Annotated in this window: 93 protein-coding genes and 16 tRNA genes; 53 read left to right on the plus strand and 56 right to left on the minus strand. The window is 62.9% G+C overall.

Features of this window, described 5'->3' with window-relative positions:
- The first annotated feature begins 46 nt into the window (after window positions 1–46).
- On the plus strand, window positions 47–1930 hold the full coding sequence (locus tag RH858_RS12405; RefSeq protein ID WP_310562038.1) for an ATP-binding protein: 1884 nt from the start codon (window positions 47–49) through the stop codon (window positions 1928–1930).
- Between the two features lie 96 nt (window positions 1931–2026).
- Window positions 2027–2455 (plus strand): universal stress protein, encoded by a 429-nt coding sequence (locus RH858_RS12410; RefSeq protein ID WP_259536000.1) that lies wholly within the window; start codon window positions 2027–2029, stop codon window positions 2453–2455.
- A gap of 18 nt (window positions 2456–2473) precedes the next feature.
- On the opposite strand, the gene RH858_RS12415 is transcribed toward RH858_RS12410, so the two are convergent.
- Window positions 2474–3574 (minus strand): mechanosensitive ion channel family protein, encoded by a 1101-nt coding sequence (locus tag RH858_RS12415; protein ID WP_310562039.1) that lies wholly within the window; start codon window positions 3572–3574, stop codon window positions 2474–2476.
- A gap of 211 nt (window positions 3575–3785) precedes the next feature.
- Between RH858_RS12415 and RH858_RS12420 the strand changes: the two genes are divergently transcribed.
- A complete protein-coding gene (locus RH858_RS12420) occupies window positions 3786–4919 on the plus strand; it encodes a hypothetical protein (RefSeq protein WP_259536004.1) in 1134 nt (377 codons plus the stop codon).
- Between the two features lie 23 nt (window positions 4920–4942).
- Here the strand turns inward: RH858_RS12420 and RH858_RS12425 are convergent, their stop codons facing one another.
- On the minus strand, window positions 4943–6103 hold the full coding sequence (locus tag RH858_RS12425) for an FAD-dependent oxidoreductase (RefSeq protein ID WP_259536006.1): 1161 nt from the start codon (window positions 6101–6103) through the stop codon (window positions 4943–4945).
- 109 nt (window positions 6104–6212) lie between these two features.
- Between RH858_RS12425 and RH858_RS12430 the strand changes: the two genes are divergently transcribed.
- Together RH858_RS12430 and RH858_RS12435 are read left to right on the plus strand one after the other, a co-directional pair.
- Window positions 6213–7211 (plus strand): ornithine cyclodeaminase family protein, encoded by a 999-nt coding sequence (locus RH858_RS12430; RefSeq protein ID WP_259536008.1) that lies wholly within the window; start codon window positions 6213–6215, stop codon window positions 7209–7211.
- Window positions 7212–7363: 152 nt separating this feature from the next.
- Window positions 7364–7873, plus strand: a complete 510-nt coding sequence (locus RH858_RS12435; RefSeq protein WP_259536010.1) for a universal stress protein — start codon at window positions 7364–7366, stop codon at window positions 7871–7873.
- On the opposite strand, the gene RH858_RS12440 is transcribed toward RH858_RS12435, so the two are convergent.
- Window positions 7861–8712, minus strand: a complete 852-nt coding sequence (locus RH858_RS12440; RefSeq protein WP_259536399.1) for a biotin--[acetyl-CoA-carboxylase] ligase — start codon at window positions 8710–8712, stop codon at window positions 7861–7863. The genes RH858_RS12435 and RH858_RS12440 overlap by 13 nt on opposite strands.
- A 155-nt stretch (window positions 8713–8867) precedes the next feature.
- On the opposite strand from RH858_RS12440, the gene RH858_RS12445 reads away from it, so the two are divergent.
- Window positions 8868–10064, plus strand: a complete 1197-nt coding sequence (locus RH858_RS12445; protein WP_259536013.1) for an HD domain-containing protein — start codon at window positions 8868–8870, stop codon at window positions 10062–10064.
- A gap of 11 nt (window positions 10065–10075) precedes the next feature.
- Here RH858_RS12445 and RH858_RS12450 read toward each other — a convergent pair whose 3' ends face one another.
- On the minus strand, window positions 10076–10861 hold the full coding sequence (locus RH858_RS12450; protein WP_259536014.1) for an N-acyl homoserine lactonase family protein: 786 nt from the start codon (window positions 10859–10861) through the stop codon (window positions 10076–10078).
- Window positions 10862–10992: 131 nt separating this feature from the next.
- Between RH858_RS12450 and RH858_RS12455 the strand changes: the two genes are divergently transcribed.
- The 6 genes from RH858_RS12455 (at window position 10993) to RH858_RS12480 (ending at window position 18660) form a co-directional block, all read left to right on the plus strand.
- A complete protein-coding gene (locus RH858_RS12455) occupies window positions 10993–11688 on the plus strand; it encodes an SCO family protein (RefSeq protein WP_259536016.1) in 696 nt (231 codons plus the stop codon).
- Window positions 11685–12221 (plus strand): TlpA disulfide reductase family protein, encoded by a 537-nt coding sequence (locus tag RH858_RS12460; RefSeq protein ID WP_259536018.1) that lies wholly within the window; start codon window positions 11685–11687, stop codon window positions 12219–12221. Before RH858_RS12455 ends, RH858_RS12460 begins: the two co-directional genes overlap by 4 nt.
- Window positions 12218–12880 (plus strand): cytochrome c biogenesis protein CcdA, encoded by a 663-nt coding sequence (locus tag RH858_RS12465; protein WP_259536020.1) that lies wholly within the window; start codon window positions 12218–12220, stop codon window positions 12878–12880. The genes RH858_RS12460 and RH858_RS12465 overlap by 4 nt, the downstream gene beginning before the upstream one ends.
- Window positions 12877–13704 (plus strand): sulfite exporter TauE/SafE family protein, encoded by an 828-nt coding sequence (locus tag RH858_RS12470; RefSeq protein WP_259536022.1) that lies wholly within the window; start codon window positions 12877–12879, stop codon window positions 13702–13704. Before RH858_RS12465 ends, RH858_RS12470 begins: the two co-directional genes overlap by 4 nt.
- The gene (locus tag RH858_RS12475; protein ID WP_310562040.1) at window positions 13694–16249 is read left to right on the plus strand and encodes a cation-translocating P-type ATPase; all 2556 of its coding nucleotides are present in this window, start codon (window positions 13694–13696) and stop codon (window positions 16247–16249) included. The genes RH858_RS12470 and RH858_RS12475 overlap by 11 nt, the downstream gene beginning before the upstream one ends.
- Window positions 16250–16353: 104 nt before the next feature.
- A complete protein-coding gene (locus RH858_RS12480) occupies window positions 16354–18660 on the plus strand; it encodes a hydrogenase iron-sulfur subunit (protein ID WP_310562041.1) in 2307 nt (768 codons plus the stop codon).
- Between the two features lie 12 nt (window positions 18661–18672).
- Here the strand turns inward: RH858_RS12480 and RH858_RS12485 are convergent, their stop codons facing one another.
- Window positions 18673–19476, minus strand: a complete 804-nt coding sequence (locus tag RH858_RS12485; RefSeq protein ID WP_310562042.1) for a helix-turn-helix domain-containing protein — start codon at window positions 19474–19476, stop codon at window positions 18673–18675.
- A gap of 386 nt (window positions 19477–19862) precedes the next feature.
- Here RH858_RS12485 and RH858_RS12490 point away from each other — a divergent pair, with 386 nt between their 5' ends.
- Entirely contained in the window at window positions 19863–20663 is an 801-nt protein-coding gene (locus RH858_RS12490) for a helix-turn-helix domain-containing protein (RefSeq protein WP_310562043.1), read from the plus strand.
- Window positions 20664–20702: 39 nt separating this feature from the next.
- Here RH858_RS12490 and RH858_RS12495 read toward each other — a convergent pair whose 3' ends face one another.
- From RH858_RS12495 to RH858_RS12520, 6 genes are all read right to left on the minus strand, one after another.
- On the minus strand, window positions 20703–21038 hold the full coding sequence (locus RH858_RS12495) for an ArsR family transcriptional regulator (protein ID WP_310562044.1): 336 nt from the start codon (window positions 21036–21038) through the stop codon (window positions 20703–20705).
- Window positions 21039–21146: 108 nt separating this feature from the next.
- Window positions 21147–21590, minus strand: a complete 444-nt coding sequence (locus RH858_RS12500) for a hypothetical protein (protein WP_310562045.1) — start codon at window positions 21588–21590, stop codon at window positions 21147–21149.
- Complete coding sequence (locus RH858_RS12505; RefSeq protein WP_310562046.1) at window positions 21587–22045, minus strand: hypothetical protein; 459 nt, start codon at window positions 22043–22045, stop codon at window positions 21587–21589. The genes RH858_RS12500 and RH858_RS12505 overlap by 4 nt, the downstream gene beginning before the upstream one ends.
- A 59-nt stretch (window positions 22046–22104) precedes the next feature.
- Window positions 22105–22293: a hypothetical protein gene (locus RH858_RS12510; RefSeq protein WP_310562047.1), complete on the minus strand. Its 189-nt coding sequence runs from the start codon at window positions 22291–22293 to the stop codon at window positions 22105–22107.
- Window positions 22294–22349: 56 nt separating this feature from the next.
- A complete protein-coding gene (locus tag RH858_RS12515) occupies window positions 22350–23543 on the minus strand; it encodes a pyridoxal-phosphate dependent enzyme (RefSeq protein ID WP_310562048.1) in 1194 nt (397 codons plus the stop codon).
- A 23-nt stretch (window positions 23544–23566) separates the two neighbouring features.
- Window positions 23567–23950, minus strand: coding sequence for a DUF5798 family protein (locus tag RH858_RS12520; protein WP_310562049.1), 384 nt, complete (start codon window positions 23948–23950; stop codon window positions 23567–23569).
- A gap of 98 nt (window positions 23951–24048) precedes the next feature.
- Between RH858_RS12520 and surE the strand changes: the two genes are divergently transcribed.
- Window positions 24049–24876, plus strand: a complete 828-nt coding sequence (gene surE / locus RH858_RS12525; RefSeq protein WP_310562050.1) for a 5'/3'-nucleotidase SurE — start codon at window positions 24049–24051, stop codon at window positions 24874–24876.
- 135 nt (window positions 24877–25011) lie between these two features.
- Here surE and RH858_RS12530 read toward each other — a convergent pair whose 3' ends face one another.
- Window positions 25012–25512, minus strand: a complete 501-nt coding sequence (locus RH858_RS12530) for a DUF555 domain-containing protein (protein WP_259536047.1) — start codon at window positions 25510–25512, stop codon at window positions 25012–25014.
- Window positions 25513–25724: 212 nt separating this feature from the next.
- Here RH858_RS12530 and RH858_RS12535 point away from each other — a divergent pair, with 212 nt between their 5' ends.
- The 3 genes from RH858_RS12535 to RH858_RS12545 are packed head-to-tail and all read left to right on the plus strand — an operon-like array spanning window position 25725 to window position 28098.
- Window positions 25725–26201, plus strand: coding sequence for a hypothetical protein (locus RH858_RS12535; protein WP_259536049.1), 477 nt, complete (start codon window positions 25725–25727; stop codon window positions 26199–26201).
- 12 nt (window positions 26202–26213) lie between these two features.
- The gene (locus RH858_RS12540) at window positions 26214–27134 is read left to right on the plus strand and encodes a hypothetical protein (RefSeq protein ID WP_259536051.1); all 921 of its coding nucleotides are present in this window, start codon (window positions 26214–26216) and stop codon (window positions 27132–27134) included.
- Window positions 27135–27174: 40 nt separating this feature from the next.
- On the plus strand, window positions 27175–28098 hold the full coding sequence (locus RH858_RS12545) for a metal transporter (RefSeq protein WP_259536053.1): 924 nt from the start codon (window positions 27175–27177) through the stop codon (window positions 28096–28098).
- 17 nt (window positions 28099–28115) lie between these two features.
- Here the strand turns inward: RH858_RS12545 and RH858_RS12550 are convergent, their stop codons facing one another.
- Window positions 28116–28625, minus strand: a complete 510-nt coding sequence (locus tag RH858_RS12550; protein ID WP_310562051.1) for a hypothetical protein — start codon at window positions 28623–28625, stop codon at window positions 28116–28118.
- Between the two features lie 179 nt (window positions 28626–28804).
- Here RH858_RS12550 and gatD point away from each other — a divergent pair, with 179 nt between their 5' ends.
- From gatD to RH858_RS12565, 3 genes are read left to right on the plus strand one after another with little or no spacing between them, the layout of a single operon-like run.
- The gene (gatD, locus tag RH858_RS12555) at window positions 28805–30109 is read left to right on the plus strand and encodes a Glu-tRNA(Gln) amidotransferase subunit GatD (RefSeq protein ID WP_259536057.1); all 1305 of its coding nucleotides are present in this window, start codon (window positions 28805–28807) and stop codon (window positions 30107–30109) included.
- A 16-nt stretch (window positions 30110–30125) separates the two neighbouring features.
- On the plus strand, window positions 30126–31151 hold the full coding sequence (locus tag RH858_RS12560; protein WP_259536059.1) for a GNAT family N-acetyltransferase: 1026 nt from the start codon (window positions 30126–30128) through the stop codon (window positions 31149–31151).
- 49 nt (window positions 31152–31200) lie between these two features.
- Entirely contained in the window at window positions 31201–31428 is a 228-nt protein-coding gene (locus tag RH858_RS12565; RefSeq protein ID WP_259536061.1) for a hypothetical protein, read from the plus strand.
- 52 nt (window positions 31429–31480) lie between these two features.
- Here RH858_RS12565 and RH858_RS12570 read toward each other — a convergent pair whose 3' ends face one another.
- Window positions 31481–32635 carry a PGF-CTERM-anchored ABC transporter substrate-binding protein gene (locus RH858_RS12570; protein WP_310562052.1) on the minus strand — a complete coding sequence of 385 codons (1155 nt, stop codon included), beginning with the start codon at window positions 32633–32635 and terminating at the stop codon, window positions 31481–31483.
- Between the two features lie 140 nt (window positions 32636–32775).
- Between RH858_RS12570 and btuC the strand changes: the two genes are divergently transcribed.
- From btuC to RH858_RS12595, 5 genes are all read left to right on the plus strand, one after another.
- Complete coding sequence (gene btuC / locus RH858_RS12575) at window positions 32776–33858, plus strand: vitamin B12 ABC transporter permease BtuC (protein WP_310562093.1); 1083 nt, start codon at window positions 32776–32778, stop codon at window positions 33856–33858.
- Entirely contained in the window at window positions 33855–35270 is a 1416-nt protein-coding gene (locus RH858_RS12580; protein ID WP_310562053.1) for an ATP-binding cassette domain-containing protein, read from the plus strand. The genes btuC and RH858_RS12580 overlap by 4 nt, the downstream gene beginning before the upstream one ends.
- Window positions 35271–35301: 31 nt before the next feature.
- A complete protein-coding gene (locus RH858_RS12585) occupies window positions 35302–36324 on the plus strand; it encodes a class I SAM-dependent methyltransferase family protein (RefSeq protein ID WP_310562054.1) in 1023 nt (340 codons plus the stop codon).
- Window positions 36325–36380: 56 nt separating this feature from the next.
- Window positions 36381–36453: transfer RNA gene (locus tag RH858_RS12590), tRNA-Thr, on the plus strand.
- Window positions 36454–36746: 293 nt separating this feature from the next.
- Window positions 36747–37097: a hypothetical protein gene (locus RH858_RS12595; protein WP_310562055.1), complete on the plus strand. Its 351-nt coding sequence runs from the start codon at window positions 36747–36749 to the stop codon at window positions 37095–37097.
- A gap of 70 nt (window positions 37098–37167) precedes the next feature.
- Here the strand turns inward: RH858_RS12595 and RH858_RS12600 are convergent, their stop codons facing one another.
- Together RH858_RS12600 and RH858_RS12605 are read right to left on the minus strand one after the other, a co-directional pair.
- Window positions 37168–38406: a hypothetical protein gene (locus RH858_RS12600; protein ID WP_310562056.1), complete on the minus strand. Its 1239-nt coding sequence runs from the start codon at window positions 38404–38406 to the stop codon at window positions 37168–37170.
- Between the two features lie 84 nt (window positions 38407–38490).
- Complete coding sequence (locus RH858_RS12605; protein ID WP_259536073.1) at window positions 38491–38721, minus strand: hypothetical protein; 231 nt, start codon at window positions 38719–38721, stop codon at window positions 38491–38493.
- 371 nt (window positions 38722–39092) lie between these two features.
- On the opposite strand from RH858_RS12605, the gene RH858_RS12610 reads away from it, so the two are divergent.
- Both RH858_RS12610 and RH858_RS12615 read left to right on the plus strand, forming a co-directional pair.
- Window positions 39093–39407, plus strand: coding sequence for a hypothetical protein (locus tag RH858_RS12610; protein ID WP_310562057.1), 315 nt, complete (start codon window positions 39093–39095; stop codon window positions 39405–39407).
- Between the two features lie 208 nt (window positions 39408–39615).
- The gene (locus tag RH858_RS12615; RefSeq protein WP_259536075.1) at window positions 39616–39864 is read left to right on the plus strand and encodes a hypothetical protein; all 249 of its coding nucleotides are present in this window, start codon (window positions 39616–39618) and stop codon (window positions 39862–39864) included.
- Between the two features lie 34 nt (window positions 39865–39898).
- On the opposite strand, the gene RH858_RS12620 is transcribed toward RH858_RS12615, so the two are convergent.
- From RH858_RS12620 to RH858_RS12635, 4 genes are all read right to left on the minus strand, one after another.
- The gene (locus RH858_RS12620) at window positions 39899–40219 is read right to left on the minus strand and encodes a hypothetical protein (protein WP_259536077.1); all 321 of its coding nucleotides are present in this window, start codon (window positions 40217–40219) and stop codon (window positions 39899–39901) included.
- Between the two features lie 114 nt (window positions 40220–40333).
- Window positions 40334–41107: an SDR family oxidoreductase gene (locus RH858_RS12625; RefSeq protein ID WP_310562058.1), complete on the minus strand. Its 774-nt coding sequence runs from the start codon at window positions 41105–41107 to the stop codon at window positions 40334–40336.
- A 59-nt stretch (window positions 41108–41166) separates the two neighbouring features.
- Entirely contained in the window at window positions 41167–41586 is a 420-nt protein-coding gene (locus RH858_RS12630) for a VOC family protein (RefSeq protein ID WP_310562059.1), read from the minus strand.
- A gap of 134 nt (window positions 41587–41720) precedes the next feature.
- The gene (locus tag RH858_RS12635; RefSeq protein WP_310562060.1) at window positions 41721–42920 is read right to left on the minus strand and encodes an ABC transporter permease; all 1200 of its coding nucleotides are present in this window, start codon (window positions 42918–42920) and stop codon (window positions 41721–41723) included.
- 173 nt (window positions 42921–43093) lie between these two features.
- On the opposite strand from RH858_RS12635, the gene RH858_RS12640 reads away from it, so the two are divergent.
- On the plus strand, window positions 43094–44038 hold the full coding sequence (locus RH858_RS12640; RefSeq protein WP_310562061.1) for an ABC transporter permease: 945 nt from the start codon (window positions 43094–43096) through the stop codon (window positions 44036–44038).
- 8 nt (window positions 44039–44046) lie between these two features.
- Window positions 44047–44784 (plus strand): hypothetical protein, encoded by a 738-nt coding sequence (locus RH858_RS12645; RefSeq protein ID WP_310562062.1) that lies wholly within the window; start codon window positions 44047–44049, stop codon window positions 44782–44784.
- 1 nt (window position 44785) lies between these two features.
- Here RH858_RS12645 and RH858_RS12650 read toward each other — a convergent pair whose 3' ends face one another.
- On the minus strand, window positions 44786–46255 hold the full coding sequence (locus tag RH858_RS12650) for an SLC13 family permease (protein WP_310562063.1): 1470 nt from the start codon (window positions 46253–46255) through the stop codon (window positions 44786–44788).
- 336 nt (window positions 46256–46591) lie between these two features.
- On the opposite strand from RH858_RS12650, the gene RH858_RS12655 reads away from it, so the two are divergent.
- Window positions 46592–47869, plus strand: a complete 1278-nt coding sequence (locus RH858_RS12655) for an MFS transporter (protein ID WP_259536092.1) — start codon at window positions 46592–46594, stop codon at window positions 47867–47869.
- Between the two features lie 49 nt (window positions 47870–47918).
- Here RH858_RS12655 and RH858_RS12660 read toward each other — a convergent pair whose 3' ends face one another.
- Window positions 47919–48383, minus strand: a complete 465-nt coding sequence (locus RH858_RS12660) for a peptidylprolyl isomerase (RefSeq protein ID WP_259536094.1) — start codon at window positions 48381–48383, stop codon at window positions 47919–47921.
- 131 nt (window positions 48384–48514) lie between these two features.
- Here RH858_RS12660 and cutA point away from each other — a divergent pair, with 131 nt between their 5' ends.
- Window positions 48515–48820, plus strand: a complete 306-nt coding sequence (cutA, locus tag RH858_RS12665) for a divalent-cation tolerance protein CutA (protein ID WP_259536112.1) — start codon at window positions 48515–48517, stop codon at window positions 48818–48820.
- 103 nt (window positions 48821–48923) lie between these two features.
- On the opposite strand, the gene RH858_RS12670 is transcribed toward cutA, so the two are convergent.
- The gene (locus tag RH858_RS12670; protein ID WP_259536114.1) at window positions 48924–49688 is read right to left on the minus strand and encodes an SDR family oxidoreductase; all 765 of its coding nucleotides are present in this window, start codon (window positions 49686–49688) and stop codon (window positions 48924–48926) included.
- Window positions 49689–49803: 115 nt separating this feature from the next.
- Window positions 49804–51864: a glycine betaine ABC transporter substrate-binding protein gene (locus tag RH858_RS12675; RefSeq protein WP_310562064.1), complete on the minus strand. Its 2061-nt coding sequence runs from the start codon at window positions 51862–51864 to the stop codon at window positions 49804–49806.
- Window positions 51865–52013: 149 nt separating this feature from the next.
- Between RH858_RS12675 and RH858_RS12680 the strand changes: the two genes are divergently transcribed.
- A complete protein-coding gene (locus tag RH858_RS12680; RefSeq protein ID WP_259536119.1) occupies window positions 52014–53288 on the plus strand; it encodes a hypothetical protein in 1275 nt (424 codons plus the stop codon).
- 67 nt (window positions 53289–53355) lie between these two features.
- Here RH858_RS12680 and fni read toward each other — a convergent pair whose 3' ends face one another.
- Together fni and RH858_RS12690 are read right to left on the minus strand one after the other, a co-directional pair.
- Window positions 53356–54411, minus strand: coding sequence for a type 2 isopentenyl-diphosphate Delta-isomerase (fni, locus tag RH858_RS12685; RefSeq protein ID WP_310562065.1), 1056 nt, complete (start codon window positions 54409–54411; stop codon window positions 53356–53358).
- 71 nt (window positions 54412–54482) lie between these two features.
- Window positions 54483–55415, minus strand: a complete 933-nt coding sequence (locus tag RH858_RS12690) for a DUF6159 family protein (protein WP_259536139.1) — start codon at window positions 55413–55415, stop codon at window positions 54483–54485.
- A gap of 62 nt (window positions 55416–55477) precedes the next feature.
- Between RH858_RS12690 and RH858_RS12695 the strand changes: the two genes are divergently transcribed.
- Both RH858_RS12695 and RH858_RS12700 read left to right on the plus strand, forming a co-directional pair.
- Window positions 55478–56737, plus strand: a complete 1260-nt coding sequence (locus tag RH858_RS12695) for an AGE family epimerase/isomerase (protein ID WP_259536141.1) — start codon at window positions 55478–55480, stop codon at window positions 56735–56737.
- A gap of 87 nt (window positions 56738–56824) precedes the next feature.
- Window positions 56825–57208 carry a DUF5811 family protein gene (locus RH858_RS12700; RefSeq protein ID WP_310562066.1) on the plus strand — a complete coding sequence of 128 codons (384 nt, stop codon included), beginning with the start codon at window positions 56825–56827 and terminating at the stop codon, window positions 57206–57208.
- A gap of 39 nt (window positions 57209–57247) precedes the next feature.
- Here RH858_RS12700 and RH858_RS12705 read toward each other — a convergent pair whose 3' ends face one another.
- The gene (locus tag RH858_RS12705) at window positions 57248–57706 is read right to left on the minus strand and encodes a hypothetical protein (RefSeq protein WP_310562067.1); all 459 of its coding nucleotides are present in this window, start codon (window positions 57704–57706) and stop codon (window positions 57248–57250) included.
- A gap of 79 nt (window positions 57707–57785) precedes the next feature.
- Window positions 57786–58160: a hypothetical protein gene (locus tag RH858_RS12710; RefSeq protein WP_310562068.1), complete on the minus strand. Its 375-nt coding sequence runs from the start codon at window positions 58158–58160 to the stop codon at window positions 57786–57788.
- Between the two features lie 113 nt (window positions 58161–58273).
- Here RH858_RS12710 and RH858_RS12715 point away from each other — a divergent pair, with 113 nt between their 5' ends.
- The 4 genes from RH858_RS12715 (at window position 58274) to RH858_RS12730 (ending at window position 64743) form a co-directional block, all read left to right on the plus strand.
- Entirely contained in the window at window positions 58274–59953 is a 1680-nt protein-coding gene (locus RH858_RS12715; protein WP_310562069.1) for an FAD-dependent oxidoreductase, read from the plus strand.
- Between the two features lie 85 nt (window positions 59954–60038).
- Complete coding sequence (locus RH858_RS12720; RefSeq protein ID WP_310562070.1) at window positions 60039–61082, plus strand: FAD-dependent oxidoreductase; 1044 nt, start codon at window positions 60039–60041, stop codon at window positions 61080–61082.
- Window positions 61083–61378: 296 nt separating this feature from the next.
- Window positions 61379–62614 carry an Ig-like domain-containing protein gene (locus RH858_RS12725; RefSeq protein ID WP_310562071.1) on the plus strand — a complete coding sequence of 412 codons (1236 nt, stop codon included), beginning with the start codon at window positions 61379–61381 and terminating at the stop codon, window positions 62612–62614.
- A gap of 239 nt (window positions 62615–62853) precedes the next feature.
- Window positions 62854–64743, plus strand: coding sequence for an aldehyde ferredoxin oxidoreductase C-terminal domain-containing protein (locus RH858_RS12730; RefSeq protein ID WP_259536184.1), 1890 nt, complete (start codon window positions 62854–62856; stop codon window positions 64741–64743).
- A 452-nt stretch (window positions 64744–65195) separates the two neighbouring features.
- Here the strand turns inward: RH858_RS12730 and RH858_RS12735 are convergent, their stop codons facing one another.
- Both RH858_RS12735 and RH858_RS12740 read right to left on the minus strand, forming a co-directional pair.
- Window positions 65196–65453 (minus strand): hypothetical protein, encoded by a 258-nt coding sequence (locus RH858_RS12735; RefSeq protein WP_310562094.1) that lies wholly within the window; start codon window positions 65451–65453, stop codon window positions 65196–65198.
- Window positions 65454–65582: 129 nt separating this feature from the next.
- Window positions 65583–65656 (minus strand) — tRNA-Tyr (locus tag RH858_RS12740).
- Window positions 65657–65804: 148 nt separating this feature from the next.
- Here RH858_RS12740 and RH858_RS12745 point away from each other — a divergent pair.
- Window positions 65805–66584, plus strand: coding sequence for a hypothetical protein (locus RH858_RS12745; protein WP_259536229.1), 780 nt, complete (start codon window positions 65805–65807; stop codon window positions 66582–66584).
- Between the two features lie 53 nt (window positions 66585–66637).
- Here RH858_RS12745 and RH858_RS12750 read toward each other — a convergent pair whose 3' ends face one another.
- A complete protein-coding gene (locus tag RH858_RS12750) occupies window positions 66638–67390 on the minus strand; it encodes a protein-L-isoaspartate O-methyltransferase (RefSeq protein ID WP_310562072.1) in 753 nt (250 codons plus the stop codon).
- A gap of 68 nt (window positions 67391–67458) precedes the next feature.
- Window positions 67459–68127: a protein-L-isoaspartate(D-aspartate) O-methyltransferase gene (locus tag RH858_RS12755; RefSeq protein ID WP_310562073.1), complete on the minus strand. Its 669-nt coding sequence runs from the start codon at window positions 68125–68127 to the stop codon at window positions 67459–67461.
- Between the two features lie 59 nt (window positions 68128–68186).
- On the opposite strand from RH858_RS12755, the gene RH858_RS12760 reads away from it, so the two are divergent.
- Complete coding sequence (locus RH858_RS12760) at window positions 68187–68546, plus strand: hypothetical protein (protein WP_259536234.1); 360 nt, start codon at window positions 68187–68189, stop codon at window positions 68544–68546.
- Window positions 68547–68800: 254 nt separating this feature from the next.
- On the opposite strand, the gene RH858_RS12765 is transcribed toward RH858_RS12760, so the two are convergent.
- The gene (locus RH858_RS12765; protein ID WP_310562074.1) at window positions 68801–69472 is read right to left on the minus strand and encodes a hypothetical protein; all 672 of its coding nucleotides are present in this window, start codon (window positions 69470–69472) and stop codon (window positions 68801–68803) included.
- A gap of 32 nt (window positions 69473–69504) precedes the next feature.
- Entirely contained in the window at window positions 69505–70092 is a 588-nt protein-coding gene (locus tag RH858_RS12770) for a hypothetical protein (RefSeq protein ID WP_310562075.1), read from the minus strand.
- Window positions 70093–70591: 499 nt separating this feature from the next.
- On the opposite strand from RH858_RS12770, the gene RH858_RS12775 reads away from it, so the two are divergent.
- The 9 genes from RH858_RS12775 (at window position 70592) to RH858_RS12815 (ending at window position 76396) form a co-directional block, all read left to right on the plus strand.
- Window positions 70592–71182 carry a hypothetical protein gene (locus tag RH858_RS12775; RefSeq protein WP_310562076.1) on the plus strand — a complete coding sequence of 197 codons (591 nt, stop codon included), beginning with the start codon at window positions 70592–70594 and terminating at the stop codon, window positions 71180–71182.
- On the plus strand, window positions 71179–71589 hold the full coding sequence (locus tag RH858_RS12780; protein WP_310562077.1) for a hypothetical protein: 411 nt from the start codon (window positions 71179–71181) through the stop codon (window positions 71587–71589). Before RH858_RS12775 ends, RH858_RS12780 begins: the two co-directional genes overlap by 4 nt.
- Window positions 71590–71737: 148 nt before the next feature.
- Window positions 71738–72628, plus strand: a complete 891-nt coding sequence (locus RH858_RS12785; RefSeq protein ID WP_310562078.1) for an NOP5/NOP56 family protein — start codon at window positions 71738–71740, stop codon at window positions 72626–72628.
- Entirely contained in the window at window positions 72625–73296 is a 672-nt protein-coding gene (locus RH858_RS12790; protein ID WP_310562079.1) for a fibrillarin-like rRNA/tRNA 2'-O-methyltransferase, read from the plus strand. The genes RH858_RS12785 and RH858_RS12790 overlap by 4 nt, the downstream gene beginning before the upstream one ends.
- 99 nt (window positions 73297–73395) lie before the next feature.
- Window positions 73396–74472: a glutamate--cysteine ligase gene (locus RH858_RS12795; protein WP_310562080.1), complete on the plus strand. Its 1077-nt coding sequence runs from the start codon at window positions 73396–73398 to the stop codon at window positions 74470–74472.
- Window positions 74473–74564: 92 nt separating this feature from the next.
- Window positions 74565–75230 (plus strand): helix-turn-helix domain-containing protein, encoded by a 666-nt coding sequence (locus RH858_RS12800; RefSeq protein ID WP_259536249.1) that lies wholly within the window; start codon window positions 74565–74567, stop codon window positions 75228–75230.
- Window positions 75231–75309: 79 nt separating this feature from the next.
- A complete protein-coding gene (locus tag RH858_RS12805; protein WP_259536251.1) occupies window positions 75310–75813 on the plus strand; it encodes a phosphopantetheine adenylyltransferase in 504 nt (167 codons plus the stop codon).
- 28 nt (window positions 75814–75841) lie between these two features.
- Window positions 75842–76273, plus strand: a complete 432-nt coding sequence (locus RH858_RS12810) for a hypothetical protein (protein WP_259536253.1) — start codon at window positions 75842–75844, stop codon at window positions 76271–76273.
- 48 nt (window positions 76274–76321) lie between these two features.
- Window positions 76322–76396: transfer RNA gene (locus RH858_RS12815), tRNA-Arg, on the plus strand.
- 280 nt (window positions 76397–76676) lie between these two features.
- Here the strand turns inward: RH858_RS12815 and RH858_RS12820 are convergent.
- From RH858_RS12820 to RH858_RS12900, 17 genes are all read right to left on the minus strand, one after another.
- A complete protein-coding gene (locus RH858_RS12820; RefSeq protein ID WP_256288327.1) occupies window positions 76677–76847 on the minus strand; it encodes a hypothetical protein in 171 nt (56 codons plus the stop codon).
- A gap of 352 nt (window positions 76848–77199) precedes the next feature.
- On the minus strand, window positions 77200–77493 hold the full coding sequence (locus RH858_RS12825) for a hypothetical protein (protein WP_310562081.1): 294 nt from the start codon (window positions 77491–77493) through the stop codon (window positions 77200–77202).
- 60 nt (window positions 77494–77553) lie between these two features.
- Window positions 77554–77626, minus strand: a tRNA-Gly gene (locus RH858_RS12830).
- Between the two features lie 27 nt (window positions 77627–77653).
- Entirely contained in the window at window positions 77654–79183 is a 1530-nt protein-coding gene (locus RH858_RS12835) for a TROVE domain-containing protein (RefSeq protein ID WP_310562082.1), read from the minus strand.
- Window positions 79184–79251: 68 nt separating this feature from the next.
- A tRNA-Arg gene (locus RH858_RS12840) sits at window positions 79252–79326 on the minus strand.
- 424 nt (window positions 79327–79750) lie between these two features.
- Window positions 79751–79826 (minus strand) — tRNA-Glu (locus tag RH858_RS12845).
- A gap of 48 nt (window positions 79827–79874) precedes the next feature.
- Window positions 79875–80279, minus strand: a complete 405-nt coding sequence (locus RH858_RS12850; protein WP_310562083.1) for a hypothetical protein — start codon at window positions 80277–80279, stop codon at window positions 79875–79877.
- Between the two features lie 12 nt (window positions 80280–80291).
- A tRNA-Met gene (locus tag RH858_RS12855) sits at window positions 80292–80362 on the minus strand.
- Window positions 80363–80466: 104 nt separating this feature from the next.
- Window positions 80467–80539, minus strand: a tRNA-Glu gene (locus RH858_RS12860).
- A gap of 34 nt (window positions 80540–80573) precedes the next feature.
- Window positions 80574–80700: transfer RNA gene (locus RH858_RS12865), tRNA-Thr, on the minus strand.
- A gap of 4 nt (window positions 80701–80704) precedes the next feature.
- A tRNA-Tyr gene (locus tag RH858_RS12870) sits at window positions 80705–80776 on the minus strand.
- A 3-nt stretch (window positions 80777–80779) separates the two neighbouring features.
- Window positions 80780–80862 (minus strand) — tRNA-Leu (locus tag RH858_RS12875).
- A 31-nt stretch (window positions 80863–80893) separates the two neighbouring features.
- Window positions 80894–80975, minus strand: a tRNA-Leu gene (locus RH858_RS12880).
- Window positions 80976–81022: 47 nt separating this feature from the next.
- Window positions 81023–81108: transfer RNA gene (locus RH858_RS12885), tRNA-Ser, on the minus strand.
- A 456-nt stretch (window positions 81109–81564) separates the two neighbouring features.
- Window positions 81565–81637, minus strand: a tRNA-Pro gene (locus RH858_RS12890).
- 252 nt (window positions 81638–81889) lie between these two features.
- A tRNA-Asp gene (locus RH858_RS12895) sits at window positions 81890–81963 on the minus strand.
- A gap of 6 nt (window positions 81964–81969) precedes the next feature.
- Window positions 81970–82045, minus strand: a tRNA-Gln gene (locus RH858_RS12900).
- Window positions 82046–82732: 687 nt separating this feature from the next.
- On the opposite strand from RH858_RS12900, the gene RH858_RS12905 reads away from it, so the two are divergent.
- Together RH858_RS12905 and RH858_RS12910 are read left to right on the plus strand one after the other, a co-directional pair.
- A complete protein-coding gene (locus RH858_RS12905) occupies window positions 82733–83365 on the plus strand; it encodes a hypothetical protein (RefSeq protein ID WP_310562084.1) in 633 nt (210 codons plus the stop codon).
- A 50-nt stretch (window positions 83366–83415) separates the two neighbouring features.
- Entirely contained in the window at window positions 83416–84366 is a 951-nt protein-coding gene (locus RH858_RS12910; protein ID WP_310562085.1) for a MarR family transcriptional regulator, read from the plus strand.
- Between the two features lie 40 nt (window positions 84367–84406).
- Here RH858_RS12910 and RH858_RS12915 read toward each other — a convergent pair whose 3' ends face one another.
- The 4 genes from RH858_RS12915 to RH858_RS12930 all read right to left on the minus strand — a co-directional run bounded on the left by RH858_RS12915 (window position 84407) and on the right by RH858_RS12930 (window position 89785).
- Entirely contained in the window at window positions 84407–86722 is a 2316-nt protein-coding gene (locus tag RH858_RS12915) for an Eco57I restriction-modification methylase domain-containing protein (protein WP_310562086.1), read from the minus strand.
- A gap of 209 nt (window positions 86723–86931) precedes the next feature.
- The gene (locus tag RH858_RS12920) at window positions 86932–87246 is read right to left on the minus strand and encodes a hypothetical protein (protein ID WP_310562087.1); all 315 of its coding nucleotides are present in this window, start codon (window positions 87244–87246) and stop codon (window positions 86932–86934) included.
- Window positions 87247–87720: 474 nt separating this feature from the next.
- Window positions 87721–89061, minus strand: a complete 1341-nt coding sequence (locus RH858_RS12925; protein ID WP_310562088.1) for an ISH6-like element ISHala2 family transposase — start codon at window positions 89059–89061, stop codon at window positions 87721–87723.
- Between the two features lie 166 nt (window positions 89062–89227).
- The gene (locus tag RH858_RS12930) at window positions 89228–89785 is read right to left on the minus strand and encodes a hypothetical protein (protein WP_310562089.1); all 558 of its coding nucleotides are present in this window, start codon (window positions 89783–89785) and stop codon (window positions 89228–89230) included.
- A 180-nt stretch (window positions 89786–89965) separates the two neighbouring features.
- Here RH858_RS12930 and RH858_RS12935 point away from each other — a divergent pair, with 180 nt between their 5' ends.
- Window positions 89966–90427 (plus strand): hypothetical protein, encoded by a 462-nt coding sequence (locus tag RH858_RS12935; RefSeq protein WP_310562090.1) that lies wholly within the window; start codon window positions 89966–89968, stop codon window positions 90425–90427.
- Between the two features lie 46 nt (window positions 90428–90473).
- On the opposite strand, the gene RH858_RS12940 is transcribed toward RH858_RS12935, so the two are convergent.
- Complete coding sequence (locus RH858_RS12940; RefSeq protein ID WP_310562091.1) at window positions 90474–91589, minus strand: hypothetical protein; 1116 nt, start codon at window positions 91587–91589, stop codon at window positions 90474–90476.
- A gap of 121 nt (window positions 91590–91710) precedes the next feature.
- Here RH858_RS12940 and RH858_RS12945 point away from each other — a divergent pair.
- Window positions 91711–92364: hypothetical protein (locus tag RH858_RS12945; protein WP_310562092.1), on the plus strand; the 654-nt coding region annotated here is incomplete at its 3' end.

Below are 92364 nucleotides of genomic sequence, written 5' to 3' on the forward strand. Positions count from 1 at the left end.
GCCCTGCACCGCAGTACATAAGTCGACGGCTCCCGGCCCCAGTATCATGGGGCTGGAGGATTTCAGCGATTTCTCGACGGACGACGGCGGCGGATCCGATGGAGACGACTCCAGTGGGGATACCTCCGGCGGGCCGGACGCTCCGGCCGAGACACTCGAGGAGGAACCGGAGTCGACTGCAAGCAGCTTTCAGCGATACGCGATGGAGCCGGTCGGCGAGGACGCCGGCCTGGGGACGATATCCGTTTCTCAGGGGCTCCGGGTCGCCGAGGAGGGCGACGACACCACGCTGCGTGCGTTCATCACGACGGGCAACCGCGAGTCTGTCCGGATCGGGACGTACCTCCTGGTGCCGTATCCGGACGACGAGCGCCTGTTCTGTCGCATCACGGCCCTGGAGTACGCCCAGGAGTTCCAGTCGGACGACGCGACCGAAATCCACGCCAGACGGCAGATGCGCCGCAACGAGTTCGAAGAACGCGATTACAAGTTCACCGCGACGCTTGAACCGGTCGCCGTGCTCTTCGAGGACGACAGTTCGGCGGATGCCGACGGATCGGACGCCGACCGGACGGAACTGAAGCGACGCATGACGGACCGGGTTCCGAAACCGGGTGCGGTCGTCCGGGAAGCGACCGACGCGACCGACATCAAAACCGGACTCAACATCCCCGAGAAGGGCGTTTTCCTCGGTCATCTCTCGGTCGGTGGCGAGAAGATCCGGACCGCCGCGGAGCCGCCGACGGTCGATTACCGGATCGCCGACGACTACGCCGATGGCGATCCGCTGGTGTTTCGTCACACCCTCGTCGCCGGCGGCACCGGTTCCGGAAAAACGCACGCCTCGAAGAACGTCCTCCGGCAGTATCTCGCCGAAGACAGGCGGTACCCCATGGACGACGGTCGGCGGGTGGCTCCGGCGCTGGTGCAGTTCGACCCGCAAGACGAGTACGCCCAGATGCACGACGACAACCCCGAGATGGACGACGCGTTCCGGCGGCGACTCGACAGGGAGGGCGTCGCCTACGGCGGGTACGACGACACGGTCGCGTTGATCCCGACCGAGGCGGGCGTCGAGTATGGCGGCGGCTCTCACCGGGCCGAGCAGCTCCGGTTTACGGTCCCGTTTTCGATCGTCGACGAGTACGACATGCCGTGGCTGGTCGCGGGTGCGTCGCTCAACGACAACCAGTACGGGGCGCTCACCCATCTGCTCTCGCGGTTCTTCCGCCAGACCGGCGGCGAGGGAACCTATCGGGAGTTCTGTGCCTTCCTCGACGATCCCGCACTGAAGGAGGAACTCGACGAGTCCGGGCGAGTTCACGAGGCGACGTTCGATGCCGTAAAGCGTCGGGTTCACGGCGTTCCGTCGGGGGTGTTCGACGGCGACGCGGCGGCGATAACCGAACTCGATCACGAACTCGTCCGGCCCGGGGGGTTGTCGGTCGTCCCGACGTATCACCTCTCCTCGAGCCGGGCGAAGGAACTCGTCGTGCTCGCTGTCTCGACGATGCTCGTCGACGACAAGCTCTCGAACAGCCCGAACAGCGAGCGAATCAAGCGAACGCCGATGATCCTCGGGATGGACGAGGCTCACAACTTCCTCTCGGAGGCCGACAACGTCCAGGCCCGAAAGGTGGTCCAGAAGTTCACCGAGGCGGCAAAGCAGGGCCGAAAGGAGCGGCTCGGGCTGTTTCTCATCACACAGGATCCCCAGGACGTCGCCGAACCGGTGTTCAAACAGGTGAACACGAAGGTGGTGCTCAATCTCGGAGACGAGGACGCGATCCAGAGCGTGAACATTCCCGCGAACCTCCAACAGAAGGTACCCTACATGGAGAAAGGACAGATGGTCGTGTACTCGCCGGACAACTCGGATCCCGTCGAACTCATCGGACTGTCGACGTGTCTGACCCGCCACGGGGAGTGACAGGCCGCTCTCGTACTGCTGTCGATCGGCACGCTGCGTTGCCGGAGGGCCCGATAGCCCCACCCGTTTTTGTAGGAGGCCGGCGAACGTTCTACTATGGTAGAACACGTCGTGATCGGGGTCGACGAGTCCGCGAAATCGCGAGCCGCAGTCCAGTTCGTCGTCGACGAGTTCGACGACCTGAAGCTGACGCTCGTTCACGTGCTCAACCCCGGCGAGGCGGCAAGCGGCGGGAGCGTCGGCGGATTTCCGTCGGGCGCGGAAGACTGGTACGAGGACGCAAACGAGCGTGGACACCGATATCTCTCGGAGGCTGCAGAAACGATTCCCGACGGATTCGAGGTGGACAGCCGCGTCGAACTCGGCTCGCCGGCCGAACGGATCGTCGCCGTTGCAGAGGAGGAAGGGGCCGATCACATCGTCGTCGGGAGCCACGGCCGAAGTGGCGTCTCCCGGCTGTTGCTCGGTAGCGTCGCGGAACGCGTCGTGCGAACCTCGCCGGTTCCGGTAACGGTGATCAGGTAACCGGAAGTCGACGCCGACCTACGCTTCCTCGAGGGACGAATCGGTCGACGGGCTGCTTTCGTCGGGCTCCACGCGGGGCTCTCTGTGGCTCAGCTCCCGCTGTGGGTACGGAATCTCGATACCCTCCTCGGAGAACTGGTCACTGATCGCGGCGATCAGTTCGCCGCGGGCCCTGGTCAGCTCCCTGGGCGTGGGGTCTTCGACCCAGAGCCGAACGACCAACACGACCGCCGAGTCACCGAACCGATCGATCACGACCTCCGGCGACGAGCCCGGGAACCCCTCCTCTGCGGCGAGATCGGTTGCAACCGACTGTGTGACCTCCCGTGCGTGCTCTAGGTCTACGTCGTAGTCGACCCCGACCTCGACGGCCGTCCGGAGCCGGCCGTTCCGGGAGCGGTTGGCGACGATCTCGTTGCCGACGACGTCGTTCGGGACGACGACGTATTCGCCGTCGAATGCCTGGATGCGGGTGCTCATCATCGTGATGTCCGTGACGATCCCCTCGTCGCCGTCGACGGCGACCCAGTCGCCGACCTCGAACGGGCGGGAGAACATGAGCACGAAGCCGGCGAGCATGGACCCGATGGTCTTTCGTGCCGCGAGGCCGATCACGATCCCCAGGAACCCGGCGCCGACGAGCAGCCCGGCGATGTCGACGTTCCAGACGCCGAGGATGACGATGATTCCACCGCCCCACAGCGTGACCTGGGTCACCCGGAGGCTCACCTCGCGCTGGTGGCGGGTCAAGGCGTCGCTTTCGTCACCGAGGTCCTCGAGCAGCCGCCCGCCGATCCCGACGAACACCTGGATCGCGATCAGAACGATGATCGTGACGACTAGCTGCGGGGCACGTTCGTCGAGCCGGAGCACGCCGAACTGATCGAGCAGCGTCTCGGTCTGTCCCCAGATGTCCGCCATGGCAAGCGCCGTGACGATCACGATCCCGACGACCACCGCCGAACTCACCAGGTCGACGCCGACCGGGTTGAGACGGCGGACAGCTCGGCGTCGTACCCTGCGAACCAGATACGCGAACGCGATCCCCACCACCGGCACTATTGCGGTGGCGAGCAGCTTCAGTTCCCAGGACGGGAGGAGTTCTTGGAGTCCAAACATGACGCGTGCGCGACGTCCGTTCGCTGTCGTCGTTCGAAACTGCAGACGGGGGCCGTTCACCTGACGAACGGAGTGGATTCGGGAGTACTCCGCCATAAGTACACATGTATCCTCCGATATTCGCCGGACGGGGGAGATGTCGTCACCCAGCGTGAATTAGCCGTCGACGGATAACAGTAAGTTTGAGTAGTTGCCTCGGATTCTCCTGGGTATGGAGACGCACGGAACGACCGATCCCGACGAGGGGAATGGCGACTCCGGCGAACCGCTCGTCCGTCGGATCGCCGGACGGTTCGCCGGGAGCGGCCACGTTCCGACCTCGTTGCGGGCGGCACTGGATCACTACGCCGACACGGGCCGACCCGCAATCGGGTCCATTCGTGCCCATCGCCGGGCCGAAGATCGGGTCGACGCGATCGTCGACGAGGCGTTCGACGACGTCGAGTGCGCCATCGCGACGGAGTTCGATCGCCAGCCCGACGAGGTCGAGTTCGAATACGGCACAAAACTCACGATGCCGGTCGAACTGACGCTCGCGCACGTGTACGCCGACCGGGACGAACGTGGCGACGACACCGTCGAAACCGCAAAAGCGGTCACGGAACTCGTGGTCGTCGCGCTGCTCGACGGCGACGTTCGGGACGCCCTGAACGACGGCGAGTACGAGGATTTCCGAGTCAACTTCCCGCTCGACGGTGACGAGGATCGCCGCCGGCTCGCGGAGGTGGTCCAGGCGACGCTCCAGACCGACGTCGATACCCGGTTCGAGTCGTTCGACGAGGAGGTCCGGAATGCGTACGACCGCGCGGTCGCGTTCTCGGAAGCACACCAGGACAGGGACCCCCACTTTCGACAGCTTTTCGTGGACGCCAAATCGGGCGACGAGGAGGCGCTCGACTCGATCCGCGAGGAGTACAAACACGCAGGCTTCGAGGAGTCGCCCGAACTGCTCTCGGAGATACCGGGCGATCTGCCCTACTTCAAAACGCAGTACGGCCGTGTCGGCGTGATCTACGACGGGATGATCGACATGTACCGTGCCGCCGGGATTGACGTCGATCCAGCCTTCGAGCTGTCGATCGTGCTGTCGATCATCGGCGCACAGATCTGGCTCGACGACGTCGACGATTATCGACGGGATCTCGCTGACGACCAACTGACTCCCGTAACCGCGGAGTATTTGCTCGCCGAGTCGGACGCGCAAGCGTACGAACGGATCGTCTCGATCACGGAGGCGTATCTCGACGCTGCAAAACGTCGCGCTCTGGCGGCGGATTCGGACCTCGTCAGCATCGGTTCCCGATACATCTACTACTCCGGCAACCCCGACGTTTTGCCGCGGTGAGGGGGGTGTTTCTTCGCGTTCCGTCAGGCAACGTTCCGCTCGACGTGGGTCTGTCCGGATTCGAACCGGTCGCTCGACAGCCCGGAGACGTCGATCGTCGACGCCTCGCCGTCCGTGTAGAGTTCGGCGACGACCGTGCCGGTCGCCGGGGCGTGCTGGAATCCGTGACCCGAATACCCCGCGGCACTTATAAATCCAGGGACGGTTTCCTCGAGGATCGGGTGGTGGTCCGGGGTGACAGCGTACAGGCCGGCCCAGCCGCGCCTGATCCGGGTTTCGGGACCGAAATACGACGCGACGTCGGCGGCCCGTTCGATCGCCGTCGCGGCCCACTCGAGGTCCGTTTTCTCGTCGTAGCTGTCGGGATCTTGTTCCGGGTCCTCGCCCCCGAACTCGCCGCCGACGATCGCGGTTCCCTCCCGTTCGGGGCGGTAGTAGACGCCGACGTCGAGATCGATCGAAAGCGGGGCGTCCTCGGGGACGGGCGTCGTTGGATCCACCACGAGTGCCTGCCGCCGCCGCGGCGAGACCGGCAGGGTCACGTCGGCCATCGCTGCTACTTCACCCGCCCAGGGACCCGCCGCGTTCACCACGACGTCGGCGTCGACCTGCGTTCCGTCGGCGACTACGCCCGAGACAGACGCGTCTTCGCCGGTTCCGTCCCGGATCACGTCCGTCACCGGCGTGTGGGTGTGGATCGTCGCCCCCGCCTCGCGAGCGGCGGCGGCGTACCCCTGCAACGCGAGGTACGGATCCCCGAACCCGTCACAGCCGGCGTAGGTACCACCCTGGAAGGCTCCGGCGTGGAGCTCTGGATACCGATCCCGGAGCTGCTCGGGTTCGAGAAACTCCACTGGAATCCCCAGCTCCTGCTGCATTTCGACGTTTTCCCGGAAGGTCGATACCGTCTCCTCCTCGCGGGCCAAGAACAGATAGCCGACCTGTCGAAAGCCGATGTCGACGCCGAACTCCTCCTCGAACGACTCCCACACCGGAAGCGACGCCCGCGAGAGCTCCACGTTCACCCGCGTCGAGAACTGCGTCCGGACACCCCCCGCCGATCGGGCGGTGCTCCCTCTGCCGATCGATCCCGACTCGTACACGTCGACGTCGACGCCCCTGGAGGCGAGTTCGTATGCACATGCCGCCCCGACGATCCCGCACCCGACAACCACGGCAGTCATACACAAGCGTTCGTGCCGGCACGCAAAACCGTTGCGACGGCGGCGATGTCGACCGGACAGGACACAGCGGACGCAAACTCCTTGTCCTGGCGGGTTGTTGCTTTTTCCCATGCGCGTACTCTCCGACGACGATGTGAGCACGGTACTGGACCTTTCGGCGTTGGTTCCCGAAATCGAAACGGCGTTTCGAAAGGAGGCAGCCGGGGAGGTCGAACGTCCCGAACGTCCACACGTCCCGATCGGGGCGGGACTCGGCGGCGACCGTCGCACCGCGATGGACCCGCAGTCGATCGAGGAACCGCTCGGGACGGGGCTCGTGATGCCGGCGTACATTCACGCCTCGCCGTACTTCGTCGTCAAACTCGCGAACGTCCACCAGGGGAACGTCGAGCGTGGGTATCCGACTGTAAACGCCACGATCGCCCTCGTTGCCGCCGACACCGGCCTTCCGGTCGGTTACATGGCGGGGACCCGGATCACGAACGCGCGAACTGGCTGTATCGGCGGGCTCGCCGCACGGGAACTGGCCGTCGACGGTCCGATCGCGGTGGGCGTGATCGGCGCGGGCGCACAGGCCCGCTGGCAGGTACGTGCGGTCGCGGCCACGAGAGAGATCGAGAACGTGTTCGTCTACTCGCCCAGCGACTCTCGGGAGGTGTGTGCTGCCGATCTGCGGGACCAGGGCATCCCCGCCCGAGCGGTCGATTCGGCCGAGGAGGCAGTCGGCGCCGCCGACGTCGTCGTCACGGCGACGACCGCGACCCGGCCGGTCTTCGACGGCGGGTCGCTTTCTCCCGGAACGCTGGTCGTCGCAGTCGGTGCCTACGAAAGATCGATGCGCGAGCTCGACGACCGCACGATCGAGCGCGCGGGTCGGCTGTTCGCCGACGTGCCCGCCGAGGTTGCGGAAACGGGCGACTTTCCGCAACACGAACCTGCGGATCTAACGCCGTTTTCGGCGGTTCTCCTCGGAGAGTCTGGGAGAGCCGACGACGAGGAGATCATCGTACTGGGCTCGGTCGGCACCGCGGTTCTCGATGCAGCCGCGGCCGCGTTCGTCTACGATCGTGCAGTCGACGCCGACGTCGGCACTACGGTCGACCTGTGAGCGAGTCGGCGTCACTGCGGTCGGTCTCTCCTGCCGCCCAACGGGTCCGAACCGGTGTGGTCTGTCACAACGGGTCCCCTCAAGAACCGGCAATCCGTTCCGGGAGGAAAGATTAAGTCGTTCGACCCGAAGGTTGAGACGAGTTTACCCGGATGTACAGCTGTATCCTGATTCCGACGGACGGTTCGACGGAGGTGGAGCGCGCCGTCGAACACGCGCTCGATCTCGCCGAGGCCCACGGAGCGACAGTTCACGCGCTTTACGTCGTAAACACCGCGAGCTATGCGGGCCTCCCGATGGAAACCGCCTGGGAGGGGGTCGACGAACTGCTCCGCTCTGACGCCGAGGCAGCCGTCGAGACGGTTCGCGAGCGGGCCCAGGCTCGCTCGATCCCGGTCGAAACGTCGATCGTCGAGGGGACGCCGAGCCGATGTATCGTCCGCGAAGCCGAGGAACGTGGTTGTGACCTCATCGTGATGGGTACCCACGGACGCGGCGGGATCGATCGCCTGTTGCTCGGCTCCGTCGCCGAGAAGGTCGTTCGCGCCTCCGCGCTTCCGGTGTTGACAGTCAGCGTCGCTCCCCCAGAAGACGACGCTGTAGTCGAAAGCCAGCCGGCCGAGAGTCGGCCGTCCGACGTCGAAGCCGATCAGTCTTCCTGATCGTCGGTTTCGATCGTTTCCGCTTTCGAGTCCGTTTCCGTGGCAACTCGACGGAGATGAGAACACTCCCCGGCGTGTATCGTTCGGGGCCCCGTCGACGTTTCGACGACGAGCGCTCCCGGAGGTGTGACGTCGACGGCTTTCCCCTCGACTGTGCCGTCGGCCGTTTCGACGCGAACGCGTCGACCCAGCGTGATCGCCCGTTCTCGCCAGGCCGGAAGCACGGCGTCGGGATCGTTCGCGAGTTCGTAAAACCGGTCCAGGAGCTCTCGGATCGCCACGCGACGGTCGATGTCTGTCCCCCGTTCTCCGCTGAGACTGGTAGCCCCTGACGGAAGCGTTTCGGGATCGACGTTCGCGTTGATTCCGATCCCGACGACGAGCCACGAGAGCTGATCGTCTTCGGTTTCCGTTTCGGTCAGTATCCCCGCGAGTTTCCGGCCGCCACGACCCGTGATTTCGTTGTCTTTTTTCCCGTCACCGCCGGCGTCGACCTCGACGATCACGTCGTTGGGCCACTTGATCCCGGCGTCGACGCCGACAGCCTCGCAGGCGGAGACTGCCGCCACGGCAGCCGCCAGCGTAAAAAGGGGCGCGTCACCCGGGGATCGATCGGGGCACAGTAGAATCGACGCGTAGATCCCGCCGGGCGGCCCCGTCCATCCCCTGTCGCGTCTTCCCCGACCGTGTGTTTGTTCGTCGGCGATCACGGCGACGTCGGAATGCCCCTGTGCTGCGAGCCTCCGAGCACGCTCGTTCGTCGACGGGATCGACTCGTGAGTCTCGGTGACGTACGGCGCCTCGATCGATCCTTCGAGTGACGCCGCGAACGCCGCCACTCCGTCGTCGGATGCTGGATCCCCTTCCACGCCGTTCGGTGTGTTCCGATCAGTGATAAACCTGTGTCGGCTCGCCACCGCCGTGGACAACATCAGGTTTGCCGAGTCGTTGGCGATCAGAAAGCCCAAACCGCTCCCCCGCGCATCGGCGGACGATGACCCCGGTCAAGGACAGCGTCCACGACTACATTCCCCTGGATCCGGTCGCGGCGGAGTTGATCGACACGCCCGTCTTTCAGCGTCTCCGTCACATAAAACAGCTCTCGACGGTCCGGCTTGTGTATCCGTCGGCCAACCACACGCGGTTCGAACACTCCTTGGGCGTGTACCACCTCACGTCCCGCTCGCTCGAGACGCTCGACGTCGACGAGGATCGGGCCCGCCACGCTCGGGCTGCGGCGTTGTTGCACGACATCGGTCACGGTCCCTACGGCCACCAGACCGAGGAGCTGATACGGCGCCACACCGGGAAGGACCACGACGACGTCGAGTGGCTCGTCACCGACGCCGACCGGGAGGTGACGCAGGTGCTGGAAAAGCACGGGCTGGAACCCGAACGGATCGCCGGACTCGTCCGGGGAGATGGCCCACTCGGCGATCTCGTCTCGGGGGAACTCGACGCCGACCGGATGGATTACCTGGTCCGGGACGCCCACCACACCGGGGTCCCGTATGGGACGATCGATCACGGGAGACTCGTTCGAGAACTCACGCTTCGAGACGGTCGACTCGTCCTCGCGGAAGGCAACGTCCCGACCGCAGAGAGCCTCCTGCTCGCGCGGGGACTGATGAACGCGATCGTCTACCGCCACCACGTCTCACGGATCGCCGGCGCGATGCTGGAACGGGCGAGCGAGCGACTGCTGGACGCCGAGGAGGGATCCGCGGCGGACGTAGACGTCGAAACGTTCCGCCGAATGGCGGATCACGACCTCCTGGTCCGGCTCCGCGAGGGTGCGCCCGATCTCGCCCGCCGGCTCGAACGTCGAGAGCTGTTCAAACGTGCCGTCTGGGCCGAACGCTCCCGGGTTCCCGCCGGCACTGCCGACGTCGATCGGGTCGGTGAACGCGCCGCTGCACGGGAAATCGCCGACCAGGCGGGGATCGATCCCGGAGAGGTGATCGTCGACATCCCGTCCCGTCCGACGCTGAAGGAGTCGAACGCCACGGTCGTCGTCGATGGGACGCCACAGCGTCTCGAGGACGCAAGCGAACTCGTGACCGGGCTGCGCAGCGCACAGCAGGCGAACTGGCGGCTCGGCGTTTACTGTCCCGCACGCCACCGGGAGTCAGTCGCCGACGCCGCAGAACGGGTGCTCGACCTCCAGCCGGGACGTGCTGGAGCGACGTAGCCGACCGACCGCTACAGCTGTCCTTTCAACCGCTCGAACTGGTCGAGATCGTGGCCGTACAGGACGGTCGCGTCGGTGTGCCGCTCGCGCTCTTTTAGTTTCCGGCGGCTCCGGGCCCACGCGCGGGAGTCGTACACCAGGCTCGATCCCATCGAGCGTCCCTCCTCGTAGTTCTCCGCGAGGAACGCCTCGTCGCCCGCGATCAACAACGTCCCCTGCTCGCGGTCGATCTCCGCACCCAGCAACCCGGGCGTGTGACCCGGGAGATCGAGGAGGTCGATTCCCGGAAGCAGTTGACGCTCGCCGTGGACGACCTGCCAGTTCAGGTCGCGGTCGAAGTCGGCCGCGAGATACGCGTCTCCGCCAGCGTCAGTGTTTGCGCTGAGATAGGCGTGTTCGAGTTCGCGACGGTGGACGTACACTGGAACGTCGGTTCCTTCGAACCGATGGAGCCCGCCGGCGTGATCGAGGTGGAGGTGTGACTGGACGACGCAATCGACGTCGCCGACGCCGTATCCCGCTTCCGAAAGCGCCGTCTCGAGGTCGCGCTCCCGGGCGTCCACGTGGGCGAACGCCTCGAACAGCGGGGCCGGCCAGTGTCCGTCGCCGGCGTCGGGATGTGAGCCTGTATCCCAGAGGACCGTCGCCTCGGGATGGTCGATCAACAGGTTCCAGACGGCGAACTCGCCGTACTGTAGTTCCGGTGATTGGTCACTTTGAATGGCCGCCACCTCGGCGTCGAGCGCGAAGTTCAGATCGGCGTGAATGCGTCCCCTGTCGAGCAGGTGTAGCTCCATGCGAAGTTGTTGGGGTCGCACCGTCGTAGTTCCTGTGACGGGTTCAAGCCGTGGGGATCTGCAACGACACGATCCGCCGATTCGACGGTCGCACCACTTCCGTTTTCACGCTCCACTCCTGAAAGACGGTAATGAACCGACCGACGAGTCGACGCGGCTATCTTGCGACCGTGGGCGCGGTCGGCCTCGGAGGAGCACTGGCCGGCTGTCTCGGGGACGACGACACGGTCCTGGGCCCGCCCGAGGACCAGGACGCAGAAAGCGAGGCGCTCTCGTTTCCAGCATACGGGCAGCGACTCCCCGAAGCGACGCTGCCGTCCCCCTTGCACGATCGCGAGGTGACTACCACGGAATTCGAAGGCAACCGGGAGACGCTCGTGACGTTCGTGTTCACCCGGTGTTCGATGGTGTGTCCGGCGCTCACTGGCAACCTGGCGCAAGTGCAGGCCCACGCAGCGGAGGGTGGGTTCGAGGACGAAATCGCGCTGGTGCCGATCACGTTCGACCCCGTCTACGACACGCCCGAAGTGTTGCGGGAGTACTCGGAATACGTCGGCGCGGACCCGACGGCGGAAAACTGGCAGTTCCTCCGACCGGAATCCGAAGAGCGGGCACGGGAGGTCGTTGCAGAGAGGTTCGGAGTCGGATACGAGAAAACCGACGCGTACACACCGAACGAGGAGAGCGAGGAGATGGAGTTCGTCCACACGTCGGTCACGGTCCTCGCGAACCGCGACGGATACGTCGAGCGGGGCTACAACCCCGGGTCGCCGTCGCCCGCCCGGGTGATCGACGACCTCGATACAGTCAGGGAGGGATACCGGTGAACCGGCGGGAGACGATCGCCGGAATCGCGAGCCTCGGGGTGGTCGGCGCCGGGGGCGCGGTCGCGTTCCGATCGCGGCTCTTCGACGGGGCCAAACGCATCGATCCCGTGGAGATCGAGACGATCGACGCGCCGGGAAGCGAGGCCGGAACGTCACTGATTCCCGACGACGATCGGCCGACAGTCGTCGAGTTCTTCGCGACGTGGTGTACCGTCTGTGCCCGGATGATGCCCGCCATCGCCGCTGTGGAGGCGGATCTCGGCGACGACGTGTGGTTCGTCTCGGTGACGAACGAGCCGATCGGGCATACGGTCTCCCGCGAGAACGTCCGGGCGTGGTGGCGCGAACACGGCGGCGACTGGACAGTGGGCTACGATACGGATCTCGATCTGACGCGCGAACTGGACCTCTCGGACACGCCGACGACGATCCTCCTCGATCCGGACGGACGAGTGCTCGAGACGGACCGGGGATACAAGTCGGAGGCCGAACTCCGATCGCTCGTCGGGGAGACGTTCGGGGTCGATTCATGACCGGGCTCGCGGGCGCGCTCGGGGTTGCAGGCGTCGCGGGAGTCGCGACGTTTTTCTCGCCGTGTGCGTACGCGTTACTCCCCGGTTACGTCGGCTTTTACGTCTCGGCGACCGGCGACCGCGGCCCGACCCTCTCGGGGGCTGCCATCCGCGGGCTCGCGGCGGCCGCCGGTGCGGTCGGGGTGGTCCTCGGGTTAGGCGTTCTCGCGGCGGCGGCCGGAGACGTGGTTCGGAGTTCTCTGCCGTTCCTCGAGGTCGGCGTCGGGATCGCACTGATCGGATTCGGCCTGATCACCCTCCTTCGAGTCGGGCGTGGATGGCACGTTCGGCTCCCCGGACGACGGGCGTCGGTCCCGGGGTTCGCGCTGTTCGGCGGCCTTTATGCGGCCGCGGCCGCCGGCTGTGTCGCCCCCGTTTTCTTCGGGGTCGTCGTCCAGTCGCTGGCGTTTCCTGCGACGGGGACGATCGCCGTGTTCCTGACGTATGCGGTGAGCCTCGGACTGTTGCTCACCAGCGCGACCGTCGCGATCGCTGTCGGCTCGGGGTTCGGGTTCGAACGCCTCGGCGACAGACCCGAACTCCTCCAGCGGTTTGCCGGCGTCGTGCTCGTCGTCGCCGGCGTCGGACAGCTGTACGTCGCATACGGGGGTAGCTTATGAACGCCGGCGCGTGGACGCTTTTGCAGTTCGACGGCCTCGACCGGCTCGCCGACGCCGCCGGCGGGGAACTGGTGCTGTTTTTCCTGATCGGTCTGCTCGGTGGCGCACACTGTATCGGTATGTGCGGCCCGCTGGTGACGATCTACGCCGGGCGCATGGACGAGCGAATCTCCGAACCGGGCGAACGACTGACGGTTTTCGAGGTTCGTCAACACGGGCTGTTCAACCTCGGCCGGGCGGCCAGCTACACCGCAATCGGCGCCGCCTTCGGCGCGCTCGGCGGGCTGTTTTACCTCACGACGGGGACGCTCACCGGGATCACCGACGCGATCCGAGGTTCGGTCGGAATCGTCGTCGGACTCGTCGTCATCGCCATCGGTGTCTACTACCTCGTCGGCCGCGCGGCACCCGGCCTCCATCTCGGAATCGGCGGAAACCGCCTGGTCGCCGCGCTCACGACCCGGCTCGACCGGCTCGCATCCGGACCGGGGATCGTCGGGCTGGGGAGCCTCCACGGGCTACTCCCGTGTCCGATCCTCTATCCGGCGTACCTGTATGCGTTCGCCGCGGGGTCGGCGACGTCCGGTGGACTCGCGCTGGCGGCGCTCGGCCTCGGGACGATCCCGGCTGTGTTCCTCTACGGGACGCTCATCGAGGCTGTCGGCCCGACCCGCCGGCGACAGCTCCACCGAGTTCTGGGCGCGGCGTTTATCCTTCTCGGGTACATTCCACTCCAGCACGGACTGATGCTGTACGGAATCCACCTTCCGCACCCGGAGATTCCGTTCTATCAGCCGCTGGAGACGCCCGGACATGGTCACTGACCGCAGGAACCGAGCATCCACCCCCGAGGACGGCTGCAGGCTCTGTGGACTTCCGACAGCGACGCCGCCGATCCGAAACGACGACGGGGAGACGTTCTGCTGTCGCGGCTGTCTCGACGTGTCCGACGCGCTCGCCGACGTCGACGGAGTGGACGCCGAAGAGGTCCGCAGGCGCCGGGAGGTTGCCGTCGACGATTCCGAACGAAGCGTCGGGGATTCGGACTCCGAGTCGGTCCCCGACGGCTACGAACGGAGCTTCTTCCGTGTCGACGGGATGCACTGTGTCACCTGCGAGTCGTTCGTCGAATCCGTCGCCTGCGGAACCGACGGGGTCGAAAACGCCCGGGCGAGCTACGTCACCGATACGGTCCGCATCGACCACGATCCCGACGCCGTCGACGACGAGGAACTCACAGAGCGACTGACGGGGCTCGGCTACCGGGCGAACGCACGCGACGACGAGTTCGCGCGACGACAGGCCGAAAACACCGCATTCGTCCGCCTCGCGGTCGGCGTCCTGTTCGGGATGATGGTGATGTTCCAGTACGTCGTTCTCATCTATCCCACGTACTTCGACGGCCTGTTTTACGACGAGCGGACGGCCGAGTTCCTCGCGGAGTCGATGGCCGCAACCGGGGGTCGCTACCTCTTCGTCGTGATCGCGGTACTCACGACGATCGTGCTCGTCGTCGCCGGCAAACCCCTGTTGCGTGGCGCGTACGTCGCGATCCGGACCCGATCGCCGAACATGGATCTGCTGGTCTCGATCGCGGCGGTGAGCGCGTACCTCTACAGTCATCTCGTCGTCGCGACCGGTGGCACCCACGTCTACTACGACGTGACGGTAGCGATCGTCGTCGTCGTGACGGTGGGTCGCCACTACGAATCGACAGCGAAATCCCGCGCGACGGAACTGCTCTCGGAGCTGTCGACGGTGCGGGTCCGCGAGGCGCGACTGCTGCCCGATCCCGGGGACGGGAAAACGGACGGCGGCGATCCCGTCTCCGGCGATCCCATCTCCGGTGATCCCGTTCCTGGAGAAGTCGCAGACGGCGAAACCGTCCCGGTCGAGGACCTCGTCGGCGGGGAACGCGTGCTCGTCCGGACGGGGGAGCGCGTTCCGGTCGACGGCACCGTCCTGGAGGGAACGGCGGCTGTCGACGAGGCAGTGATCACCGGGGAGTCGCTGCCAGCCACACGGGAACCCGGGGACGCGGTCGTCGGCGGCTCCGTCGTCCGCGACGGCGCGCTGGTGGTGGAGGTCGCGCCGGGCGGCGAAAGCGGCATCGACCGACTCTCGACGATGGTGTGGGATCTCCAGAGCTCCAACCGGGGGATTCAGAAGCTGGCGGACAGGCTCGCCACGATATTCGTCCCCGTGGTTCTCGTGCTCGCGGCGGTCGTCTCCACGGCGTATCTCGTCACTGGTTCGGGCGTCACCGCGGCGCTTCTGGTCGGGCTGACCGTGCTCATCGTCTCGTGTCCGTGTGCGCTCGGGCTCGCGACCCCGCTCGCGACCGCCGCCGGGGTCAGGGAGGCGCTCGAACGGCGTCTCGTGATCTTCGATGAAACCGTCTTCGAGCGGATCCACGGCGCCGACACCGTCGTCTTCGACAAGACCGGGACCCTCACGACCGGCGAGATGAGCGTCCTCGATTCGACGGGACCGGCGGAGGCGTTCGCGGCCGCAGCCGCGCTGGAGCGCCGATCCGGCCACCCTGTCGCGGAAGCGATCGTGGAGGCGTTCGGCCACTACGACGGTTCCTCGGCCGACGTCGCCTTCGATGGCGGAGCGACTGCCTCGGTGACGCCCGCCGTCGACGACTACCGATCACACGACGACGGCGTTTCCGGCGTCGTCGACGGCAGGGAGGTGGCCGTCGGCCATCCGGCCCTGTTCGAGCGGCGAGGGTGGACGATCCCGGTGGAAGTCGATTCGGCGGCAGAGACGGCCAGCGAGGCCGGACGCGTTCCGGTACTCGTCGGACGTGACGGCGCTGTCGAGGGCGTGGCGACTGTCGGCGACGAGTTCAGGCCCGGCTGGGAGGCAGCGATCGACCGGTTCGCCGAGCGGGGCGTCGAGGTGGTGGTCCTGACCGGCGACGACTCCGCGGCTTCCGAGACGCTCTCGAACCATCCGGGGATCGACCGGGTTTTCGCCGGCGTCCCACCGGAGGGAAAAGCCGAGACGGTGTCCCGCCTCGGGCAGCGGGGCCGAACGGTCATGGTCGGCGACGGCACCAACGACGCGCCGGCGCTTGCAAGCGCCGATCTCGGGATCGCCATGGGCGGTGGCACCGCAATGGCCGCCGACGCCGCCGACGTCGCCGTGCTCGAGGACGACCTCGAGAGCGTCGAAACCGTCTTCGAACTGGCGCGGGCGACCGACCGGCGGGTGAAAGGGAACGTCGGCTGGGCGTTCTGTTACAACGCGATCGCGATCCCGCTTGCGATCACCGGCCTGCTGAACCCGCTTTTCGCCGCAGTCGCCATGGCGACGAGCAGCCTGCTCGTCGTGACCAACTCCTCGCGGGACCTCCTTTGAAGGCGGGGGAGTCAAAGGTTCGGACCACTCGTCGGTGACCGACCGGTCTCAAAACCTGGGTATCCGCCGAACACATTTTTGTGTGTACCAGCTATTTCTAGCGGATGACCACTGGAGCCTTCGTCTGTTCGTGTGTCGACACGTGCGAGCTGGATCTCGAGGCGGTGCGAAACGGGATCGACGGGGCCGACGTGATCGCGAGCTCCTCGCACCTCTGTGGCGAGGAGGGGCTGCCGGCGATGCGTAATGTCCTCGCGGAACACGAACTCGACGAGGTCGTGATTACCTGTCCCGAGCCGCAGGTCCGAGCCGGATTCCGCGACCTCGCAGCGGGAGTCGGGATCGACGGGGAGACAGTCACGTTCGTCGATCAGCGCGAGGGCGCCGGGTGGATCCACGAGGAGGCGGTCGCAAGCGACAAGACGGCACGTCTGATCTCCGCCGCCGTGGCCGGCCGCGAGGTCGATTCGGCCGAAGATCGTGGCGGGACACTCGAACGCGATGCCGGTTCCCGCGTCGCCGTGATCGGAGACCCGGAGGCGGCAGCCGCGCTCCCGGAAGCGGCCGAGGTCACCCTGTTTGCGGACGGCAGCGAACTCGCGTCGTGGACCGACGATCTCGAGAACGTCCTCGTCGAACGCGGTCGTCTGGTGGAGATCGACGGCCGGTTCGGCGACTTCACGGTGACCGTCGAGTCGCGCGTCTCCGACGACTGCGTCTCCTGTATGGAGTGTGTCCGACAGGGCCCCGACGGCGCGATCACCCGGTACCCGGTCGACGTCGCCCACGACGCGCCGGACGGCGAGTGGACCGACTGCTGTCCGACCGATGCCATCGAGATGGACGGGATCCGTCGATCGGTGGAGTTCGACCAGATCGTGTATCCGGCGGGGGATCCGAGGACACAGGGACGGGAGGTCGGCTACCACACCGGGGCGGTCGACGCCGGGACCGCCCTCGCGGTGGAGTCGCTGCTGGGCGGCATCGAAAAGCCCGCGCATCTCGATCTGGAGATGGACGCCTGCGTGGCGGGCGACTCGGGACAGCCCGGCTGTAACGACTGCGTGGACGCGTGTCCGCACGGTGCGGTCGAACGCGCCGCCGTCGATGCCGTCGAGTTCTACCCGGAGGCGTGTCTGAACTGCGGTGCGTGTACGAGCGCCTGTCCGACCGGGGCGGTTCGGCTCCGAACCCCGTCGAACGAACGGATCGCACGGCAGGTCGAAGCGCTGGTCTCGCCCACCGACGGCGGATCCGGGGGGCCGGGCGAGTGGCTGTTCGGCGGCGACGACGAGGGGATCGAGACTCCCGTGGTCGCGTTCGTCTGTTCGGAACGTGCCGCCGGGACGATCAGGGAGTACGGACAACTGCAGGCGGCCGGAGAAACCGAAATCGACTATCCACCGTTGCTCCCGGTGTCGATCGACTGTACGGACACGGTCGGGGAAGCTCACCTGCTACACGCGCTCGCAGCAGGTGCCGACGGGGTCGCGGTGCTGGGCTGTGGGGACGACTGCAGTCACTCGGGGCCGAACCCGACCGCCGAACTCGTAACGCGGTGTAACAGGGCAGCCGCCGATCTGGGTCTCGGAGAGCGGTTCGCGTTCCTCTCGCCGTCGCCGGGAGCCACGGCCGAGTCCGTCGACTCGGCCACGGAATTCGCCGAGTCAGTCCGGGAGTTCGCCGAGTCACTCCGGGAGTTCGTCGACGGTCTGGATCCCTCGCCGGTTCCGGCGGGCGAACACGCTGCCACCGGACGGCTCGACGCCGTCGGCGGAAACGCGGGAATCGATCCCCTGCCTGGCAGGGCGGACGACCGATACGACGGATCGACGCCGTCGTTCGCCAGCCACGCGTGGGCGCTCGAGTCTGTTCGGGCGATCACCGGTCATGCAGATCCGGAGCGCGATCTCGTTCGGGGACTGAAAGACTTCGGTTACATGGAAGTTTCGGAGGGCTGTACGCTGACGCCGACGTGTGCGACCCTTTGTCCCACCGACGCGATCCGCCGGGCCATCGAGGAGGGACGCCTCGAGTTCAACCACGAACTGTGCGTGAACTGCGGGATCTGTGCGGAGGGCTGTATCGAGGACGTCCTGGAGATGCACGACGGCCTCGACCTCTCGTTACTGCCGGAAGCGAGAGGTGGTGAACCGTGGGTGACGGTGTACGAGGGCGAGGTGATGAAATGTGCCGGCTGTGGGGAGCCGTTCGCCTCGACGGCGTCGGCCGACGTACTGCGCGAAAAGGTGGGGGATCTCGTCGGCGATCTCGGACCGGGCGAGGCGGAGCTATTCGAGTACTGTCGCGACTGTCGGACGAGCCTGATGGCGATGCCGAGCGATCCCGCTCCTCCGGAGGAGAACGAGCGGGACGAGAGGGACGAGCGGAACGAGAAGAACGAAGAGTAGTCGGGTGGGTTCTCAATTCCCCGGATCCCGTATCGGTATCAATCCCTGAGCCATGAGTCGACGGGCGATCACGACCAGACCGTTTCCGAATCCGCCACCGAAGATCGCCCGTTCCTCCTTCGTTTCGGGCACGATCGAACTCACGAGGATCGTCGACCGATCCACCAGCAGCAACCGACCGACTGCGGTGTCGTTCTCTACAGAAGTCTCTGTCCCCAACCACTCGAGGCCGGAAACGAACGTCGTCGCCTCCGGGACGGCAGTTCGAATCCGATCCTGCACAGACTCCGTCAACGAACCCACGATCACCTCGACGTTGTCGCTTGCCGCCTCGAGTGCATCCAGCAGGTCTTCGGTCAGCAGCGATTCGTCGCCGACGACGAGAACGATCTCCTCCGACGCGTCCTCGATGAGATCGTTCGTCCGGTTTTCGATCGCGTCGTGCCCCGCCATCGCCCACACCTCTTGAACGGGCGATTCGTCCTGGTTGTCGATGGTATCGACCGTCTCCAGTGTCTCCTGGAGGCGTTCGACGCGCGCCTCGTACTGGTCGCGAAGCGTTTCCGTGGCCTCGTCGAGCGGTACTGCCCGGAACTGCTGTGGACTCGAATGTTGTATCTCCACGAGACCCTGCGCTTCCAGCACTCGGATCGCGTCGTACACCCGCGTCCGGGGAACCTCGGTCAGTTCGCTGAGCTTCTTTGCCGTGCCGGTTTCGAGACGGATCAGTCCGACGAAACAGCGGGCCTCGTACTCCTTGAGGCCCAACTGCTGGAGCACTGCTACCGCCTCTTCCAGTTTTTCCGTTGTATCCATGTGTCCCAACCTCCCGGAATGTCCCGGGACTGTACAGGGTACTTCGACCCCGATACGGTTAGTTTTTGTCACTCTCACCACCACGAAAAAACGACTGTGATCGAGTGGGTCCAATACCTGCGTCGAGTACGGCATGTACCGCGGTTTTGAAGATGATTGTTGTGATTTTTCGAGTGACTATTGTCCTCCGCCTCGTTCTCAGTGGAGATGTTCCATGAATCTCGATACCAGTAAGTCACTCGTTTAATCACAAAAGAGATATACCGCCCAAGAGCAAACTGTTCTACTGGCACGCAGTTCAGTGCTGTGTCCCAACCACCTTGCTGCTGCGTGCTCCCCGGCCACACTCGTGGTCGGGGTACTACTGATGTCGAACCATCGAACTGATGAGTAGCGAGCCACCCGAAAACCCACGTTCGGTCGCGATCGAGCAACTCGAGGAGATCGGTTTGAGCACGTACGCCGCCCGGACGTTCGTCGCATTGTCCAGTCTCGGCACGGGAACAGCACGGGAGGTGAGCCGGGTTTCGGAGGTTCCACGCACCCGCGTGTACGACGCGGTCGAGGAACTCAGTGATCGGGGTCTCGTGGACGTCCAGCACTCGACGCCGAAGGAATTCTGGACCGTCTCTGCGGAAACCGCAGCACGCACGTTCGAGCGCGAACTGCACAATCGAACGACGACGCTCCAGGCGGCCCTGGAGGAACTCCAGCCAGTCGATCGACGTACCGAACAGCGGGGGGTATGGACGGTGGACAGACAGACGGCCGTCACACAACGCGTCCTCGAGTTCTTCGACGAGGCGGAGGAAGAAATCGTCTACATGACTGTCGAGGATCTCCTGGTCGACGAACTGATTACAGGCCTCAGTGCGGCTCACGACCGGGGTGTCTCCATCAAACTCGCGGGGATTTCCCCGGCCGTTCAAGAGCGGATTCAAGCGGACATCCCCGGGGCGACGGTGTTCGAGTCGCTGTGGCTCTGGTCGGACACGCCGGCGGGTCGGCTGTTGATGGTCGACGGGCGAAGGATCCTCGTGAGCGCGCTCGTCAACGGCGACGACGCGAAACCGTCCGATCCGAGATCCGAGACTGCGATCTGGGGAGAAGGAGAGGCGAACAGCCTGGTTGCGGTCCTGAAAGCGATATTCACCTGGCAGCTCGATAAAACCGACTTGAACCGGTGAGCCGCTGACCGATAGTTGGCCCCCAGAGAAGAGCGGAGATCAGGGGCTGGGGGGTATCGACTCCTCGGGAAGAGAATCGAGTATCGCTTCGAGTCGTTCGTGGCCCCGATATCGGACCGTCCCGTTACCGGACTCGTATTCGACGACGTCGAAGTCTGCCATCTTCGGGAGATGGTTGTGGTGCAGGTGAAGCGCGATACGGTCCCGATCCAGATGCGAGTCGTTCTCTCCAGCCCATTCGGAGGCGTCCAATCGATCAACGAGGGCCTCGACGGTAGTTTCGCCGTCCTCCTTCTGTCGTAACTCGCGGATGATTCGGCGTCGCCGCCGATCGGCGACGAGCTCGAGACACGCGTCGAGGTCCTGACTCGTCATACAGTTTCATAGACCTGCTCGTCACATCAATCACCCCGGTTTTCCACTCCGAATATGTTGTCATTAACCGAGTGACACCCCGTCGACGAGCCTCAGGCTGTCGACTTTTCAGCTATCGTCGTGTGGATCGTCGTCCCGAATCGTGCCGATCCCCTGGCGCGCCAGTTCGGTGACGGCGTAGCCCCGTCGTCCGTCGACAGTCGCCTCCTCGATCAGTCCGGCGGCACGAAACTCCGAGAGCGCCCCGTGGAGGTCGGACTCACAGAGATCGACGGCCTCGAGTAACTCGCGGGCCGAGACGCGCTCCCTGTCGACGAGTTCGACGAGCAGTCCCAGGGTCACCTCGTCGTGCACGGCTGTGAGTACTGCTCGCACGGGTTCCGGGACCGCGGTCGCGGCCACCGAAAGTGGCGACTCGCCGGAAACGGGTTCCAGCGACGCGTTCGGCAGGTGGGCGGTCTCGCCGGTGGCCGGGTCCCGAACGAGACTGGCATCGGAGGACTCGCGCAAGAGCACGTACACCGTGCCGTCCTCGTCGCGAACGGTTCTCACGGTTGCGTCACCTCCTCGTCTGTCGGCTTCGATTCTGTCGCGTCTGACGGCTCTTCCTCGCTCCAGTCGCGTGCGTCGTACTCTCGATAGTACTGATACGTCCGGACGCCGGCGAGCGCGCCGACGAGCACGAGCGCCCCGCCGATCCGGTCCATCCCCTCGAAGTACCACACCATGACGCCGAGGCTGAACGCCAACAGCGCGAGGTTCAGCGCGACGACGCTGGCGACGAACAGCCGGAGCAGCTCGGGATGGATCTCCTGGATCGCCCCCTCGAGCTGTTCGTCCGTGGCGTCCCCTCCGAAGGTCCGAACCGACGGTGCTTCGCGACTCTCGACGGAACTCGGTTCGATGGAGACCGTTTCCGCGAGGTCGAACCGCTCTGTAAACTCACCGGAGTCGCCTGACTCGTCGGATTCGTCGACCGTCTCCTCCGCGCCGCCGGTTTCGGTCACTACTCGCAGGTAGGCAGCCGTCGGGAAAAAGCGATTCGCTCTTCAGGGCAGCCTGGCGGTCACGCGTGTTTGTCCAGATCAAGCGCCACCGCCGCCTCGACCCACGCGAGTGGGTTTTCCGCGTCGTAAAACACCACGTTCCCGTCGTCCTCGTACGCCTCCACGGTGTCGTCGTCGAACGCCGACCGGGTGGCGTCCGCTGACGGCGACCGTTCCAGCCGTGACCCGTCGTCGGAATGCGCGGTCATGGTCCGAAGTCTGGTAATTGTTGACACGGCATATGTCTTTCCGTCGCGGCAGCAGTTCAGATTCCCTTGCTCATCAGGTGACTTCGGAGCACGTCTGGGGTTTTCCCACCCGATTCGGTATTGAGCAGTACGACCTCGGCGTCGGAATCGAGCTGTGATGCGAGTTCCCAGGCGCCGGCGGCTGCAGCCCCGCCGCCGGGGCCCATCTCCACGACAGTGGTCTGATTGATCGTCACTGCGCTCTCGAGGATCTCCTCGTCCTCGACGGTGACTGCCCGGCCGTCGATCCGATCGAGTGCCTCGAGCGCCCGCGATCCACCCTCGGGATCGGGGATCTCGAGTTCCCCGACGATCGTGTCGGGAACGTCCCACGGCTCCGGCTGGCGGAGGCCGCGCTCGTGGGCCGCTGCGATCGGCGCGCAGCCGGACGGTTGGACCGCGATCACGTCGGGACTGCAGTCGATCAGGTCCAGGTCGACGGCGAGTTCGAATCCGCGGACGACCCCCACGAGGAGTTCGCCGGTTCCGGTCGGGACGAACACGGCGTCCGGGATCGTCCAGTCCCGGTCTGCGAGCAGCTCCAGCGCGACGGTTTTGGCCCCCTCGTGGCGATACGGCGTGGTGAACTCCTGCAGTGAGTAGTAGTCGGCCGCGAGCTGGTCGTCGATCGCCGCCCGGGCGTCGTCGTAGCGTCCGCCGACGACCTGCATCTCTCCGCCATGGACGTTCACCATCGCCTTGTTCGAGAACGCACACCGGGAAGGAACGAACGCGTACAGCCGGAGATCCACCCGGCCGGCGTACGCCGCAGCCGACTGGGCAGCGTTGCCCGCTGCAGCGAGCGCCAGCGGTTCGACGTCGTCCCCCACCGCGTGACCCGCTGCAGCGGTCACAGCGAGGCTGAGTCCCCGGTCGAGAACAGTTCCGGTCGGATTTCGGGACTCGTCTTTGATCTCCACGCTGGCGACGCCGAGTTCTTCGGCGAGCCGATCGGCGTCGACGAGCGGCGTTCCTCCCTCGGCTGCGCCGACCCGGTTCCGTGCGGGGAAGGGCAACACGGCGTCGAACGCCCACATGCCGCCCGGATCCGGATGGCGTTCGATCACGTCGGCGCGGACGTCGACGGCCGAGCGGTCGTACGTCGGATCGAGCGGTCCGTTACAGTTCGGGCAGCGTCCTGCGGTGTCGGCGTCGTGAACGGTACCGCAGTCGGTACACTCGAGACCGGAAAACGCCTTCGTCGTCTCCATACTGGCGGTTCTCGCCCGCGCTACTAATCTCCCGCTGTTTCGGGGTCCTCTCGGTCGCCGCTTCCCGTCGGAGCGTCGTCGGGTGACTCCGCCTCGCTTTCGCCGGATTCGGCGTCACGCTCCTGGTCCGGGGTTTCCTCGGCGGTTTCCTGGACACCTTCGGCGTCGGAGATGTGTGCCTCTGCACTCACGGTTTCGACGTCGATGTCGAGCTCTTCGGCGACGGCGTTCAACAGCGCACGCTGTTCGGCCATCTCGTTTTCGAGCCGCTTTACGCGGTCGGTCGTGTCGGTGACGCTGTCGTGGGTTGCCTGTACCTGCTCGCGGAGTTCGTTGAGCCGCTGATACATCTTTTCGGCCGTGTCAGCGAGCGTCTGGATCTTCTTTGCGGTTCCACCGAGTCCCATGGTCGACGTATTTATCCCTGGCCTTGTGTGCGTTCCGCTTGTCGTCTCTCCGCCGGTTGCGACCGAGCCCTTTTCAGGGTACGCAGTCAGATTCGGGTATGGACGATGGTCGGATGCGTATCCTGCTGACGAACGACGACGGGATCGACAGCGTCGGGTTCCGGGCGCTGTACGACGGCCTCTCCCAGATCGCGGACGTAGTTGCTGTCGCACCCAAGAACGACCGGAGTTCGGTCGGTCGAGCGCTGTCACACGAGGTGCCCGTGGAGGAACACGAACTCGGCTACGCGATCGAAGGGACCCCCGCCGACTGCACGGTCGCCGGACTGGAGGTACTCTGTCCCGACGTCGACCTGGTCGTCGCGGGCTGTAACAAAGGCGCGAACATCGGGGCGTACACGCTGGGTCGGTCGGGGACAGTCTCCGCCGCGGTGGAGGCGGCCTTCTTCGAGGTGCCTGCGATCGCCGTCTCGCTTTACATCCCCGTCTCCGACGACTGGGAGAAGCTGGCGACCGAGCCCGAAGACTTCCGGCAACCCGTCGAAATCGCGGCGTTTCTGGCGGAGCACGCGATCGACGCCGGGGTGTTCGAAGGCGTCGACTACCTCAACGTCAATGCCCCGTACGACGCGACCGACAAGCCGGACGCCGACAGCGGAGGGGTTGCGGGGGAACGCCTTCCCGTCGACGTCACGAGACCCTCGCGGCTGTACGACATGACCGCCGAACGAAACGGGGATTCGATCCGGCTCCGGGACCGGATCTGGGAGCGAATGGCCGACGGCACCCTTCCAGAACCCGAGGGAACGGATCGATACGCAGTCATGAACGGACGGGTGTCGGTGTCACCGCTCACTGCACCACACACGACCGAGCGCCACGGAGCACTCGCCGAACTACTCGACGGATACGGTTCGACTGAATAGAGCCGCAGAATACGGGGAACTCACCCCGGGGTCAAGTCCCGGGGCAGTCGCCTCGACCGCCTGTACAGGAACCACCGGACAGTCGATGTCCGATGCAGGATGGATCCCGTCGGCACTTCCTCGCCCGACTGTCGATTACTCGTCTACCATCTCTTCGAACTCCGGCAGCAGGTCGTCGTCCCCGTTACCGTTCCCTCCGTTTTCGTCGTCCGATCCGCTATCGGTGGGGTCGTCGGATCCGTCGCCCTCCTCGGTTCGGCCGTTCCCGTCTCCTTCCTCACCGCTTTGCTCGTCTTGCTCGTCCGGGATTACTTCGACCTCGAGCACTTTGAGGGGAATGTTGCGGAGTCGCTGTCCGATCTCCTTGCGTGCGATCCGACTCGCGTGTTCTTCCCGTTCGACGTTGAACACCGTCATCTCCAGCTCCAGCGCGACGAGCGCCTCGTCGGCGGCGATGAACGCCGGCGGCAACGACTTCCCGTCTGGGGTGGTTCGCTCGCCCATGTTGATCTCCACGTAGTTGAGATCCGGGTTCAACATCTCTCCCGTCTTCGAAATTGCGATCCGAATCGCCTCGTCGGGCGTTTCCACGTCGTACACCGGCACCGCAGCTTCGACGACGACTCGGCAGTCCATAGTGTTCGATACTACAGTGTGATGATGTATGAAGGTTCGCCCGCGAACCCGCACTGAAGAGGGGTGATCCAGACGAACGGGAAATCAGATCGCCGATCGTACCGGTCTGGGTTCGGGAATGTCACACGTACAGATAGATAAAAGTGGGACGATGTTATCGTTTTGAGAGAATATCACACGGAATAGATTTCATCGCGGACGAATTTTCACACATGGTCACACGAAGGTACCTGTTAGCGGGGGGAGCCGCGCTCGCCTGTTCGGCGACGCTTGCGGGCTGTACAGGAATGTCGTCCGATGACGGCCCGTTCGAGTTCGAGACGGTGGCGTTCACGGACGGACAGCCGGAGGGGTACGAGGAGTATGACGAGCAGCCCGACAACACGTACGCGGTCGGCGAGACGGTCTGGGTTCTCGTTGCGGTCCAGAACGTTCCTACAGATGAAGACGGGACTGCAACACTCGAATATACGTTCGACGTGGAGACGCCGGACGGGGACACGTGGGACAAAGATGACCGGGAAGAACGCTGGGAGGACGTAGAGTCAGGGGACGTATTGATCATCTGGGAGGGGTTTGCGACGTTCGAGGAGGATCCGCCGGGCGAGTACGAGCTGACGATCACCGTCGAGGAACAGAGCGTGGGGGAGACGATCCGGACCACCGAAACGTTCACGCTGGAGCAATAGGGGTGAGTACCCGTGAATACTCGACGCGCGTTCGTCGTCAAGGGTGGAGTGGTCGTTGGCGCGACAGTGGGTGCCGGCTGTCTGTCTGATCCGGCCGGCGATCCGGAAGCCGAGGAACCCGAAGACAACGGTCCAGAAGAGGACGAGGAGAGACCGCCGTTTTCGATCGACCGGTTCGCGTTCACGTCAACTCGGGCAGAAGGTCACGGCGAGTATACGGCTCAACCTGACGACCGGTACGAGGTGGGCGAGATGGTCTGGGTGTATCTGGAAGCCTCCAACGTCAGCCCCGATGCGGACGAGCCGCAGCTCGACTCCCAGTGGACGATTCTCGCCCCCGACGGGACCGAACTGGCGGCTATCGAAGAGCCAATATCGATCCCTCAGGCAACGCTCGGGGAGCTCCCGAACGAGGTGTACGTGACCCAGGGATTCGACACCGGGAAACTGGACGTTCCCGAGGCCGGCGAGTACACTCTCGAGGTCACCCTGACCGATCGTGAGTCCGACCAAACGGCCTCGATTTCCCGCCCGTTCAGATTGGTGCAGTTCGAATTCGAGCGGGTGGTGTTCACCGACGGGGAACCGGATGGAATGGACGACTACGACCCCCAGCCGAACGACACGTACGCTGTCGGGGACACGATCTGGCTCCTCGTGAGGGTCCACCACGTCCCCGTCGACAGCGCTGGCACTGCCAGGCTCGTGTACACGTTCGAGATCGACGCACCCGACGGGAGCACCTGGGACGTAGACGACAGGGAGGAGCACTGGGAGCGGGTCGGCGAACACCACATCCTCGCCATCTGGGAGGCCATCTCGACGTTCGAGGATGATCCGCCGGGCGAGTACGAGTTGACGCTCACTGTCGAGGATCAGGTTCACGGCGAGGCGATCCGGACCACCGAGACGTTCACGCTGGAGCAGAATTAGGGAAGCCAAATTTTTTATTTAGGAGGGTAGTACCACCGGTATGGCACTCTCTCGTCGGGTTCGTCACGACGAGTATCCCGACTGGATGCTCGCGTTCGGACCGTTCTTCGTCCTCGCGATCGTCGTTGCCGCTCTTTACGGTGTGATTTCGCTCGTAGGCGTCGACTGGCTCGCCGCGACGGCGACGCTGGACGTGATCGTGGTGTTGACCGGGATCGGCTTCGTCGCGGGGATCCTTCCGGTCGTCGTCGGCATGCTCTGGTTCCCGTACTTCCGGCGGCTCGATCTGGGGTGGATCCACGCAGTGTTGGCGTTTTCGGCGGGGATCCTCGCGTATATCGCCGTCGAGATGGGTCTCGAGGCGGTCGAGTTCGCCGCTGCCGTTCCGGCGCCGTACCTCGGCGAATCGGTCGCAGTCGGAGCCGTGCTCGTCACTGTGGTGACGATGGAACTCGCAAGCCGATGGCGGAAGCGAAAAACCGCGGCTGTTTCGGGTGACGGGCTCCGGGTCGCGTATCTGGTCGCGATCGGCCTCGGATTACACAGCATCGGCGAGGGGCTCGCCATCGGGAGCGCGTTCGTGCTCGGGGAGCTCGGACTCGTGGCGCTTCTGGCCGTCGGGTTCATCATCCACAACGTCACCGAGGGACCGGCCGTCATCGCCGCCCTGGCTCGCGAACAGGAAGCGCCGCCGTTGCGTCACTTCGCCGCGCTGGGTCTGCTCGCGGGCGGCGGGGTCATCGTCGGGGGCTGGATCGGTAGCCTGGTCGACTCGGCGCTGGTCGCCACCCTCTTTTTCGCCGTCGCCTTCGGGGCGATCGTACAGGTCCTGTGGGAGATGGCCGACCTCATCAGTTCGGAGGTGGCAACGCTCGTGACCCGCCGGACTGCGCTCGGGTTCACCGCCGGCATCGCGGTGCTGTTTCTCCTCGAAGAGGTCATCGTCGACGGGCTGCTCTTATAAGCGTCGACCCTCGGGAGTCAGGTTCGCCGCTCCACGCGGAGCAGCAAGACGCCCAACACGAGCAGGATGACAGTGCCCACCGGGACCGGGTATTCGGGGAGCCCGAACCTGAACCGGAGGTAGGTCGCTGCCGCGAACAGCCCCCCGGAAAGAACCAGCAGCGCGCCGACGAGCCTGACCGGGTCGACAGGTCCGGATTCGACGGTTTCTTCACGCAGATAGAATACGACGCCCACCAGCGCCGCAGCGATTACCACGGCACCAGCCCCGCCCCACACCCAGTAGGCGACCGCGACGCTCTCGCCGGCCTGGAGTCGGATCGCCGCCGGGATCGAGTGCAGCGCGATCCCGTTCAGTTCGGGGATCGCGAACCCCCAGCCGTACTGGATTTCGAACAGCGGAAACCGCACCGAGAGAAACCGCCCGTCGAACACGCGCTGGCTGACCGACACGTTCCACGGCAGCAGCACCGCCACCCACGCCGAGATTACCGCGAGCTCGCCCGCGTACTCCGATCGGACCCACATGTGACTGTCTGTACGCCGGTCTGCTGGCGACTTAAAAGGTCGCGGACTCCGATCCGCGGTCGATCCCCGATCGATCCCCGATCGATCCTCGGTCGATCCTCGGCCGATCCCCAGTTGCACACGGTTCCGCGTACGGGCGAACGGATGGTTTCAAGTCCGCAGACGGAAAACCCGCGTGCATGCAACCGGGAGATCGCGTCCGCGTCGAGCGCGGAGGCGTCACGAACGAAGGCGTACTGTTGCCCTCCACCACCGAGGAGTATCTGGTGGTGAAGCTCGACGGCGGCTACAACGTCGGAATCGATCGCGAGGAGGCGTCAATCGACGTTCTGGAGTCGTCCGTCCACAACATCGACGGGGGCGGAGCCGGCGAGGACGGAGTGTCAGAAATCGAGTTCGAGGGTGACCTCCCGACCATCTCGTTGATCTCGACGGGGGGAACGATCGCCTCGACGGTCGACTACCGGACGGGTGCGGTCACCGCCCAGTTCGACGCCGAGGACGTTCTCCGGGCGGTTCCCGAACTCGCCGGGCGGGCCAACTACCGCGGGCGCGTTGTGGCGAACATCCTCTCGGAGAACATGGAGGTGCCGATCTGGCAGGATCTCGCGCGGGCCGTCCACGAGGAGATCGACGCCGGAGCGGACGGCATCGTCGTCATGCACGGGACCGACACGATGCAGTTCACCGCGTCGGCGCTGTCGTTCATGCTCGAGACGCCGGTGCCGATCGTGTTCACGGGCAGCCAGCGCTCCGCCGACAGGCCCTCCTCGGACAACGTGATGAACGCGGTCTGTTCGGTGGAGGCCGCCAAAGCCGACCACGCCGAGGTGCTGGTCTGCATGCACGCTGGCGCTTCCGACGACGTCTGTGCGCTCCACCGGGCCACCCGGGTGCGGAAGAACCACACCTCCCGCCGGGACGCCTTCGAAACTGTCGGGGCGAAACCGCTCGGGGAAGTCGACTACGAGGCGGCCACCGAGACCGGCGGGGACGGCGGCGTCGCCGAGGACGCGATCACGTTCCGTCGCGACTACCGGGACCGCGGGGCGGTCGACCTCTCGCTGTCCCCGGAGCTGGAGCCCGACGTCGAACTCGTGAAGTTCACTCCCGGGATGGATCCGGCCGCCTGGGAGTACCTCGACGGGAAGGACGGCGTCGTCGTCGAGGGGACCGGCCTCGGTCACGTCCACACGGACCTGATCCCTCGACTCGAGGAGCTGGCGGAGGACGGCACCACCGTCGTGATGACCAGCCAGTGTCTCGAGGGTCGCGTCTGCGACCGCGTCTACGACACGGGTCGGGACATCCTCGATGCGGGCGTGATCGAGGGCGGCGACACGCTCCCCGGCACGGCGAAGGTGAAGCTGATGTGGGTGCTCGGGAACGTCGGCGGCGACGCCGTCGCGGCCGAGTCGGTCGCCGAGGCGATGCGGACCGACCTCGCCGGCGAACTGACCGCCGAATCGCAGCCGTGGCGATAACGGGGGTGGATCCGTCATGAGCTCTCGTGATGACGCGGCCGACGGCGGGATCGACGTCACGGTCAGACAGGCACGACCGGAGGACGAAGCCGACGTTGTCGCGTTTACGGCCGACACCTGGAGCGGTAGGGACGCCTCCGATTACATTCCGCGGGTGTTCTCAGAGTGGGTCGAAACGGATGGACCCAACCAGCGCACGTTCGTGCTCGTCGTCGAGGACGATGCTGACGGCGGCGGCACCGAGGACGGTGATGGCGCCGCCGATGTCGACGACGACGGCGAGATCGCCGGGCTCTGTCAGGGGGTGTTGCTCTCGGAGTATGAAGCGTGGGCACAGGGGATGCGCGTGCATCCGGAGTACCGCGGACTGGGGATCTCGCGGCTGCTCACCGACGCGATCTTCGAGTGGGCTGAGGATCGGGGGGCGACGGTGGTGCGCAACATGGTGTTCTCCTGGAACGTGGCCGGCCTCGGCCAGTCCCGTTCGGCGGGTTTCGATCCCTGTACGGAGTTTCGGTACGCGAGACCGGAGCCCGACGGCCATGTCGACCCCGCGCTGTCGATCGGCGCCGACGCGGTCGGCGCCTGGACGTTCTGGGGTCAATCCGAGACCAGGACCCACCTCCGCGGACTCGCAATGGACGACAGCGAATCGTGGGCGCTCTCGGAACTCACCCCAGAAAAGCTCCAGACGGCGGCAAACGAGGACCGTCTCTTCACCGTTCACGATCGGGGCGTCCGCGGGTTCACCTATCGGGATCGGACCTTCGAGCGCGAGAACGAGGACGGTGAACCCGAGCAGTGGGCGCTGTACGCGGTCGGCGCGTGGGACACTCCCGAGGCGGCCGACTCCCTGTTTGCGGCCGTACAACGGGACGCGGCAGCCGTCGGCGTCGACAACGTTCGCGTGATGATTCCCGAGGGCGTCGAGTGGATCAGCGACGTCGCCACAGCACGTGTTCCGGTCGCGGACGAACCTGACTTCGTGATGGCCGCCGATCTGACCGACTCGACGCTCGTTCCGTCGGACGGTCGGCTGTAGCCACGCTCGATGGCTGGGTTTTTACTCGCTCCCACCTGAAAAAGGACTAATGGATCCGCTGGTGGTGGAAAGTTTGCCGACGATTCGGTCGCTCCTCTATTACGGTGCAGTGTACGGCATCCTCGTCGCAGTCGCCTACTGGGTGTACACCGACGCGCGGGCTCGCGGAAGCCGATACGCGGTGCTGTGGGGGCTCGCGACGCTCGTGTTCGCCATCCTCGCGGTGATCCCGTATATGTATCTCCGGTGGCGTGACGGCACGGAGGCGGCCGCCTGATCGTCGGGAGGCTGCTGATTTTAAAAACGAGTCAGCAACAGCGTCCGCGAACCTATTCGACGCGCCGGAGCGCCAGCAGTGCGGCCAAAAGCGTCCCGACGAGGGCGACGACGACGCCGAAGCCGGGCGTCGTCACGTCGGCAGCGTCGTCGGGCGTCTCTTCGGGTGTCTGTTCGTCAGCACCTTCCTCTTCGGTTTCCTGCGCTTCAGTGCTCTCTTCCTCGGCCGCCTCATCGACCGACTCGACGGTGATCTCCGATCGCTCGACGTAGACGCTCTCGTCGTACAGCTCGGGATGCAGCTGCGCGGCGAGTTCGTGTGTCGCCTCCACCATGCTGCGTGGTGCTGGCTGGTTCAGCCACTGCACATCGACGACGACTTCGGACTCTGTTTCACCGGCAGTCGTCGAGGCGTACGGTTCCTGTTCGAGGAAGACACCGGGCATCGTCACCACGAGAACCTCGGGATCCATCTCGAGCAGCACTTCGTCGTTCAGCTGCGGGAAGTCCTCGTGTTCGTGTGCGACGTTGTCGGCACCGGAAACGGTGATGATCTCGTCGATGAACGTGTTGCCGCCGGCAACGAAGCCGTCACCGAGGGGGTACAGTGCGGCAGGACGCTCGTCGGCCTCGGCGGTAACGCTGTTCAGGGCGTCGACGTTGGCGTGCATCCAGGCGTTCGCCTCGGCGGCACCCTCGCAGTTCCCGGTGAGCTTGCCGATCGTTTCCGTCTTCTCGGCGACGTCGTCCGTGTCGGTCGCCTCGGGGAAGTGATAGACTGTCAGGCCGGCCTCGCGGAGGGGTTCGACGTCCTGGGCGCTGACGTTCGGAGCCAGAACCAGATCGGGGTCGGTCGCGACGACCTGTTCGACGCTGGCGCCGAATTCGGCGGAGACGTTGGCCTTCTCCTCGGCGCCATCGAGATAGTGGGCGAACTGTGAGACGCCCACGACCTGCTCTTCACCGCCGATCTCCCACATCGTCTGGGCTGCACTCGGCCCGATCGTGGTGACTCGTTCGGGCTTCTCTTCGATCGTCACCGTCTCGCCGGTCGCGTCGGTCAGTTCGACCGGGAACTCGCACGGTTCGTACGTCGCGTCGGGTTCGTCCACGTCCGCAACCGATGAAGACGCCGCACCGGCCGCAGGGGCGACGCCGACGCCGGCCAAAAGAACGAGGATCGAAACAACGATGGCTGTCCGTTGCATCATCTTGTCCGAAGCGTTAACCCAATAAGTATTTATCTATTGAAAGTGGGGTTGTAGATGTGAGCACCGAGGGAGTCGACCGGCTGGTCCGCGCCGTAACGCGGTGGGAGCCGGCGGCTCGGTCGGCAAAATCGCGAGCAGTGGCGTGGTCGACGTTGTTAGCTGCGCTGCTTGCGGTCGTGGTGACGGTCGCGGCTGGGATCGGCCCCGTGACGATCCCGCCGACCGAGATCGCGAAGATCCTCCTCAATTCGATCCCGGTTCCGGCCGGACTCGAGTTGACCTGGGGCGGTGTTGTGATCGGCGGGCTGTTGCAGCTCCCCGGCATCGATCTGAGCTGGCGCCCGCTGACTGCGTACCCGGTCAATTCGACGCACGAACGGATCGTGATGCAGGTTCGGCTCCCGCGGATCCTGCTTGCCGCACTCGTCGGCTTCTCGCTTGCGGCGGCCGGCACCGTGATGCAGGGATTTTTCCGTAACCCGATGGCGGACCCGTCGATCATCGGCGTGTCCTCGGGCGCGGCGCTGGGTGCGACGGTGTTCATCGTCGCGCCGCTGGCGCTGCCGTTCGGGCTCGGGCTTCGCGGGGCGGCGTTCGCCGGGGCGTTGCTCGCCGCGTTTGCCGTCTACGTGATCGCGACTGAAAACGGCAGGACCCCGGTCGCTACGCTGTTGCTCGCTGGGGTCGCCGTCCAGACGTTCCTGGGGGCGATGATCTCGTATCTCCAGCTCCAGGCGGGTGAGAGTCTCAGACAGGTCGTCGCGTGGCTCATGGGTCACCTCCAGGGGTCGACCTGGAGCGAGGTGCAGGCGACGCTTATGGTCGTTCCGCTGCTTTTCGTCGTTTTGCTCGCCTACTCCCGGGACCTGAACGTCCTCCTTCTGGGCGAGGAGGACGCCAAAGGGCTCGGCATCGAGGTCGAACGCACGAAACGGATCCTGCTTGCCGCCTCCAGCGTGATCACCGCCGCCGGGGTCGCCGTCGCGGGGGTCATCGGCTTCGTCGGACTGATCGTCCCGCACATGCTCCGCCTGGTCGTCGGCCCCGACCACCGCGTACTGCTGCCCGCCTCGGCGCTCGCGGGGGCGGCGTTTCTGGTGGTCGCCGACACGGTCGCACGGGCCGGCGCGACGGAGATCCCGGTCGGGATCGTCACCGCCGCGGTCGGCGCGCCCTTCTTCCTGTATCTGCTCCGCAAACGGGAGGTGCACGAACTGTGAGCCGCGGCGAGATCGATCCGGATCGGCGGTTCGGAAAACCGACCGACCAACGGAACGCGAAGCAGAGCACCGGACGGAACGGGGACAACGGCCACGACAACGGCAACGGCGATCGCGATCTCCCGGTCGAACTCTCGAACGGGGAGACGGTGGGTGACAATCCTGCCGCCGCCGCGGGTTCCAAGCCCGTCGTCGACGCCCGGGGAATCGACGTGTCGCTCGGCGGCGTCCGGATCCTCGAAGACGTCGACGTCACCGTCGACCCCGGGACGCTAGTGGGTCTCGTCGGGCCCAACGGAGCAGGGAAGTCGACGCTACTTCGGGCGATGCGCGCGTTGCTCCCCATCGACGCCGGGCAGGTTCGGGTGGCCGGCGTTCCGGTCCACGACCGGCCCGCACGGGAAGTGAGCCGAACGGTTGCGACGGTTCCACAGACGACGACGCTGTCGTTTTCCTTTACGGTCCAGCAGACCGTGGAGATGGGGCGGACGCCGCACGTCTCCCGGTTCGGGACGCTCGGGCCGGACGACAGGGAGGCGATCCGAGCGGCGATGGAACGGACCGAGATCACCCAGTTCGCCGACCGGTCGATAACCGACGTCTCGGGCGGCGAGCGCCAGCGGGTTTTGCTCGCCCGGGCGCTCGCCCAGGAGACGCCGGTGCTGTTTCTGGACGAACCGACGGCGAGCCTCGACGTGAACCACGCGGTTCGAACCCTGGAAATGGTCGACGAACTCGTCGAGGAGGGCAAGACCGTCGTCGCCGCGATTCACGATCTCGACCTCGCGGCGCGATACTGCGACGAGCTGGTGTTGCTCTCGGACGGCCGCGTACAGGCGTCGGGCCCTCCCTCGGAAGTGCTCACCGCCGAGAGTCTGGAGGAAACGTTCGACGCGACGGCTGTCGTGACCGGACAGCCGGCCGCGGACGCGCCGGGCGTGACGGCGTTTTCGCCGGCGGCGTCTACCGACCTCGGAACGGATTGTCGCGTCCACGTGCTCGGCAACGGGCGTCCGGCGGCGCTTGTCCTGGCTCGCCTCGCGGCCACGGACGCGACGATCTCTCTCGGTCCCGTCCACGAGGGTGACGACGCCGCCGTACTGGCCGACGACGTGGGGGCAGACGCGGTGACAGTCCCGCCGTTTTCGGGGCTGTCCGACGCGACGATCGATCGGGTTCGGGAGGTCGTCTCGTCGGCAGACTGTCTCGTCCGGGCCGGCGACGTGCCGCGCGGGATCGAGAATCTCCTCGAGGAGTCCGCTGGCGAACAACTCCCGCCGGTCGTCGACGTCCGGTCGCTGGAGCCGGACGCCGTAGCGTGTGCGATCGAAGCGCGTCTCGACGCGCGATCCGGTGAGTCCCGCGACGACGGGGCCGTCGATGAAGCCACCGGCGAGACGGTCGAACCGTAGCGCTTTCGCCGGTCGGCTGACTTCTCTCTGTATGTCCGTTCCGTGCGTGGCGGTCCCCCGGGAGCAGGGCGAGGCCGTCCGACAGGCGCTTTCGTCGGCCGGCGTGCTCGACGGCACCCACCGGATCGTCGTCGAGGAGGCTACCATCTACCTTCCGATCACCGACCCGCCGAGCGTTCCCGAGGAGTACGCCGACGCGGTGACCGAGCGGGAGCTCCCCGAACAGGAGCCACAGCGGACCCCGGCTGATCTCCTCGGCTACGACCCGACCTACGAACGACTCGGAGACATCGTCATCCTCGACGAGGACGGCCCCGACCGTGCACGCGAGATCGCGAACGCGGTCGTCGACTCGGACATCCCTGTTCGGACCGTTTTGAACCGCGCCTCGAAGATCCGGGGCGAACTGCGGGTTCGAGACTGGGAGGTGCTCGTCTCCCCGGACGATATCGGTGCGTCGAACCCCTACAGTTCGCCGACGGAGACGGTCCACCGCGAGTACGGCTACGAGTTCTTACTCGACGTCGACGAGGTGTACTTCTCGCCGCGGCTCGCGACGGAGCGACACCGCGTGCTCGAGACGGTCGAACCAGGGGAGCACGTCTTCGACATGTTTGCCGGCGTGGGGCCGTTCGCGATCCCGGCGGCCGACCGGTGGGCGGAGGTTGTGGCCTGTGACCTGAACGAACGGGCGATCGACTACCTCCGGGAGAACGCCCGCCGGAACGGCGTGAGCGACCGGGTCACCGCGATCCACGGCGACGTTCGGGAGGTCGCCACCGACTGGGAGGGGTGGGCCGAACGGATCTTTATGAATCTCCCCCATTCTGCCGGCGAATTCCTCGACACGGCGATCGCTCTCGCGGGAGAGGAGTGTCTGCTCCACTACTACGATATCCAGCACGAGGACGATCCGTTCGGTCCCGGACGGCAAGCGATCCGCGAGGCGGCCGGCGAGGCGTACGACGTGCGTGTCGAGACCGAGCACGTGGTCCGGTCGTACGCGCCCCACGAACTCAACGTCTGTCTGGACGTCCGACTGGTCGAACGGTGACCTGTTGCCCGAATCCGGAACCCTTATTGCCGTCATCGAGATACGAACCAATGCGCGCCGGAGTAGCTCAGCTGGCAGAGCGAATCCTTCGTAAGGATTAGGTCGAGGGTTCAAATCCCTCCTCCGGCTCTTCTGACGGAACGAAGTGGAGTCGAAGAGACGCGTGAGGGATTTGAATCAGGGAGTGCAGCGAGCGTAGCGAGCGAAACGACCGTGGTTCACACTCCCTCCTCCGGATTAATAAATCAGGTTCACTTTTTATTGACTATCTACCTGGGGAGGTGGTGCTGTCTTGAGCCATTTCACGGAAACTTTTGCTTCCACCAATGGCTCGTCGTGGCTGTTCCGTGCCCTGTCCTGTTGCCCTCACTACTGTTCCCGATATACGTCCGTGTCCCGACAGAGGTACCAAATACGGCGAGTTGATCGCCTCCCACGAGTGGGACGACGGAGACGGATCGACCACCCCGCGTGCGACGGTGATCCAACAGCAGGTGACCGTTCGCTGGGACGCCGAGCCCACGCTCGAATTCCAGATCCACATCGAGTACAGTAACCAGCTCTCACCGTTCGCAAGCTACGCAAAGCGCGTCCGACGGGTTCCGGGTTCGATGCAGTACGAGCCGGCTCACAATCGCTCGAGAAATGCCTGCATTTCCGGGTGGGCGTCGATCCGTTCGTCGTCCGGATCCTTGTTCAAGAAACAAACAGGAAACCCCGCCGCTTGCGGCGGGAAGGGACGCGACATGGTGAAAACCAACCGGAGAAGGTGACTAGTTACACCTCGACGATCGTGAGAACACAACTTGCCGTGGACTACTTGACGAACTGATCGAGATGCCACTAGGATTGTTGCTCCTCTCCGGGACCGAGGTCCTGCACAACCTCTTGGCAGCCCTCCGTCACGGGACAAACCATCTCTCGGGAAAACTGATTGCTGTCCCCTCCGGCAGCTAGGTAGAGGTACTCTTCGTCGGTAAAGACGCCGAACTGGCCGTTCACATTTTGGCTGAGTAAATACTCCACAGCGAGCCCGATAATCTCGCCGTACACGCCTCCAAGTGAGCGACCTGCCGCGTTCGAAAGCAACGAGGCGCCCCGACGCAAATTGTACTCGGAGAGCTCGTGGAGAGCGCCACCGAGTTCGAGAAGACCGGTCACGGTCCGGTCGTCCAGCGGAAAATCCGCCGTTCGATCGACCTTCACGTGCTGGCGGACGACCGTCGTCGCTATTGCGGCAACGAACGTGGAGTGATAGTTGTCCACCACGACGTCAGCGTCGTCCGGACCCGTGACGTCTCGATGGGCTTGGCGGAACTCGGGACCTGGGACGAATCCCAATGAATCCGATCGGACGTATACCCAGGACAGTGCCAGGTACTCGATCTCGCGGGGTAACTGGTCCTGTAACACACCGGCAACGAGAAGTTCCAGGACGACGTCGGTGTTACCTTCTGCCAGGTATCGAAGGATCAGCGCGATCAGTGTCGTACGGAGGTCATAGGGAGCAGGGTCCGAAGAAAAAGCCGGATGGGGGATCCCGAAGTTTCGATAATAGAAGACGTTGTGAGTGAGAGCGTAAGCGTCCTGGTCGATAGAGTTGACGACGTCGAACTGTCGGTTTAGACAGCTTGTGGCGATGACGGCGTCCGGGTTCAGCCTGTCAGTCTCGTATCCGTACGCGCAACAGAAAAACCACAGTTCCAGCAGCCGAAACGGTGGTAACTCGACGCTCCAGACTGCCGGTTGCTCCAGAACTCGCTCCGGAACCGTTTTCGCGTCCGCGTCCAGGACTCCGGTCTCATTGGCGTAAAGGAAAGCAGCGTAATAAAGGAGGAACTCCCTCGGATGGCGAATCGGAAGCCGGTAATATCGTGGGTCGTTGATTCGCTTGACGACCCTGTCGGCGTAGTTGACGTCACCGCCGCGATGTCCATCTCGCACGTAGAGGTACAGACAGAGTTCCGAGAACGCTTTTCGTCGGAAATGCCTGTCGTCTTCGTCGTCCCAGGCGAGCGGATCGAACCGGTTGACATGGTTGGCGATCCATCGGTCCGCCAGAGTGTCGATCTCGGAAACCACATCAAAAAATTCTTCGGGAGACGTCGGATAGGTCACCTTCAACCGCTTCCCTGCCTTCACCTGCCTCATTGTTCCAGTGTGAGCCTACTTTTTTTCACACGAATTACAGACGACGTAACAGCCACTGACGACACAGTAGTTTCCCGAATCCATCGGCTCAAAGTTTCCTTCTTGGGTCGCCTTCAACAGGTCCTCCAGCGTCAGATCCTGTTCTTGAAGTAGTTCCCTGATCTCCGCCACTGCATCAGGGATTGCTTCCATCTCCCTCGCTGGCGGGTCACGCTCCAATCGTGTCGACGGGTCTTCCGATGTCATCGCGTTTGATGTCGTGCGAGGTCTGTATATAGGTAACTAGTGACATTCGTGCAACGCATGAAATTTGTGCAACGGGTGACGAACGTTCCTCAAGATGAATATCGTTCAGTCAGCGATCCTCAGGTTCGGAATCAAGCGTAGCGACAGTTCGCTTCTAACGTCTGCTCGACTTAGCTTGCATAATTTTGAGCGTTAGAAATCACTGGGTGAGCATCCAATAGATGAAATCTCTATGTCTTGCATACAACTACTATTGCACTTCGACATATCTGGAGTCTGATGATCGATGTCGCCGTTACATCGCTCACGGCCACTGACCAGTGAGTGCTGAATATGTGCCTTACATCCTGCACCTCCCTCTCATATAGAAGATGCTAGTAATCGCCAGCCCGGGCCAGCGTTGCGAACCGCCGGGCGGATCGTGGAACGACCTCGAGGGACGGCCGGATGGTCCCTTAGGCCTGCCCTCGAGCGCTGCGGTACGCCTTCCGGAGCGAGACGACGTCCTCGACCGGACAAGTCTCCTGGAACGCCTGCTCGATGTCTCGACGGCGCTGTTCGAGATCCTCATCGCGCTCGATCGAACGGTGCCTGGCGACCGTGCGGCGAGCTGGCGCCGCACGGTGGTGACACTCTCGGCATCGGGTTGCTCGAGACCGACGAAGTGGAGTCGAAGAGACGCGTGAGGGATTTGAATCAGGGAGTGCAGCGAGCGTAGCGAGCGAAACGACCGTGGTTCACACTCCCTCCCCGGCTTAGAAGAATTTCCTTATAAGTGGCTGGGTCGGCCTGACCGCCATCGCTCCGGTTGTCTGGTCGGTTGTTCCAGAGCATGAGCAGTTGTTCCCTTTATATTTGACAACCCCGTAGATTTCGAACGGAACCTGACACACCATGTCCGATCCAACACCCGGCCCGCCACCGTCCGCGAAAGACGCCGTCATCGAACAGTGGTACGAGACCGTCGAGCTGGTACCTGAGGACAGCGAGTACAGCGAGTTCTTCACAACGCACGACATCCACGACGAGGAGGATCGGCACAAGGCCGAGACCATCATCTTCGACGAAATGGAGGAGTCAGAACTGCAAGGGAGACTCGCGGACGCCTTTCACGGCCTCCGCAATCACTTCAGTGACCTGTGAAGCGTTCGACGGCACCTGAACGTTCTCGAAACGACTACGATTCAGTCGCAGAGGCCGCGGACGCCCGCCGCCGGACTCCGTACCCGATCGCCGCCAGTATTCCGAGCAGCACTGCTGGGATGAGGTACGGCGGGTGGGTCAGCGACAGCCGGAAATAAACCGGGAACGACAGACAGACCTCGGGAACCGGCGGCCCGTAGAAGTCCGCATACGAGCCACAGAAGGCGGCCGTATTCCAGATCCGCCAGCTGTTGTTGAGGATGGCGATGCCGACCAGGACCGCGACAGTGACGAACAGTCCGATGCCGACCGCCACAGGGAGGTCGCGGTCGAGTGAGAGGGCCTTGGTCTTCATATCGGACGTCGTACTGGACGACATATAACAGTACTTTCCAGAGTTACGGAAAAACGAGGCGAAAGCCTCGCGGTTCACCGCAGGGAAGAAATCAACGACCCTCCGATCCCTTCTTCACCGACTCAAGTATCCGCCGTCGATGGCGAGCGTCTCGCCGGTCGCGAACGACGCCTGTTCGGAGGCGAGCCACGTCACCGCGTCGGCGATTTCCTCGACCGTTCCCAGCCGCTTCATCGGGTGGAGATCCTTGGTCTTTGCAAGCAGCTCCTCGTCTTTCGTCACCCCGGCGTCGTCGAGCATCTGCGTCTCGATATACCCCGGACACACTGCGTTGACCCGGATCCCGTCGGTCGCGTGATCCAGTGCTGCGACCTTCGTGAGCCCGACGACCCCGTGTTTTGCAGCCGTATACGCCGGCGTCCCGGCCTCGCCGACCTTGCCCAGTATCGAGGCGGTGTTTACGATCGATCCGCCGCCGTTCTCGAGCATGACCGGGATCTCTTTTCGCATGCACCGCCAGACGCCGGTGAGGTTGATGTCGATGATCCGCTGCCAGTCCTCCTCGGAGATCTCCTCTGTTGCGTCGAATGTCCCGCCGATCCCGGCGTTGTTGAATGCCACGTCGAGCCCACCGTACTCCTCGCGTGCCGTCTCGACCATCCGCTCGACGTCGTCGTCGTCGGTGACGTCTACCTCGACGAACGTCGCGTGGCCGTCCGTCTCCCCGAGTATCGTCTCGACGACCGCCTCGCCTCCCTCGACGTCGACGTCCGCGAGAACGACGTTCGCTCCCGCCCTGGCGAACGCGATTGCGGTCTCCCGCCCGATTCCCGATCCTGCTCCGGTGACGACAACCGTCTTGCCGTCGAAGTCACTGTGGTGTGTCATACATTTGAATATCACCTTATATCATGATAAATCTGCTCCCGAGCACGACCAACTGCCGACTACGCCTCGACGACTTCGAGGAAGTTGCCGTCGGGGTCGCGGAAAAACACGATCGAGGTTCCCGTCTCGACCGGCTGCGGGCTGCTCAGCGGTTCGGCGTCGTCCGGTAACTTCTCGTAGAACTCCTGGATGTCCTCGACTGCGAATCCGACGTGTTTCGCCCCCAGCCCGTTGATCGTGTCCGCCCGGCTATCCGAACCGGTAGGGTCGTATTCGATCAGTTCGACGCGGGCGCCGTTTCCCTCCAGGTGGACGAAATCGCCGGTAACCCCCTCTACGCCGATCGCGGTCCCGATGCCGTCCGGCGACAGCGTGAACTCGTCGGCCACCGAGAGCCCGAGGGTGTCCCTGTAGAACGCGACGGCTTCCTCGAGGTCGCTTACGACGATTCCGACGTGGTGGATCGCTAGGTCGCTCATGGTGGTACTCCACACACTGCACCCATAAAGCCGGGTGTCGTCGGGACCCTCTCATACTGATTATTCTCGGCCGTAACCGGACGATCGGCGGGCCGGATGGCCGATCGACCGGAAAATCGCTACAATAATCAGTATCACTGCCTCGGATCCAGCGCGTCCCGAAGACCGTCCCCGAGCAGTTTGAACGACGTGATCGTAAGCGTCAACGAAAGTGCCGGCAGTCCGGAAACCCACCAGATCTGGTACGCCGGTCTGTCGGCCCGCAACTGGAGCCGACTCCCGATCTGGGCGTTGATCGACTCGCTTATGGTCGATCCCCACGAGTAGAGCCGCAGCTCGTGGAACCCGAGGAACGCCAGCCCCGCCTCGACGAGCACGAGGATCGCGAACAGGTGAAAAACGGCCGGCACGACGGTGTTCGTGACGTTCGGCAGAATGTGACGCTTCGCGAGGTACGACTTCCTCGCCCCGAGGCTGCGCGCGACCAGCACGTGGCCCCGTTCGCGACGCTGCAGGGTCTCACTGCGCACCAGACGCGCGATGCCACCCCAGCTGAACAGGCCGAACACCACGAGCAACAACAGCAGTGAGGGACCGAGAACCGCAAAGCCGACGAAGTAGACGACGATCGCGGGAATCGACAGCTGCACCGTCACGACCGACATCAACACGTCGTCGACGAGTCCATCGCGGAGTCCGGCGATCACACCGACGGCGATCGCCGGTGGCACCACGAATGCGGCAGTAAAGACGACGACGTACAGCGCCACCCGTGCACCCTCGATCAGCAGGAACCCCAGCGGATGCCCCCGATGGTTCGTGCCCAGCGGGTACGCCCACGATCCGTGACACTGTCTATCGAAGGCGTCCCCGGTCACTTCGCCTGGGCAGTCGACGGCGACGAACTCCGCTGAAAACCCCACGGGCGGGAGATATTCGAGCCCGTATTGCAATCCCGGATCCCGGTAGAGTATCGGGCCGAAAAGCCCCACCAGAACGAAGATCCCGAGGTAGACGCCGGCCAGTGTTACTGCCGGGCGTCGAAACAGCCTCCATCCGACACGTCGAAACGTGCGTCGGCGTCGGAGCGCCGGCACTCCGGCGTGTGAGACCAGCACGACGAGTCCGACCAACAACAGCCAGTCGAGGCCATCGGTCTGCCAGTTCCCGATCAGGTACACGTGCGCGACGTAGGTGTCGTAGGCCACGAGCCCGGAGACGACTGTCAACCCGAAGACGAGGACGATCCGTTCGGGCGTCAGTATCGTCCGAGAGCGGGAGCGGTCCGTCCAGTCGACGTGCTCGAAGGTAGCTGGAGGACTGTCGTCGCTCATGGAGGGCAATCGGGGATCGAAACGCACAATATTAAAACTGTCCGCGGACGCCACGGTGCGGCTCGAACCCGCCTATTCGCCGATACGTTTTTTGATCTCGCTTCGAATCCCGGATGTATGGTCCCCCTCCAGCAGCGCGCTGCCTCCGGAACTGCCTCGCTCGAATCGGGCAGATGAACCCGGGAAAGCTGATCGCGAAACACCTCGTATTCGGGCTGATCACCGTCTGGGGTGTTTTGACGGCGGTGTTTGCGTTGTTTCTGCTGATCCCCGAGTATCTTCCGACGCGTCGGGCCGGATCCGCGACTGCGCCGGGTACTGGAATGGGGACGGCCGAATCGTCGCTATTCGAACTGTACGTGGGCTGGGTTCGTCGGATGGCGACGCTCGACTGGGACGTGGCAACCGGCGGGGATCCCGAGGCGTACACCTACGCGTATCACGCCGGCGACGCAGTGATGCCGCTGGTGTTTTCGGCGTTGGGGCGGACGCTGCTGTACGTGCTTCCGGCCCTCGCAATCGGATTCTCGATCGCCACCTTGCTTGGACTGTACGCCGCACTCAGGCCGGACTCGCGGCTCGCCGCTGTCGGCACGGGAACATCGTACGTGGCGTTTGCCGTTCCGACGTTCTGGCTCGGGGCGATCCTGCTGTCCGTTTCGATCGCCGGTCACCTGGTGTACTCCTCACTGCTGTTCGAATATCTCCTTCCGATCGTCCTCGTGACTACGACGCTGCTCGGTGGCCCGTTGAGCTACGCCCGGGCATATGCGAAGGAGTACGTCTCCGCCGAGTTCGTCAAACTCGTCGAGGCGAAAGGCGGGTCCAGTTGGAGGGTCACCGAACACGTTCTCCACAACGCGGCGATACCGATGATTTCGATGGTGTTTACGGAGGCGCTTGGACTGCTCGTGCTTTCGGTGTTCGTCATCGAGGTCGTCTTCGGAATCGAGGGGTTCGGATTGGTCCTGTTCGGGGCGGCAAACTCCCGCGACGTTCCCGTCCTGCTCGGCTGTGTTCTCGTCGTGGTCGTGGTCGGAGTGCTCGGGAACCTCCTGCAGGACCTCTCTTATGGAGTTCTCGATCCACGCGTCGACCCAGGAGCAAGGAGGGAGTGAGTCCGGATATGTACCGTCGCACACTGCTCGGTTGTGTCCCCGTACTCGCACTCGGTGCGGCTCCCGGCTGTCTCGCTGTCGACGGGGACGGCGGAGTCGACGACCGGGAGGTTCACCAGGTGGTACGCGAGTGGGAAACCGATAGAACGTTCTCACTCGAGGCCGCCACCGGTGAATTCCTCGTCGTCGCGCTCGACACCCGTCGACCGGTCCCCGGCCGAACCACAATAACCGTCTTCGACCCGGGCGAACAGCCGATCGCGACGTATCAACTCACCGCCGGTGAGCCGACGGTGGTCCAGGAGGTCCGAACCGACGGTCGCTATGGGGTGCTCGTGACGCCCGAGGACCAGGACAGACAGCCGGTTCGGGTGTGGATACGGATTACCGTCGAGGAGACGCCACCGGAGACACGACTTGAGCGACGGTCGGAGGCGATCTTCGACGCGATCGACGAGTCGGCGGCTGTACAGGTCCGGGGCGGAGATATCGACGATAGCCGCCTGTTCGTCGCGATCCAAAGCTCCGGCGAACCCGAGGAGGCAGTCATGACTGCTGCCCGGGCGTACGCCGAGGGCGTCGCGGAGGGGTTCGAGCTCCCGTTCGAAGGGGTGGTCGTCGATCCGAATGGCGAGGAACTCGCCAGATTCGAGATAGCTGTGAGGTGGGCGCAGTCGTACGCTGCCGGCGAGATCTCGAGAGGGGAGTATCTGGAGCGCGTGTTCGAAACGGTAGACTGGCGGTGAATCATCCGAACGGCGTCACCGGCAACCAGAGATACGACAGCAGCGCAACGAGGGGAATACAGATCAGGTTGATCACGATCCCGACCCGCATCATCTGTGCGATGTCGAGGTGGCCGTTTCCGTAGGCGATCGCGTTCGGCGGCGTGCCGACGGGCAACACGAATACGAACGACGCTGCCAGTGCGGCCGGCGCCATCAGGTACAGCGGCGGCGAAGAGGCCAGGGGCGCGAACGCGACGAGGATCGGCAGAAACACCGTCGCAGTCGCCGTGTTCGACATGAGGTTCGAGAGAGCCATGACGGCGGTCACGATGGTGGCGATCAAAAGCAGCACCGACATCCACTCCAGACTGGAGAGTGACTGGGCAACTACCTCGTCTAGTCCACCGACCTGGAAGGCGTGGGCGACTGCGAAGCTCCCGCCGATCAAAAGGAGCACGTCCCAGGGCAGCTCTGCGGCGTCCTCCCACGACAGGAGGCGGTCTTCTCCGTCCGGTCCGCCCGGAACGAGAAACAGCGCGATCCCGCCCACCACCGCGATGACGTGGTCGGTGAGACCCGGAAGGATCGGTTCGATCACCGCCGGACGGAGGAGCCAGGCGACGATGACGAGCCCGAAGACGAGAGCGACCCGGCGTTCGTCACTTTCCATGGCGGACATCCCGGCGTAGTACTTTCTGGCGAACTCCTCGTCGATAGACGACGTCGGGTCGGTCAGCAAGATAATACATCCCCAGGCGACGAAAAGCGTCACGACGACCAGCGGAACCGCATAGATCATCCAGTCGAGAAAGCCGACGTCAACGCCGAGCTGTGACCCGGCAATCCCGGCGAAGATCGCGCTCGGCGGACTGCCGATGAGCGTGGCCGCCCCGCCGATGTTCGCGCCGAAGGCGACCCCCAAAAGGAGGGCGAGGCCGAACCCCTTCGACAGTAGCCCGTCCGGGGATTCGATCTCTTCGGCCGATTCCCCGGGGGAAAGCGACGGCGCGTCATCGACGCCGTTTGCCCCCGCAAGCGCGATCGCGGCTGCGATCGGGAGCATCAACATCGCCGTGGCGGTGTTGGAGATCCACATCGACAGGAACGCGGTGACGGCCATTATCCCGAGGAGGAGACGCGCCGGCGCGCCGCCGACGTTGGCCATGAAGACGATCGCGAGCCGTCGATGGAGGTGACACCGCTCGACGGCGAGCGCGAGCATGAACCCGCCGAGAAGGAGAAACACGATCGGATGGGCGTACTGAGCGGTGATCGCGTCGACTTCGGCGACGCCGACCTGTGAGAACACCGGGATCGGGACGAGGCTCGTCACCGCGAGGTGAACCGGTTCGGTCACCCACCAGATCACGATCCAGAGTGCGCCGGCGAGAACTGCGTTGGCAGCCGGCGGAATGCCGAACGGGTTCCCGAGGTAGACGAGTCCAAAAACCAGCGGCCCGAGAACTGCGCCGATTACTTTGACGCACAATACCCCCCGACAACGCTGGAAGAGCGGATCTATCATCGGATGTGACTCGTATTCGGAGCTGGTGTGGAATCGCGGGGTTCCGACAGGGGTCGCCGGTTTTCCATGCGTGATTTTCTCCCGGAGAGTGCGCCCCCACGTCGTGGCTGCACCGCAACTGGACTTCGCTGTGTCGCTATATTTTGTATCTATTTATACTGGCTCCTCGGATTCCCGGACGCTCCTGATGCTGTTTTTGGAGTGTGTTGCTTCCGGCAAGGGACGAACGCAACTCGTGTACTGAAGAGGAACGATCACGAACGGGAGACTCATGAGGGTCGAGAAGGTGAGCAGCTACTGATGGGGACTCTCTTCGGTGTGAACCCACAGGTGTTGGCACTCGCGCTCGCCCGGATGTCCGAATCCGTCGGCAACTCGTTTCTGATCGTCGTGTTGCCGCTTTTCATCGCGAGCGAGTTCGTCACTGGCGGCACGTTCGGGCTGACCGAAGTGGCGATCACGGGGATCGTCCTCTCGCTGTTCGGATTCGTCAACAGTCCGCTCCAGCCGTTCACCGGGAGGCTTTCCGATCGCACGGGACGCCGAAAGATCTACGTGTTGTTCGGCCTGGCCGTCCTCGCCGCTGCGAGCTTCGCCTACTCGTTCGTCTCCGAGTACTGGCATCTAATCGGGCTCCGCGTCCTTCAGGGTGTGGCCGGCGCGTTCATCATTCCGACGACGGTCGCACTCGTAAACGATCTGGCGGCGGAGACGAACCGCGGCGGCAACATGGGAACGTACAACACGTTCCGGCTGGTCGGGTTCGGCGTCGGACCGGTTGCGGCCGGTGCCGTCGTCGCCGCAGGTCCTTACACCGTCGACGTCGGTTCTGTGAGCGCACACATCTCCGGATTCGACGCCACCTTTTACTTCGCCGCCTTCACCGCAACTCTCGCACTGGTACTCGTGCTCGTGCTCATCGACGACCCCGACATCGAGCCGTCCGATCCGGAGGACGACGACACGAGTCTGGCGATCTTCGATCAGGCGGGGGAACACACGTTCGACCCGGTGTTTACGCTGAGTGTGATCTCCTTTTTCATGGCCATCGGGATCGCCGTGTTCGCGACGCTGGGGGACCTCATCAACAGTCGGCTCGACCAGGGGCCGACGATGTTCGGCCTCCAGTTCGCGGCGTTCGTGCTGGCCCAGATCTTCCTGCAGATGCCCATCGGCCGCGCGACGGACTTCTACGGCCGCAAGCGGTTCATCGTCCTCGGGATGGCGCTTCTGGTACCGACGACGGCCGCCCAGGGGTTCGTTCTCGACTCCTGGCTGATGTTCGGGGCGCGGTTCGCCCAGGGGGTGGCCGGGGCGATGGTGTTCGCGCCGGCGCTGGCGCTTGCGGGTGACCTCGCCAGCGAGACCACATCGGGAACGACGCTGTCGGCTTTGACGATGGCGTTCGGTTTCGGAGTCGCCGCGGGGCCGCTCCTTTCGGGGTTCCTCGTCGAGTTCGGGTTCCACGTCCCGTTCACGCTCGCAGCGGTGCTGGCGGGCATCGGGATGGTGCTTGTTTACTCTCAGGTGGAGGAGGTCAGAACGCCCAATCGCCGTGGTGCCCCCGCGGACGCGTAACGATCACTGCGTCCCGGTGGGGGGACGATCCGATCGTGAGGAGAGAAAATTAACTGACGTCGACGACTTCGAACTCGAACTCGAGGGTCTCACCCGCGAGCTGGTGGTTGAAATCTACCTTGACGACGTCCTCGTCGACGTGGACGATCTCCGCGAGGGTGCCGTTCTGGTCCCGGACGTACGCGCCCTCTTCGGGCTCCTGTCCGACCGTCTGGACGAACTGGGCGGCACCGAACTCACGGATGTTCGCTTCGCTCCACTCGTATGCTTTCTCGGGCGGGATCTCGACGGTCTTGTTGTCTCCCTCGTCCATGCCGACGAGTGCCTCCTCGAGCCCTTCGATGATCTGTCCCGCACCGATTTCGACGGTGAGGGGGCTGTACTCCCGGTCGGAGCCGTCTTCGTCGAGCCCGGCCTCGACGGCGACGGACTCGTGGGTCGTGTCGAATACGGAGCCGTCGTCCAGCCGGCCGGTGTACTCGATCGTCACCGAGTCGCCGGTTTCGATTGTCATACGCGGAGGTGTCGCCTCCGCCGTATAAGCCTTGAGATCCAACGATACCACTCCTTCGAACTTCGCGGTCGCGCTCCCCATCGAGATCCGGGAGCTGGTGTCTTAAGTAGTCGGCGCTACCGCGTTCGACCATGCCGACAGCGTACGTCACAGCTCCACGGGAGTCCGCAGACGAGTTGGCTTCGTTTCTGGTCCAAGAACGCCTGGCCGCCTGCGTCAACGTGGTCGACTGCCGATCCACCTACAGGTGGGACGGTGAGGTCTACGACGGGGACGAAGAGGCGATCCTGTTTGCGAAAACAACTGCCGAACGGTATCCGGAACTGAAAACGCGTCTAGTGGAGCGTCATCCGAACGAAGTCCCCTGCGTCGAACGGTTCGACGAGGTGGACGTGTTCGAGCCGTTCGAAGACTGGATCGAAACCGAGGTGGAGTAGGGAGGATCGGTCCCGACGTCTCATAATGGTGGTTGTAGTGATTTACCGGTCGATCGGTCACCCGGCCCGCCGATCGACCGGTTACGGCCTACAACCATCATTATCAGGCCCCTGCCGTGAGTCCGCCGTCGACGACGAGGTTGTGACCCGTGACGTAGGCGGCCTCCTCGCTCGCCAGGAACAGCGCGACGTCGGCGACGTCCTCCGGCGTTCCGTCCCGGCGCAGCGGGATCGTCTCCGTCATCGTTCCGGCCACCTCCTCGTCCTCGGTGGTCATCGCGGTTTCGATGACGCCGGGGTTGATCGCGTTGACTCGGATCCCGTCAGGCCCCAGCTCCATTGCGAGCTCCCGAGTGACGTTGGCGACACCGCCTTTCGAGGCACAGTACAGCGACGAATCGTCGAACCCGTTGAGCCCGGCGATCGACGACAGGTTGACGATCGCCCCGCCGTCGTCCTGTTCGCACATCACTTCGGCGGCGAGTTTGCTTCCGAAGACGACGCCTTTGAGGTTGATGTCCATCAACCAGTCGTAATCCTCCTCGTCGATTTCCGAAATCGGCTGCATTCCGGGGAACACGCCCGCGTTGTTCACCATCACGTCGAGCGATCCGAACGCGTCGACCGTCTCGTCGACTGCCTGTTTCAGGTCCTCGACGCTGCTTACGTCCGTCTCGACGAACTGCGCCTCCCCGCCGCGTTCTTCGATCAGCTCGTGCGTGGCTGTTCCACCCTCCCGCGGCTCCTCGCGGATGTCTGCGACCGTGACGCTTGCCCCTTCGTCTGCGAATGTGAGGGCGATCTCCCGTCCGTTCCCCGACGATGCTCCCGTAATCAGTGCGGCCTGTCCTGAAAGTCGTTCGGTCATAGTACACCCATTGGATATTGGTAACGTAATACAATCAACTGTTCCCCGCCATATCCAGGGTGTTGATCAAACGACATTTGATGGCGGATTCCCCTGATCTGGGGGATATTTCGGTCTACAGCAGCCTTTTCCGCTCCAGATGTTCCCTGGCGACGACTCGCGGATGACGTTTCCCGATATCGACCTGTCGGACCAGACGGCGCATCTCGGTGACGTCCTCGAGCGTGGGGCCGAGACGGTTCAACGTGTCAATCGCGTCCGGATCTGCCTGTATGATGTCTTTCCGGACCAGTGGTGCAGGGTTGTATATCGGGAAGAACTGTCTGTCGTCGTCGAGCTGGACGAGATCGTGGACGTCGATCAGTGCGTCGACGGTGAGACCCATCGTCACGTCGACGGTGGAGCGGTTGATCGCCTCGTATCTCTTTTCGGCGGGTTCGACCGTCTCCGTCCGAGCCCAGATCCGTTCGCGAACCTCCGGTTCGAACGGGTGTTCGGCGAGCAGGCCCTTCCAGCCGTCCTCACGGTCACAGAAGTCCGGGCCGACGACTGCGGTAAGCTCCCCCTCGGCGTCGTTTGCGAACCGGGCGAGCGCGTCCAACGAGTCGACGCCGGTTTGCTCACACCACACGCGGGGTGCGAGGATCGTGTAGGTGTTGTTGTATTCTGCACGGGCGCCGAACCGGAGATCCCGCTTTGACTCGATTCCGGATTTCGCTGCCTCGTGCAGGCGATCGGGGTCGGTGACCGACTCCGTGGCGTCCAGGAACTGTCCGTAGATCGTCCCCGTGTACTCCCAGTAGAGATCAAGTTCCCCTTCCGTGAGCTTCCGGAAGTTCTCGTCGGTGATTCCGGAGCCGACCGCATCGACCGGGACGAGATCGGTTTCGACCTCGAGAAGTTCGTACGCCAGATACGCCAGCACCTTGTTTGCGGTGAACGGCTTCGATCCGATGACGACTGACGTCCCCTCGACGCCTGCGGTGTCGGTTCTGGTCTCCGAATCCAGCAGTTCGACGCCGCCGACGGACTGGTACTCGAAGCCGTCGAGCTGCTCTTCGAGAACGGTCGTCTGGGCCGCGAGCGTCTTCACCTCGTGGCTGATCCGGGAGACCTCCTGATCCTGTGTCCGGACCGCGTCCAGTACCCGATCGGCTCGGGCGGCTGTCTCCTCTGCAAGTTCCGTGAGTTCGTCGGTCATCTCCGAGACGTCCTGTGCGGCCCGTGCCTGTTCTGCGGTAGCGTCGTCGATCTCTCGGACCCCGTCGTTGGTCTCGGCTGCGCTTTCGGCGATCTCGTCTAGCGAGTCGAGCGCGCTTTCGATCGTCTCGGCTCCGGTAGAAACGCGTTCGGCCGTCCGTTCGAGCTCTTGTTCGGTGTCTTCGGCACGATCGTGAACCTCTCTGAGGAGGTCGCCTATGCGATCGGTTGCCTCCTTCGTCTCCTCGGCGAGGTCCTTGATCTCCTCGGCGACGACCTCGAACCCGTCGCCGGCCTCGCCCGCACGTGCCGCCTCGATCGATGCGTTGAGCGCAAGTAGGTTCGTCTGTTCGGCGATGTCAGAGACGAACTCCAGAACGTCGTCGATCTCCACGGTTCGGTCCGTAAGCTCACCGGCGGTCCGCTTTGCCTCCTCGATGTCGGACTCGATCACGTCGAGCTGTTCGATCGCCTGTTGAGCCGTTTGTTGCCCCTCCGTTCCTCGAGTGGCAGTTCGCTCGGACTGTTCGGCGACCGACGCTGCCGTCGCCGTGATCTCTTCGATGGTCGCCGAGACGTTACCCATCTCGGTCGAGAGCTCCTCGACGTTTCGCTGTTGCTCTTCGGTGGTCCCGCTGATCTCTCTGGCCGTCCTGTGGACCGCCTCCGTCTCACCTCTAACGTCTTCGACCGAACGTGTCGTTTCGTGGCTGGTCTCGCCGACGTCCGTCGCGAAGCCGTCGACCGTCGCGAACGTGTATTCGAGCGACGCCAGGAGATCGTTGAGCGTCTCTACGGTATTCGCTAGCTCGGGATCGTCGAACGAGAGCTTCGCTCGGGAAGAGAGGTCACCATCCGCCGCCGACTCGAGGGTTGATTGGAGTTCCTCGACGAACGCGTCGACGTCCCTCCCCTGTTCGGCGTCCCTCCCCTGTTCCGTGGCCCTACTGTCACCAGGTGGCGTCTGCCCGGACATCGTGTTGCCAACTCCGAACCGTCAGTATAGTTGTATCGGAACCCGCCGGCAGGTGCAGCCACATTCCCCACCACGTCACAGGAGGTCACTATATCACGGCTGATACTGTGGAGAGAAACGTCATTACGGGGGCTCGAGAACTGTCCCACATGAACAACCGCCGTGACCTCCTCCGGGCCGGGACGCTCCTCGTGACCTGCGGGTCGCTCGGGGCGATCTCCGGCTGTACCGGTACGCCGGCTGATCCGGAGGGAGAGCCGGAAGAGGACGTCCCGGAGGACACGACGACACCCGAGGAGGCGGATCCGAACGAGGAGACGGAGGACGACCCGGATCGGGAGCCACAGTTGGGGATCGAACGGATTCGGTTCCTCGAATCCCCGCCGGACGGGTATCGCGAGTACACGGAGATCGAGGACGCCACCTACGGTTCGGAGGGGGAGATCGTGATCTACCTCGAACCGACGGGCGTCGAGTTCGAGCCGACTGACGACGGCGAGCAACGGTTCGACCTCGACGTTCACATCTCGGTGACTGGACCCGACGGTGAGGAACTCCGACCCTTCAGGGACGACGTGAGCGACACGGTGTCCGAAGACGCAGCCTCGATCGACCTGTACGTGGCAGCTACCTATCCCATCCGGGAACCTCGAGTCGGCGAGTACACAGTCGACATCGAGGTCCTCGATCGGATCTCCCGTGCGCGAGCCGAGGAGACAGCGACGTTCCGGATCGAGGACGAACAGCTGCGGCTCCTCACGGAGTTCCGGGACCGTGCCGACGCCGAGACGGACGGCGAGATCGACCGTCACTCTCTGCGGGACGGGACGCTGTCGGTGACAATCGACTCGCCGTACGAAATCGACGACAGACGCTTTTACGACGACGTGGCCGAGCTCGCCCTCGCGTACGCGGAGGCGGTCGCCAAGGGCTTGGAAACGGATCGTCTCCAGGTCAGTCGGTCTGGCGGTCCCGACGACTACGGTCGGGGAGTCTCGATCGACAGCACTCGAGCCCAGGCGTACGCCGACGAGGAGCTCACCGATGAGGAATACCTGCAGGACGTGTACGACAACTACTATGCCGTCGTATTCCAGCAGGTGATCGTCGAGGAGACGGAGATCGAGTTCGAGCGCATCTCGATGCGGGACGACGGGACGCTGTCCGTGAACTACACCGCTGCCCACCCGTTCGACGACGAGGGGTTCGACGACGAGGTCGCAAGCGTCGCCGGCGCGTACGCCGGGGTGATCGCCACGGGGCTTTCGGCCGACCAGCTGCGTGCGGGTGGCGAGGACGCTGAAGGAACCGGTTTTAGCTACCGGATCGACAGCGAAACCGCACGGAAATACGGGGACGACGAGATCGACGAAGAGGAGTATCTGGAGGCAGTCTTCGAGACGCTACGCCAGCGGGACGACTGACGGTCGTTCGTCTGACCGACATTGTGGAGCCGGCGAAGCGAGGACACGCTCGGAGCCGACAAGCCCCTCAGCGGTTCGAAAACTGGCGTGTCCGGCCGAGCAGAGCGTATTCGGCGTCCTGAAGCTCCGAAACCGACGCCGATGCAGTCGCGAACATCGCGGTCTGAAGTTCGGCCTCGAGGTCCTCGATCAGTTCGACGACGGCGTCCGTTCCCTCCCGGGCCGGCGCCAGGAACGGCTTTGCAAGCCCGCCGGCACGGGCACCCAGCGCGATCGCCTTGGCGACGTCGAGTCCGGATCTGACCCCGCCGCTTGCGACGACGCATGGGTGCTCGCGGGCCACCTCCAGCGTGGAGACTGCGGTTGGAATCCCCCACTCCCGGAACCGGGTTCCAACGCGGGCCCGGCGGCGGTCGCCGACTGCGGCCGCCCGATACGCCTCCACGCCGGACCACGTGGTTCCGCCCTTCCCGGCCACGTCGATCGCGTCGACGCTCGCGTCAGACAACCTCCGGGCCGTCTCCCGGGAAATCCCGTTCCCAGTCTCCTTGACGATCACGGGGACGCTCAATCCGTCCGCCACTGTCTCGATGGCGGACAGACACCCACGGGCGTCGACGTCCCCCTCCGGCTGGGCGGCCTCCTGCAGGAAGTTGAGGTGAATCGCCATCGCGTCTGCGTCGATCATCTCGACGGCGCGTTCGACCCCTTCGACGCCGTACTCGGAGAGCTGTGCCGCACCGATGTTGCCGTAGATGAACGCGTCCGGGGCGGCCTCTCTGACGACGGTAAACGACTCGAGGAGGTCTTCGTCGTCGCGCTCCAGCCCGGCACGCTGGCTGCCGACGCCCATGGCGATTCCCGTCCGTCCGGCCGCCGCAGCCAGCGACCGGTTGATCTCGGTGGTGTTCGGGTGACCGCCGGTCATGCTCTCGATCACGATCGGGCTCGAAAGCTCTCTCCCGCAAAGCTCCACGCTGGTGTCGATCGCGTCGCGGTGCAGTTCCGGCAGCGCCTCGTGAATAAGCTGTACGTCCTCGAACCCGCTGCCGGCCGTTTCGACGTCCTCCTCGAGAATGATCTCGATGTGGTCGTCCTTTCGATCGGAAGTTTCGGGGGACATCCTCTACAGAGGAAGTCTGGTGTGTCCGGCTTCAACTGATCGATTCGCACCGACACCCGTCGCCCGGCAGGTCACGAGTAGAGATGCGTCGGCGGATTCCGAACGCGACCCGGGGTGGCCCGACGCTCGGCCCGGCCGTCGAGCGTCTCGAAGTCGAAGTCGGCAAACTGCTCGGGAACCCGCTCTTCGGCCGCGTAGACGTACAGCGCGGTTTTCGTGATCGCCCAGATCGTCTGCCCGAGCAGATAGGTCCCGACGAGGACGCCCCCGACGAGGAAGATCCCGAGCAGGATCCCGGCGGCGGGAAACACCACACCGAGGCCGATCGCGAGCAGGATCGCGACGACGAGCCCGACGATCCCGACCACGACCTGGATGAGGGTTACCCCCAGCCCGATACCGATGCTTTCACCCCACGTGTCCTTGAACGTCTCAGCACTCCGGGTGAACATCGACTTCACGGTGACGTCCTCGAAGACGATCACCGGGACAATAAAGAACGTCGTGATCGTCCAGCCGAACGCGAATATCGACGAGAGAATGCGGGCCAGCGCACTGTCGGATTCCTCCAGCTTTTTGAGGATGACGCTGACGATCGCCGCGACCGCCGACCAAACCAGAATCGGTCCCTTTCGCCGCCAGGCGGCACGCATGCTCTCGCCCAGCTGTGGCTCCTCCCCGTGGAACGTCTGGTTGACGGCAAACACCAGCGACGCAGTGAAAAACGTCGCGAAGAACGTCGTCACGAAGTACAACAGAAACAGCACGACGAGCTCCGCGCCGGTTCCGAGCAGGTTTGCGATCCACAGTGGAAGGAGAAACACGATCCAGAAGGCGAGTGTCGACAGCGCGCCCAACAGCGGAAACACCAGCAGCTTCGGGTGGTCTCTGACGACCCCGATGCTGTCTCGCGACAGCTTGAGGCCGGTTTTGAACTTCCCGATTAGTCCGGCGTTCCCACCGCGTCCACCACGGCCAGGAACGATCGACTGATTGCGTGCCATACCCAATCCATCTGGGGTAGATGGTATAAGCCTTAAGTAGCTTCGGAGACCCTCCTCGGTCGATGACGGCCCCGACCCTCGTCGATCCAGACTCCCTCCGAGCGGAACTCCTGACGCTTCTGGAAGCCAGGTACCCGGACTGTCTCGCCGACCGCGGATACGTCGCGGGGTTCGATCCCGAAACCGGCGAGATCGTCGACCGGGACTCCCGTCACCTCGTGGCGACATGTCGATACGTCGCGAACTTCTCGCTTTCGGTGTCACACGACGGACGGGAGCCGTGGATCGAGGCCGCAGCCCACGGACTCGAATTCCTGGAACAGATTCACCGAGACATCGACGCGAACGGGAAACCGGAATATCGATGGCTGCTTTCGGCAGCCGATACCGACGACTCCAACGGCTCGTTCCAGATCGTTGATGGCCGGCTCTCGGCGTACGGTCACGCGTTCGTCGTACTGGCACACGCCCGGGCCGCACACGCGGGATTGGACTCGGTTGATGGGTGTGTGGCCGACACGGAGGTGGTCGCCGATCCTGTTGCAGTCGCCGACGCGTTCCTCGATCGGTTTTACGAAGCCGAACACGGTCTCTGTCGGAGCGACCTCGACGCCGACGGGGAGCCGATCGAACCCTATCGCGGCCAGAACGCCAACATGCACGCGTGCGAAGCACTCCTCGCTGCCGCCCGTGCTACCGGCGACGGTGCACTTCTCGAACGGGCCGAGACGATCGCCCGACGGATCACCGTAGATCTGGCTGCAGAAACCGATGGTCTGGTGTGGGAGCACTACACACCCAACTGGGAACACGACTTCGCGTACAACGAGGACACTCCCCGGGATCAGTTTCGGCCCTGGGGGTACCAGCCGGGCCACCACGCCGAGTGGGCGAAACTTCTGGGGGAACTCGATCGCGAGGGGATTGGGTGGGCCCTCGAACGCGGGATCGAACTGTTCGACGCCGCCATCGACCTGGGCTGGGACGGCGACCGTGGCGGCTTCTACTATGCGGTCGAGGCCGACGGCAACCCCGTCGCCGACGAGAAGTACGGCTGGGCAACCGCGGAGGCGATCGGCGCGGCGGCCGTGCTGTTCGAGCGAACAGGCGACGATCGGTTCCGACGGTGGCACGACCGCCTCTGGGAGTACGCCGCGGCACACCTCCGCGCGCCGACGGGGATGTGGCGGGAACGCCTCGGCCCAACCAACGAGCCGATCCCGCCCACCGACGCACCGCCCGTCGAGCCCGACTATCACCCGATCGGAGCGTGCCACGCGGGTGTCGAGTGTTCGAAGGCGATCCGCGAACATCGTGACTGACGCGAGTAAAAACGGCGTCGGGATCCCAAAAAATTGTGAACGGCCGACGGTTTTATCAGGCGTCTGCGCCTATGTCGGTCGACTTCGATGAATGGAAACAACCCCTATGCAGGGGCGCCGGGCGTCGTCGAGGCGGGACAGCCGTCCGCGGATGTCAGCCTCTCGGAGGAACAGGAACGCGCTCTCAGGCGGGCGGTCGCCGGGATCGTAACGCGCACCGAATCGTATCTCCCTGAAGGGTACGTCGTCGGCTCGGAACTCAACCACGGACAGAATGGCGTCGAGGCGACGGTCGCCGTCAATCCGCCGGCAGGTCACCCCGTCAGCGCGGGCTTCGCGCCGGACCCCGAGGAACTCGAGGCCGGCCTCGACGACACCGAACGCGACGAGGTCGCCCGCGGGCTCGCTGCCAGCGCGGCGGTACAGGTGATGAACGCCGTCGGCGACGACCTCACTCCGACCGGCCGTTAGACTGTTTTCTCCCCTGCTAACTCTCTTCTGTTGCCCGTCTCACATCCCTTTCGTCGTCTCCTCCGGCAGTTCGTCTTCGATCGTCCACTCCACGATGCGTGCCTCCACGAGGTCGCGAGGCTCCACTAGCTCGTCGCCGTCCTCGTAGCGGCTCACCGTCTCGTGGGCCTCCTCGAGCATCCGTTTCTCGAGGGACGCCTGATCGGGCTGGTCCCGAACCGCGTTGAGATACGCCTCGTAATCTTCCCTGAGTGCGAATGATGCCCGGGCGGCGTTGCATCGCGAGAGTGGATTCATCCCCGTTTCGAGCACCAGGTCCCGGACCAGGTCCCAGTCGCTTTCACAGAAGTAGAGTGACACCTCCCCCTCGACGTCCTGCCAGGCGATCGGGCCGGCGTTTTTCATCGACTCCAGCGCGCGCGGCGGAACGTCGATCCGGTGTGTGGTGTCAGTTCGATCGCACAGACAGCACGGCTTTTCGGGCCGCCCGGTGTACATGTGCAAAAAGTGGTCGACCACGGCCTTGGGTGTGTCGCACGGGGGTCCCACCACCTCGTTCGTGGACGAGGGTACTGGGTCAGCGCCTGAAGTCGAACCGTGGACGGTCGTACTCGGGCTGACGGTGTGGCACCTCTTTCCCGTCCTCGAATTTCACATAGTTCAGGTAAAACGTCCGTCCGCAGCCGTCGCGATCGACTGCGGGGCCGGCGACGTCGGGGTCGCGGTCGACTGCGGGGTCGTCGACGTCTGTTGAGCTGTGCTTTTCCTCGGTGGCTCCGGTTCCAAGACAGACGAACTCGATACCGTCGGCGGCCTCGACGTCGCCAGTCGTGTCGGCGTACTCCCAGCCGTCGAGGGGTTCACGCGTCACACACTTGTCTCGGAGGTAGCCGTCGCGTTCGATCCCGGTGACGGCCCCGCAGTACGGACAGTGGTACGTGACTTCGACCATATCGATACGCAGGTGACCGACGACCAAAGCTGTCTCGCCGTGAACGCACGGCACCGAAGAGTTGTAGCTGGTCAGGTAGTCGGCTTATATCCGTTCCACTCGTATGAAGGGTAATGACTAACGTTGTCGTGGTCGGCGGCGGTATCGGCGGTCTCTCGGCGGCTCACGAACTCGCACAACGGGGGTTCGACGTGACCGTTTTCGAAGCCAACGACCGGTTCGGCGGCAAGGCGCGGTCGATGCCGATCGACGACGGCCCCGAGCCGTTACACGGCGAACACGGATTCCGGTTCTTCCCGGCGTTCTACCGGCACGTCGCCGACACCATGGATCGGATCCCGCTCCGGGACGGGGATGGGTTCGCCGACACGGAGGACGGCCCGACAGTCGCCGACAACCTCGTCGAAACGGAGGCGACCCTGGTAGCGAGCACGACCGGTCCCGGAAACGTCGCGAGCGTCGCCACCCCGGAATCCATCAGCGAGTGGATCGAGACATTGCGGCCGGCGTTCGTCGACGAACTCCCTCGGAAGGACGTCCGCTATCTTATCGAGCGGTTACTCTACCTGCTGACCGCCTGCGAAAAGCGTCGGGAAACCGAACTCGACGACGTCTCGTGGTGGGAGTTCATCGACGCCGACAACCGGTCCGAGGAGTTTCGCGACCGGCTCGCGTACGCCACCCAGTCGCTGGTGGCGTTGCGCCCCCAGCTCGGCAGCGCCCGCACGATCGGGACGATCTATCTCCAGCTTCTGTTCGGCCAGTTCGATCCGACGACGCCCACCGAACGGGTCCTCAACGGGCCGACGAACGAGGTCTGGATCGACCCCTGGGTTGACTACCTCAAATCCCGGGGCGTGACGTTTCACGTCGACACGCCGATCGATCGGCTCGAGTTCGACGGTCGCCGGATCACCGGCGCCGTCGTTGCCGAGGGTGGGGCTGTCCCGGGCGCCGGCGAGACCGTCACAGCCGACGAGTACGTCCTCGCAGTACCCGTCGAGGTGGCTCCCGGATTCGTCACCCCGGAGATGGCCACCGCAGCACCGGAACTGGGCCGTATTGGGAACCTGGATACGGCGTGGATGAACGGCATCCAGTTTTACCTGACCGAGGACGTCGAACTGGTCACGGGCCATCAGGTGTACGCTGACGCGCCGTGGGCACTGACGTCGATCTCCCAGCGCCAGTTCTGGACCGGGTACGATGTCGGCTCCCGGGGCTCCGAAGAAGTCGAGGGGGTGTTGTCGGTGATCGCCTCCGACTGGGACACCCCCGGACCACTCTACGGAAAGCCCGCCAGGGAGTGCACGCGAGAGGAGATCGCCGAGGAGATCTGGGCGCAGGTGAAGGCGCATTTAAACGTCGTCGACGAGACGCTTTCCGACGACATGCTGGTCGACTGGTTCCTCGATCCCGCGATCGTTGAGACAGAAGACGGCGTCGAGAATCGATCGCCGTTGCTTATAAACACGGTCGGTTCACTCCGGAACCGGCCACCCGCGAACGCCGGGATCGAGAACCTCACGCTCGCGAGCGACTACGTCCGGACGAACTCCGACCTGGCGTCGATGGAATCGGCAAACGAGGCGGGCCGGCGCGCCGCCAACGCGATCCTCGACCGGGCCGGCTATCCGGGCCGGCGGGCACGAATATGGAAACTGGAGGAACCGGCGCTGTTCGAGGCGTTCAAACGCCAGGATCGGATCCGGTACCGGCTCGGTCTTCCGCACCCGGCAGAGGTAACCCAGTCCGTCCGGGGGTTGAGGACGCGGCTACGCGGGCAGGTGTGAGATCTATGATCTGGTGTGCTGCGATCCTGTATGATCCGGCCGAAACGACCGGCCTCATTTGGTGTCCCCGCGATAACGCCCGACCGTGACCCGAATCGGAATCGTCGGCGCCGGAAGCGCCGCCGCGGCCGCGACGTTCGTCCTCGATCACACCATCCCGGAGGTCCACCTCACTGTCCTCGAGAAATCCGGCGGCGTCTGTGGCCGGGCGGCCACACGTCGCCACGGTGACGTCACGTACGATTACGGCGCAAACTACGTGAAATCCGAGGACGAACGCGTCGCGGACCTCCTAACTGACACTCTCGACACCACGGGGCTCGTCGACATCGCCGAACCCATCTACACCTTCGACGCCGACGGCCAGATCACACCCGGGAGAGAGCCGGAGGGCCATCGGTGGTCCTACGAGCGCGGCCTCACCCAGATCGCCAAACGTCTGTTCGACCGCACCGACGCAACCGTCCACCGGCGAACCCGAATCGAAACCGTCACCCGAGAGGACGGCGAGGACGTCTGGATCCTCGGCGACGCCGACGGTCGGGAGTGGGGCCCCTTCGACGCGATCCTGCTGAACCCTCCGGCACCCCAGACCGCCGACCTGCTCGCGAAGTCGGAGTGGGACCACCCGGCACGTGAGGCGCTCGTAACGGCTGCTCGGGACGTACCCTTTCGCCCGGTGTGGACAGCCATCCTCGGCTACGAATTCGAACTCGAAGTTCCCTATTACGCACTCATCAACACCGACGACGAACACGAGATCGGGTGGGTCGCACGCGAGGAGTGCAAACCCGGACACGTTCCTGACGGCGAATCGGCCCTCGTCGTGCAGGCCGCACCCGACTGGTCGCACGAGCGCTACGACGAACCGCCGGAGCGGAACGTCGCCGTCCTGACCGACCTCGTCGCCGACCTGATCGACGACGACCGACTCTGCGATCCGGACTGGACCGACCACCAGGGGTGGCGCTACGCCCTCCCCGACCACGGCGTTCGTCCGGGGCCGCTTCGCCGGGGCGAATCCGATGGGCTCTACTGTGCCGGCGACTGGGTCGCCGGCGAGGCACGTCTCCACGCCGCGCTCGCATGCGGGCTGCGCGTCGGCGAGCGGTTGCGCTACTCTTTATAAGCGGTCCTCCCGACTGCCGCGTTACTGCCGCAGCCGCCTTTGTTTCCGGGGTGACTCGGATCAAACGACCGTTCACCCCGGTGTAACCCGCTTCGGCGTTTCCTCCGCTTAAGGAACCGGCGCGATGGTGCTCGGTGTAACCGCAGCCGACGCGACAGATCGGATGAACGCACACGACGCAACCGCGGACGACGCTGCCGGGGCGTAGTTTCAAAGACAAGTTTTGGAGTTAGGCAGTGTTTAAGTCGGGTAAACTGCCGTACGGTATTTTATCACTGGGTGTAGTTGTCTACAGTATGGCTTCAATCCGGGTGTGGGCCGTGGTGGGTATCGCCGTACTAGCTGTCTTCGGGCTGGGAGCGATCGGGGCTGCCGGGGGTGGTGCCGCCCAGGACGACGCCGTGACGTTGACCGTCAGCGTCGAGGATCGGGACGGCAACCCCGTCGGCGGTGCACAACTGACTGCCACCTGGGACGATGGCGAAACGACAGCGACGACCGCGAGCAACGGCCGAGCGTTCGTAGACGTCGAACGCGCTGCAGACGTCGAAATCGATGTCGCACACGACGAGTACGTCAGAAACACTCCGTTCCTCGTCGAGAACGCCACCGAACGGGACGTCACAGTCGACGTCGCCAGACAGGGTGGAATCGTCGTGACGACGACGCACGACGAGACGTCCGTAGCGGACGTAACCGTCACCGTTCGCAAGGATCGCGTGCGAATCGTCGACGGTGAAACGACGGCCGACGGCGAGTTCGATTCGGGCGTCATCGAACAGGGCGAGTACACCGTTTCGGTCGTGAAGCAGGGCTACTTCCAGCAGACCCACGAGGTCACTGTCGACGGTGACGTGACACAAGAGTTCGAACTCCGGAGCGGATCGGTCCTGCTTGCGATCGACGTCGCCGACGATTATTACGAGGAGCCTCGACCCATCGAAGGGGCCCAGATCGACATCGAGGACGTCGGGACCGTCACGACGTTGAGTGACGGCGAGGCCACCGTTCGGGCTCCCGTCAACGCGTGGCTCACCGTCACCGCCGACAGGGAGGGATACAGTCCCACTTCACGGTCGGTCCGGATCCGCGAAGTCGATCGGAACGTCTCGTTGATGATAAACCGCGAACCCACACTCGCGGTGGAACCGAGCAACGAGCGGATCGTCTCTGGCGAGCGGCTCACCGTCTCTGTTCTCGACGAGTACGACGACCCCGTCGAGGGTGCGACGATCCGGGTCGACGGCGAGGACGTCGCCGAAACCGGCGATGACGGCGTCGCCACGTTCCGACTCGAGGGGGCAACCCAGCGCGAAATCGTCGCCGTCAGGGACGGTATCGAGTCCGAACCGGTGACGGTCCGGGTCGTCGCCGACGAACCGGAGACGCCGACGCCCACCGCGACACCGACACCCACCGAGACGCCGACGCCCACCGAGACGCCGACCGACGAGGATGCCACCGGATTCGGTGCCGCGATTGCCCTCGTTGCAATTGCCGTCAGTCTGTTCCTCCTCCGGCGACGCGGATAGCCCCACGTCGCAGACTGGTCGAAAGTTGAGTTGCTCTCATACCTGTACGGGCCAGAGTTGTGCCGTTTCGGTTGACATCCGCCAGGTTGACATCCGCCATCACTACGGAAGAAGAAAAATAGACCGTGGGCTACAGTCTCGTCTCCGCGCTGGACTACTTGCATTATTAATCATTATAAAGACGCCAATATTACAGCAGAAGAGCAATAGTTCGAGAAGTGACATTTTTATCTGGAGCCATGCCACAGGGAGGCTACGCAGAAACACTACTCGAGGTGAACCTGACCACGGGGGAGGTCACGGAACTACCGTTCCCGGACGACGAGGTGCTGAAAGCGTACGTCGGCTGTTCCGGGCTCGGACTGCATTTGCTGTACGGCAGGATCGAACCGGGAATCGATCCGCTGGACCCCGAGAACCCGATGGTGTTGACGACGGGACCGCTGACGGGGCTGCCGATGGTGCCGGCGGCGACGAATGCGACGATCACGACGCTGAACGGTGACACGGGATTCACGGCGGGTCGATCCCACTCGCACGGCTGGTTCGGACCGCGACTGAAGCGCGCCGGTTACGACGGGCTCGTCATCACCGGTGCCGCAGACGAGTGGACGTCGCTCGTCATCGAAAACGGCTCGATCGAACTACGGGACGCGAGCGATCTGGAGGGCGCCGACACCCACGACACGGAGGACCTCCTCAAGGAGGAACTAGGTTACACAACGGAGCTGCCCGGTGAGATGAGCGTGGCCGCCATCGGACCAGCGGGCGAAAATCTGTGTGACGGGGCGCTCATCGAAAACGACAAGAACCACTCGTTTTCCCACTCCGGTGTCGGTCAGATTATGGGTTCGAAGAACTTGAAGGCGATCGGGGTGCGGGGAACCGGTGAGGTACCGATTCACGACGAAGACCGGCTCCGTGAAATCGCGAAGCGATGGAACGAGAACCTCGAAGAGAGCACCGTCTATCAGGGGCTGTCGGACGCCGGTATCCCCTCGGGTGAATACGAGTACCCCAAAGAGACGTCGATGACGGTCGCGAAGAACATGCTCGAGGTGCCGGGTCCCGATCACGAGTGGGGCCAGGGGATGGCGGACCACGACATCGACCCACGGCCCTGCTTCGGCTGCCCGGTCGGCTGTTCGTACGACTTCGAATACGTCGAGGGACCGAACGAAGGGTACGTCGCGACGCCCGCCGGGGGCGGCGAGAACCTGGAGGGGTCTGCTTCAATCGTCGGCGTCTACGACACCGACTGGGTCCACTATCTCACCGATCGGTGTGACCGGCTCGGCTTCGAGTCCAGCGGCATCGGCGCCTCGATGGCGGTCCTCATCGAGGCGTATCAGGAAGGACTGATCGACGACGAAGACACTGACGGGATCGAACTCGGCTGGGGCGATCCCGAACTCGTCGAGCAGCTCCTGGAGATGGCGGCCCACCGCGAGGGAACGCTCGGCGAGGTGCTCGCCGAGGGCCCCGGCTACGCCGCCGACTGGGCCGGTGGGGACGCCCACGACCGGGCTGTCCACGTCAAAGACTCCGGGATGAACCTTCACGACTGGCGGGCCGCCTGGGGGATTATGCTCGGTCAGATCGTCGGGCCGAGCGCGAGTTGGCCCGCGCCCGGCGCCGACGCGTGGGGAATCCCCTACGACGCCGGCTACGAGGAGTTCCAGGACCCCTTCGACTGGAAAGAAAAACCGACGGACGTCGTCAACACCTGGCCCGTGAAGTACTGGGACGACGCCAACGGCACCTGCTGGTTCGGGACGTGGGGCGTTCCGGATCAGGTCGAACTCTCCGCGCAGGCAGTGGCTGCAGTCACCGGCTGGGAGTTCACCCGGGAGGACGCCCTCGAAGTCGGCGAGCGGCTCGTCCACTTCGAGCGCGGGTTCGGGGCACGCTTCGGTCACACCGCCGAGAACGACCTCGACGTCCCCGAACGTATCGTGGAGGAACCGCCCGAAGGTCTCGGTGCCGGAAAGGAGATGAAACAGCATCTCGAGTGGATGATCAGAGAGGTCTACCGGCTCAACGGCTGGGACGAACGGACCGGCAAGCCGCAGCGCTCCACCCTCGAGGAGGTCGGACTGGAGAAGGTCGCAGACGACATCTGGGCCTAGGGAGGCGGTGATCCCGCCCGACCTCGATAACAGTTGTTGGCAATTCGATCTTCTTTATTCGGGTCGGAACTCGCAAACTAGCGTTCCACGTTCGAGTACTCCGGTTTCGTGTATAAACGCCGGTCATATTGCCAACTACTGATAAAGACTACCGACTTTCCAGTTTCGGAGGCGATTCGGTCCGGAACTGTCCGACGTGGTTCCCCTCGTTTGTTGGGCATGACCGTCGATGGGCTGTCGACTGCGATGTCTCGTCCGAATTCGCCCGACAGTGGTTCGGGTTCGGGTTTGTTGAGGGTTTGCCGGTGATACCGTTCAGGAACGATCGGAACAAAGCGGCGACGTCTGTAGTTAACTGGCCCTGGTTCGTTCGTAGTCACTCGCGCCGGCGTCCGGGTGGGCGATCCGCTCGCCAGTGCTCGGGTTGTAGAGCTGGGACGCACGGACGAACCTCACCGGGACCACCCCCCGGCTTCGGCGCCGTGACGGCCGGGATTCTCACGGGCGTCGGGTGTCGGCACGTCTTTTCCGGCGGCGCTCCCCTCGAAGAGCCGAACCCAGGTGTCGCACTGTGGGCACCGGTGGGCACGGTCGTTTCCGTCGCCGTAGACACGACGGAAGTCTCTCGATACGTGGGCCTCACACTCTTCGCAACGGGTTTTTGGAGAAGTCGAATCACCGAAGTCACCGACTTCGGCTTTTTTTCGTATCCGCCCTCCCCGATTTGAACTCGTCGAGACGGTCCGGGGTGCTCGCTCCGCTGCGCTCCCGGGCTGCGACTCGTCTGCTCAAATCGGGTCGGTTGGATTTTTGACTGCTCGCGTTGCTCGCAGCAAAAATCCGCCCTCCCCGATTTGAACGGGGGGCAAGCCGATCTACAGTCGGCTGCTCTACCAGGCTGAGCTAAGGGCGGTCACTGTATCGTAGGCGCGTCTCACAATTTAAGGGTTCTCATTCGAACTGCCCGAGCCGGCTGCCAGCCCTTGGTTTCCCCGACGCCCCCGGTGGTTCGCTGGCTCGTGAGGTTTTAGACGACGGGTCCGAAAGTGCAGGTAACGCGCATGGCGAACGAAGACGACGGCCGACAGGCGACCTTCGGCTCTGACGGAAGCCTCGAAACCGACACGCCGCCTGAAGCAACGGGACAAAACGACTTCGGCGAGCAGAAAGACCCCGACGAAACCGACGGCGGCTACAACCGATACGCCGTCTCCAGCCTGCTCCAGAAGGCGGTTCGACGCTCCGACGAGGAGGTCGCCGCCTGGGCCGCCTGGGAGCTCGCCCGCTCCGGATACGCCTGGAACCTCTGGGACCGACTCAACCTCTACGTGGTCGAGGATCTCCGGGCCGGCCACGAGGTTGCGCTCCTGATCGAACGCTACGAACAGCTCGCAACCGAGCGGTGGGAACCCGACGAGTGGCGCGGCCGACTGTGTGCGAGCCACGCGGCGCTCGCTGCCGCCCGTGCCCCCTCGACCCGGGAGAGTTCAAACGCCGACGAGTACTTCCGCCGGGTCGCTGACGTCCGGGCGAAGGCTCGGGAGAACGACGACGAGCCAGCCCACGACTTTCCTGTCGGCGATCTCGAACCCGGCGGCGAGTACGACGTCGCCTTCGATATGCACACCGGCGAGGGGAGCCGGCTCGGACGCGACACCCGGTTTTTCAAGACACGCGGCGCCCGCGTCGGGCCGGAAGGAGAACGCGATCTCAGTGCCCGCTGGCAACGACTTGCAATGCTTCTGGATCCAGAACGCGACTACTCCGAGGCGGAACTGGATCACGCGGTCGAACCGGTTCATCCCGCCGATCGCTGGGAGGAACCCGACGACTTCGATTGACATCCTCCCTGCGCTAAAGCGCGAGGCTTTCGCCTCGAATTTTCCGTAACTGTCTACAGCTGATCTTCCCAGTCGACCCAGTCGTACTCCCAGCCGCTGCGGGCAAAATACCCCTGGCTCTGAAACTCCGCGTCCTCGCGAACCGTCCGGTTTCGGGCCGGGCCGGTGTGCCGTTCGCCTTTCGCGAGCAGCGGTCCGAGCTGGACCAGGCCGTACTCTTCGAGAATCCGGTATCCGTCCGGCGCCGACCGATCCCGTTCCCCGACGACTATCTGCTGGCTGCCCATTCCCCGGGGGAACACGATCGTCCCCTCCGGGGCGAGCTGATCGAGGAGCGCGGTCGGCGGGCGAACGACCGCCGCCTCCAGAAGGATCCGATCGTAGGGAGCGTACTCCGGAAGGCCCTCGGCCCCGTCCCGGCGGTCCACTAGGGCGTCGCCGTATCCGGCGGACTCGAGGTTCGACCGGGCGGCGGACACGACCCGACGGTCGATATCGACGGCGTGAACGTGTCGGTCGCCGACGATCTCCGCGATCACTGCGACGGTGTATCCGATCCCCGCGCCGACGACGAGCACGTCGTCACCCTCGTCGGCGGCGAGTGCATCGACAAACTGGGCGGCCGTTTTCGGTGCAAGCACCCGGGTCCCGTACGCCTCTGTTGGGCGGTTTTCGTATGGGGCCTCGTCAAGAAACTCGTGTCGAGGAACCGTCCGCATCGCCCAGGATACCTCCGGATCGAGCGGCTCGTCGAGGCCGTATTCGAGTCCCTCGACCATGTCGTCCCGGAGCACCGCTGGGTCCATGTTCTCCTCTCGGCCGTCGTCCCTCTTGAACTGTGCGCTCCGTCCTGCAGTTGTCTCGGTGTGGTCCCTCACCCACCGCCACGCATCGGAACGAACCGAACGCCGCCGTGGCTTTCTCGACTGACGCCGTCTGAATCGATCTGCAGTCGGACGAGCTCTTGATAGCCGCGACCGACGGGACCGACCACCACGCCGCCTTCCCGGACCTGCTCAACGACCGCGTCCGGGATCTCCGGCGTCGCACAGGTGAGGTAGGCGGCGTCATAGGGGGCGTGCTCGGGCCAGCCACGGTGGCCGTCCCCCTTCCTGACGTGGATGTCGTATCCCAGTTCTTCGAGGCGTTCCCGGGCCCTCGTCGCGTGTTCCTCGACGTACTCGACAGTGTAGACGTTGCCCGGGCCGACGATCTCCGCGACGACGGCCGCGTGATATCCGCAGCCGGTGCCGATCTCGAGGACCCGATCGTCCGTCTCGAGTTCGAGCAGGTCCGTCATCACCGCGACCATGTGGGGCGCACTCACAGTCTGGTCGTGACCGATCGGGAGCGGTCGGTCGGCGTAGGCGTTCCGGCGCCGCGAGTCGGGGACGAACTCGTGGCGAGGGACGGCCCGGAGCGCCCGCGCGGTGGACGACCGCCGGATGGAGCCCCGCTCTTCGAGCCGGTCGACCATCCGGTCGCGGGCGGCCTCGAAGTCGCCGTCGTCAACGGCGTTCGAGTCGTCCCTGAATCCAAACATGGGATGAATTTCGGGTTCCGGGTACGTATGCTTTCGCACGTTTTTAAGTGGGAAGGGGGATGGAGGGCGTCGAGATCGACGACGTCGACGTCGAGTGTTCGCTCGCTGTCGGCACAGAGGGAGAAGGCCACCGCTGGATCGCCCGGCCCGGAGTCGAACCTCACCGGGACGTCGGCGCCCTTGGGGATCTCCGGGACGGCGACACAATGAGGGCGCGGTCCCCGATTGCAGGTCGCGAAGACGTTGTGGCCTACCGTCAACGCCCTGTGGTTGACGCCGATTCCCCTGACGCTGTCGTTGCTGTCGGTGAGGTCAATCGACGTCTACCCGCCGACGTTTACGAGAGACGCCGCGTTGGGTTGTTCTTCCTCTTCGATCCGACAGGGTTCGTTCCGGAGAGAGGCTCGCGGTGTGCGTGACCTCGACCGCGATGCCGCCGGCGGGGCTGGTATCAGTGGACCCGTTCGACCCAACGATCGCGGTGCTGCCGGCCCTGAGTCCGGCCATCTCTGCCAGTAGGTGTCTGCTTTTGATGTTCTGCGGGTTCTGTCGAGGGGGCGGAAGGGTCGAACCACCGAACTGGGGCGAAGCCAAATTACGAGCCCCGGCGAGGCCCGGGCCCCCCACGCACCAGCGTGGATATCACCAATGATGGTGGTCGCGAATTTTGCTATCACGGTGCTTCTGCGGTGATAGTCAGCGTTCCCGAGAGGTCGTCGCCAACATCACCGGTTTCGATTTTAATCGATCCGAAGATCCGTTTTCCGAGTCTGAACGAAGCGTCACCCTCGCTAGCTTCGATAGTAAGTGATCCCTCGTTCTCGAAAGAACCGTAGTCTCTCGGCCCACCGATCTGAGGTGCCCAGCCGTTGTAGAAGTGAAACTCGATATCGGAGGAACTGGAAGTACCATCGAACTCGTACGCGAATGTGAGCTCGTACTCCTGTGTCCCACGGTTCTCGACGCCGAACGCGGCCCGCGGCGTGTAGGTGTGATCACCCACCCAGTCGATATTATCATCATCCTCATCCACCCAGGCACTCTCGTTTGCGGGATCTGGCGTTCCGATCCAGGTCGTCGCATCGGCGTTCACACCGCTGGCTAGGGGCCGACTCGTATCGACGGTCAGAACACCATCGACTTCGGCGACGGGAGCGTCGTCTGGGTCAACCTCCTCTATCTTGTGGACGACCGGCGTCATCCGGAGGAAGGCCGAATTGTCTCCGACGACCTCTACGGAGATGCCCCGGTCGGCCGTGACCGACGTAAACGCCCCGGACCCGAGCAGCGCGGCTCCGCCTGCCGCGGCCCCGCCGAAGCCGACGATGAATTTCCGTCGTTTCATCACCTATCACCATTATATCGTGAGCGGATGACTCACACGTTGTTCTGTTCAGCCGAATCCTGGGTGTGAGCTTTGATTTCGAATTCGTAGTTCCTTGAGAAGGTTTCGTCGGGGTTGTGGAAGTACGCACCAACCCACACGGATTCACCCGGCTCAAGGATGCGCAGATCATCATCCGGGTCCCCCCACTCATAATCTTGGATGTCCTCGTGGGACATGGTATTCGAATATGGGTCGTTGGCATTGTGTTCGTCACCGACGAACCAGCCTACACTCTCGAAATCATCACCAAAGTCGCCATGCGAGAGCTTGACGCCGACAACATTCGATCCCTGGTTTTCGACTTCGAAAAGCTGGAGGAAGGTAGTCGTCGCGTCCAGATTGAGGCCTTCATTATCGTCTCCACTGATATCGACGGAAAGTGTATCGCCATTCAGTTCTGAGTACTTGGTATTCTCACCACCGTCAGTGTTGAAAGTGAGCAAGGCGTCGTTGTCATCTGAAACTACGATTCTGATGTCACGCCTTGCGTCCACACTCGTAAACGCACCACTACCCATTGCAGCCGCCCCGCCGACGGCGAGCGATCCCATTCCGATCAGTAATTTGCGTCGTTCCATTGTGAATCTCCCTCGTTGACACGCCCCGTCTCTGCTGATTCGACGACTCCGAATCGATCATCAACCGGGCGCGTATTCATCAAAACTACCGAGACCCACTTTGGAATATACTATCAGTCAATCTGACAGAGTGTCTATTCGGGAGCGACAGAGACTCTCTGCGGAGTCGCATCCGGCACGACGTCGTGAGCCTCAGCACATCCCCCGTCGAGCAATTTCGTTTGACGACATGTCATTGAGTTATCTGTATTTGCCACAGTCGTTAAGCCGTCAATAATCCCGGCCGCGTACAGAGTATGATTTCGTTACTGCAATTTCATATAATATTCCAGACTACAGAAACGAAGTCGACAGAGACTCTTTGCGCCTGATAAGTACCCACATACTAAAAATCGGGTGTAGTGATTGCATAACCCGACGACGACGCTGGCCACTCGCAACGAAAATCGCTCGAATGGATCGGGGGATCGATCGCGTACGACGCTGAGAGGGGGGACACATGAGCAATGTACTGAAACCGGTTCCGGATCAATCGACGGACAGGGACGACGACTTCACGAGAGACGACATGCTCGAGGTGCTCAGCAATCAGCGACGACGGTTCGTGATTCACTACCTCAAACAGAACGGGGACGACGCCTCGGTGTCCGAGATCACAGACCGGGTCGCAAGCTGGGAGTACGGCAAAGAAATCGACGACCTCACCCACAGGGAACGAAAGCGAGTGCGGAACGCGCTCCGACAGTTCCACCTGCCGAAAATGGCCGACTACGGCTTCATCGAGTTCGACTCGCGGCAGGGGACAGTCTCACTCACTGAGACCATTTCACACACCAACTTCTACGTGGATTCTCTCACTGACAATTCGGTCCCGTGGGGCGTCTACTATCTGGGACTCTCCCTTCTGAGCGCGATCTGTCTGGCAGGCGTCTGGCTGGGGATCTTTCCGTTCGATCGTCTCTCTCTGCTCCTGTGGGGCGTCTTTTTCGTCACGACGCTTTCGGTTTCCTCGGTGGGACATTTCTACGACAACTACTATCGGATGCGACTCGGCGCACGCGAGACCCCACCGGAGGTGACCGAAGAGTGAACCGCCGTCGATGGATGCTGCTTTCAGTGATTCTGGTCCTGGGACTCTCCCTCGCATCGGCCACGGCCGGATTCAGTGCGACGGCGGCGGAACGCAGCGTGACCGTCGACATCGCCGACGATCAAACCGCGTTCCTCGGATTCGAACAGACCACGAATGCCACGGCAAACGAGACGACGGAGCTCGAAATAACGGTCAGAAATCAGTTCGCGCCCGGGATTGCGCTCTCGGAGGTCTCGGTTACGATCGGAAACTCGTCGGTTTCCCTCCTCGACGACGGCCCGCTTTACCCCGGCGAGGAGACGAGCCAGACGTTCTCGGCGGTTTCCTGTGACGCAACGCTGTCCGTCGAGGCGTCGGGGAGCGGTGTGTCCGTCCAGCTCGAGCGATCGGTCGACTGTCCGTAGCTTCGGGCTCCCGCTCTGGGTTCGACGGGTAGCTGCCGATCGGATTCCTCGATGGTTTAAAAGGCGTATCTGGGATCAGACCTGATCCGTCGGCATTCGCCCGGCTTTTCGGGAACGCATATACGACCACGGGATGAAACGCACCGTAATGACCGACACGACCGACGCGACGGACGTGACCGACGCCCCGGGGGCGGCCTGGTTTTCGGGGCTGGATCCGGCGGACCTCGAGGCCGCCGGGACCGCGATCGACGAGGGGACCGCCGACGCGCCGGCCGACTGGCCGGAGCTCGCCGTCGAAGTCGGCTACGCCGACTCCGAAGCCGACTACTACCGCCGACTCCACGAGGCGACGATGGCAGCCGCCCGTGCGGAAGTCCGCAAACGGGAGCGTGCCGACGACGCACAGCTGGTTCACGCGGTCCGGGCAATGGACGACGCCGAGCGCGTCGCCAATGAACTCACCGAACGGGTTCTCGAATGGGCGGGGACCCGGTTCGACGACGTCCCGGACGGCTCCGCCGGCGTGGACTGGCTCGCGGACCGGGAGCCGGACGGCCCGGCCGAAGAGCGGTTGCTCTCACTGGCCGGTCTCGCCGCCGACCTCGGGACGGAAGCCGACGAGCACCGGGCGTTCATCGAGCGCCAGGCGCCGGCGGTCGCGCCGAACCTCGCGGAGATGGCGGGTCCGGTGCTCGCCGCGCGACTGATCGCGCTTGCGGGCGGGCTCGAGACGCTGGCGAAAAAGCCGGCAGGCACCGTCCAGCTGCTCGGCGCCGAAGACGCCCTCTTTGCCCACCTGTCGGGTCGGGCCCCCTCGCCGAAACACGGCGTGATCTACACCCACGAGTACGTCAAGGGGACCCACCCGGACGACCGCGGCTCGGCGGCACGGGCGTTCGCCGGAAAGCTCGCCATCGCCGCGCGGATCGATCACTACAGCGGAGAGCACCGTCCCGAGATCCACGAGGAAATGCGCGACCGGATCGAGACGATCCGGGCACGGCGGCCGGACGCGTCCGGAGGTGACAGCGAATGACTGACTCGTCGCCGGGGTCGTCTGCAGATTCGTCATCCGATAGGCTCCCGGCGGGCGTGACGCGCCGGCGGATCGGCGGTTCAGAGCGGCTCGCCACCCGCGGGGAGCCCGTCTACGGAGAGCCGACAGCGGACGGCTGGCGGGTCTGGGACGCCGGGCGTTCCAAACTTGGGGCGATGCTCGAACTCGGCCTGGACACCGGACTCGAGGCGGGCGATACGGTGCTGTATCTCGGTGCGGCGAATGGAACGACGGTCAGCCACGTTGCGGACTTTGCGGGTCCCACCTACGCCGTGGAGTTCGCTGCGAGGCCGATGCGGGACCTGCTGGACGTCGCAGAGAGTCGAGACAGCCTCTTCCCGCTGTTGAAGGACGCACGGAAACCGGAGACGTACGCCCACGTCGTCGAAGCCGACATCGACGTCATCGTTCAGGACGTTGCGACCCGTGGACAGGCTGCCGTCGCGAACCGCAACAGGCAGTTCCTCCGGGAGAACGGGCGACTCCTGCTTTCGGTGAAAGCCAGAAGTGAGGACGTCACGGCCTCCCCCGAGACCGTCTTCGAGACCGTGCTACAGGAACTCGAACGCGAGTACGAACCGCTCGAAACCCGGAAGCTGGCGCCGTATCACGAGGATCACCTCGGCGTCGTCGCCCGGCCACGGTGAGGGTTCGGTGCCCATTGGGTTCTGTAGAATCGGGTCCGTATTGCGGACTGGGCGACCGCCTTCACGACATATTTAGGCATTCAAACCGAACTGGGGGTAATGGATCTCGGGTCTCGTGACGCCTTCGATCGGATGGGCGTTCTCGGTATCGAAGAGGAGTTTTTTATTGTCGACGAGACGGGGCGTCCGACGTCCGGGACGGACGAACTCGTCTACGAGACGGAACCGCCGGCGGCGCTGGACGGTCGGATCGATCACGAACTGTTCAAGTGCACGATCGAGACGCAGACACCACTGATCGAGGATCCCTCCAACGCACGCCAAGAGCTCGAGCGCGTCCGGGCGGCGCTCGTGGACCACGCCGAATCGCAGGGGTTCCAGATCGCGGGCGCCGGGCTCCATCCAGAGGCCCGATGGCGAGAACTGGATCACACGCAAAAACCGCGGTACAAAGCGCAACTGGATCGCATCCAGTACCCCCAGCATCGCAATACCACCGCCGGGCTACATCTCCACGTCGGCGTCGACGACCCGGACAAGGCCGTCTGGGTCGCAAACGAGCTCCGCTGGTACGCCCCCGTGCTGCTCGCGGTGTCGGCGAATTCCCCGTTCTGGAACGGCTACGACACCGGGCTTGAATCGGCCCGAGCGAAGATATTCGAGGGGTTGCCCAACACCGGGATGCCCACCGCCTTCGAGGATTACGACGCGTTCGAGCGGTTCGAACGTCGGATGGTCGAGGATGGGTCGATCGACGATCGGGGTGGGCTCTGGTACGACGTTCGTCCGCACAGCGGTCACGGCTCCGTCGAGATGCGGGCACCCGACGGACAGCGCGATCCCGAAATCGTGCTCGCGTTCGCCGAGTACGTCCACGCGCTGGTCGTGGATCTCGCCGAGCGATACGAAGACGGAGAACCGGGAACCGAGATCAGGCGGGAACTCCTCGACGAGAACAAGTGGCGGGCGATCCGGCACGGCCACGACGCCACCTTTATGACTGCCGACTCGGGGACTGTTTCCCTCGAAGAATTCGTCGATCGCGAGTGTGAGCGGTTGGGCGTCGACGGGCTCTCCGGCGTCCTCGACCGGGAAAGCGGTGCGACACGTCAGCGTCGCATCCACGCCGAGGAGGGTATCGACTCGCTGTGTCAGGACTTGCTACTGTCCGAGTGAAGAGGATTCCGTCGACCAGAAAGAGTCCTGTCGGAAGAAAAACGACGAGAAACTCTTTTGCCCGCGGAGTTCTGACCTACGACACAGAACACATGACCCCCGAAGACGACCCTGACGACCGAGATGACGAATTCGAGTACGAGAAACTCGAAAGCGAGAATGACGAGGCAGACGAATCCGACGAGGAACTCGATGGGGAGTTCGACGACGGCGAGAAGTCGCCCGGGAAGGCCGCAAAAGAGGAACTGAAAAAGACCCGCGAGCGCATCGAAGAGGAGGCCGACCGTGCAGTCGAGGAGTTCGACCGCGGGATCGTCGACCTGCTCTCGTGGCTCTTGGACACGGAAACGAAAGCCCGAATCTACGTGTACCTCCGTGAGAACCCCGACAGCACGAGCGAGGAGATCGCCGACGGGACCGGACTGTATCCGAGTACTGTGCGCGAGGCGCTCGCAGAGCTCCACGACGAAGGCACCGTCGAGCGCCAGAAGCGCGAAAGCGCCGGCGCAGGTAACAATCCCTACGAGTACCAGGCGATCCCGCCGAGCGAACTGGTACACGGTGTCGTCGATCAGATCCAGTCGGAGCTCAATACCGTGTTCAACCTGGATCGCCGCCTCGGTGACGAGGAGAGTGAAAGCTCCGAGCCAGTACGTATTACGGTCGAAGGGGGCGGCGAGCAGGCCGGCGACGAAGAGACAGACGACGAAGAGCCGCAAGATGAAGACGTGGACGACGAGGTGCAGGACGAGGAATAGGTGGTCCTTCGATCGGTCCCGGTTTTCTCGCGTGGAATCCGATGCGTCCATTTAAGGGAGACGGCGTCAACCCACCTGTATGAACGTCGCGCTGGGCGGGACCTTCGATCCCGTTCACGACGGTCACCTCGCGTTATTCAGGCGGGCGTTCGAACTCGGGGACGTCACCGTCGGGTTGACGTCGGACGAGCTCGCACCCGAAACCCGGCACGTCGACCGCTACGTTCGCCCATACGGGGAGCGCAAGCGCGACCTGAAAGCCGAGCTCGAGCCGCTCGCCGAAGAGCACGGCCGGGAGTTCGAGATCAGGAAGCTCGAACGGCCGACCGGTATCGCGACGGAGCCCGGGTTCGACGCGCTGATCGTCTCCCCGGAAACTGTCGACGGCGGAAAGCGGATCAACGACCTCCGGGTCGAGCGCGGGCTGCCCCCGCTGCAGATCGAGGTGGTCGACCACGTACCCGCTGCCGACGACGACCGAATCTCTTCGACGCGGATCGTTCGTGGCGAGATCGACCGCCACGGGAACCTCACCCCCGACCGAGACGGTCGGACGGCAAAGCGGGACGAAACGGCAAAATGAACGGGACCCGTACCTCTCGCAAGTGGACATGACGTTGAGAACGACGGGAAGCGAACGTGCGTTCGTCTGGGCGATCGCGATCGCTCTGACCGTCCAGTTTACGCTACCGGGAGCGATCGCCCGGTCCACCTCGGACGGCTATGCGGTGCTTTTCGGCCTCGCAGCTCTCGGACTTATTTCGGCGGCGGGCTACGGTTACGCCCACGGCGGCGTTGCAGGATCGGTGTTGCTTGCGGTGTCTCCGCTGATCGGTGCAGTCGGAGTCGTCCCCATCGTGGGAGCGGTTGCACCGTTCGTTCCAGTGACGATCCCCGCCGAGACCGGGCTCGCGTGGGAGCTATCGGTCGCGCTTTTGGTCGGGATGGTCGTCGGTGGGTTTGGAACGGTCCTCGGTCGCGGCATGCGTCGGCTCCGTTCGCGAGAGCATCACCAGCGCGACTCGGGGACGGCCAGTGGGTAGCCGACGAACCGCGGAACTTAAGCGGATGAGCCTACAATCGGATTTCGAGGGCGCTTAACTCAGCTTGGACAGAGTGCTTGGCTTCGGACCAAGATGTCGCGGGTTCAAATCCTGCAGCGCCCATCATTCTGCGTGACGGGCAACATTTGGCAGACGGCGGTACGGCGCTTATAAAGGAACCCCTCTTCGGCCGTTTTGATTTCATCACGTTTCGGAACGGGGGTCGCCGGTGTCATGCGATTCGCTTGCATTTGAATGACACTGTGAGGACATAATTCTTGGGTAGAGGGTGTAATTGGCGGCGCGCGCGAGAGGTTTTGCCGTCCAACTTCGACTCTCATCCCACCACGCACCTCAGCAATTCAGATAGAATTCCTTCTGCTTCCGCGCAATTCCTCGCCCCTCAGAGTTCCTGTTCCAGCCTCTCGAAGAGGGTGCGCCATCGTTCGGGCACATCATCAGTGTCGTACACCCCTTCGTTCGCTAATTCTAAGAGCCGGACGGCTTCGGCGTCGGTGAGGTTCTGCAGATCCAACTCCTCCACGGTCTTTTCGCGCGCCCATTCCGTGCTCATTGGCCGGTCACGTTGGATGGCCCCATAGAAGTGGAACCAGAACATGAAATTGTCTTCGGACGGTACGGGCGGGCTCTGATCCTGACGGACTCGGTCGGGGATCAGCGGAAGTGACGGTACTGCTGAGAGAGCACCGAGGAACGACCGTCGAAACATGCCGTCGACAAAGTGACTCCTCTTCTAAAATCTACCTCCGCCTCGTGGTACACTCTCGTGTACGTACTCACGTACATACGTAGGTACATGAGAGGGTACCTACGTTGTGCAGTTCCACTATTCAGGTTGTACCGCAGACACTCGTCTACTCCGAATCAACGTCGGACTTGTCGCTCACTAGTGTGTTCATGACGCCTCATCCGATCCGTTCGATTGACTCAAGGCCGGGGACCTCGACAAGCCGTCTCCTCATCTCCGCATTGGTCATTGTACTGGTCCAGCAAAGCGTGATACCGATGGTGATGACCGTTGCCGAAAGCTTCGGATCGATACCGTGCAGATCGTCAACCGTGACGGTATTGATGTCCTCGGCCCGCAAGAGGCGCTCTTCGGCGTCGGTGACGAGATCGCTGTCTTCACCACACGGGATGCGGATTGTGACGACAGCAGTCGTCGTCGGTTCGGGGTCGTTGTCACTGGAGATTGCCATGATGTCGCCTCTGTTGAAGAGCGTCGCCCGGGCTATCTGATTCACGAGCTGCGCTCTGAGTGCGCGAGGGGCGATTCGAACGCCCGTCTCGGTCGTGGCACGACCGCGTGATACCGAACTACACTATTCGCGCTTGACGAAGAAAGATGAGAGAGCAACGCTATGCAGGTTCGAACGCGTCGATCTCATCGATGACCTGCTTCGGGTTTTCGGCGTGTTCGATGAACGAGAGGACGTTCTCGGACCAGCCGGAGACGTTGTAGACGTTCTCGTATCCCTCCGGCGTCACGAGGTCGCCGTAGGACGCAAGATCGACGAGATACAACGCGGTGTCCGAGGAGACCTCGTTCCGATACGCATCGAACGCCGCCTTGACCGTCTGGTTATCACGCGCCGTGAATGGCGTGCTGTCCCAGATCTGCATGTCGGTGAAGACGACGACTCGCTCAATGGGCTCTTCACGCTCGCGGAGATACTCCAATGCCTTCCAGCCGTTCGTCGAGTTCCCGACATCCTCATCGATGGCCAGCACCGCATCTTGACGCTGCAGTACTGGCGTGTCCACGTGCATCGGAACGGTCTGGAAGTCGTCACCGAACCCGCCGATCTCGGCACCTTGGTCGGCCAGGATCGCCCCGAACAACGCACCGATCTCCTTCAGCCTGAGCGTGCTGTTCTTGGACAGCACCATGTCCATCGACCCTGAGAGGTCCACGGCGACAAACGTGTCTCCGAGCCCGTCAGGCACCGTCTCGACAGCAACGTCGATTGCGTCCTCCAGCCACCGCTCGACCGCTGGTGCCTGGACGTCAGCATTCTGGAGTGCGGTGTACGCCTGGTAGTACCGGAACGGGTACAGTGGCGCGTGCCGCACCGCCTCCAAGTCGAGGTGGTCCACGACGGTGTCCTCGTCGACGCCTGCTTCGAGCATGTTCCGGAGGTTCCGGATCGACGCGAAGATCGGCAGCGTGTACGCGTCGTCCTCGATGAGCGTCTCCCACGCGTCTCGGGTGTTGCCGCGCTCAGAGATAACTGTCTCCCAAGTGTTCGGCGACGGCAGTGGTTCGACGTCGGGATAGTCGTCGAGATCGCCGCGCATGAACCGCTCGAACAGCACCTCCTGGTCGGCGTCGACCGGCTTAGGGTGGACGCGATTGAACACGTCGTGCAGCGTCACCTCGCGCCGCGACAGCTCGTACTTGCCCAGGGTGTAGGCGTCCGTCATCGAGACGAGCGCGTCTTCGACCCCACGTCGAAGCGGCCACGGGGCAGTCCCGCCGAACAGCTGGTCGTGGATGGCGAGCACGGTTGCCGTCTCGTCCATTCGCTGGATGATCGTCGGGGCCCACTCGCGGATGAGTGACTCGGGTGAGTCGTCCTTGAACCGGTTGTCGTTGGCTGCCAGTACGAGCAGGACCTGTGGAATGTCCCGTAGGTAGAGTTCCTGGCGCGCGTACGCGGCGAGTTTCAGGACGAACTCCGGATCCTCGTCTGCCGCGGCGTCGAACCGTCGGACGACAGCAGCGAGTTGTTCGTCATCGGTTTCGTAGAACGAGCCCTCCAGCAGTTGGTTGATCGTGCGCTTGTACAGTGCGAGTCGAGGGTCCGCAGGCTCGAACGCTTCCCCACCTTCGTAGTTGGTGGTTCGCGTCGCCTCCGCGACCGTTTGCTTTGGCCTGTTGAATTCCATACTATCACGCGGAGCCGCAACAGGCGACTCCGATACTGGTGCTGCTCACACGTGGTGCGAGCAGCGAGTGTTCCCGGCACGATTCGAACGTGCGACACCCGGCTTCGAAGGCCGGTGCTCTGTCCTGCCTGAGCTACGGGAACATGAGAGTGGCCGGGAAACTGCCGGAGCGAAAGACGGGATTCGAACCCGTAGAGTGCCATTGAAGTATCGCTCCGGTTCGACGACCACTGGCGACACGGCGACCGGAACACTATCGGAGCGGAACCGGTGTCGAAAGCACCCTCGTGCTCTCTTTGTCCGGAATGTTCTCGATGGACGAGGCCACCGACAGGATTTGAACCTGCGAGTTCCTGGCGAAGCAACGCTCCGACTCGACGGTCGCCACGTGCGGTCGGAAAACCGACGGCGCGACGGGCTATGACTCCCGGTGTGCCTTGCGGGCTGAAGGAACGCACCGCCTCAACGACCACACGTTGGAGGAACTAACGGTGACAGTGTCTCAGATCCGCGTCTGCACCTTGATGGTGTAACAGAGGGAAGCGCTTCTCACCGCCAGTCCCCGAGTGCTCCCGAGGGGAATCGAACCCCCGACCTCCAGCTTGAAAGGCTGGTGTCTCTCGCCAACGGAGACTCCGGGAGCGCCGCTAGTAGCAGAACCAAGGTCTGAGTTACGGCGGACAAATACGGGTCAACGCACCCGTTCGAAGCCTTCGAGTTGCCCGTGCGTGAACGTCACCTGGTACGTGACCAGTGAGTCGAGATCCTCGAAGGAGCGTTTAATTTCGAAGCGGCCATGGTAATCGTTCCGCTTGATCCAGCCGTCGTGGACTCGGTTGAGACAGCCGGCCATATAGAGAAAGTCGCCCTCTTCGACATCTTCACGAGTCGCGTATGGCCGGTCTTCGGGCGGCACGTCTTCTGTATGCCACTCCTCTTCGAAGAGATGACCATCCGCCGTAATCCGAAATGTGGTCATGGTCGGTCGGTCGATGCCTTTCGTCTGCCAGTCGACGTCCTCGGCAGGAGTGACCTCATCGGGGTACTCCGGCAGGTGGACGTCATCGTAGAGTTCCACTGTATCGAATAGTCCCATTGTTGTCCTCCATTGCGGAACCAGGAGTCGAACCTGGACCTCGGGGATATGAGCCCCGTGGACTGCCATTACCCTATCCCGCAGCACCACAATTCGGAACTCACTCATGGGCATCTCTCATTCCTCCACAGCTGTCCGTCCCTCAGTCTAGTCGGCTGGAAGTGAGAGGTCTCGGACTGTTGGAGAATGCTCCAGCCCGGATTCGAACCGGGGGCTAGGCCGTGAGAGGACCGTGAGTTTGGCCGCTACTCCACTGGAGCAGAGTGACCTCGCCCGCCAAGGGTCATCGGTCAGTGGGACGGGCAGGATTCGAACCTGCGTGTTCTCGTTACAAGTGAGATGAAGGAACTCTCTCCGTCGCACCGGTTCTCCGGCGAAAACTCGGCGAGAGTGTGTGAATGCCAGGCTCTTCCACCGCCCCGAAGTCTCTCCGGCACGACTCGAACGTGCGTCTCCTCCTCTACAGGGAGGCGTCGTGACCGCTCGACTACGGAGAGAAATGTCGCCGCGAGGATTCGAACCTCGGAAGGACCTACGCCAGCGGTTCTGAGCCGCTTCCCGTTGACCACTTGGGTACGGCGACAGGGAATCGTCTACCGGTACAGTGACCCGCATGCCGCCACCAGGATTCGAACCTGGGAAGGACTAACTACACGGTCCTCGACCGTGTCCGTTTGACCACTCTGGCATGGCGGCGCAATTCGAGAATCGCTAACGACTCTGCGAATCACTTCGGCACGCAGCGGCGGGAGAGTGATTTGAACACTCGTGCCCTCGCGGACGCCGCGCTTCCAACGCGGTCCCTTGGCCGGGCTAGGGAAATCCCGCCAACAGTGAGACAGAGGTTCGAACTCCGAAGCCTCGCAGCTCTCGGTTTCAAACCAAGCGCAGTCACCAATCTGCTTGTCTCACCACACGCCGTCGGAGCAAGCTCCGACGAGCCCCCTTCGCGTTACTCACGGGCTGTCGGAAGATGCGTATTGCTCAGCTTCTGACCCTCGCTTTCGGGGTGAGTGAGTTCACCAGCACCCAGTCACGGCAGGGCCGAATGGCGGTCACCTCGTTCCGTGAAAGTACGTGCCTTCGTCGGTGACGCAAATTCTCACACTTCCAATCGTGTCGATGGACGTTGTTTCACCGAGTGGAACGTGGCGGAACGCTTCTTTCTCGCAGTCAGGGCAGACATTCTTTGGCATCACGCCGTGTCCCGGAGTTGAACCGGGAACCCGTCGCCGGGGCTGGCGTAGCAGGCCAGTGGGGTCACCATTCCCCAGACACGGCACACTGAGCCGACGAGGATTCGAACCTCGGTCCTGTGCGCCCAAGGCACAGATCGTCGTCCGCTGGACTATCGGCTCACGGATACTGCCGAGCGTTCGGCAGTTAGTTATCTATCTGTACGACTGTTTCCAACTGCGCAACCACGAACGGGTAGTCGTGATTACGTGTCTCATCGCGGGGGCGTACTTCGGGTGCTCCCGGGAATACCACACCGGCTCATGTAGGTTGCAGACCCTGCTGGGCCCAGCATCGTGGGAACGATCCAGCTGATCGCACCAACGGGCTGCCTACCTCAATGGGTATCCCCACGTGGCCACGCCACGCATCCACGCCGACGCCGGGATTTAAACCCGGATCACGGCCGTGACAGGACCGTATGCTCGCCGGATTACACCACGTCGGCATGCAGTCGCCCCGGCCGGAATCGAACCGGCGACCTCCGGATTCAAAGTCCGGCGTCCCTCGCCAACGGAGACTCCGGGGCTCGACGTAGCCGCAGCTAACGCTGCGGGGGATGTGTGCTAGCGACTCCTCGTACGCTCAGCGCGTACGGAATCGCTCGTTCGTTCCACGGTCAGGAACGAACCCAGACCAAACTGCCGCGAGCCTTGTCCAATTCACTCGCGTGACGCTGTGAGCCAAGCGAGTACTAGGCGAAAGCAGGCGGCAATCCCGTGTTCCCCAGCCCCTGACGGGTAGTCCGCGTGGGAGCCGGGTTATGCGGGTGAGAGTGTCCGGAGATCGCCGGAGTGCGTCGCACTTTCGCGTTCGATGGCGACGCAAGCCCAGTGATTCCCGGCCGAACTCTTCGCACGCTGGTCTTGTAGATACTCGCCGAACACGCGACCCGCGGCTAAGCGAGAACGAGCACGCCGCGATTTGAAGCGAGTATCGACCATGTTGCGAAATTCTCCGTTTTCGAGATTTGTTTCGGACGTCAATTACGGGATATCGTGGCAACTGTATTAAAGTTAGTCAGAGTGTGGTAACCACAGACAAGGAGGTCGTGAAGTCCTGCGCCAGGTACATTGTTAGAGGTCACTGCTGGAGTGCACAGAAACTATTTACAGTAAACGGCTGTCTGTTAGAACAGATGGTTGGTCTCCCGTCGGTCGAGTTCTAGCCGGGGACCCAGTCACAGTGTGTGACTGATGGTTCTCGGTTAGAGACCAATGACCGAGAATACTGACGCAGGCAAGTCTGACCAGACAGAGTGTAGCGACGCGCCTCCTCAACCGATTGACCCGACCGACTGTTCTTCGTGTCGGGAGACAACCTCCATCCTGGCGTGCGATGCGTGCAACACCACGCACTATGCCGAACTCCACGATGTCTCGCTTGGTGACTCTGAGTACGATGTGTGTAGCGACTGCCTCCAGTTGCTCGTCGATCAGGTCGAGCGATACTACTGGTGGGAACGACTGACTGAGGCGCACTACAACCGCGCAGCGGAATTTCTCCGGTCACTTGATGAAGTTTGGTGCGTCAAGGATCAGGCGTACGCTGGCGGCGAGCTGTGGATTCATACGCCCTATTGTGATGCGGCAGTCGTCAGAGATGTTTGCGACCACTTCGGGTTCCAAATCCGGTGGTTCAGCGTCGTGACTCCCACTAACGAAGAATTTGATTGCATCTCCGAGCATGGTCCCTGTATCGAAATTAACCTCACCTACACGAATCGGCCCTTGAATCCGCTTCCGTTAGAATACGACATCCAGGATGACGTGACGTACCACGAGATCGAGTGGCTCGAAAACCATCACCGTCTGTTCGACCCAACGACTGATTGGAGTAGGCTACCGTAAATCAATTCTCGGTAACACTTATTAGTGATTCACTATTTTATTTTACAGCAGTGCTTACGAACGCGAGACTCGAACTCATCGATGCCCTTCACGGTGGGCGTAAAGCGACCGTCCACGAGCTCGCAGACGAAACTGGGCTCAGCACTTCGCAGATCTACCGGACGGCCGACGAGTTACTCACCGAAGGGCTCATTGACGAGTCCAGAGGGCACCACAATCAGCGGCTTCTGTGCGTTACTGGCCACCCCGTGATCGAAGCGTACCGAAGTCTGGTCTCTAAACTGGGGCACGTTGACTGGCCCGAGTTGCTCTCGCCGGCAACAATGCGCATTTGCTGGTTTCTGGATGAACCTCGACGCGCAACAACAATCGCAGATAGACTCGACATCACGCGACAGGCGGTCCACCACGCGTTGGATCCGTTGAAATATCGCGCGATGCTCTCCCCATCCGGGCCGGAGTACGCGCTCGTCCCCAGCCTACAACCGTTATACGACTTCGCAGAAGCCGTTATCCTCCACGAGCACCGCGCCCGTGTCCGGCGTCTCGCGCCAAGTGCAACAGTCGAGTGGTTCGATCCTGAGCGGGCACTTGTCCACGTCCACACCAAAGACGACACCGCGGCTCTCCAAGCCGCTGACGAGTGGGAGATGACCGGGCTTGCGCGGTTCGCCGCATTCGACCTGCAGTTCTTCCTGGCAGGTGAACCGGCGTTTTGGTACGCACCAGACGAGCCCCTCACGCCTGCCCAAATTGTCTGTCACAGCCTCGTGAACGATACTGGGTCAAGGCGAGTGAGCTACGCGCTCCTCCTCATCGAGCACGTACAAATCGATGAGGAAGAGCTATGCAATACCGCAACATGGTACGGTTTGGAATCCACAGTCTCGGATCTGTATGCGTTTCTCAAGGACGGGACCGAGAAGCGGAGTGGTGGCGACACAGTGCTTCCGAATCCTACCGAGTATGAGTCGTTGAAGTCACAGTACGGAGTCGTGTAGCTGATAGAGCTATTCCTTGGCAGAAAAACTGACTAGACAATCAGATTACTTGCTGGAGCAGACTGTTGAGACGCTCTAACACCGATTCACAATCGCCATTTTCTCTGGCAGTTTCGCACAACTCGTCGAATAGGTCGGCCAGAGTCGCCACGATTGGCTCTTTGAGCGATGTCGGATCGATAACAGGGAGTTCGTTGAGCGCATTGATGCTGAGTTTCTCGTAGCCGCCTTGCTGCGGTTGTGTCTGCGTCTGGATCACCTGCTGTCCGATGTTGCTATTCAGGTACGCGAGCAACGCTTTCAGTTCAGTTTCATCAAGGGACACGTCGTAGAATCCACGGAAGTTGTTGATGTTTCTCGCCGTTGTCTCGTTGAGGATGAAGGTGAAACCGTCTCGACCGGCGTCTTGCACCAAGAACCGAGGTGAGGCTTGTCGACGGGGTCGATACCAGTACGGGCGGTTCTCGATTACGTTCGCTCCGAGTGAGCTGGTCCGGTAGACACTATCCTGTAGATACGAAACGACGTTCGACATCTCGCCGTCGCTGTTCCTCGGGAGCGAGTCAGCGTTGAATAACACTTGCTTCTCGAAGTCCTCCCGTGACTGCCGGACTCCTGGTAGTTCGTCCGGGTTTAGTAGCCAGACCTCCTCACCAGCAGTTCGTAGTTGTTCCCAGTCCTCCTTACGGAAGTCGTACCCGTTGACGAGCCTTGGTTGACGAATGAGTCGAGACAAGTGTTTCTCAGAGATTCCGGACTCATCGACTTCGTTCTGAGTCAGGCAGAAAAACGTCACATCGCCGGTGGACTTCCCGCGGTGGATCGTGACGAACTCGCCGAGCTCAGTCAGCTCGCTTGTATCAACGTCGCAGGGATCGAATAGTGCTGCCCAGTTTTGCCCGGGTACGAGATCCGCTTGCGGCACGTGATTGATGAATCCCCACTCAGTCTCACCCTGCTCCCCATTCTGCACCGCGTTACGAAGCGTACTCGAATCGATGGACTCGTCCACGCGAATGAAGCGCGTCACACCCTCGTTACCACCAGAACATGCTTCTAAGAAGCAAACGAGTGCAGTGACTTGGGCGTCCTCGAAAACCGATTCGCCTTCTGGGTCGAACTGAACGAGCGCGGTGATGGAAAACTCGTCAAGTAGGAACTGTTTGAGTGAGTCGCCGTAGGCCGTCGTGAGGAAACTATCCGGCGTGAGGAACGCTGCACGGTCGCCCGAAGATAGGAACGACCGACTATGGTACATGAAATACGTGTAGAGTGGTGATCGCGCACTGACGTCGATTCCTGTCGATTGCTCCATGTCGGCGTTGATCTGTTCTTTGTACTCTTTCGGGAGCGCATCCCCGCTCGTGTATGGGGGGTTACATACGATCCCGCCAATATCGTGTTGTAGTTCGTCTGGATCAAGATTGAGGAAGTCGTGTGTTCGCGGCGTATTCAGCTGTCCACCCAAAGTGAGTGCTGTCGCGCCCATGACCCGAGCGAGGGGGCTACGTTCGATCCCGTCGACGTGCGTGGGGTCAGTGTTTAGACTCCAGCGCGGGTGAAACGCGCTGGATAGTACGCCGGCTCCCATTCCAGGGTCGAGAAGGTGGTCGACATCGCGGTTAGCCCAGGACTTCATCGTCACTGCAATTTCCGGCGGTGTCCGAAACTGCCCGAGTGACTGTCGATACTCGCTCGGTGTTAGCTCCGCGTAGAGCTTCCCAATATCTTCCGTTGGCTGGGGTGAGAAGAGCAATCGATCCCGGTGAGCCAACGTAGATTTCAGGAGGTCCTCATCAGCCAGTTCTGTGACGTGGTCAAGAATGAACTGATTGAATGCTCTGTCTCCTGTCTGCTTCCGTGCGTTGTGAAACGCCTGTTGTACCGAATTGGAGAGTGGTGGAACGATGCCGTGAAACCGGTACCATTCGTACATCGTCGCTTTTAGGAGAACATTCAGGACGGCGTGTCGCGCAACAGTTCTCTGTACCTCCACTGTTTCTATCGACCCGATTCCGTGCAGTTCGCACCACTCCTGGAGTTGCTTGTGGAGCGACTCGGACAATTTCCTATTGAATGCTGGAGTGATGGTGCCTGCTGCCCGTTGAATGTCCTTGATGAGTTCATCCGTGACGACGGGCGCGAATGTTTGAGAGGCTGAGTCCCACTCGTAGCTGAGTCGGTCGAGTACACGCTCGGTGACTCGGTTCTTTACTGCGGGTTTCCACACCTCGATTCCTACGTCTGCAGCGGTCTGGTACAGCTCTCGCTTCGAGAACGGTGCTGGAATCTCGTGCCGATCACCTGTCAACTTCTGGATGACGGCGTCTACCTGTTCATGCCGCCGTGCGTCCAATCCTACTGGGGTAACCGGTGAGCGGTCTCCCCCACCACCCGTCGCCGGAGACGGGACAGGGGTCTGAGGATACGGACGAGCGTTATCACTCGTTCCGCGACGGTGGAGTCGCTTGATTTCTTCTAGGTCCCTCATATTCCTCGCTGCGGGCACGATCCGCAGTACGCCAGCCACTCAGAGAGGAGTGGTTTCCGAGGCAGTCGCTGGAACTACGTTTCGATCAAGTGACCGAATTCCTCGACGACGGTCTCACCGTCAATGCCGCGTTCTTCGCACCAGTCTAGCGCTGCTTCCTCATCGAGCGGTTCGATCTCCGCACTGCCCGTCGTGCCGCCTCCGCTACACGGCTTGGCGTATTGGGTTGCCGCACCGCCCTCGCAGTGGAGGAAGTACTCCCCGTCCGAGGTCTCGTATAGCGTTTCGACGAGGTAGTAGAGATCACCTCGATCCGTGTTTGAGGCATACTGGGCAATTTGCTCGGCTCGGTCCGTGTCGTACAGTTTTCGGTCGATGACGCGCTGCATTGCACACCTTGACATGACCTGGTTGTATTAAAGGGTTAGCCCTGAGAACCCGAGATTTCTAACGCTACAGGCCGTTAGAACCCGAAATCCGGACTCACAGTACGACCGCCCGACTCACAGCACGACTATATCGGGCAAAACGGTCTCAGAGCCCACCAGCCGGGGGGTAGAAAGTAAACAGCGACATGGATTCTTCAGAACCGCTTGATATGGCTATGACTCACCGAACATCTACGAGAGAGCAACGAATCACTCACGCACGTCCGGACATCATCCTCTGCCGCAGTCATCGGAACAGCAACCCTGTCGCACTCATATTCTTGATATGTTTTCTGGACACCCCCCGTGTTGACAGTGAGAAATCCTGTCCAATATGGCCTGTACTGGCTGGAAAATTCTGGACACACCCCGTGCTGACTGGCGATGACGATCCATCAAATAGATGCTAATTTCTTGGTCCCGTCCCAAAGTCGTCTAGAGTTCGCCTCTGGTAGCTTCAGTTGACACCTCCATCGTGATGGCTGTTTTGGCTGAGCGCTCGAGCAGTTCGTCGGCGAACGCCGCGAACTGCTCGGGATCGGCATACTGCACCAGATTCAACCAGAGAAGCGACTCTAGCCCCGCTTCTGACCACCGCATCCATTGATTCTTACACCGTTTCGAAACTTCACCCATGGCTCGTTCGACCACGTTCGATGTCCACGGAACCTGCTGTTGGTCAAGCGCGAGCTCCGCGAACGTTACGGTTGCTTCCGCCCATTCCCGGAGGTACGCCGCTGCTTTCGGGGAGTCTTGACGCTCTAACCTCCAGGATTCTTTCCGAAGGTTCTCGAGCGTTTGGTCGATCCGCTCGCGGATCGCCAAACGCTCATTCCTCGGTGCATGAAGTGCGACAGAGTTCTTCAGATGGAACAGATCATTCGTAACGCCAGAGACGATCGCTTTCCGCTCGGAGAGCGAAAACGCATCGTCTTTCCAGAGCTTGTACCCGAGCGTTCGACCGACGTGAACGAGATCGAGCTGGTGAGATCGGTCACCATTCTCGAACGCATCGACGAGCGCATTCTCGGCGTCACTGACGACCGTCGCGTCGTCAGTGATCGCCTCGGTCTCCTCGAGAGTCGCTGCTGTCTCATCCCAAGAATCGTTGAGATTGACGTCTAGAAGCGTCGTTTCCGTGTCTTCCTCGGTGGTCTGTCCGAGGGTGACGTTGACGTCGTGGTACGTGCAGTGATCGTCCTGGCTATGACACTTCGTTCCGTCAGGAACGACAGTGTCTGCGTTCGTCCCAGGAAGCCGACCACGAACGAAGTCACCGAGTTTGCTGCCGTACTCGCGGACTCGCCGGTTGATCGTCGTTTTCGAAGGCATCGGAGTGAAGCCGTCGCCGTGGGCGACGGCATCACGAAAGCTGAGCGACGTAGCGAGGTCGGTACTCTGGAGCGAAACATCCTCTTGATAGATGCGTTGTCCGTCGAATTCGACGAGGTCCTCGAGTGGCCGGAAGTAGGTTGGATCGTCCTCAGTGGCAGCGGTATCTTTGACGTGGTGGAGCGTGAATTCGTGTTCTCCAGCAGTTGTAACGGCTGTACGTGTCGTGGTGCCAGCGCGCTGGAAACGGCGGTCGCCGTTTCCGCGCGCGTGTTTCTCCCCGCAATACGCCTCGACGAGACGCTCGTCGAGGCTTCTGACGATCTCCTCGAGGATAGTGGCCTCAAGCTGAATCTCGGTAAGAGATTCAGCGAGCGTGGCAAGCGGTAGCGTTTTGTCTGGGTCGAGACTAACTGTGAATTGCGCGTCGATTGTGGCGTGCATGGGTCACTTCGGGGTAGGTACCAGAGGTGACCCCGTTTCCACAGGAGTCAGTTACGACTCTAGACGAGTTTGGGACACGACCAATTTCTTACTCCGGCAAGAACTAACTGTCCGTCTGAAACCTACCTGACTCGTCTGAGCTCCTCTTTTGATTCTTTACGAGCAGTTAACGAAAGTCGTCGGGTGAGAGGACGTCTTGTGGCTCCACATCTTTTGGGAGCCCATCTTCGCCAAGTGGTCTAAAGATATAGGAATCGTCAAGATAGTCGTTTTCGAGGAGTTCACGGAGTTCTGCCAACGTCACATCTTCACCCTGCTCTATCTTCCTCAGTAATCGGTGGCGTGCTTCCCGTGGCAACCCGCAGTGAAGATCAAGCTTGAAATCAAGCACCTCGTGCCGGTCATCAAGCCCCTTCTCGATTCCATTCTGGAGGACATCTCGAAACCGGTCATTAGTGGAATACCCTGGAGAATCCGGTGCGTAGGCGCACATCCGGTAGATAAACGCGATAGCGTTTTCTGCGGCGTCAAACGCTTGCGTGTTTGTTTCACCTGATTCTGTGACGAGTTGGGTTACGTCTCGTTCTTCGAGCTCTGCTGCGAGGTACTCAAAGTCGTAGAGGCCGTTCCTGACCCTGTCTCGAACCCGTTTCCTGGTGTTCCGCTCGCTATCACTTTGTAGTGACTTTCGTCCAGCGAGGTAATCACGGTCGTCTGTGGTCAAGATCCCGCGTTGTCTATCCGGCCCAGTCATAACTCATTCCGAACACGGTCTCAGTTGATTATAAAGAATTCCCGGGAACCGTCATCGGGTTCCGATTACAGTGTTCTCGAATTTACTATTCCGCTCTCTGTCGACCTCACGAATGCACCGCGCCGCAACCAACCACCGCACACCCAGACCATGCCAACAGACGAAGAAATCAAAGCAAGAATCGAGACAAACTCAACCCGCTACGGACACGGCAAAACGCCACAGGACGTGTTTGAGGACCAACTACGCCCTCAAGCATACGAGCTGATTGACGCACTTGCTGCCAGCGAACACCTCTCCAAGAAGGAAGCCATCGCGTTCGTACAACACCACCTCGTAAGTACCCCAACTAGGGTAGAACTGGAAGGTGAATCTGAAGAATTCGATAACCCAGCAGAACTGAAATCGTACGCCCTCCAAGGAAAGCATAAGGTCGCGCAAGCGATCTGGATCTACGAGCTCATCGACGCCTACCGACACCCCAAGCCGCCCGAAGAATGCCGTGAATGTGGAAAATCAATCGGTAACACTTGGATCGGGCATCCAGACAAAGGCGAACCAGGCGTCCTCTGCGAAGACTGCGCCGGCATAGACCCTCACTCCGGTCTCTAAGGCCCGTCACCGGTCTGCATACGTGGACTAACAGAAACGAATCCCCTTATACGAGATTTATCGCCTGTTCGGTCAACCGGTAGCGATACGCCGGTCGGACAAACACGATCTGCCCGTAATCTTCTGATTTCGTGACTTCCTTAGAGGACTCAATCGCTTCGACAGCCGTATTGAGTCGCTCCACTGGGTCACCGGACCGAAGATAGTTGATGACCTGTTCTGGCTCGATATCGAACTCCGTAGCCAGGATACTTCGAATTGTTCGACCAGCGCCGTCAGCGACGGCGACAGACGGTGCTGACACCCGGGTCTGCGGACCGTCCCGCTCTGCAGCGTCTTCAGAAAGCGCTGTGACCTGCAGTTCGTCGTCGATGTGCGCGATCAACGCATCCAGGTTTGCTTCCGCTTCCTCAGTCACCTGCCCATTCACGATGTCGTCAAGCCGCTCGCTAATCGCAAAGACGTCCGGTCCGGGCGGCGCGGTCTGGGCAAGCACTCCAGCATCGACGAGGTGATTCAGTACTGTTCGCGGTTGGTACTCGATGTCGACATCAAGCGAGTCCAGCAGTTCTGTTCGCTTGATTCCCTCTTGCTCGGGACCGATCCCTGCGTTGTAGAACGCCTTTGCAACGCTTACCTGATCGTCGACGCTGTGTGTGTTCCCCTTTCGTTCCTGGATATACCGCTCCAAGCGGTCGAAATCTGTGTCGTCATCCTCGTCAATCGTGAGTGCGTCTCTGACTGTGTCTGGAAGTTCTGGACGCGGCGCATCACGGTGCCGTTGGGCTTTCTCCGATAGGCGCGTGTTGTCGTAGAGGGCACGCGCTACGGGGAGCCCACGGAGGTAATTGTACTCGTAGAGGATTTCCACACCGTGTTCAGTCAGGCCGTAGAACTGACTGGGGAGATCGCGCGCGTCCTCATTCGGAGGGCACCGATAACAGTCAATGATATCGTTGTCACTGAGAACCTCCAGCTGATCCCTGATTGCGGCCTTGTTCTTCGGCATCATGTACGCCAACTCGTCGAGTGAGGGGAGATGCTCTGGGTGGCCAAGGATGAACTGCAGAATCAAGTGCCGCGTCTCTTGGGATAGAAGGTCGTAGATCTGCCGCTGTTCTTCGAACGGGCCGCCACCCTCCGCGGCAGGCGCATCACTCATAGTCTCACTTGGGGGTACCTCGGCGACGCGAATAATACTTTGGGTCAACTGATGTAGTTAATCGGCGTATTAGCCATATTGGTTGACAACCTATTTATCCATCCCCCAAGGAGCACACAGTATGGCTGACCCCGGCCCGCCTCCAAATGCAACAGAGATCATGGAGAGCGTGAACGACGCGCTCCAGGGTCTCGAATTAGAACCTCACGAAACGTCGGAAATACTGGGGTTCGCTAACCGAGAACTCCCGCACCTCCACACACCCGAAGACTCGTACTTTATCCTTGGCAGCTACCGCGACCCATACCTTCGACGGCTCCGCATCGTCCAGAACGAACTAGACAAGCGCCTCGGTACATACCCGTTCCTGATGGCCGATCTCTCCGAGTTGGATATCGACCGGCTCCCCGTCTTCCGCATCCGATTCACTCTCCTCGCCGCGCATGCCGATACTATCGTCGCTGTGTATGAACAGGACGCCGGGGGCGAAGTCACCGAACTCGGGAAGATCAGCACGACACCATACTTCGACAAATCGTACGTACTGCCGCGAGACTACGCGTGGATGACTGAACAGAATCTCGCTACGGAAGCAGACGTCATCGCGGCTGCCGCGACGATCTACTTCAACGACGATCTCGACGAAGCGGCTACCGAAGAAGAGCTGGACTCACTCATCACTGCAGCCAACAAGAACGACATCAGCCTCACGACACCCGATCTCATCGACCGATTAGAGGATCGAGAGGACAGTGAACAGGCACCTGTCTCATAT

Origin of the sequence: Halalkaliarchaeum sp. AArc-GB (genome assembly GCF_031432225.1) — an archaeon.
Taxonomy (GTDB): Archaea; Halobacteriota; Halobacteria; order Halobacteriales; family Haloferacaceae; genus Halalkaliarchaeum.

What these genes read in the sequence shown, in the direction of transcription:
- RH858_RS12475 (WP_310562040.1), top strand. Translation starts at nt 13,694, where the DNA reads ATGGTCACTGACCGCAGGAACCGAGCATCCACCCCCGAGGACGGCTGC.
- RH858_RS12710 (WP_310562068.1), bottom strand. Translation starts at nt 58,160, where the DNA reads ATGGTCGAAGTCACGTACCACTGTCCGTACTGCGGGGCCGTCACCGGG.
- RH858_RS12805 (WP_259536251.1), top strand. Translation starts at nt 75,310, where the DNA reads ATGAACGTCGCGCTGGGCGGGACCTTCGATCCCGTTCACGACGGTCAC.
- RH858_RS12790 (WP_310562079.1), top strand. Translation starts at nt 72,625, where the DNA reads ATGACTGACTCGTCGCCGGGGTCGTCTGCAGATTCGTCATCCGATAGG.
- RH858_RS12450 (WP_259536014.1), bottom strand. Translation starts at nt 10,861, where the DNA reads ATGGAGCTACACCTGCTCGACAGGGGACGCATTCACGCCGATCTGAAC.
- RH858_RS12705 (WP_310562067.1), bottom strand. Translation starts at nt 57,706, where the DNA reads ATGTACACCGGGCGGCCCGAAAAGCCGTGCTGTCTGTGCGATCGAACT.
- RH858_RS12620 (WP_259536077.1), bottom strand. Translation starts at nt 40,219, where the DNA reads ATGAAGACCAAGGCCCTCTCACTCGACCGCGACCTCCCTGTGGCGGTC.
- RH858_RS12490 (WP_310562043.1), top strand. Translation starts at nt 19,863, where the DNA reads ATGAGTAGCGAGCCACCCGAAAACCCACGTTCGGTCGCGATCGAGCAA.
- RH858_RS12750 (WP_310562072.1), bottom strand. Translation starts at nt 67,390, where the DNA reads ATGGACCCAGCGGTGCTCCGGGACGACATGGTCGAGGGACTCGAATAC.
- RH858_RS12405 (WP_310562038.1), top strand. Translation starts at nt 47, where the DNA reads ATGGGGCTGGAGGATTTCAGCGATTTCTCGACGGACGACGGCGGCGGA.
- RH858_RS12470 (WP_259536022.1), top strand. Translation starts at nt 12,877, where the DNA reads ATGAACGCCGGCGCGTGGACGCTTTTGCAGTTCGACGGCCTCGACCGG.
- RH858_RS12810 (WP_259536253.1), top strand. Translation starts at nt 75,842, where the DNA reads ATGACGTTGAGAACGACGGGAAGCGAACGTGCGTTCGTCTGGGCGATC.
- RH858_RS12615 (WP_259536075.1), top strand. Translation starts at nt 39,616, where the DNA reads ATGTCCGATCCAACACCCGGCCCGCCACCGTCCGCGAAAGACGCCGTC.
- RH858_RS12730 (WP_259536184.1), top strand. Translation starts at nt 62,854, where the DNA reads ATGCCACAGGGAGGCTACGCAGAAACACTACTCGAGGTGAACCTGACC.
- RH858_RS12715 (WP_310562069.1), top strand. Translation starts at nt 58,274, where the DNA reads ATGACTAACGTTGTCGTGGTCGGCGGCGGTATCGGCGGTCTCTCGGCG.
- RH858_RS12690 (WP_259536139.1), bottom strand. Translation starts at nt 55,415, where the DNA reads ATGGCACGCAATCAGTCGATCGTTCCTGGCCGTGGTGGACGCGGTGGG.
- cutA (WP_259536112.1), top strand. Translation starts at nt 48,515, where the DNA reads ATGCCGACAGCGTACGTCACAGCTCCACGGGAGTCCGCAGACGAGTTG.
- RH858_RS12850 (WP_310562083.1), bottom strand. Translation starts at nt 80,279, where the DNA reads ATGGGACTATTCGATACAGTGGAACTCTACGATGACGTCCACCTGCCG.
- RH858_RS12565 (WP_259536061.1), top strand. Translation starts at nt 31,201, where the DNA reads ATGGATCCGCTGGTGGTGGAAAGTTTGCCGACGATTCGGTCGCTCCTC.
- fni (WP_310562065.1), bottom strand. Translation starts at nt 54,411, where the DNA reads ATGTCCCCCGAAACTTCCGATCGAAAGGACGACCACATCGAGATCATT.
- RH858_RS12725 (WP_310562071.1), top strand. Translation starts at nt 61,379, where the DNA reads ATGGCTTCAATCCGGGTGTGGGCCGTGGTGGGTATCGCCGTACTAGCT.
- RH858_RS12765 (WP_310562074.1), bottom strand. Translation starts at nt 69,472, where the DNA reads ATGAAACGACGGAAATTCATCGTCGGCTTCGGCGGGGCCGCGGCAGGC.
- RH858_RS12820 (WP_256288327.1), bottom strand. Translation starts at nt 76,847, where the DNA reads ATGAGCACGGAATGGGCGCGCGAAAAGACCGTGGAGGAGTTGGATCTG.
- RH858_RS12640 (WP_310562061.1), top strand. Translation starts at nt 43,094, where the DNA reads ATGAACCCGGGAAAGCTGATCGCGAAACACCTCGTATTCGGGCTGATC.
- RH858_RS12445 (WP_259536013.1), top strand. Translation starts at nt 8,868, where the DNA reads ATGACCCCGGTCAAGGACAGCGTCCACGACTACATTCCCCTGGATCCG.
- RH858_RS12605 (WP_259536073.1), bottom strand. Translation starts at nt 38,721, where the DNA reads ATGACATCGGAAGACCCGTCGACACGATTGGAGCGTGACCCGCCAGCG.
- RH858_RS12420 (WP_259536004.1), top strand. Translation starts at nt 3,786, where the DNA reads ATGGAGACGCACGGAACGACCGATCCCGACGAGGGGAATGGCGACTCC.
- RH858_RS12465 (WP_259536020.1), top strand. Translation starts at nt 12,218, where the DNA reads ATGACCGGGCTCGCGGGCGCGCTCGGGGTTGCAGGCGTCGCGGGAGTC.
- RH858_RS12905 (WP_310562084.1), top strand. Translation starts at nt 82,733, where the DNA reads ATGACCGAGAATACTGACGCAGGCAAGTCTGACCAGACAGAGTGTAGC.
- RH858_RS12630 (WP_310562059.1), bottom strand. Translation starts at nt 41,586, where the DNA reads ATGAGCGACCTAGCGATCCACCACGTCGGAATCGTCGTAAGCGACCTC.
- RH858_RS12425 (WP_259536006.1), bottom strand. Translation starts at nt 6,103, where the DNA reads ATGACTGCCGTGGTTGTCGGGTGCGGGATCGTCGGGGCGGCATGTGCA.
- RH858_RS12925 (WP_310562088.1), bottom strand. Translation starts at nt 89,061, where the DNA reads ATGCACGCCACAATCGACGCGCAATTCACAGTTAGTCTCGACCCAGAC.
- RH858_RS12920 (WP_310562087.1), bottom strand. Translation starts at nt 87,246, where the DNA reads ATGCAGCGCGTCATCGACCGAAAACTGTACGACACGGACCGAGCCGAG.
- surE (WP_310562050.1), top strand. Translation starts at nt 24,049, where the DNA reads ATGGACGATGGTCGGATGCGTATCCTGCTGACGAACGACGACGGGATC.
- RH858_RS12770 (WP_310562075.1), bottom strand. Translation starts at nt 70,092, where the DNA reads ATGGAACGACGCAAATTACTGATCGGAATGGGATCGCTCGCCGTCGGC.
- RH858_RS12700 (WP_310562066.1), top strand. Translation starts at nt 56,825, where the DNA reads ATGAATGGAAACAACCCCTATGCAGGGGCGCCGGGCGTCGTCGAGGCG.
- RH858_RS12515 (WP_310562048.1), bottom strand. Translation starts at nt 23,543, where the DNA reads ATGGAGACGACGAAGGCGTTTTCCGGTCTCGAGTGTACCGACTGCGGT.
- RH858_RS12535 (WP_259536049.1), top strand. Translation starts at nt 25,725, where the DNA reads ATGGTCACACGAAGGTACCTGTTAGCGGGGGGAGCCGCGCTCGCCTGT.
- RH858_RS12455 (WP_259536016.1), top strand. Translation starts at nt 10,993, where the DNA reads ATGAACCGACCGACGAGTCGACGCGGCTATCTTGCGACCGTGGGCGCG.
- RH858_RS12560 (WP_259536059.1), top strand. Translation starts at nt 30,126, where the DNA reads ATGAGCTCTCGTGATGACGCGGCCGACGGCGGGATCGACGTCACGGTC.
- RH858_RS12485 (WP_310562042.1), bottom strand. Translation starts at nt 19,476, where the DNA reads ATGGATACAACGGAAAAACTGGAAGAGGCGGTAGCAGTGCTCCAGCAG.
- RH858_RS12410 (WP_259536000.1), top strand. Translation starts at nt 2,027, where the DNA reads ATGGTAGAACACGTCGTGATCGGGGTCGACGAGTCCGCGAAATCGCGA.
- RH858_RS12480 (WP_310562041.1), top strand. Translation starts at nt 16,354, where the DNA reads ATGACCACTGGAGCCTTCGTCTGTTCGTGTGTCGACACGTGCGAGCTG.
- RH858_RS12680 (WP_259536119.1), top strand. Translation starts at nt 52,014, where the DNA reads ATGAACAACCGCCGTGACCTCCTCCGGGCCGGGACGCTCCTCGTGACC.
- RH858_RS12415 (WP_310562039.1), bottom strand. Translation starts at nt 3,574, where the DNA reads ATGTTTGGACTCCAAGAACTCCTCCCGTCCTGGGAACTGAAGCTGCTC.
- RH858_RS12935 (WP_310562090.1), top strand. Translation starts at nt 89,966, where the DNA reads ATGCCAACAGACGAAGAAATCAAAGCAAGAATCGAGACAAACTCAACC.
- RH858_RS12585 (WP_310562054.1), top strand. Translation starts at nt 35,302, where the DNA reads ATGTCCGTTCCGTGCGTGGCGGTCCCCCGGGAGCAGGGCGAGGCCGTC.
- RH858_RS12835 (WP_310562082.1), bottom strand. Translation starts at nt 79,183, where the DNA reads ATGGAATTCAACAGGCCAAAGCAAACGGTCGCGGAGGCGACGCGAACC.
- RH858_RS12745 (WP_259536229.1), top strand. Translation starts at nt 65,805, where the DNA reads ATGGCGAACGAAGACGACGGCCGACAGGCGACCTTCGGCTCTGACGGA.
- RH858_RS12755 (WP_310562073.1), bottom strand. Translation starts at nt 68,127, where the DNA reads ATGTTTGGATTCAGGGACGACTCGAACGCCGTTGACGACGGCGACTTC.
- RH858_RS12550 (WP_310562051.1), bottom strand. Translation starts at nt 28,625, where the DNA reads ATGTGGGTCCGATCGGAGTACGCGGGCGAGCTCGCGGTAATCTCGGCG.
- RH858_RS12435 (WP_259536010.1), top strand. Translation starts at nt 7,364, where the DNA reads ATGTACAGCTGTATCCTGATTCCGACGGACGGTTCGACGGAGGTGGAG.
- RH858_RS12430 (WP_259536008.1), top strand. Translation starts at nt 6,213, where the DNA reads ATGCGCGTACTCTCCGACGACGATGTGAGCACGGTACTGGACCTTTCG.
- RH858_RS12510 (WP_310562047.1), bottom strand. Translation starts at nt 22,293, where the DNA reads ATGACCGCGCATTCCGACGACGGGTCACGGCTGGAACGGTCGCCGTCA.
- RH858_RS12695 (WP_259536141.1), top strand. Translation starts at nt 55,478, where the DNA reads ATGACGGCCCCGACCCTCGTCGATCCAGACTCCCTCCGAGCGGAACTC.
- RH858_RS12635 (WP_310562060.1), bottom strand. Translation starts at nt 42,920, where the DNA reads ATGAGCGACGACAGTCCTCCAGCTACCTTCGAGCACGTCGACTGGACG.
- gatD (WP_259536057.1), top strand. Translation starts at nt 28,805, where the DNA reads ATGCAACCGGGAGATCGCGTCCGCGTCGAGCGCGGAGGCGTCACGAAC.
- RH858_RS12670 (WP_259536114.1), bottom strand. Translation starts at nt 49,688, where the DNA reads ATGACCGAACGACTTTCAGGACAGGCCGCACTGATTACGGGAGCATCG.
- RH858_RS12610 (WP_310562057.1), top strand. Translation starts at nt 39,093, where the DNA reads ATGCTAGTAATCGCCAGCCCGGGCCAGCGTTGCGAACCGCCGGGCGGA.
- RH858_RS12785 (WP_310562078.1), top strand. Translation starts at nt 71,738, where the DNA reads ATGACCGACACGACCGACGCGACGGACGTGACCGACGCCCCGGGGGCG.
- RH858_RS12520 (WP_310562049.1), bottom strand. Translation starts at nt 23,950, where the DNA reads ATGGGACTCGGTGGAACCGCAAAGAAGATCCAGACGCTCGCTGACACG.
- RH858_RS12570 (WP_310562052.1), bottom strand. Translation starts at nt 32,635, where the DNA reads ATGCAACGGACAGCCATCGTTGTTTCGATCCTCGTTCTTTTGGCCGGC.
- RH858_RS12645 (WP_310562062.1), top strand. Translation starts at nt 44,047, where the DNA reads ATGTACCGTCGCACACTGCTCGGTTGTGTCCCCGTACTCGCACTCGGT.
- RH858_RS12795 (WP_310562080.1), top strand. Translation starts at nt 73,396, where the DNA reads ATGGATCTCGGGTCTCGTGACGCCTTCGATCGGATGGGCGTTCTCGGT.
- RH858_RS12800 (WP_259536249.1), top strand. Translation starts at nt 74,565, where the DNA reads ATGACCCCCGAAGACGACCCTGACGACCGAGATGACGAATTCGAGTAC.
- RH858_RS12940 (WP_310562091.1), bottom strand. Translation starts at nt 91,589, where the DNA reads ATGAGTGATGCGCCTGCCGCGGAGGGTGGCGGCCCGTTCGAAGAACAG.
- RH858_RS12775 (WP_310562076.1), top strand. Translation starts at nt 70,592, where the DNA reads ATGAGCAATGTACTGAAACCGGTTCCGGATCAATCGACGGACAGGGAC.
- RH858_RS12495 (WP_310562044.1), bottom strand. Translation starts at nt 21,038, where the DNA reads ATGACGAGTCAGGACCTCGACGCGTGTCTCGAGCTCGTCGCCGATCGG.
- RH858_RS12545 (WP_259536053.1), top strand. Translation starts at nt 27,175, where the DNA reads ATGGCACTCTCTCGTCGGGTTCGTCACGACGAGTATCCCGACTGGATG.
- RH858_RS12760 (WP_259536234.1), top strand. Translation starts at nt 68,187, where the DNA reads ATGGAGGGCGTCGAGATCGACGACGTCGACGTCGAGTGTTCGCTCGCT.
- RH858_RS12655 (WP_259536092.1), top strand. Translation starts at nt 46,592, where the DNA reads ATGGGGACTCTCTTCGGTGTGAACCCACAGGTGTTGGCACTCGCGCTC.
- RH858_RS12530 (WP_259536047.1), bottom strand. Translation starts at nt 25,512, where the DNA reads ATGGACTGCCGAGTCGTCGTCGAAGCTGCGGTGCCGGTGTACGACGTG.
- RH858_RS12625 (WP_310562058.1), bottom strand. Translation starts at nt 41,107, where the DNA reads ATGACACACCACAGTGACTTCGACGGCAAGACGGTTGTCGTCACCGGA.
- RH858_RS12825 (WP_310562081.1), bottom strand. Translation starts at nt 77,493, where the DNA reads ATGGCAATCTCCAGTGACAACGACCCCGAACCGACGACGACTGCTGTC.
- RH858_RS12660 (WP_259536094.1), bottom strand. Translation starts at nt 48,383, where the DNA reads ATGACAATCGAAACCGGCGACTCGGTGACGATCGAGTACACCGGCCGG.
- RH858_RS12675 (WP_310562064.1), bottom strand. Translation starts at nt 51,864, where the DNA reads ATGTCCGGGCAGACGCCACCTGGTGACAGTAGGGCCACGGAACAGGGG.